The organism is Ruegeria sp. AF8 (genome assembly GCF_056541825.1).
Genome location: NZ_JBQFYW010000001.1, coordinates 1 through 115,343, shown reverse-complemented (window position 1 = coordinate 115,343; position 115,343 = coordinate 1). Strand labels below are relative to the sequence as shown.

Here is a 115,343-nt window from a genome sequence, read left to right as displayed (position 1 = left end):
GATGAAGTATTCGTCGATCTTCAACTATCCGACGCTGAACTGGGCCGATATCGGTGCCGTGGGATGGCTGGTCGACGGGGCTGCGATCATCAATCAGGTGGCGTTGCAGCGCACCTCATACGGTCCCTATTCGCGCGCCATGGTCCGCATCTGCAAGGAAGAGAGCTTTCACGCGCGTCAGGGATATTCGGCGATCATGGCCATGGCCTTTGGCACGCCCGAGCAAAAGAAGATGGCGCAGGACGCGGTCAACCGCCTGTGGTTCCCGGCGCTGATGATGTTCGGGCCCTCGGACAAGGATTCGGTGCATTCCGAACAGTCGATGGCCTGGAAGATCAAGGTCAAGACCAACGACGAACTGCGCCAGCAATTCGTGGACCAGACGGTGCCGCAGATCGAATATCTGGGCCTCGATCTGCCGGACCCGAACATAAAATGGAACGAAGAGCGCGGGCACTACGAATTTTCCGATCCCGACTGGTCGGAATTCTTCGACGTGATCAAGGGCAACGGCCCCTGCAACACCGACCGCATGGCCGCCCGTCTCAGAGCCTGGGACGACGGCCAGTGGGTGCGCGACGGGCTGCTGGCCCATGCCCGCAAGAAACAAGCCGCGAAAGTGGCAGCCGAATAACCCGCCCTAGGAGGATTTGAGACATGAAAAACGAATGGCCCCTGTGGGAAATCTTCATTCGCGGCCAGCATGGCATGAGCCACCGTCATGTGGGCAGCCTGCATGCGCCGGATGCCGATATGGCGATCAAGAATGCCCGTGACGTCTATACCCGCCGTAACGAGGGCGTGTCGATCTGGGTGGTCGAGGCAAAGCATATCAGCGCCACGGCACCGGGCGACAAGGGCCCGCTGTTCGAGCCGTCGGAATCGAAGATCTATCGCCACCCGACCTTTTTCGACATTCCCGAAGAAGTGGGGGCGATGTGATGACCCGGGATGAGGCTTTTCTGCAATTCCTGCTGAGGATGGGGGACAACACCCTGATCCTCGGCCACCGGGTCAGCGAGTGGTGCGGCCACGCGCCGGTGCTGGAGGAAGACATCGCGCTTGCCAATACAGCATTGGACCTGATCGGTCAGACCCAGATGTGGCTGGGCCTTGCGGCTGACGTTCAGGGCGAAGGCAAAAGCGCCGACGATCTGGCCTTTCTGCGTGACGCATGGGATTTCCGCAACGTATTGCTGGCCGAGGTGCCGAACGGAGATTTCGGCCGCACGCTGATGCGCCAGTTCCTGTTCGACGCATGGCACAGCGTCATTCTGGGACGGCTGATGACATCGTCCGACGACCGCGTCGCGGCGATTGCCGAAAAAGCCAGCAAAGAGGTTACCTATCATCTGGAACGCTCCGGCGATACGGTGGTCGGTCTGGGCGACGGCACCGAAGAAAGCCATGCGCGGATGCAGGAGGCGCTGGATTACCTCTGGCCCTATGTCGGCGAGATGTTCGTCGGCGACGAGGTGGACGCGCAAATGGCGGCCGCAGGGATCGCACCCGATCCGGCGAGCCTGCGCGAGGAGTACGACGCTCTGGTGAGCCGCGTACTGAACGAGGCGACACTGACCATCCCCGAGGGGCGCTTTGCCCACAAGGGCGGCCGTGACGGGCGCATGCATACCGAGCATCTGGGGCATTTGCTGACCAGCATGCAATGGTTGCAGCGCGCCTATCCCGGCGCAAGCTGGTAAATCGCATGTCGCGCGCCTCGACAGAACAGGTCTGGGAATGGCTCGACGCCGTTCCCGATCCTGAGATCCCGGTTATCTCGGTGGTCGATCTGGGCATCGTGCGCGATGTCGAATGGGACGGCGATACCTTGACCGTTTCCGTGACGCCCACCTATTCCGGCTGCCCGGCGACATCCGTGATCAGCATGGATATCGAAACCGCGCTGCGTGATCACGGCATCGAGGATATCCGCCTGCAAACCCGTATCTCGCCCGCCTGGACAACCGACTGGCTGAGCGAGAAGGGCCGCGCCCGGCTGGAAGAGTATGGTATCGCGCCGCCGCAACCCGCAGGCGGGCCCGAACGTTGCCCCAATTGCGGCAGCACGGCGGTGGAAAAGGTCAGCCAGTTCGGCTCGACCCCGTGCAAGGCGCATTGGCGCTGCACCGACTGCCTTGAACCCTTTGACTATTTCAAATGCATCTGAGCCCGGAAAAGAGGAGACCGCCGATGGCGCGATTTCACGATCTGGAAGTCACCGACATCCAAAAAACCATCCGCGACGCGGTCGTGGTGACGCTGAAGCCGGCGAACGGCGCAGCCGAAGAGTTTGATTTCACCCAAGGCCAATACCTGACCTTTCGCCGCGACTTTGACGGCGAGGAATTGCGCCGCTCTTATTCGATCTGCTCGGGCAAAGACGATGGCATCCTTCAGGTCGGCATCAAACGCGTTGACGGCGGTGCATTCTCGACCTGGGCCAATGAAGAACTCCGGGTCGGCGATACGCTGCAGGCGATGCCGCCCATGGGCGGGTTTTTTACCCCGCTCGATACCGAGGCCGAGAAACAATATCTGGGCTTCGCCGGTGGTTCGGGCATCACGCCTGTTCTGTCTCTTCTGAAGACGACGCTGGCGCGGGAACCGAAATCGCAATTCACGCTGGTCTATGCCAACAAGGGCGTGAACACGATCATGTTCCGCGAAGAGCTGGAGGATCTGAAAAACCTCTATATGGGCCGCCTGAATGTGATCCACATTCTTGAGACGGACGCGCAGGAAATCGATCTGTTCACCGGGCTGGTGACCGAGGAAAAATGCGGTGAGTTGTTCAAGCACTGGATCGACATCGAAAACACCGACATGGCCTATATCTGCGGGCCGGAACCGATGATGCTGGGCATCGCGGCGGCATTGCGGTCGCATGGGCTGAACGACGGGCAGATCAAGTTCGAACTGTTTGCCAGCGCCCAGCCTGGCCGCGCCACGCGCAAGACCGTTTCCGCCGAAGCCGCGACCAGCGCCAATCAGGCCAAAGCCGTTATCACATTGGACGGCGCGACCCAGACCATAACCATGCCCAAGGATATGTCGGTCCTCGACGCGGCATTGGACAACCGGATGGACGCTCCTTTTGCCTGTAAGGCCGGGGTGTGCTCGACGTGCCGCTGCCGGGTGATCGAGGGCGAGGTCGAGATGGTGGCGAACCACGCACTCGAAGACTACGAAGTCGAAAAGGGATATGTGCTGAGTTGCCAGGCCTATCCGCTGACCGACGCCGTCGTCGTCGACTACGACCAGTGAGGGGAGAGAAACAATGGCCGAAGACATGACGATCGAAAGCTATCTCGCCGCTGGCGGAGTGCTGACCAACCCCATGAACGTTCCGCCGCGCTATCGGGCCGAGTTGATGAAGCTGATGGCGATATTCGTGGACAGCGAACTGGCCGGTGCCGCGGGCTTTGCCGACGTGATCAACGAGGGTCCAGGTATCAAGGAACGGATCGCCGCCGCAAAGATCGTGCTGGAAAAGACCGACAATGCCGAGCGGGTGCTGCGGATCATGGGAGAGTTCGGCGCCGATGCGGAACGGTATGCAACTCATCATCCCTGGACGGCCCGGCTGGACCGTGCAGCCGATATCGGCGCCACCCGGTCCGAGCATGACATGCGTCTGGCCGTGTTCAACTATCCGCTTCAGGGATGGGTCGATGCGGTGATGATGAACCTGCTGATGAGTCGCGCGGTGACAGTTCAACTGGCCGAATTTGCGCTGATCTCATACCAGCCGCTGGCCGAAGCCTTCCGGGCTATTGCCCCCATCGAGGCGCATCACGGCGAGTTGGCGCTGGAAGGGGCCGTGAAACTGATCGAACAGGGTTCCGCGGCCAGCATGCAGGAGTCGGTGGATTACTGGTGGCCCCGGGTTGCCGCGAGCTTTGGTTCGGGGTCGTCCGGAAAATTCGAAAGCCTGCGGGCGATGGGTTTGCGTAAGTCGACCAATACCGCGCTGAAGACCCGCTGGGAGGTCGAGGCGGGTTCGTTGCTGGACACTTTGGGTCTGAAAGCCCCCTGACCGATCAGGCGGCGCAGTGACCTGAGCCGGATGAAGTGTGCCCAAAGTCATGGTCTCACCTCATCCGTCTGCTGCCGCCTCCAGACGTTCCACGGTTCGCAGCAAGGTCTCTCCGAGATCGTGGATCTGCTCGGCGCCCAGCGAACCCTCCAGCATGCGTTTGTCCTGAGCCGCCACTGCAGCCATCACGGTTTCGATCCGCCGCGCGCCTGCATCAGTCAGGATCACGGCGCGGCTGCGCCGGTCGTCGGGGTCATCCTCGCGCGTGACAAGACCGTCGCGTTCAAGCTGTTTGAGGATCTTGGTCATACCACCAGAAGTAAGCAGGATGGCGCGGTACAATTCAGTCGGCGTCAACCGATGAGGTCCGGGTTGAGCGCGCAGAGTTGTCAGAACCTCGAACCCTGCCTGTGTCAGGCCGAATTCCGCAACCAGTCGGCGGGTGTCCTCCACAACGAGGTCACGCAGGCGGATTATGCCCAGCATCACGGTAGTTTCCGGCGCGTCGGCCTCGGGCCAGTTCTGCCGGATCTGGTTCAGTATTTCTTTGAGTGAGAGCCTGTCGGCCATGTCTTGCCTATCCACGCCAAATTTATCTTGCCGGGAAGATATAATATCTGTAAAGACAAGAAAACATCTTTCTGGAAAGATAAATCATGCGCAGTCTGCGAGATCGCATCAGGCACACATTGTTGTTCGAGGGAATCGCGGTGATCCTGGCGTCAGTGGGCGGCAGTGTGATTACAGGGCATTCGATGCAAAGCCTTGGTGTGCTGTCCGTCATGTTCAGCATTCTGGCCATGGTATGGAATTTCGTCTTCAATCTTTTGTTCGATCTGTGGGACCGGAAGTATCGCAACATGGCGCCGCGCGGGCCGGGCATCCGGGCCGTCCACGCGATCCTGTTCGAAGTGGTGATCCTGATCGTGGGAATTTTCCTGACCGCGTGGTGGCTGTCGATCGGCTATCTTGAGGCGCTGATCCTGGATATCGGCTTTTCCACCTTTTTCCTGATCTATGCCTATGTGTTCAACTGGGCCTATGACCAGATCTATCCGGTGCCGCGCCCACCCGAGACGGTCGCATAGCGTCAGTCGCGGGGGCGACCGATCAGCCCGTATTTGCGGGCAAGCGATTTCAGCGAGAACCGCCGTTTTTGTCGGGGCGCGACCCGTGCCGGCGCACCGGCGCGGCGGTTGAACTCGTAGACATCGATGATCTTTTCGGCGCAACCGCAGGCCTCACCCAGGCCGACCTTGGCAAAATAGAATTTCTCGAAACTTTCCGGTTTTTTCATGGTGCCTCTCCTGCGCACAACCAGAGCAGGGATTGCGCCAAAGTCCAACACCATTTTGCTCCGCTCCGGGCAACGTGATCCGTCAGAGCCCAGGCAGTCCATGCAGGGTGAGCGTGCTGACCATGCGGGCATAGTCTTCGCGCGCGGCGCTGTCCGCGCCCGGGTTCCACATATAATACCAGTTCAGCATACCGAAGACCGACATCGTCGCCGCGCGCAGTTTTCCCTGATCGCCATCGAACACGCGGGGCTCAATGGCACAGATGATTTCGCTGACAAATACGATCATGTCCCGCTGATAACCGCGCAGCAGCTTTTGCTGATCCGCGGGCAAGGCCGACATGCCGCTGGTCTGAACCCGGTGCTCGTCATCCACCCCCTGATAGGCCAGCAGAATCTCGCGCACCACCTTGTGCAACCGGTCCGGCTTGCTCAGGCCTTCAATATCAATCCCGCAGATCAGGTCACGCAACTCGCGCAGATAGGTCTCGAGAATGTCGAACAGGATCGCATCCTTGCCGTCGTAATAGTGGTAGATATTGGCTTTCGATATACCGCATTCGCGCGCAAGCTGAGTCATCGAAGCTCGGTCGAACCCTTCGCGTGCGAAAACGCGCGCGGCGGATTTCAGAATCTGCGCGCGCTTCTGGTCATGGTCTTTGGCAATCGTACGGGCCAAGCCTCACTCCTTATCCCGGTTGTCGACAACGCGCTTGGCCTTGCCCTGACTGCGTTCGACGTCACCCGGCTCCCCTACAACAATCTCGGTGGAAACGCCAACAATGTCCTTGATCCGCTTGGTCAGCATGCGGGCTGCTGCTGTCTTGCTCAGCTCATCCGCCGCATCCGGCAGCGCCTCGACATAGACCCGCATCGCGTCCATCCGGCCCGCCTTGTAAAGCTCGATCTGGTAATGCGGAGCCAGACCGCCAGTGGCCATAACCTGTTCTTCGACCTGACTGGGAAAGACGTTGACGCCGCGCAGGATGATCATGTCGTCGGAACGTCCGGTGATCTTTTCCATCCGCCGCATCGACCGCGCCGTCCCCGGCAAGAGCCGCGTCAGGTCGCGGGTGCGATAGCGGATCATCGGCAGGCCTTCCTTGGTGAGCGTGGTGAACACCAGCTCGCCCATTTCGCCATCCGGCAGCACTTCACCCGTCGCCGGGTCGATGATCTCGGGATAGAAGTGATCCTCCCAGATCACCGGGCCATCCTTGGTCTCGACGCATTCGTTGGCGACGCCCGGGCCCATGATCTCGCTGAGGCCATAGATATCGACCGCGTGCATATCGAAGGCCTGCTCGACCTCCTTGCGCATCGCGTCGGTCCAGGGCTCTGCCCCGAACACACCCACGGATAGTGAGCTTTCGCGCGGGTCCATGCCGACCTTGCGATACTGCTCAAGGATGTTGAGCATGTAGGACGGCGTGACCATGATCCCGTCGGGTTTGAAATCGGTGATCAGGCCCACCTGTTTTTCCGTCTGCCCGCCGCTCATCGGCACGACGGTCGCGCCCAGACGCTCGATGCCGTAATGAGCGCCCAAACCACCGGTGAACAGGCCATAGCCATAGGCGTTGTGGACCATGTCACCCCTGCGCAGACCCGACGCACGCAGGGAACGCGCCACCAGATCGGCCCAGTTGTCGATGTCAGTTGCGGTGTAACCCACCACGGTCGGCTTGCCGGTCGTGCCCGAGGAGGCGTGCAGGCGCATGATCTGCTCGCGCGGCACGGCAAAGAGGCCGAAGGGGTAGTTGTCGCGCAGATCGTTCTTGTAGGTGAACGGGAATTTCGCCAGATCGCTCAGCGAATGCAGGTCGTCGGGATGCACCCCGGCCTCGTCACAGCGCTGGCGGTACATCGGCACGTTGTCATAGGCATGGCGCAGCGACCATTTCAGCCGGTCCAGTTGCAGGGCACGAATCTCGTCAATCGAAGCAATCTCGATCGGATCCAGATCGGCTTTGTTCGGGGTCAGGTCCTTCATTGAATCCTCCTCGCCTTATTCCTCGTCAAACAGTGTGCCGTTGATCGCCCGGGAAAATCCGCGGAACTCAGCGATCCTTTGGCCGTGCTGATTGGTGACTGTCACATCGTAGATGCCACTGCGCCCGGTCAGGCTCAGCTCGGTTGCGGTGGCAGTCAACCGGTCACCCAGCCGCCCCGGCGCGATGAAACTGATCATGTTGTGCTGAGCAACCGTGGACTGGTTTCGGCTGTTGCAGGCAAAGGCGAAGGCGCTGTCGGCCAGCATGAAACTCACCCCGCCATGACAGATGCCGTGCCCATTGCAGTGATGTGCCTCGACCGTCATCTCCAGCGTCGCCGTGCCCACGTCTACCCCGGTGATCTCCATCCCGGCCCATTTCGTGGCATTGTCCATCGCCCACATGGCGGCAACGGCTTTTTCCGCGCGTTCCTTGGGGGTCATGTTCACTGGCCCTGAAAATTCGGGGCGCGTTTTTCAAGAAAAGCGGTGACGCCTTCAGCGTAATCCGCGCTTTCGCCGCAGGTTTTCATGGCATCGGCCTCAAGCTCCAGATGGTCCGACAGAGTGTTGACCGCCGCCGCCTGGATCGACTGTTTCGTCAACCCAAGCCCGAGGGTCGGACCATTGGCAAACTGTTCGGCCAGCGTGCGCGCTTCGGTCATGAGCTGATCATCCGGCAACGCCTTCCAGATCAGCCCCCAATCCTCGGCCTTGTTGGCGGGCAGTGGCTGCGCCGTCAACGCCAATCCCTTAGCGCGCGCTTCGCCCAGCAGGCGCGGCAGGTGCCACGAGCCACCGGTATCCGGAATCAGCCCGACCTTGGAAAAAGACTGGATGAATTTGGCGCTTTCAGCAGCCAGAACGATATCGCAAGCCAGCGCGAGGTTGGCCCCGGCTCCTGCCGCAACCCCGTTGACCGCGCAGATGACCGGAAAGTTCAGCGACCGGATCAGTCGCACAAGCGGTGCATAGAACGTCCGAACCGTGCTTCCGAGATCCGGCGGCCCATCCATTTTCGACGGATCACGGTCGCCCAGATCCTGCCCCGCGCAAAACCCGCGCCCCGCCCCGGTCAGCAGAACCGCGCGCACGCCCTGATCTCTGGCGGCCTCCAGTGCGGATCGCAGCGCATAGTGCATTTCGTCCGTGAAGCTGTTCAGTCGATCAGGGCGGTTGAGGGTGATTTCAACCCAATTCCCATGGCTTTCGGTAAGAATCGTATCAGACATCACCAGCTCGCTTTGCGATTATTTCAACAATGTTCTTGCATAAACCGAACGGTTGGTCAATAAATTAATCACGAAATGATTCCCAACCAACCAGGGCGAGGACATGTCCGACAATCCGGTAGTTTCGGTAAAACGCGAAGGCGACATCGCATGGGTGGAAGTTGACAACCCGCCGGTGAACGCCACCTCGACCGCCGTCCGTGCAGGATTAAGGCGAGCGGTTGCCGAAGTGCAGGGCGCACGTGTCGCTATCCTGATCTGTGCGGGCCGGACCTTTGTCGCAGGCGGCGATATGTCCGAATTCGACCGCCCCGCCGAGGAACCTCATCTGCCCGATGTGGTGACATTGATCGAAGACAGCGAAACGCCATTTGTCGCGGCTTTGCACGGGACCGTGCTGGGCGGTGGTTTCGAAATCGCAATGGGATGCGCCTGGCGGGTCGCAGCGGAAGGAACCAGATTCGGATTGCCCGAGGTGAATGTCGGCCTGATCCCCGGCGCGGGCGGCACCCAACGTACGCCGCGCCTGATCGGGATGCAGGCGGCGATCGACATGGCCTGCAAGGGCAAGATGTTCAACGCGGCCGACATGATGGCGCTCGGCGGGATTGACCGGGTCGTCACAGGCGATCTGCGCGATACCGCACGTGAGTTCGCCCTTACTCTGCCACCGCGCCCGAACAGGATTCGCGACCGCATCGTGAAACCTCTGGATACCGATGCGTATGAAGCCGCGGCATCCAGCCTACTGAAAAGCGCCAGGGGACAGCAATCTCCGCTACTGAACCTTGAAGCGCTGCAATGGGCCGCCCTGCCCTTTTCCGAAGGCCAGCCCAGGGAACGGGCCCTTCATCTCGATCTGCGGCAGTCAGAGGAAAGCCGCGCGCTGCGTTACGCCTTCTTTGCCGAGCGGGTCGTCAGCAAACCCGACGCGATTGCGAGCGTGCCCAGCCGCGACCTGCATCGGGTGGCCATCGTCGGGGGCGGTTTGATGGGGGCCGGCATTGCGATGGGTTGTCTGAGCGGCGGTCTCGGCGTGACCCTGATCGAGCGTGACGGCGACTCTGCGCTTGCCGCCCGCGACAGGATCGCCGGCCTGATCGACGGCGGTGTCAGTCGCGGCAAGGTCACCGCCCGGCAGCAAGCCGAGATGCTGGACAGGTTGATCACGACGGACGACTATTCCGACGCCGCTGGGGCCGATCTGGCCATTGAGGCGGTTTTCGAAGATCTTGGCGTCAAGCGCGACGTGTTTGTGCAGCTTGCCCGGGTCATGTCCCGGGATGCCATTCTTGCCACCAATACCTCATATATCGACCCTACGCTGATCTTTGAGAATGTCGTCAATCCATCCCGCTGTCTGGGATTGCATTTCTTCAGCCCCGCGCATGTGATGAAGCTGCTCGAAATCGTGCAAACCCCCGATACCACGCCCGAGGTTCTGGCAACCGGATTTGCGCTGGCAAAGCGCCTGCGCAAGGTCGCGGTTCTGTCGGGCATCTGCGATGGTTTTATCGGCAACCGGATGCTGTCTGCCTATCGGCGTGAAGCGGAATATCTGCTGGCCGACGGTGCATTGCCGCACGAGATCGATGCGGCGATACGCGCCGAGGGGCTTCCGATGGGGCCGTTCGAACTGCAGGACCTGACCGGGCTGCAAATCGCGTGGGCAAACCGGAAACGGCAGGTCACAACGCGAGACCCGCGCGAACGATACGAAAGCATCGCCGACACGCTGTGTGAAATGGGGCGTTTGGGACAACGCTCCGGAGCTGGGTGGTACAGGTACACCAACGGATCGCGCACACCCGAACGCGACGCGGAGGTCGAGGCCCTGATCGAAGCCTATTCTGCCAGGCGCGGCATTGTCCGCCGGACCTTCTCGTCCCGTGACATTTCCGACCGTCTGCTTGCCGTGCTTGCCAACGAAGGCGCGCTGATCGTGCAGGAGGGCATTGCAGCAAGAACCGAGGACGTGGATATGGTGCAGTTGCATGGCTATGGCTTCCCCCGCTGGCGCGGCGGACCGATGCATCTGTCCGAACAAAAAATCAGCGGGCATGTCGCCGACACCATGGAAAAAATCGCGGCAGAAAGCCCAAGTTCCTGGAAGATCGCCGACAAGTGGGCGAAAAACTTAACCTGTTGATGGTTACAAAACGGACCATTAACACATTTATGACTCACGTTTTGGAGGAGAAAATCAAGTCATGAAATTCACCAAGCTGACGACTCTACTGGCTTCGGCCGCGCTGGCAGTGACCGGCACTGTGGCCATGGCGGCCGACTATACGCTGACCATTTCCAGCTGGGCGCCGCCGACCCATGGTATCAACGCCAAGATGTGGCCCAAATTCGTCGAAATGATCGAAGAGGCAACCGACGGTCAGGTCACAGCGGAACTGAAGCTGGGAATTGCGCCTCCGCCCGCGCAAATGGACCTGATCATGGACGGCGCCGCCGATGCCTCGATCATCTTCCATGGCTACCAGCCGGGCCGGTTTGTCGTTACCAAGTTGATCGAACTGCCCGGATACGAAGGTTCGGCCGAGGCAGCCTCGGTCGCCTATTGGCGCGCCTATGAGCAGTATCTGAAGGCGGCGGATGAACATCGCGGCGTCAAGGTCATCGCACTGCACACGCATGGACCCGCGCAGTTGCATTCCAACTCGTCGGTAACAGGGCTTGACCAGTTTTCCGGCCTCAAGGTGCGTATCCCCGGCGGTGTCGGCGGCGATGTCGGGACGGCGTTGGGCGCAACCGGCATTCAGGTTCCTGCCCCGAAGGTCTATGAAACACTCGCGTCGAAAGCGGCCGATGGTGTTGTGATGCCGTTTGAATCCCGCAAGGGCTTCAAGCTGACCGAAGTGGCGCAGAACGTCTATGAGATGCCCGGCGGTCTTTATCGCGGCTCGTTCGCGTTCATCATGAACGAAGACACCTTTGCCGACCTGCCCGAAGACATTCAGGCTGCGCTGGAAGAAAAGGTCTTTGGCGAGCCGCTGAGCCGCGAGATCGGCAAGATCTGGGACGAGATCGACAACATCGGTCGCGAGGAAACCGAAGCGGCCGAAGGCAATGCGATCAACGCCGCCTCGGATGCCGACCTTGAAAAGTTCACGGTGATTTCCGAAGACATTCGCGGCAAGGTCATCGCCGAAGTCGACGGGGCCGGCGTTGATGCCCAGGCCGCCTATGACATGATCAAGTCGGAAATGTCGGGCAACTAAGCCCATCCCGGGGGCGGCAGCGTTCCGCCCCCGAACCCCCGGGAGGACCTCCATGACATCCCTGATCCAAACTGTCCGGCGGGCCAGCATCCTGCCTGTGTTCGTCGCCAGCGTTGCCCTGTTCATCCTGATGGTGATGACGTTTTGCGACGTGATCCTGCGCTCGGTGTTCAACTCGCCTATCGAGGCGGCAACCGAATTGACCCGCATCCTGATGGCAATACTGGTGTTTTCGGTGCTGCCCATCATCTCGGTCACCAACGGGCAAATCGCCGTCGACCTTACCGATGGCATCTTCCACCGGCTGCGCCTGGACCGCATCCGGGATGGCATCATCTATCTTGTAAGCGGCGCCATGATGTACTGGCCCGTGAATAGAGTTTGGGTTTTGGCCGAGCGTGCCAGAGAATATGGCGACGTCACGGAATATCTCTCGATCCCCACCTATTTCGTGGGCTGGTTCATCACCCTCTCGGTGGCCATCACCGGTATTGCTATGATCATTACCGGCCTGTTGCACCTTTTTGCCCCCCAATACCTCTCGGAGCGCGCCTGATGATTGCGGCATTGATTGGATTTGCACTGGTCCTGATCCTTGTGCTCGTACGTTTGCCTATCGTCTTTGCGATGGGATTGGTCGGCACGCTGGGATTTGCCTATGAGCGTGGCGGCTCGATTTTTGACGAGCGCGGCCTCAAGGCCGCGATGTCGATGGTTGGCCGCCAGATCACCGATACGGCGCAGGATTACGGGCTGTCGGTTGTGCCCTTGTTCATCCTGATGGGCCTATTTGTAAACAAGGGCGGCATGGCACGCGAGCTTTATGCGGTATCAAACGCCTTTCTGGGCCATATGCGCGGCGGCATCGCCATGGCGACCGTTGCTGCCTGCGGCGGTTTTTCAGCCATCTGCGGTTCGTCACTGGCCACCGCCGCCACCATGTCCAAGGTCGCCATGCCGCAGATGCGCCGCTATGGCTATTCCGACGAGCTCAGCACTGCTTCCATCGCTGCGGGCGGCACACTGGGTATCCTGATCCCGCCTTCGGTGATTCTGGTGATCTACGGCTTGCTGACCGAAACCTCGATCGGCAAGCTGTTCATGGCCGGGATCATTCCCGGGTTGCTGGGCATTCTGTTCTATCTGTTCGCCGTTCGTTGGACCGTCTGGCGCAACCCCGCCGCCGGCCCCGCCGGAGAACGCGCCGGCTGGGGCGAACGCTTCCGCGCGTTGGGGTCGGTCTGGGCGGTTCTGCTGCTGTTTTTCCTGGTGATCGGCGGGCTGTATGGCGCGTTCGACTTCCATCCGCTGAACCTCACGTTCTCGCCGACCGAGGCGGCGGGAATGGGCGCGGCGGGCGCTTTCCTGATCGCGCTTTTCCGTGGCGGCCTGACGGTTTCATCGACATTCGAGGTTCTGAAAGAAACCACCTTTACCGCGGCGGCGCTGTTTTCGGTTCTGATCGGGGCGCAGATCTTTTCCAATTTCATCAACCTCGCTGGCCTGCCCGAGGCACTGATCGCACTGGTCACCGCCTATAGCGTGTCGCCTTTTGTAGTGATCCTGATGATCCTTGGCATCTACATCATTCTGGGCTGCGTTTTTGAATCGCTTTCGATGCTGCTGCTGACGGTGCCAATCTTTTTCCCGCTGGTGACTTCGCTGGGATATGATCCGATCTGGTTCGGCATCGTCGTTGTGGTCGTAACCGAGATTTCGCTGATCACACCGCCTGTCGGCCTCAACGTGTTCATTCTCAAAGGCGTTGTCGGGGACGTTTCGACCGGCACGATCTTCCGGGGTGTGACCCCCTTCTGGGTTGCGGATATCTTCCGCCTTGCGCTGATCGTTCTGGTTCCCGTCGTCGTCCTGTATCTGCCCGAGCAGATGGGCGCGTTGGGGCATTGACAACGCTGAGGCCGGGGCCAGAACTCCGGCCTTTTGGCGAGCAAACCACCTCGCATCAAAATATTGACCGGTCGTTCGGTTAATTATATGTTAACTTTAGACTGCCACCGCGCACCACATACGGGAGAGACCAATGACACTGTTGCAGATTTCCAGCTTTGCCGCCGGAGAATGGGTCACCCCTGGGGCTAGCGCGCGCACCATATCTTCGGCCATCACGGGCGCGCCGATGGCCACTGCGGGCAATGCGGACCTCGACGTGCAGGCGATGCTGGATCACGCGCGCAGTGTTGGCGGACCAGCCCTGAGGGCGATGACGTTTCACGACCGCGCCCGGATGCTCAAGGCCCTGGCGCAGGCGTTGAACGCACAGAAACAGGCGCTTTATGACCTCAGCTTTGACACCGGGGCTACTCAGTCGGACCATCTGATCGACATCGACGGCGGCATCGGCACGATGTTCGTCTTCGCCTCGAAAGGCCGCCGCGAAATGCCTGACGGCCATGTCTATCTGGACGGCGATGTCGAGCAGTTGTCCCGCAACGGCACGTTCCTGGGCCAACATGTCTGCACCCCGCTGCAAGGCGTGGCGGTGCATATCAACGCCTTCAACTTCCCGGTCTGGGGGATGCTGGAAAAACTGGCCCCCACCCTGCTGGCCGGTGTTCCGGCCATCGTGAAACCGGCCACCAACAGCTGCTATGTCACCGAACTGGCGGTGAAGATCATGCTGGACAGCGGCCTTCTGCCAGCAGGCGCGCTGCAGCTGGTTTCGGGCGGTCTGGGCGACATGCTGGACCGGTTGACCTGTCAGGACGTGGTCAGCTTCACCGGATCCGCCGATACCGCACTGAAGCTGCGGCAGAACCCGGTGATCCTGCAGAACTCGGTGCGCTTCGTGGCCGAGCAGGACAGCCTGAACGCGTCAATCCTCGGCCCTGACGCCGATCCGGGCACGCCCGAATTCGATCTCTTCGTCAAAGAGGTCAGCCGCGAGATGACCACCAAGGCTGGGCAGAAATGCACTGCCATTCGCCGTATCATCGCACCGGAACCCCGCGTCGGGGCGGTGATCGAGGCCCTGTCCGCGCGGCTAGCGAAAACCGTGATCGGCGATCCCCGGCTTGAGGGCACACGGATGGGGGCGCTGGTCTCAGCCGGGCAAAAGGCCGATGTTCTGGCCAAGGCCGCGATCATCGGACAGGAGGCTGAGCGGGTTTTCGGCGATCCCGATGCCTTCGAGGTGAACGGAGCCGACGCGAACAAGGGCGCCTTCGTGCCGCCGATGTTGTTTCACTGCGCCAATCCCGATGGCGCTGTCAGGGTTCACGACACCGAAGCTTTCGGGCCGGTCTCGACCGTCATGGGGTATCGCGATCTGGATCACGCCATCGCGCTGGCCAATCGGGGCCAGGGCTCGCTGGTGACGTCGCTGATCACCCACGACGCACAGGTCGCCCGCGACGTGGTGATGGGTGCAGGGGCCTATCACGGACGGATCTATATCAACAACCGCACATCAATGAAGGAAAGCACCGGCCACGGTTCACCCCTGCCCCATATGGTGCATGGTGGCCCGGGCCGCGCGGGCGGCGGCGAAGAGATGGGCGGCGTGCGCGGCGTGAAACACTATATGCAGCGCACCGCTGTGCAGGGATCGCCCGAAATGCTGGCGACGATCGGTGACAAATGGGTGCCTGGCGCGCAGGAAATCCCGGGCCCCGCGCATCCCTTCACCCGCAAGTTCGGCGAACTGGCGATCGGCGAGACGCTGCACACCGCCTCGCGTACCGTCACCCTGGACGATATCGAACATTTCGCCCATTTCACCGGCGACACGTTCTATGCGCATATGGACGAAGAGGCCGCCAGCCGGAACCCGTTCTTCCCCGGCCGCGTCGCGCATGGCTATCTGCTGCTTTCCTTTGCCGCGGGTCTGTTCGTTGAGCCGAACGAGGGGCCGGTTCTGGCCAATACCGGGCTGGACGGGCTGCGCTTCATGAAGCCGGTCTCGGCGGGCGACAGCATCAAAGTGCGGTTGACGGTCAAGAAAAAAACCCGCCGAACCGACGAATATGGCGAGGTGCGCTGGCATGTCACCCTGACAAATCAGGACGATGAATTGGTGGCAGAATACGAGCTGCTGACCATGAACGCCTATTGATCCAGCGGCCGGGCGCTCCGTTCGGATCCGTCCGGCCCGGATCTTCCAAGCGACAAAGAACCGGATTTTCTTATTCGACGAGCAGGTTTAGTCTGTATCCATGACGAGTGAGAATAGCTGGTTCGACAAAGCTACCGCCGAATTGGCAGACCCTCAGAACCAGAGGGTGTGGTCCATTATTGTGTCCCTGTTCGGCGATCTGGCACAGGAACGCGGCGCGCAGATCTCCGGCGGTGCGCTGACCCGGATCATCAAACCGATGGGCATCAAGCCCGAAGCCATCCGTGTCGCGTTGCACCGGCTCCGCAAGGACGGCTGGATCGAAAGCGCGCGCTCGGGGCGCGAGTCGCGGCACTTCCTGACCGAATATGGCAGATCCCAATCGGCACGTGTCACACCGCGCATTTACGCTCGTGAACCAAGGATTCCGGATCGCTGGCATCTGTTGATCGCCGAGGACGGTCCGGGCATCCACACCCTCGATGATCTGATGATGACGCGCGACTACACCGCCATCGGACGAACCGTTGCACTGGGCGCGGGACCACCCCCAAAAAACTGTGAAGATCTGGCCGTTTTCGAAGTATCGGCCCACGCGGCACCTGCCTGGCTGCAGGACCGTCTCTGTCCGCCGGAATTGCGCGAGGCCTGCAACAGCTTGCAGCAAGCGGTTCGCCAAATTCTCGACGCGCGCCCCGCCAACTGGCACCCGACGCCATTGCAGACCGCCACGCTGCGAACCTTGATCGTGCACCGCTGGCGCCGCGTGGTGTTGCGCCACCCGGAATTACCCGCGGTCTTTTTTCCTTCGGGCTGGAGCGGAACCTCGTGCAGGGCAGAAGTGTTTCGTCTTCTCGACACTCTGCCCCGTCCCGGACTTGATCGCATCAACACCATCACCTGATCCAGCCATCAGACGGAAAACCGATGCTCTGCGAGGTCGGGGTAGATTTCGAGTCTTCTGTTCCAGTCGGTTGGCCCGGCGGGATAGTCTGGCCCCATGGCAACGATTCCCGCCCCAATTCTGAACTGGTTCACGTGCAAAGGCTGGTCCATCCACCCGCATCAGGTCGCGCTTTTCGAAAACGCCAAAAAGCCCGCAGTGCTGCTCATCGCTCCTACCGGCGGTGGCAAAACGATGGCCGGGTTTCTGCCGACCCTTGCGGAATTGGCGGACGGGTCACATCAGGGGCTGCACACGCTTTATGTTTCACCGCTCAAAGCACTGGCAGCGGATATCAAGCGAAACCTGCGCGCACCGGTGAACGAAATCGGCCTGCCGATACGGATCGAAGACCGGACCGGAGATACTTCGGCCACGCAAAAGAAACGCCAGCGGGCCGATCCGCCGCATATTCTGCTAACAACGCCTGAAAGTCTGGCTCTGCTGACATCCTACGAAGACGCGGCGAAAATATTCGCCGGTTTGCAGCGGGTGATCATCGATGAGGTCCATGCCTTGGCCGAAAGCAAGCGTGGCGATCAACTGATGCTGGCGCTGGCGCGGCTTCAGGCCATGCGCCCTGCACTGCGCCGGGTCGGCCTGTCGGCCACGGTCGAGGATCCGCAGGCAATCGCATCTTTTCTGGCCCGTTTCCCCGACCCCTGCGAAATCGTTCTGGCCGATCCGGGGCCGGACCCGGATATCTCAATGCTTGAGACCGACGAGGCGCCACCATGGTCCGGTGGCGGGGCGGCATATGCCATTCCGGCGGTGCTGGATCAGATCAGGAAACACAAGACCACCCTGATCTTTCACAACACACGGGCGCAGGCCGAGATTTTCTTTCACAATCTGTGGCTCGCCAATGATGACGGATTACCCATAGGCATTCACCACGGCAGCCTCGACCGGCAACAGCGCGAGCGGGTCGAAGCCGCGATGGTGCGCGGAGAGCTGCGCGCCATCGTCTGCACCGGCTCGCTGGATCTGGGGATCGATTGGGGCGATGTGGATCTGGTGATCCAGATCGGCGCACCCAAGAACGTCAAGCGCCTGGTCCAGCGGATCGGGCGGGCGAACCATCGCTACAATGCGCCCTCCAAGGCATTGCTGGTGCCTGCGAACCGGTTCGAAGTGGTGGAATGCGTTGCGGCGCTTGAGGCGGTCAGGGCGCATGATCTGGACGGTGAACCTCGTGGCGCCGGCCCTCGAGACGTATTGTGTCAGCACATCCTGATTGCCGCCGCCTCGGGCCCGTTCGATGCGGATACGCTGTTTGTCGAAATGACGTCGGCCGGACCCTTCTCCGGGCTTCGCAGGGCGCAGTTCGACGATTGCCTCGATTTCTGCGCCACCGGCGGATACGCCTTGCGGGTCTATGACCGCTGGCAGCGGTTGCAGAAGCGATCAGACGGGTTGTGGCAACTGCGCGACCCGCGCGCAGCGCAGCGGATACGGATGAATATCGGAACAATCCAGGACACGGATCTGCTCAAGGTGCGCCTGAAACGCAACCGGGGCGGAAAACCGTTGGGAGAAGTCGAAGAAGGGTTCGCCGCGTCGCTGACACCCGGCGACACCTTTTTGATCGGCGGCCAGATCGTCAGGTACGAAGGGTTGCGCGAAATGGTGGTCGAAGTCAGTCGCCGGGCGGACCGCAAACCCAAAATCGCCGTGTTTTCCGGAACCAAATTCGCGACATCGACCCAGTTATGCGCGCGCATCCTCGGCATCTTCGCTCAGGCCGAGTGGCCGCAATTGCCCGCGCATACCGCCGAATGGCTGGCGCTGCAACGCGGGGTTTCGCGATTGCCCGAACAGGGCCGGTTGTTGATCGAAAGCTTTCCCAGCGAAGGACGCGAACATATTTGTGTCTATGGTTTTGCCGGGCGAAACGGGCAGCAAACCTTGGGTCTGCTGCTGACGAAACGGATGGAAGAACAGGGGCTGGCGCCGCTGGGTTTCGTTGCCACCGACTATGCGACGCTGATATGGGGGCTGGACCAGGTCACCGACCCGCGAGCCCTGCTTGAAATCGGTGCTCTGCGCGAAGGTCTGGGCCGCTGGCTTGCGGGAAATCAGATAATGAAACGCACATTTCGCGCCAGCGCGACAATTGCCGGCCTGATAGAGCGCAACATCGCCGGTCAGCGCAAATCCGGGCGGCAGGCCACGTTTTCGTCGGATATCCTCTATGACACCCTGATCAAATATGACCCCGATCATCTGCTGCTGCAGATCACCCGCGAGGAAACCATGCGGGGACTGGTCGATTTCGCAAGGATCGAAGAGATGCTGGAACGCTCGGGCGACAGAATCGATCTCGTTCACCTCGACCGCGTGTCGCCGCTGGCCGCCCCTCTGTTTCTGGAGGTCGGAAAAGTGGCGGTGAAGGGCGAGGCCGAAGAGCGGCTGCTGGCCGAGGAAAGCGAAAAGCTTATGCGTGAGGCGGGTTTGCCCCTTTGATCGCCGAACGATTTCGGGTTGCATAAATCTTGCGGCCAAGTCAAAGAACATACCATGAACGGGTTTGCATTTTCCTTTTTCGGCCAGAAATTGACTGCCCTCGGCTCTGGGGCGCTGTGGTGGCCCGAGCAGGAATTGCTGTGTGTTTCGGATCTGCATCTTGGAAAATCCGAACGCACGGCCCGCCGCGGCGGAACCATCCTGCCACCCTACGAAACCCAGGACACGCTCGGCCGGCTTGCCGCCGACATCAACGGTTGCGGCGCACACACGATCGTTTGCCTGGGGGACAGCTTTGATGACATTGACGCAGCGGCGGCTCTGCCCGAGGCCGACAGGATGCAGATCGCGTCGCTGCAAGCCGGGCGGCGATGGATCTGGATCGAAGGCAATCACGATCCCGGACCGGTCGATATGGGCGGCACTCATCTGGCCGAATGGGCCTGCGGGCCATTGATGTTCCGGCATATCGCAGATCCAGCCAAACAGGCTGAAATATCCGGTCACTACCACCCCAAGATCGCCCTTCGGACCCGCGGCAGGGGCGTAACAAGGCCTGCTTTCCTGCTGGATGCGGTCCGCCTTATCCTGCCCGCATACGGCACCTATACCGGCGGGCTGCGCAGTGACGCCGATGCATTGGCGTCGCTCGTTGCCCGGGACGCCATCGCGATCGTGACCGGTGCACATCCCAGGCCGGTGCCAATTCCGCGCTAGTTTGTGCCCGTCACCGACAAAGGATCGGCGACGGCAGGCGAATGCATCTAAAAGGAAACGTTTCGGCAAGCCGGACCCGCAGGCTGGCTTGCCGGATGGGGTTACGCCGTTAGACCCTTGGGTTCGGCAAGGCCGTTGGCGCGGCAGCAGGCGGTCAGGGTGTTGGCCAGCAGGCAAGCGATGGTCATCGGACCGACGCCACCCGGCACCGGGGTGATCGCGCCGGCGCGTTCGGCAGCGCTGGCATAATCCACGTCGCCCACCAGCTTGTTCTTGCCATCGCGCTCAATGCGGTTGATGCCCACGTCGATCACAGTGGCACCTTCCTTGATCCAGTCACCCGGCACCATTTCCGGGCGGCCCACGGCGGCGACGACGATGTCGGCACGGCGGACAACCTCGGGCAGGTCCTTGGTGCGCGAGTGCGCGATGGTCACGGTGCAGCTGTCGCCCAGCAACAGCTGCGCCATTGGCTTGCCCACGATGTTCGACCGGCCGATGACGACAGCATCCAGACCCGACAATGAGCCGTGATGGTCGCGCAACATCATCAGGCAGCCCAGCGGCGTGCAGGGCACCATCGACTTTTGGCCGGTACCCAGCAGGCCCACGTTCGAGATATGGAAACCGTCAACATCCTTGGCCGGATCGATCGAGTTGATCACCAGATCCTCGTTCAGGTGCTTGGGCAGCGGCAGCTGCACCAGAATGCCGTGAACCGCCGGGTCATTGTTCAGCTTGCCGATCAGGGCCAGAAGGTCTTCTTCGGACGTATCCGCGTCCAGCTTGTGCTCGTACGAGTTCATGCCGACCTCGACGGTCATCTTGCCCTTGGAGCGGACATAAACCTGAGATGCCGGGTCCTCTCCGACCAGCACCACGGCCAAACCGGGCGTGATGCCGTGTTCTTCCTTCAGCCGGGCCACATGCTCGGCCACCTGCCCGCGTACCGTGGCGGCAAAGGCCTTTCCGTCGATTACTTGCGCGACCATTTGTCGATCCCTTCCATCACCTTCCGTCGGGCCCAATGACCGCGACCGGATTTCAGTCAATGCCGATCACCTGCTCCTCGCGAGCAATCGACCAGTCAATCAATATGCGCCATAGGCTCTCCGCCAGATCAGGATCAAGTCCGGATGCGGCGGCGCTGGCGCGGACATTCTGAACCACCTCTTCGACGCGGGCCGGGATGCGGGCGGGCAAAGCCTCAATCGGTTTCAGCTCGGCAGCGCGATCGATATAACGCGCGCGCGTTACCAGCTTTCCGATCAGTTCCCGGTCCAGCCGGTCGATCTGAACCCGCAACTCGCGCATCGTGGCGCAGTCGTGCGGCGGTATCAGCGATGGCATTGAATTCTCCTCGTGGCCCGGGATGTCCCGGGCCACGGAGTGACTCATTCGGGCGCTTAGAACAAGCCCTCGATCTCACCTGCGTCATTGAGGCAGATGGTTTCGGCAGCCGGTTTGCGCGGCAGGCCGGGCATGGTCATGATCTCACCGCAGACCACCACGATGAAACCGGCACCCGCGCTCAGGCGCACCTCACGCACCGGAACCGAGTGGCCGGTGGGCGCGCCGCGCAAGCTGGGGTCGGTCGAGAACGAATACTGGGTCTTGGCCATGCAAACCGGCAGGTTGCCGTAGCCGGCGGCTTCCCATTCCTTCAGCTGGTTGCGGATCTTGGAATCCGCCAGCACCTCATCAGCGCGGTAGATGCGCTTGGCGATGGTCTCGACTTTTTCGAACAGCGGCATGTCGTCCGGATAGATCGGTGAGAAGTTTGCCGTACCGGCATCGGCAATTTCCACAACCTTTTTGGCCAGCTCCTCGGATCCTTCCGAACCCAGTTCCCAGTGACGCGACAGAACCGCCTCAACCCCGTGCTCGGCGCAATAGTCCTTGACGGCCTGCACTTCAGCGTCGGTGTCGGTGACGAAGTGGTTGACGGCAACGACTACCGGCACACCGAAGGACTTCACGTTCTCGATATGACGGCCCAGGTTGGCACAGCCCGACTTCACGGCGTCAACATTCTCGGCACCCAGATCGGCCTTGGCAACGCCGCCGTTCATCTTCATCGCGCGCACAGTGGCAACCAGCACGACGGCAGACGGAGCAATGCCCGCCTTGCGGCACTTGATGTTCATGAACTTCTCGGCACCCAGATCGGCGCCAAAGCCCGCTTCGGTCACGACGTAGTCGGCGACTTTCAAAGCGGTCTTGGTGGCGATGACCGAGTTACAGCCATGCGCGATGTTCGCGAAAGGACCGCCATGGACGAAGGCCGGGTTGTTTTCCAGCGTCTGCACCAGGTTGGGCTGCATCGCGTCCTTCAGCAGCACGGTCATCGCGCCTTCGGCCTTGATGTCTCGGCAGTAGACCGGGGTCTTGTCGCGGCGATAGGCGACGATGATGTCGCCCAGACGCTTCTCCAGGTCCTTCAGGTCGGTGGCCAGGCACAGGATCGCCATGACCTCGGACGCCACGGTGATGTCATAACCTGCTTCGCGCGGGAAACCGTTCGACACACCGCCAAGCGAGCAGGTGATCTGGCGCAGCGCGCGGTCGTTCATGTCGACCACCCGGCGCCACACCACGCGCCGCATGTCGATGGCCTGCTCGTTGCCCCAGTAGATGTGGTTGTCGATCATCGCCGACAGCAGCGAGTGGGCCGAAGTGATGGCATGGAAATCACCGGTGAAGTGCAGGTTCATCTCTTCCATCGGAACGATCTGCGCGTAACCGCCGCCCGCGGCGCCGCCCTTCATGCCGAAGTTCGGACCCAGCGAGGCCTCGCGGATACAGATCATCGCGTTCTTGCCGATCCGGTTCAGACCGTCGCCCAGACCCACGGTGGTCGTGGTCTTACCCTCACCCGCCGGGGTCGGGTTGATCGCGGTGACAAGGATCAGCTTGCCGTCTTCGCGGTCCTGCACTGAGTTGATGAAGTCCTGACTGACCTTCGCTTTGTCGTGGCCATAGGGCAGCAGATCCGCAGATTCGATGCCGATTTTTGCACCGATTTCCTGGATCGGTTTCTTGTTCGCCTCGCGGGCGATTTCGATATCGGATTTATAGCTCATTGGGCAGGGTTCCTGATTGAGGTCGTGCAAAACCGACGCGGGGCGTCGGCGCTGAACAATCCATACCGTTGTGTACAATGGCCGTAGATATGGATTCCGACATAATCACGCTGTGAAGCGGCGTATGCCCAAGTCTGGCGTTTCTAATCGGAAACGAGATTTCCCTCAGGGGCCATGGTTTTTCATTCGGCACGGACGAAACCAATCGGCCTCCCAGAAAGGTTGCATCACGCAAGACAGGCATTAATGCCCGTCGTTTCCAGACGATTCAGAGCGGGAGTGTTTGCAAAAAAAGACCCGGGAGGCCCCGGGTCTTTTGCCTGAAACTCAGGTCGTCGGTTCCGGCTCCATGCCGTCTTCCGGTGGTGCCTTCTTGGGTTTGGTTTTCGGGATCGCCGTCACGCTGGGCGCGTTGCCCTTGTCCGAGTCATCGCTTTCGTCGTCGCTTTCATGCGGCGAATCGCCTCTCATGACCCGCTTGATTTCATCTCCGGTCAAAGTCTCGTATTCCAGCAGGCCCTGTGCCAGACGCTCCCAATCCTCTTTCTTGGCGCTGAGGATTTCATGCGCCTTTTCATAGCCTTCCTGAATGAAGCGTTTAACCTCTTCCTCGATCAGCTCCTTGGTATGGGCCGAAACCGAGAAACCGGCGGTGTTGCCCTGATACCCCTCGTGCGCTTCGGCATAGTCGATATTGCCGACTTTGTCGGACATGCCCCAGCGCATCACCATGGCGCGCGCCAGCTGGCTGGCCTGCATGATATCGCCAGCCGGGCCGTTCGAGACATGGTCGTCACCATATTTGATGACTTCGGCAGCTTTGCCCGCCATCGTCATTGCCAGCTTTTGCTTGCATTCGTCGCGGTGATAATTCAGCCGGTCCATTTCGGGCAACGACACAACCATACCCAGCGCACCGCCGCGCGGGATGATCGTCGCCTTGTAGACCGGATCGCATAGCGGCAGTTCCAAGCCGACAACGGCGTGACCGGCCTCGTGATAGGCGGTCTTTTCCTTCTGGTCCTGCGTCAGCACCATCGAGCGGCGCTCGGCCCCCATCATCACCTTGTCCTTGGCGTTCTCGAAATCTTCCATGGTGACAAAGCGGCGGCCCACGCGCGCGGCCATCAGCGCCGCCTCGTTCACCAGATTGGCCAGATCCGCGCCCGAGAACCCGGGCGTGCCCCGTGCGATGATGCGCAGGTCAACATCCGGACCCAGAGGTGTCTTGCGGGCATGTACGCCCAGGATCTTTTCCCGGCCCTTGATGTCGGGGTTGGCGACGGTCACCTGACGATCAAACCGGCCCGGACGCAGCAATGCGGGGTCCAGAACGTCCTTACGGTTGGTCGCGGCCAGAATGATCACGCCTTCATTGGCCTCGAACCCGTCCATCTCGACCAGCAACTGGTTGAGGGTCTGTTCGCGCTCATCGTTGCCGCCGCCATAGCCGGCGCCACGATGGCGGCCCACGGCGTCAATTTCGTCGATGAAGACGATACAAGGCGCGTTCTTCTTAGCCTGCTCAAACATGTCGCGGACACGGGATGCGCCGACACCCACGAACATCTCGACGAAATCAGAACCCGAGATGGTGAAGAACGGCACGCCCGCCTCACCCGCAATCGCACGGGCCAGCAGCGTCTTACCGGTGCCCGGTGGACCAACCAGCAGTGCGCCTTTCGGAATCTTGCCGCCCAGCCGCGAGAACTTCTGCGGGTTGCGCAGGAATTCCACGATCTCTTCCAGCTCTTCCTTGGCCTCATCGATGCCTGCGACGTCGTCAAAGGTCACGCGGCCATGTTTTTCGGTCAGCATCTTGGCCTTGGACTTACCAAAGCCCATGGCACCACCTTTACCGCCGCCCTGCATCCGGTTCATGAAGTAGACCCAGACGCCGATCAGCAACAGGAAAGGCAGCAACGTGATCAGGAACGACTGGAACCCCGATTGCTGTTGTTTTTCCGCGCGAACGGGAATGTCTTTACCGATCAGCAACTGCGTCACTTCAGCATCGCCGGGCTTGATCGTCACATAGTCACGGTTGTCGCTTGTCCGGTACCGGATCTGTTCACCATCCAGCGTCACGCGGGTCACTTCACCCGCATCCACAGCGGCGACAAATTCAGAATAGGTCTTTTCATGGCTCTGAAGCGTTCCGCCTGACCCGCTGAACAGGTTGAACAGCGCGAGAATCAGCAGAAAAAGGACGACCCAAAAAGCGATATTACGAGCGTTGCCCAAGGAAATACTCCCAAATCATTCGGCATTGAAGGAGGTTGCCAGCTAGACCACTAAAATAGAGATGATTGCCGCAGGTTCAATGCGATAAAAGAGATGCGTAGAACTCTTCACTACCTGAACGCAGTTTCGCCTCCCAGCCATTGGCGAATCCGGCGAGCGGGGCCGATCGCAGGTCTTCGCCGAACCACACCGAGGGCGAGGCCAGCAGGGCCGCGTATGGGCTGCCGACCAACCTCCAATCCGGGACCTGCAGCAGGCCGGATGCCCCCAACGGCCGCACTTCAAGACCATCCTGTGCCGGCCCGGAGACCAGCCACCGCCGGTCCCAGGTCGCGCCGACGTCGGAAACGGAATCGCGGACTGCGTTGTATTCACGGCAGAAACGCACGTTCTCTCCGTCCGGCAGGCAAAGGCATCCGCCCAAAACGCCGGTCTTTCCTTCCGCTACCGCCGACACGGTCCGCCGCACCGCCGCCCGGCGCGGCGGATAAGGCCCACCGCCGATCCATGTGACGATCCCGACAATCAGCCGCCGCGCGATTTCCATTGGAAGCGCATCAAACCCTTGGCGGCTGACCAGAACATCGCCATCTGAAATCCGCGTGAGATCTTGGGCTTCCTGCAGCACATAGTGGTTCAGAGCATCGCGCGCTTGCGCCATATTTTGCGCAACTTCCACCAAAGCCCGGGGTGTGAGGCCCAGTGTTTCAAGCCCGGACAGTGCTTTTCGCGCCTTGATCCGGTCAAAATGGGTATCCTGATTCGACGGGTCTTCGACCCACGCCAAACCTGCAGCCCGCAGATATTGACGCAAACGTTCCCGCGTGATCCCAAGCATCGGCCGCAGGATAACAATGCCATCCTGCTCACGTCGGCCCGCCATCGCCGCCAACCCCGAGACGCCCGCAGCGCGGGCCAGCCGCATCAGAACCGTTTCCGCCTGATCGTCCGCCGTATGCCCCAGGACAAGCGCCGAAACATCATTGCGTTTGGCCCAATCGGTCAACAGCCGGTACCGCGCATAGCGCGCCTTGTCCTGCAGATTTCCGGTTCCGTCCCAGCCCGCCCAACACAACGTTTCATGGCGCAGACCCATTCCCGCAGCCAAGGCGGCCACGCCCCTGGCTTCTTCGGCCGAGCCATCGCGCAGGCCGTGATCGACCGTGACGGCCAGCAACTCGGTGTTTTCGGCTTCAAGCGCCGCGTTCAACAGGCTCAGCAGTGCAACCGAATCGCTGCCGCCAGACACCGCCACGCCCAGACACGCAGGCAATTCAGAGGGCAGCCCGGCCCGAATTTCCGTCTGAAGGTCGTGAAAGTCCTGCGTCAAGAACAGCCCAGCGCCGCCATCTCCCGACCGGCCTCCGCAACCGAGGACGAAACCGGGAAGCGTACACCGACCTCACCCAGCGTGATACAGGCCTGCTCGGTCTGCCCCAAACGCCCCAGCGCCGCGCCCAGTTCGTACAAGGCTTCCGGAGCCAGCGGCCCTTCCGAATCGCCGGTGAAACTGGCCAGGTAAGCCCGCGCCGCCTCGCGTGTGTCGCCCAGACCATCCAAAGCCTGCCCGCGCCTCAAATGCGCTTCGGCGGACAGCGGGCTGCCTGGATAGTTCAAGTCGAAATTGGCAAGCAGATCGGCCGCTTTCTGAAAATCGCCCTCACTCAGCGCTTGCGAGGCGGCATCGAATTCGGATCGCTCGCCTATGGCCAGCTGTTCTCCTTGCGATGTTGACGGTGCCGCCGGTGCAATGGCGGGCGAGGACTCTCCGGCCGTTTCACCGCCCAGCGTCGTCGTCTCACCCAATGAGCTCAGATCGCCACCCTCAAGTTCAACCAGACGAAACTCCAGATCCCCGATCCGATTGGTGCCATCCGCCACGATCCGTTCGACCCGTGCGTTCAGTTGCTCGGTCTGTTGCGTGAGACGCTGCACTTCGGCCTCGATCGCATCGACACGCTCCAGCACCGAACTGCCCGCCAGATTGGGCGACGGCGATCCGGTGGTGGAAAACTCGCGCTTGAGGCGTTGGATTTCTACATGCAGAACCGTAAGTTCCTGTCGGATATCCGCAAGTGTCTGCTGATCCTGCGCGCGCACACCGCCCGCCGTGGAAACAACTGCTGCCAGAACCAAGGCCACGATGCGCATTGGATTACCCCGTGGTCGAGCCGGTCAGGACCGTAACGGCCCGGCGATTCTTGGAATAGCACGCCTCGTCGCTGCAAATCTCGATCGGGCGTTCCTTGCCATAGCTGACGGTCGTCAGCCGGTTGCCCGCAACACCACGCGAGATTAGGAACTCACGCGCCGCATTGGCCCGGCGGGCGCCGAGGGCAAGGTTGTATTCTCTTGTGCCCTGCTCGTCCGCATGGCCTTCGATTGTCGCGGTGAAATCGGGATTGTTCATCAGCCACTCCGCCTGCGCTTGCAACGTGGCCTGCGCCTCGGGTGTCAGGGTCGACTGATCTACGGAAAACAGCACCCGATCACCGACGGCCTGCTGAAAATAGGCCGGAGAATGCGGATCGCTGACCGATCCGGGGGCCAAAGCCCCTCCGGCTCCGCCCGCTCCGCCATTGCCCCAGGTCGAGGGGTCATTGTTGCTGCAAGCCGCAAGCAGCGCTACCGCGCCCAGAGCGGCGAATTTGCTCAATACGTTCATTTCCAGTCGCCTCATGGTTTGTTTGTTGTTTGGTTCTATGTACCACACTGCCCGTTCCATGTGAACGAAATCGCGCAGACGTTAAGCCGCTATTTCTGCAAGGGCGACCAGGTCGGGTCACTGCCACCATCCGGCGTGCGCACCGCCTTGAGGTTGCGCCCCGAAATATCCACCGAATAGAGCGAAGAACGCCCATCCGCGCCCTGCGTTTCCCGTGTGAACATGATCACCCTGCCATTGGGGGACCATGTCGGCCCCTCATCAAGAAAGGACGCCGTCAGCAGCCGTTCTTCCGTGCCGTCGACACGCATCACTCCGATATGAAAGCGACCCTCGTTCTGCTTGGTGAAGGCAATCAGATCGCCCCGCGGGGACCATACCGGCGTACCGTAACGGCCCGGACCGAAACTGATCCTCGTCGCCTGGCCGCCCGCGGCAGGCATGACGTAAAGTTGTGGCGAACCGGACCGGTCGCTTTCGAACACGATCCGGCTGCCATCCGGTGAAAAGCTGGGCGCGGTTTCGATCGACGGCGCGCTGGTCAGCCGGGTGCTGTTACCCGTGGCGAGGTCCATCCGCCAAAGATCGGTATTGCCACCTTGTGACAGAGAATACAGAACGGTTCGTCCATCGGGCGAGAAACGGGGGGCAAAACTCATCGTACCGTCCTGGGTGGACAGAACCTGACGGCGCACATTGCCGATATCCAGAACGTAAATGCGCGGCGTGCCACTTTCATAACTGGTATACAACAGCCGGTCACCGGTTGGCGAGAACCGGGGGGCCAGAACGATGGCTGCGCTGTCGGTCAGATACTGAACGTTGGCACCGTCGTAGTCCATGATCGCCAGACGCTTGCGGCGCTGGTCCTTGGGACCGCTTTCCGACACGAAGGCCACGCGGCTGTCGAAATAGGCGTCCTCGCCCGTGATACGACTATAGACCTGATCGGCAACCTTGTGGGCCATGCGGCGCCAGCCATCCGTCGTACCCGTGAATTGCAGCCCATCGCCCAGTTCTGCGCCGGAAAACACATCCCAGACCCGGAACCGGACAATCAGGCGACTGCCGGATACGTTGACAGCCCCGGTTACCAGCGCCTGAGCGTTGATCGCCTTCCAGTCGGCAAACTGCACCGGGGCCTCAAAGCTGCTTACGCGGCTGATAAAGGCATCCGACGAAATCTCGCGGAACAGCCCCGTTCCACTGAGATCAGCCGCCACCACCCTTGCGATCTGTGTTGCGTATTCCGCCGCCGCCGCGTTGTCCGGTACGAAATTCGGCACCGCATAGGGCATAGGCTCGATCACGCCTTCGGTGATCTCAAGCCTCAGCGGCGGGTTCTGCGCAACGGCGGGCATGGCGAACACCGCCGCACCCAGTAGGAGGCTGGTCAGGAATTTCATCATTTGATCCGCATCCTCTCGGGGTTGAATGTAATCTCGATATTCTGCCACTGGCCATATTTTTCGGGCGGCAGGCCGTAGCCCTTGCTGCCACACCGTATGATTGCACGGCGCGCGGCCTCGAACGCCTGCTGCGCGGCCCCGGACGACCCACCGGAACTGTCGAGCAGGCGAATGCTGTTGACAACAGGCGTTCCATCCTGCTGCATGGCCACCGAAACGATAACGGTCGTTTTCAACGCTTCGGTCGACAGTGATCCGACATTCCAGCAATTCGAAACCGCAATGCGCAGTGCGTCCTTTTCCCCACCGGTCAGCGGTGGACCAGTCGGCGCGGGCGCACTGTCCTGCCCGCCTGCCAACACCTGCTTCAGGGCATCGTCTATCGCCTTTTCAGTATTTTCCGCAGTCGTTTCAGACGTGTCCGCTGGTTTGGGATTGTCTTCTGCGACCTGTTTGGGTTCAGGCGGCGGCCGCCGAGACGGCGGGCGCGGAGAGCGGTCGGGCGCAAGTTCCTTGCTCTTCTCCGCTTCGGTCACGATCTGATCCGTCGCCTCCTCGGGCGCCGTCTGTTCCTGTTGCTCCTGCGGTTCCTCGGCGCCTTCTTCCTGCGCGACGGGTGGTGTTTCCACATCGTCAGGTGTCACGTCCGGCGGGGGCGGTGCAACCGGTTGCGGCGCAACTTTGTCGGCCGGGCGTGGTTTCGGCTTGGGTCCCGGCGGAACCGGCAACGCGACAACTTCCGGCTGGGGCGGCTGCAGCGTCGGAAGCTCTTCGGACACTTCGGGATCGGGTGTCGGCAAAATTGGATCAGGCACCGTTTCCGCCTCGGGCTCGGGAGGCGCTTCCGGTTCGGGGCGAGATTGTTCGTTCTCAACCTGCTCCGGCGCGGTTGGCCGATCATCCGGCACGTCGGGGAGTTGCAGCACGGCAGGCGTAACGGACACTTCAGGCGTTTCCTGCGGCGCGGACAAGGCTTCAAAATCTTCAGCCGAGATCACGGACACATCCTGCACCTCGAACGGCAACGGTTCGGACCGGAACGCACCGCCGAATACGGCCCATCCGATCACAATCACATGGGCGACACCAGAGATCTTGGTACCGGTCTGCAAACCGCGTCCTCACCCTCAACCATCATCCAGCGTCGGCCCGCCGGTATCCGTCACAAGGCCGACATTCGAAAACCCACCTGCATTTAGCGCTCCCATGACCTCCATCACCTGCGCATAAGGAATGGCACCGTCCGCACGCAAGAACACCTTGTCGCTGGATCGTTCTGTCGCAATGGCCCGCAGTTTTCCAATCAATTCCGCGCGGGCGACACCCGTCGTCTGGATCTGCACGCCGCCATCCGCCGTCATCGTGACCGTCAGCGGCTCTTCGCTGTCGGTGGGCAGGGCGGATGCGGCCGTCTTGGGCAAATCCACCGGCACGCCCACCGTCAGCAGCGGCGCCGCCACCATGAAAATGATGAGCAATACCAGCATCACGTCCACGAAAGGCGTGACGTTGATTTCCGACATCGGCCGGGCGCCGCCGCGCCGCCGACCCCGCCTGCGCCCGTTACCACTTTTTTGCTGAACTGCCGCACCCATGGGTCAGGTATCCAACTGACGCGACAGGATCGTGGCGAATTCATCCGCAAAAGCCTCGTAGCCCGAGACGATCCGGTCACTGTCAGCGCTGAGTTTGTTGTAGAAGATCACTGCCGGGATAGCCGCCAACAGACCAAAACCCGTGGCCATCAGCGCCTCGGCGATCCCCGGCGCAACCACGGCCAGGTTCGTGTTCTGCTGCTCTGCGATCTCGATAAAGGCGTTCATGATGCCCCAGACGGTTCCGAACAGGCCGATGAACGGCGCGGTCGAACCCACGGTCGCCAGCACCGGTAACCCTTTTTGCAGCGTTTCCGCCTCTTTGGCGATCGCGACATCCATCGACCGGTCGATGCGCGCCTGCGCCCCCGCGATCAGCCCGCCATCATTTCGATGGGAACGCCGCCATTCGATCATCCCGGCGGCAAAAATCTTTTCCGAACTGCCGTCCGGCTGCGGCCCGGTCTGATCGAACAGTTCGTCCAGCGGATTGCCAGACCAGAACGCCTCGTCGAACTCGTCCGCCTCGGACCGGGCCTTTCGGTAGTTGATCATTTTCTGGATGATGATGGCCCACGACCAGAAGGACGCAAAGATCAGCATCAGCATCACCAGTTTCACGACAAATGTTGCGCGGGCAAACAGCCCCCACATGGAGAAATCGATCTCCTGCGCCAGCGCCAGCGTCTCAGCTTCCATGAATCTGCTCTTTTTCTGCCTGTCGGGCCATTCGTTCGGCCTTTGTTTTGGCGAACGCTAGCCCAGATCGGGATGAATTGCCATCAGAACCAGCCCCGATGCAAAAAATGTTACAGCAATGCGCGAATCTCTGCCGGAAGCCGAACCGGTTTGCCGTCTGCGTTCATGCAGACAGCGGTCACCATGGCCCGGAACACCTCGGCGTCGCCGCGCCGGACCGATTGCGACATAGTCAGCCGCGCGCCTGACAGAGAGACCATTTCGGTCTCTACAACCAGTTCGTCTTCGAATTTCGCGGTCGAAATGTAATCGGCCTCAATCCGGCGGACGACCCAGACGATCCCGGCATCGCGCATCGCATTCTGGTCATTGCCCAACTGCCGAACCCAATCCGAACGGGCGCGTTCGATGAACCGCAGGTAATTCGCGTGATAAACGATGCCCCCCATGTCGGTGTCCTCATAGTAGACCCGGACGGGAAAGACATGCTTCATTGCGGCTGCTCCAGGCGGGCGAACAGTCTCAGCGCGTGGGAGCTGTCCCGCGTGGCCCCCGGCAGAACCGGATCATAGGCAGCCCGGATCAGCCCGGCAATGTCGGGGCGCAGGATCGTTGCGTCACCGGCAACCGCCAGTGGAGACCGCTCGCGGAACGCGGTGTCGGACCACAACAGAATCGTTTGCACAACCTGACTGAGAGCCAGCGTTTCGGCGGAGATATCCGACAATTGGCTGTCCATGCGCAGGAACACAAAGGCCGCTCTTATCGACCCATCTTCTTCAAACCGAAACACCCGGTATTGATTGGCCTCTGCCGCAACCAGCCGTTCCACCAGCGGCTTGAGATCGGGGATCAGCCTGTCAAGATCCGGCACCGCCAGCAATTCGTCCCATTCACGAAAGAAAAAGATCATGCAATTGGCGCCCAGTTCCGGATCGGTCTCGGCCATCCTGTGCCCGGCCAGCGCCACCACCGCCTCGAACGCGCCCTTGACCACCGACAGGGTCTCGTCCTCGACACCAAAGACGATCGGGACGATGGGCCGCCCCCAGCGGGCGAACAGGAACTCACCGCTTTCGCGGGCAAACAGGGCTTCGATCTCTTTTGGGGTCACGTGCGGATCTTCATCTTTTCCAGATACTCCCGCCGGTGGCATAAAATCTATGTCGCGCGGCATCAACCAAATAGATCGCTTTGCCGCTTTGGCACCGGCATCCCCAGATGCGTCCAAGCCTTCTGCGCCAGCATCCGTCCGCGCGGCGTACGCTGGATCAGCCCCTGTTGCAGAAGGAAAGGCTCGATCACCTCTTCCAGCGAGTCGCGGCTTTCCGACAAGGCGGCGGACAGGGTTTCGATCCCCACCGGCCCGCCGGAATAGTTTTCGGCGATTAGCCTGAGATACCTTCGGTCAGCCCCGTCCAGTCCAAGATTGTCCACGCCAAGCCGGGTCAGCGCCCCATCGGCCAGTTCTCGCGTGATCCGCCCGTCGCCTTCGACCACCGCGAAATCCACCACCCGGCGCAGCAAGCGGCCCGCGATCCGTGGTGTCCCGCGTGAGCGCCGCGCAATCTCGCGAGCGCCATCATGATCGGCAGGCGCACCGAGTTTGCGGGCGTTTCGGGTGACGATCTCGTGCAACTCGTCCACTGTATAAAACTGCAACCGCGTGGGAATGCCGAAACGGTCGCGCAGGGGGGTCGTCAGCAGACCCATCCGCGTCGTCGCGCCGACCAGGGTGAACGGCTGCAACTCGATCCGCACCGTACGCGCGGCAGGGCCTTCGCCGATGACCAGATCAAGCTCGAAATCCTCCATCGCGGGATAAAGCACTTCTTCTACCGCGGGGTTCAGGCGATGGATCTCGTCGATGAACAGAACGTCGCGCCGCTCCAGATTGGTCAGGATCGCCGCCAGATCGCCCGCCTTGGCCAGCACCGGCCCTGAAGTCATGCGGAAATTCACCCCCAGTTCGCGCGCCACGATCTGCGCCAGCGTCGTTTTGCCCAGCCCCGGAGGACCATGAAACAGAGTGTGATCCATCGCCTCGCCCCGCTGGCGCGCCGACTGGATGAACACACGCAGATTGGCGCGCGCCTCGGCCTGGCCGATGAACTCGCCCAGCCCTTGCGGACGCAGGGCGCGGTCATTGTCCTCGGGCAACGGCTCGGGGCGGAGGGTTGGATCGGCATCAACCATCAGTCACTCAGCCTTTCGGAGCCAGAAGTTTCAGCGCAGCGCGGATCAACTCCGCCTCACCCGCATCGGGTTGGTCTGCCGCGGCCTCGGCCACCGCGGCAGCGGCCTCGGACGGGCCGTACCCGAGATTGGACAGCGCAGACAACGCCCCGGCAGTCGATGCTGCTGCACCGATCGGCTGTTGCGGCGCGACTTTTCGTACGGGTGCGGCCACGGACTCGACCGGATCGACCACCTCGGCAATCATCCCGTCCATCGCATCGGCAACCGTTCCACCCATCGCCATCACGCCCGGCGCCTTGTCCTTGAGATCCAGTACGATCCGTTGTGCCGTTTTCGGGCCAACTCCCTTGGCGGCCTTGACGGACGCCCAGTCACCCAATGCAATCGCGCGGCTGACCCCGTCGGGACCCAATGCGCCCAGGATGGCCAGCGACACCTTTGCTCCGACGCCCTGTACCGAACACAACAGCCGGTGCCATTCCTTTTCGGCCAGCGATGTAAAGCCGTAAAGCTGCATCAGATCTTCGCGCACCACCAGATCGGTATACAGGGCCACCACCTCACCCGCTCCGGGCAGCGCGGCCATGGTCCTGTCCGAGCAATAGACGATGTACCCGACGCCGCGCACGTCGATCAGAATATGATCCGAAGCCCGGTAATCCAGTCGCCCCGTCAGTTTGCCGATCATGCCCGCACCTCTTTCAGCCGCGCCGGTTGCGTCCTGCCGTAATAGGCGTGACAGATCGCGATGGCCAGCGCATCCGCCGCATCCGCGCCCTTGGGCCGGCACCCCGGCAATTGCAGTTTGACCATGTGCAGAACCTGTTCCTTCTCGGCATGCCCGACGCCCACGACGGTCTTCTTGACCCGGTTCGGCGCATATTCCCCGACCGGCAACCCCGCTTGCGCCAGCGTCAGCAAAGCCACACCCCGCGCCTGCCCCAGTTTCAGCGTTCCGGCCCCATCCTTGTTCACGAAAGTCTGTTCGATGGCGGCCTGATCCGGCGCATGGGCATCTATTACTTCGACGATCTGGTTGTGCAGGGACAACAGCCTTTCACCAAGATCATCGCCATCGGAATGGCACAGGCCGTTTGCAACGTGACTCAGACGGCTGCCATGTGATTCGATGACGCCCCATCCCAGGGTTCGCAACCCCGGATCAATGCCCAGAATCCGCATAATTTGCCTCGGCCCGCTCGATGTTTTGATGCCTTTTTATCGCACTAGCACGAAACAAGAACATTTTCCAAGAGATTTGCGATCACGCATAAAAGCGACACCAGTATCATGTGCGCGACCCCAACGGCGTAATTCGACATATTCAGGTCAGGAATCGACGCTTTTCAAAACATAAACTCACCAATGTTTCATGGACGTTTCACGTCCTCCTACCCTTGCAAAAACCGCATAGGACACATGCATTTTCTGCGCTTGTGAACGCACCCCGACATCACTAGATGCCCGACAGATCGAAACGAAGAACGTCACGACTAACAGAAGGAAACAGGATATGGCTGCTCTGGACACCTCCCGCACCACCACTGGCTCGTTCGGCCTTGTTGGCCGTATCGGCGAGCTTTTCACATCGGCCCTCAACGCCGTGATCGAATGGAATGACGCCCGCGCCACTCGTAACGCGCTGTCTGAGTTGTCGGATCGCGAACTGGACGATATCGGCCTGTGCCGTGGCGACATTGATATTGTCGCCGAGGGTCGGCGCTGACGCCACCACTTACAAACTGCCCACTCTCCCATATTTTGGGCGAATTGAAAACGCCGCGTACTCTCCCTTACGCGGCGTTTTTCCTTTTGTCTGCTCTTTGAGTTTCAGCGTAAAATCGAACCTATCTGAGTTGCGATCAACTCGGACACGGGTTCAATCTGCATCACCCATGCACCTGCTTTTTCAACCGAAGTCCCTTCACTTAGGCGCGTAACCCGGTCGTTGTAGGACGCTTGCCCCAAGACCGCCAGAAGGAAGGCCTTGAAAACGAAAAAGGCGACACCGAACATCACGAGAACCCGAAGCGGTAATGCTGACCGGATTCTTTGCGGCTTCATCACAATCAGACCGTCCGAGCGCATTTTGGCAAGGTAACCGCGCGACATGGATTGGTGCTTTTTGTTCAAGCGCCGTATTCTCTGATCAAACTCCATTGGCTTATCAACCATTGCAGCCTCCGGGCCTCGCCCTCCCATCATCCGGAAATCAGGCTACGGTTGAATTGCGCCAAAAGCATGGCGAAAATCGAAGAATCCCCCAAAACCGGCCTATTTTTCGCCATTTTTCTTTAATGTCAGCGTCGTCCACTCACCAATTTCTTCTTTTTCCACCAAATTGGTTCCATTTTCGAGATAAACTGACGCTACATCTTGGGCCTGCTCATTAAGAATCCCCGACAATATTGCGTAGCCCCCCGGCTGAAGGTGTTCCACCAATTCGGGCGCCAGAGCGACAAGTGGGCCTTTGAGTATATTGGCGAAAATCAGCTCATAAGGGCCGGATTCCTCAAGTTCCGGGTGGCCGAACCCTGCCGCTTCGAGGCAGCGGACGGTGCCTTCCATCCCGTTGGCGCGCAAATTTGCTTCGGCAACATCGACAGCAACCTGGTCGATGTCGCTGGCCAGAATATCCCCGGTCCAGACCCGCGCAGCGGCCATTGCCAGAACTGCCGTTCCACATCCGATATCGGCAACCTTGGTGGCCTGAAACCCGCTTTCGATCAGGCGATCCAGCGCCCGCAGGCAGCCAAGCGTCGTTCCGTGGTGTCCGGTTCCGAATGCCATCGCTGCTTCGATCAGCAGCGGCACGCTGCCTTCCGGCACCTTGTCGGCATCGTGGCTGCCGTGGACGAAGAACCGTCCCGCCTCGACCGGAGCCAGCTCGCGCCGGACATGCGCGACCCAGTCGGTTTCCGGCAGTTCCGAAACAACGAACGGCCTGGCCCCGAAAGCGGCGGCCAGAACGGCCAGCGCGGTCTCGTCAGGCGCTTCTGTAAAATAACCACCGATTTCCCACAGGCCCGATCCATCCTCAACCTCGAAAACGCCGATCCCGGTCGGTTCGGGGTCCAGCCGCTCCATGGCTTCGCCAAGCCCATCGGCTGCGGTCTTGCCATTCAGTGTGGTCAGTGCGGTAAATGTGGGCATCAGCGTCTCCTGAATCTGTCTGCATGCGCGTAGGACCGCGGCGGTTCGAGGTCAAGCTTTGGCAGCCTTTCGCGGCTCAGGGACACTGCGTATTTCCATCCCCATACGCCCGCGCCGATCCCGACAACCAGACTGCACAAGGCTTGCGCATAGATTACGCCGGATGATCCATATACCGATGCCAGCCACAAAGCCGCCGGTAAGGTCAGCATGACATCGCGCGTCCAGTTCGTCAGTGTCGCACGTCTGGGTCGCCCCAAGGCATTGAACGCCGCGTTCGAGACAAACAGCATCGAAGCAAAAACGAAGCCGCCGGCGCCAACATGGGTAAAGGCGTCAAGAACCTCCTGCGCTGCCTCCGGCAGCGCGAACCACCGGGCAATGGCCGGGCTTGCCGTAGCCAACATTGCCCACATAACCAGAGTATACCCCAGGCCGAACAGGATGGCGTCGCGATAGGTACATCTGACCCGGTCATAATCCCGCGCGCCGAAATTCTGGCCGAAGATGCCACCGATTGCGCCCGCAAGGGAAAATATACCTCCGAATGCGACAACCGTGAGCCGACCCACGACCGCCCATCCGGCCATGGCCTGGTCGCCAAACTGTGCCATAACCGAGGTCAGGATATAGTTGCCGGTTGGCGCCGCCAATTGGGTCAAAATTGCGGGAACGGCAATCAGGAAATACGGGCGCAAGGTGCCAAGACAGTCCCGCCATTTCAAACGCGCCAGCAGATTGTGCGGAACGGTCGCGAAATAAAGCGCCAGACCCAGCATGACGAACCGGAACAGGACCACACCGATCGCGGCGCCGTCCAGACCCATGCCCAGAGCATAGATCAGGACGGGATCAATGATCATCGCACATGCGCCGGATGCCAGCGTTACGGACATCGACCGCACCGCGTCGCCTTCTGCCCGCAGCGCCCCGTTGACGATCATACCCGCAGCCATGATGCCCAATGAAGGCACCGTTATCGCAAGATATCGCGCCGCCAAGGCGGCGGTTTCGCCTTCGGCCCCGGAAACGGCAACGATCTGGTGGCGGAACAGCAAGATCATCAGCCCCGTGGCGGTCTGGATCAGAAACGCCAGAATCAGCGCGCTTGTGGCTTGCCGTCGCGCCAGCCCGCGCCGCCCCTGCCCGATCCTGCGCGAAATCAGCGCCGTGGCGGCGATCATCAACCCGATGCCGACGCTAACTGACAGAAACTGGATTGCGAATGCGAATCCGATGGCCGCCATCAGACGGGGCTGCCCGAGCTTGGATATCCAGAACAGATTGGCCGCATCCACCAGAAACACAAAGGTAATTCCCACCGCCCCCGACAGGGTCATGCGCACCACATGCCCCATTGTCGACCCGGTCAGGAACCGTCCCTTTTCAGACATGAGGGCTCATTCCGCGGGCGTCGCGACGTATTTCGAGAACACCGTCTCGTTGCCGGGTTCCGGATGGCGCGGAATCAACAGCGACAGTCCAAGTGACACCAGAGCCATCAACGCAGCCAGCCCGAACACCGCCCCCGGGGACACCACCCACAGCAGCCCCAGCAACGCGGGCAGGAACACCGCCGCAATATGGTTGATGGTAAAGGCCACGGCGGCGGTCGGCGCGATATCGGCCGGATCGGCAATTTTCTGGAAATAGGTCTTGAGCGCGAGCGCCAGCGCGAACAGAACATGATCGATCACGTAAAGGATGGCCGCCAGAAGAACACCCCAGCCGAACCAGTAGATTCCGCCATAGGCCGCAAAGACCATCGCCAGACCCGTATATTCAAAGATCAGTGTTCTGCGTTCACCAAACAGCGCCACCGCCTTACCGAGCATCGGCGCGGCCGCGATATTGATCAGCAGGTTGATCAGGTACAATCCGGTCAGCTCATGCACGTCGAAACCGAACTTCTCGACCATCATGAACCCTGCAAACACCACGAATATCTGCCGCCGCGCCCCGGCCATGAACTGCAGAGCATAATACAGCCAGTACCGGCGGCGCAATATTAGCTTTTTGGTCTGCGGGGTCGGGGACTCAAACTGCGGGAAGGCCACCAGACAGAAAAGTGCCAGAACCGTGGTCAATCCGCCAGCGGCCATAAAGACCGTGTTATAGGCCAGATCGAAGCGGTCCCACGTCAGCACGATCAGGCCGTAGACAACCAGCGTGGCGGTGGAACCGGTGGCGACAAGCCATCCCAGAACCTGCGGCGCGCGATCCTTGGGCAGCCACTGCAGTTGCAGCGACTGGTTGACCGTCTCATAGTAATGAAAGCCGATCGAACTGAAAAGCGTCACGAACAGCAATCCGCCAAGACTTGGGAACCATGCCGTGACCGCCGTGGCAACACCCAGGAGTGCAAGCGAGATCATCGCCAGAACCTGCTCCCGGATCACGAGGATGACCGCTATCACTCCGATTGCCAGAAACCCCGGGATTTCACGCACCGTGTGCAACAGACCGATATCCGCACCGTCGAAATTCGCTACCTCGATGACGAAATTGTTCAGCAAGGCGCTCCACGCATTGAACGCGATCGGCATGGTCATGGCCATGACGAAGAGCAACGTGACCGGGCGGCGCCAGAACGGCAGAGTCCGTGCATCCGACAAGGGGATGGGTTTCAACATGAGATGTCCTCTACGCCCAATAAGGAACCTTGGCGAGAGAAAACCTGTTTCCGCACATCTGATCTGCATCAATGCAGAGATTGGAATATCAAATTATGTCTCGGTCCGAGCATGCGATGGAGTTTGCCATGGACCTCGTCAATCTCGTCGAACGGATCGGCGAAGCCCCCACCGCCGCCTTGTTCGGCCTTATTACCGGAATAACCTTCGGCATTGCCGCGCAGCGCTCACGGTTCTGCCTGCGTGCGGCCACGGTCGAATTCGCCCGTGGCAGGATCGAAGACAAGATTTCGGTCTGGCTCCTGACCTTTTCGACGGCCGTCGTCTGGGTTCAATCGGCACAATTGCTGGGCCTGATGGATTCTGCCGACGCACGAATGATGGCCGTTCCCGGCAGTTGGTCCGGGGCAATTATCGGCGGACTATTGTTCGGGGCGGGCATGGTTCTGGCACGGGGCTGCTCGGGGCGATTGCTGGTGCTGGCGGCGACGGGAAACCTGCGTTCGTTGGTTTCAGGGCTGATCTTTGCGGTCGTCGCGCAGATGAGCCTCACGGGCATTCTTTCGCCCGCGCGCGACCGCCTGGCCGCGCTATGGATCACGGATGGCGGGCGCAACATGGATATGCTTTCGACGCTGGGGCTGCCTGAATACGGGGGGCTGGTGATCGGTACAGCAATCGCGGTTTTCGCGCTGTTCCTGTCGTTTCGGCAGAAAATCGGAGCGACACGGTTGATCTTTGCCTCGGGCGTCGGGTTCGCCGTGGCGCTGGGCTGGGTTCTGACCTATGCACTGGCACAGATCGCGTTCGAGCCGATCCAGATCGAAAGCGCAACCTTCACCGGGCCTTCGGCCCATACGCTGATGTATTTTCTGGAACGTGACGCGGTTCTGGAATTTGACGTCGGGCTGATCCCCGGCGTTTTCATCGGCGCGATGCTCGCCGCATGGCTGGCGGGCGAAATGCGGTTTCAGGCCTTTGACGATGCACTCACCATGCGCAAGGCGATGATCGGCGCCGCCATGATGGGCTTTGGCGGCATGCTGGCTGGGGGCTGTGCCATCGGCGCGGGCGTTACCGGCGGGTCGATCTTTGCCGGTACCGCGTGGCTGGCCTTGTTCTGCATGTGGATCGGAGCCATGGCGACCGACATTCTGGTCGATCAGAAACCCGGAACTGTTCCGATCTGACCTTCAATAGAAACTTTGCGGGTCGATATCGACCGCCAGCCGCATATCGCCCCTGAGCCGTATCTGCGCGATCCATCGCGCGATAGCCTCCTGCAGTGGCGCGCCCTTGGGTGCCTTGACCAGCAACCGAACACGATGCCGTCCCCGTATACGCGCGATTGGCGCAGGTGCGGGCCCAAAGACCTGCGCTCCGATCTGGCGGATGGCCATGTCGTTGCGCGCCAGCGTATTACCAAGATCGAATACCGGGCCAACTTCCTGCCCTGACAGGATGATCCCCGCCATACGCCCGTAGGGCGGCACACCCGCCGCTTGCCGCCCTGCAGCTTCGGCCTTCCAGAACGCTTCTTCGTCACCTGCCAGAATCGCCCGGATTACCGGGTGTTCGGGCTGGAACGTCTGCAGCAGCGCCTGCCCCGGCCTGTCCGCCCGCCCGGCCCGACCCGCCACCTGCCGCATCAGTTGAAAGGTTCGTTCGGCCGCCCGCAGATCAGAGCCCTGCAGGCCAAGATCGGCATCGATCACGCCGACCAGCGTAAGTTTCGGAAAGTTGTGCCCCTTGGCCACGAGCTGAGTGCCGATGATGATATCAGCATCCCCTCCGGCAATCTCTTCGATCTTTTCCTTCAGGGCTCGTGCCGACCCGAACAGGTCAGAGCTGAGCAAGGCGATACGGGCATCGGGAAACGCCGCCCCGGCCTCTTCCGCCAGCCGCTCGATTCCCGGCCCGACAGGGGCCAGCTTGCCCTCGACCCCGCAGGAAGGGCAGGCTTCGGGCATCGGCCTGGTCTCGCCGCACTGATGGCACATCAGGCGTTTAAGAAAGCGATGCTCGACCATGCGCGCATCGCAATGATCGCAACCGATCTGATTGCCGCAGGCCCGGCACAGTGTAACCGGCGCATAGCCGCGCCGGTTGATGAACAAAAGCGACTGTTCCCCCTTGCTCATCCGGTGGGTGACCGCTTGCCGAAGCGACGGGGAGATCCATGTCCCCGGCTGCAACCGCTCGGCACGCATGTCGAGGGATTTCATCTCGGGCAGAACCGCCTCTCCAAAGCGCGACGTCAGGTCGAGCCGCTGATATTTCCCTGCTTCGGCGTTTGCCCAGCTTTCCAGCGAAGGCGTCGCACTGGCCAGAACCACCTGTGCCGCGCAGATCGCCGCGCGCAGAACGGCCATGTCGCGGGCGTTGTACAGAACCCCGTCCTCCTGCTTGTAGGAGGTGTCGTGTTCCTCATCGACCACGATCAGTCCGAGGTCGCGGAAGGGCAGGAACAAGGCCGAGCGCGCACCCACGACAAGCTGCGCATCCCCCTGGCCGACCATACGCCAGACCCGGCGCCGTTCGGTCAGTGTTGCACCGGAATGCCACTCGGCCGGACGGGCGCCGAAGCGGGCTTCGACGCGGGTCAGAAACTCGGCCGTCAGCGCAATTTCGGGCAACAGGACCAACGCCTGCCTGCCGCGCCGCACGGCCTCGGCCACGGCTTCCAGATAGACTTCGGTCTTGCCCGACCCGGTAACGCCTTTCAGCAGAGTGGTCCCGTATTCCCCACCCTGAACCGATTGTCGCAACGCCTGGGCCGCCGCGGCCTGATCATCGGTCAGCGCCTTACCCGGCATATCCGGGTTCAGCATCGGATAGGGCAGGTCCCGGGGGCTGTCCTCCTCGCTCACGGCCCCGAGCTTGACCAACCCTTTGACGACCGACGGGGTGACCCCGGCCATCCCGGCCAATTCTTTCAACGTAAAGGCGAGACCGCCATAGTCCCGCAATACTTCCAGAACCCGCCTGCGCGCGTCGGTCAGACGGTCCGGATCGGCATGTCCCAACCGATAGACCTTGCGCATCGATGGCGGATCGCCGAGCCCCGGCGCGCGCGTGGCCAGCCGCAACATTGCGGGCATCGACGTCAGCGTGTAGTCCGCCGCTCGCCCCAGGAACAGACGCAATTCCTCGCGCATCGGCGCCACATCCAGAACCCGGATCACCGAGCGGATTCTGGATCGATCAAAATCGCCCCGGCCCGCCCCCCAAACCACGCCCAACACCTTACGCGGACCCAATGGAACTTCGACAAACGCGCCCGGAAAACACCCGCCCTCGGGTGCCTTGTAGTCCAGCGTACGATCCAACGGCTGCGCGGTAAGAACCGCGACCAGATCGCCTTGATCAAAGTATTCCGGGCCGCTCAAGTGCTTCCTTTCGCTGGCAGGGGTTTCGGCAGGTGTTCCTTTGAGGTAAAGGCAAGCGCGACAGAGGCCAACCCATCAAAGGACTGCCCCATGAAATTCTTTGTAGATACCGCCGAGATCGACGCCATCACGGAACTGAACGATCTGGGCATGGTGGACGGCGTGACCACCAACCCGTCGCTGATCCTGAAATCAGGACGCGACATTCTGGAAGTGACCAAAGAGATCTGCGACCTTGTTGACGGCCCGGTTTCGGCGGAAGTCGTTGCAACTCAAGCGGAAGACATGATCGCCGAGGGCCGCAAGCTGGCCAAAATCGCCCCGAACATCGCCGTCAAGGTACCGCTGACCTGGGACGGGCTGAAAACCTGCAAGACGCTGACTGACGAAGGCCAGATGGTCAACGTCACTCTGTGCTTCTCGGTCAATCAGGCGATTCTCGCCGCAAAGGCGGGCGCGACTTTCATCTCGCCGTTCGTCGGTCGTCTAGACGACATCAACCTCGACGGCATGGAACTGATTGCCGATATCCGTCAGGTCTACGACAACTACGGCTTCGAGACCGAGATCCTCGCCGCGTCGATTCGTTCCGTGAACCATGTCGCCGAAAGTGCCCGGATCGGCGCCGACGTGATCACCGCACCGCCCGCCGTGATCAAGAAACTCGCCGATCACCCACTGACCGACAAGGGTCTTGAGACCTTTCTGGCGGACTGGGCCAAAACCGGCCAGAAGATCCTGTAGCACCGCACCGAAGATAGAATCGCGGCACTCCCGCGCCCCGGCTTACCCCGGCTGCGCCGGACGACACCGCACCTTGGGCTTGGCAGCGCGCGCTGCGCGCTGCGGCTTCGCCAATCCTACTCCTCAATTTCATCAGGCAACCGCGCAGCGCCTTCAGGTGCTGCGCCAGACCCAACTGCCTGGTCCTGATCTTTGATCAGGTTCTGGCGGGCGGGAGTACGCTGTGGTTGCACGACAACCATAGAGGGTGTCGGTTTTCACGGTTTTGCCGTGATTTTTCCTAAGCAAAGCCGAAAGCCCGTGCTATAAACCGCGTCAATACGAGAACACGGAAAAAAAATGAGCAGCAAAGCCAAACTCGAAGATAATCTGCGCGCGGCAATTCTTGCAAAGCCTGATGTCGTTCTGGACGACAAGGATCTGATGCAAGCTCTGGTTGCCGCCAACGAGCGCGCAATGGGTGAGAATATCATAGACCTGCGCTCCATCGCCATGGAAAGACTTGAGGCGCGTCTCGACCGGCTGGAAGATACGCACCGCTCCGTCATCGCCGCAGCTTACGAGAACCTCGCCGGAACCAATCTCGTTCACCGGGCCATTCTGCGTTTGCTGGAGCCGTCGGATTTCGAGGAGTTTCTGGGAACGCTCGGCGGTGACATTGCCGAGATCCTGCGGGTGGATCTCGTCACGCTGGTTCTTGAATCCACTCTGGATGGAAGCGATCCTGTCCTCTCGCGGCTTGGCAACGCTCTGAAGGTGGTCGAACCGGGCTTTGTCGAAAACTATCTCAGCGGCGTCACGCGGCGGGTTACCCGGCCAGTAACGCTGCGCCCGATCACACCTTTGGCGGAGCAGGTCTTTGGCGACCAGACGATGCGGTTGAGATCCGAAGCCTGTCTGAGGCTTGATCTGGGAACTGGGCACCTTCCGGGGATGATCGTGATGGCCTCCACCGACCCGCGTCATTTTACTCCGCAGCTTGGCACCGATCTTCTGTCCTTCTTTGCCGGCGTGTTCGAACGTTCGATGCGCCACTGGCTGTCGTGAGCCTGATTTCTCCAGCCTGCCGCGATGCGCTTCAGCATTGGCTGGAAGGCCAAAAAGCCCTGGCCGGGCATTCTGAAAACACCCTGACGGCCTATCGCGGCGATGTGACCGATTTCCTGTCGTTCATGACGCTGCACCATGGGCAGCCGGAAGGGCTGGCATCCATCGCCAAAATCACGGTCTCGGACATGCGTGCCTGGATGGCGCATCAGCGCGGCGATGGCATCGGCGCACGGTCGCTTGCGCGCAAACTGTCGGCGGTCAAGACATTCTATCGCTGGCTGTCCGAGCGCGAAGGGTTCGAACCCACTGCAGTGCTTTCTACGCGGGCACCAAAATTCACCAGGAAACTCCCCCGACCGCTCGCCGAGGACGCCGCTCGCGCGATGATCGACACAGTCGAGCTTCAGTCGGGCAAGAACTGGGTTGCCGCACGGGACGTGGCGGTGGTCACTTTGCTTTATGGCTGCGGCCTGCGGATATCCGAGGCCCTGTCCCTCACGGGCAAGGATGCGCCTTTAAAGGAATCAGTGCGAATCGTGGGCAAGGGCGGAAAAGAGCGGGAGGTGCCGGTGATTCCGGCCGCGCGTAGCGCGGTCGACACATATGTGGGTCTTTGCCCGCACCCCAAGACGCCCGCTGCCCCCTTGTTTCGGGGCGTGCGCGGCGGCGCATTGAACGCCCGCGCAATCCAGGAGGTGATGGCAAGGGCCAGAATGCAGCTTGGTTTGCCTGCGACGGCCACGCCGCACGCGCTGCGGCACAGTTTCGCGACGCATCTTCTGGCCGCAGGAGGCGATTTGCGGGCGATCCAGGAATTGCTGGGCCATGCATCCTTGTCCACGACGCAAGCCTACACGGCGGTCGACACTGCCCGGCTGATGGAAGTGTACAACCGCGCGCATCCGAAAGCCTGAGACCTGAACCGAAAAATATTCCATGCCAATCACCAGCAACCGTTTGCAGTCTTCGCCCTTTTCGGTCATGACGGGGCAATGACACCGAGGCTCAAAGCTCTTTCCGTCCATCTGTTCACAGCAACGGGCGCCGTGTTTGCCATGCTGGCCATGCTCGCCGCCGTGGAAGAAAAATGGAGCCTGATGTATCTGTGGCTGGTGGTGTCGTTCATCGTGGATGGTATTGATGGCCCTCTGGCGCGCCACTATCACGTCAAGAAGTACTCACCCGAATTCGACGGTGTCCTGCTGGACCTGATCATCGACTATCTGACCTATGTCTTCATCCCGGCTTTCGCATTGTTCAAATCGGGGTTGATGGATGGCTGGACCGGCTGGTTCGCAATTATCGTGATCACCTTTGCCAGCGCGATGTATTTTGCAGATACACGCATGAAAACAAAGGACAACTCCTTTTCCGGCTTCCCCGGTTGCTGGAATATGGTGGTCATCGTGATTTTCGCGCTTCAGCCGAATTTCTATGTCAGCCTTGCCCTCGTGACTTTGCTGGCCGTCGCAATGTTCCTGCCGCTGAAGTTCATTCACCCGGTCCGAACCGCCCGCTGGCGCCGGCTGTCTCTGCCGATGGCCTTTGCCTGGACCTTTTTCGCCGGATGGGCCGCATGGGTGAATTTTGACCCGCAAAGCTGGGCGCATTGGGGGCTTGTTCTGACCAGCCTGTATCTGGTGAGCGCGGGTATCGCCCAACAGATCATCCCACAGCGGAACATGGCACCCCTTCGCGAAAAAGGCGCGCCTTAGCACGCCTTTGACCGGGCCTGGACGATGTCAGAGGACGTCTTCGACCTCGAATTCCTGACTGTTATGGGTAAAGACTTCGCCCGCCTGAAGACCGGCCATCGCCAGATAGATCGGGCTTTGGGTTGAAATTCCCATATAGGTTTCGCCGTCCACCTCGAAACGGGTCGTAGAAACCGAGACCACGAAGTTTCGGTTGTCGAATTTCACGACAGCACCCGGTGCAACGGTATCGGTCAATCCGAAATCGGTGTTCTCCAAAACGTCGATCTTGGCGTGATGCGCATGAACCGGGGCATCAAACGCCGCTGCCAGATCGGCGTTGCCGCGCGATGCGGCGATATCGTCCTTGTCGTGCCCTTCCCGATCATCCAGCTGGGACTCTTTCATGAACGCTTCGTGATGCGCTTTGGCCGTAGCAAGTTCTTCGGCTTCCAGCGACATGAGTTGATCAATAATGGCTTTCTTTTTTGCAGCGCGATCTTGCTCGGCAGTCATTGAATGAGTCCTTAAATTCCGGTCGTCAAATAAAAGTGTGCTGCGAACCGCCTGAATGCAACAGCTTTTGCGCATTTCAGATCAGCAAACCCGCCGCGCCCTCATGCCGCAACAGCGCAACCTTGGTTTCGATCCCGCCCGCGCCCGAAAAACCGCCCAATCCATTTGCCGCCAGAACGCGATGACAGGGGATGATAATCGGGATCGGATTGGCACCACAGGCTTGTCCGACGGCTTGCGCGGGGTAGTTCAGTTCTCTGGCGATATCGCCATAGGTCCGTGTCTCACCGAGAGGGATCGCGAACATCGCATCGCAAACCTGTTGCTGGAGCTCCGAACCGTTCACCCGGAGCGGCAAATCGAAGTTGAGCAACCGCCCCGCATCATAGGCGCTGAGCTGCGCTGCCGCCTCTTTCAGCAGAGGGGATTGAGGAAATTCAACCTCTCCTCCCCATTGCAGGCGCACGATGGCACCATTTTGCTCTTCGATGGAAAGGCGGCCGAACTTGGTATCGACACAGATTTTTGGCATAAAGCGAAGCTGGCAGAAGGCGCGCACCGCTGCAACCGATATGTGATGGGCTGGGGGCCGTCACTCACCAGGCTGAAACTGTCGCCAATTGCTTCAATCCCGCATTCCGAGCATGATCATACCCCAGAATGTGCGGGGCAGATGTCATGGTGAACGAGGCCAAAACTCATTCCGTGTGCAACTGGCTGATTGCCGGAGCACAACCACCAAAAAACATCGAGGCGGTTGTCGAAGACTGCGCGCGCCGGCTGAATGAGGCGGATATCAGGCTTGATGCGCTCATCATCAGCGGTCTGTTCATTCACCCTCAAATTCGCGGCATCCAGATACGGTGGACGCGCAAGGGTGGCGTGCGGCGCGTGACTTTTCTGCATGAGTATTTTGATACGGTTGATTTCAAAAATACCCCGATCGACGGAAGCATCTCGACAAAACGCTCAATTCGTTTGCGCCTTGCGGATACTGCGAATACCTCCGGCAAATTCGGGGAATACAGACGAAACTTTGTGAGCGCCGGATATACCGACGTTCTTGTGCTCCCGATGATCAACTTCGACGGAACCGTGTCCGGCTGCGTGGAGTTTGCGACCCAGGCCGAGCGTGGCTTTGACGATGGACAAATTACGGCGTTGCGGCGCGTGCAGTCGTCCCTGGCACGTATGAAAGAATATTTCACCGAGCGACTGGACAAGCAGATCACCCTTGCAACCTATCTGGGAGAGGCCACCAGCCAGAAAGTACTGAGCGGCAAGATCGTTCGCGGCGAAGGCGAGACGATCTCGGCCGTTGTACTTTTTGCCGACATAAAGGGGTACACCCAGTTATCGAACCGAATGGAGTCGCAAAAAGTCCTGCATTTCCTGAACCATTTCTTTGCCGTGATCGACGATTCAGTCACCCGCAACAACGGCGAAATCCTGAAGTTTCTTGGCGATGGGGCTCTCGTGATATTCCCCACACCGGACGATTTGACCGCCCAGGAGGCGGCGGCGGACGGTGCCCTGCAAGCCATCGCGCACGCCAGGGCAACGATGACCCATAAGCAGATCACCCCATCCCCTGAATTTCGTGCAGCTTTGCATGTGGGGGACGTTTTCTATGGAAATATTGGCAGCAAGACGCGATTGGATTTCACCGCTATCGGACCGACGATCAATCTCTGTTCGCGAATGCTGGGCGAAGCTTCGCGGCGCGATGCCGACACGATCTGCTCGAAACAGTTCATGGCCATCTCGACAATCAAGTCGGGAACACCTGTGAAATGCGACGTTGCTGGATACGACAGCCCCGAAGAGTTCTTTATCGTCGAATAAACACCCCCTCACCTGCTTGGCGAGGGGGCGAAATTTCAGGAAAGTCAGCCAAGAGCTTCGTCACAACGGCCGCAGACGCCGGAATGTGCGTGGCGGCCAACATCCGGCAGGATTTTCCAGCAGCGCTGGCATTTGGCACCTTCAGCTTTTTCGAACACTACGCCGACACCTTCGATTTCCGGCACGCGGAAGGCTTCGGCCGGTGACGGGTCGCCGGTGACGGTCAGGCCCGACGTGATGCACATGTCATCGACGTCGAATGTGGCCAGAAGGTCGCGGGTCTCGGCGTCTTCGACATGAACAATCGGCGCGGCTTCGAGGCTGGAGCCGATGTTCTTTTCCCGGCGCTGAACCTCCAGAGCGGCGGTCACGGCACGGCGCACCCGGCGAACCTTGGCAATACCGGCCTCAAGCGCCTCGTTTCGCCATTCGGCGGGGGTTTCCGGAATGTCGATCAGATGCACCGAGCTGTCCTCGCCCGGGAACCGCTCCAGCCAGACCTCTTCCATGGTGAAAACCAGGATCGGGGCCAGCCAGGTGGTCAGCCGGTGGAACAGGATGTCCAGAACCGTGCGCGCGGCGCGGCGGCGCGCGCTGTCTCCGTCACAATACAAAGCGTCCTTGCGGATATCGAAATAGAAGGACGACAGATCGACTGTGGCAAAGGTGAACACGGCGCTGAACACGCCCTGGAAGTCGAACTCGGCATATCCCTTGCGCACCTGAGCATCCAGATCGGTCAGACGGCTCAGGACCCAGCGCTCCAGTCGCGGCATGTCTTCGGGGTCGACCACCCGATCCGCTTCGGAGAAATCCGCCAGCGATCCCAGCATGAACCGCATGGTGTTGCGCAAACGGCGATAGCTGTCCGCGGTGCCCTTCAGGATCTCCGGCCCGATCCGCTGGTCAGCGGTATAGTCGGTCTGAGCCACCCAAAGGCGCAGGATATCGGCGCCGTATTGCTTGACGACTTCCTCAGGCACGATTGTGTTGCCCAGCGATTTGGACATCTTGTTGCCCTTGGCATCCAGCGTGAAGCCGTGAGTCACCACATTGCGGTACGGCGCACGGCCCTTGGTGCCGCAAGCCTGCAGCATGGACGAATGGAACCAGCCGCGATGCTGGTCGGTACCCTCCATGTAGACATCGGCGATGCCGTCCTCGGTGCCATCCTCACGGTCCCGCAGAACGAAGGCATGGGTCGAGCCGGAGTCGAACCATACGTCCAGCACGTCAAAGACCTGATCGTACTCCTCGGGGTTGGCGATGCCATCCAGCACCTGTTCCTTGAACCCGTCGGTGTACCAGATATCCGCTCCGTCCTTCTCGAACGCCGCCTTAATACGGGCGTTGAGCTCTTCGTTGCGAAGCAGGTAATCCGCGTCGGTGGGCAGAGCGCCTTTCTTGGTAAAGCAGGTCAGTGGTACACCCCAGGCGCGCTGGCGCGACAGAACCCAGTCCGGGCGCGCTTCGATCATGGAATACAGACGGTTGCGCCCGGTCTGCGGCGTCCACTTCACAAGCTCGTCGATAGACCGCAGGGCGCGTTCGCGGATGGTATCGCCCATCTCGCCCATGCCGTCGTTCAGCTTGCGGTCAACGGATGCAAACCACTGCGGCGTGTTGCGGTAGATGATCGGGGCCTTCGAGCGCCACGAATGCGGGTAGCTGTGCTTGATCTTGCCACGCGCCAGCAACCCTCCAACCTCGACCAGCTTGTCGATGACCGCCTTGTTGGCGTCGCCTTCGCCGCCCTTGCGGGACAGGATGTATTTGCCACCAAAGAACGGCAGATCGGCGCGGAACGAGCCGTCATCCATCACGTTGTAAGTGATGACCTGCTCGAGCATCCCCAGATCGCGGTAGAGTTCGAATTCTTCCATCCCGTGCGATGGCGCACAGTGGACAAAGCCGGTGCCTTCGGTGTCGGTCACAAATTCAGCGGCACGGAAGTCGCGGATGTCATCCCATTCGCCATTGCCACCTTCGGCCCCGGCCAGCGGGTGGGTCAGTTGCACGCCCTCCAACTCATCGGTGGTCACATCGCGCACGCGGGTCCACTGGTCGTCGTTCAGGCGGGCGCGGCCCAGTACGTCGGCGGCCAGATTGTCGGCCAGCAGGAACTTGTCACCGACACTGGCCCAACATTCGTCGGGAGCGCCGGTGACTTCGTAGAGGCCGTAAGAGATGTCCTTGCCAAAAACGACAGCCTTGTTCGACGGCATGGTCCAAGGGGTCGTCGTCCAAATCACGACAAACGCGTCATTCAGATCGCCCGCATTCACGACCTTGAACTTCACCCAGATGGTGAAGCTTTCCTTGTCGTGATACTCGACTTCGGCCTCGGCCAGCGCGGTTTTCTCGATGGGCGACCACATCACGGGTTTCGAGCCCTGATAGAGCGTGCCATTCATCAGGAACTTCATGAACTCGTCGGCGATCACCGCCTCGGCGTGATAGTCCATCGTGATGTAAGGATCGGGCCAGTTGCCGGTGATACCCAGACGCTTGAACTCTTCACGCTGGATGTCGATCCAGCCCTCGGCGAACTTGCGGCATTCCTGACGGAAATCGACGACGTTCACCTCGTCCTTGTTCTTGCCCTTCTTGCGGTACTGTTCCTCGATCTTCCATTCGATCGGCAGGCCGTGGCAATCCCAGCCGGGCACATAGCGTGCATCAAAGCCCATCATCTGATGGGAGCGCACGATCATGTCCTTGATGGTCTTGTTCAGCGCGTGGCCGATATGCAGGTGGCCGTTTGCATACGGGGGGCCGTCATGCAGGGTGAAGGGCTTGCGCCCCTGTTTCTCGCGCAGGCGGTCATAGACTCCGATCTTTTCCCACCGTTCCAGCCACGCAGGCTCGCGTTTGGGCAGGCCGGCGCGCATGGGGAAGTCGGTCTTGGGCAGGTTCAGCGTGTCTTTGTAGTCGGGCGTTTCGGTGATCGTGTCGGCGCACATGGGTGGCGTCCTTCGGATTGTCTTTTGCGGATAGCGGCGATCTTGCGGTGCGAAGTCTCAAACACCTTGGCCCGGCGTCTCGGAAACTCAGAGCGCCGGGGATATAATTCGATTAATGATGGCCAGCCGGTCAAACATGCCCGGGCTTATAGGACGGTGCCGCCTATTGGTCCAGTGGTTCCGGTGCCTGCGGCGAATGGCGCAGCATGGCCCAGCGGTTGAGCCACGCCAGACCCGCCAGCGCAAGGCCCAACGCAAGCAGCGAAAAGACCCGGATCAGCCCGCCCAACCCGGCGATATCGATCAGGAACACCTTGGCGATTGCCAAACCGATCACGGCAAGCCCCGCCTTGCGCATCGGGGTCGAATGCCGGGCAAGCGACTGATAGAACAACACCGCACCGATCAGCAAAAGAGTGATCGTATAGGTATAGAGTTCGGGCTGGCTTACACCGTTCTCGTGATACATCCCATCAGCGCCTTGCCAGAAATGCCGGATCGCCATGCCCAGCCAGACCACCGCGAGCGTCAGGGTGGCGGCACCGGACATCTGCTTCAGCCATCGCGGCATGGACCCGATCCGCCACACGGAAAACGCAACAAGCAGGGCCGGCAACAAATATGCAACGGCGAGCGAGTTGAAGACTGGCGGCCCAAGCACCGGCATCGCACCATACGTCAGCAACGGGTTGCCGTCGGTCAAGCCGGCGACCAGCGCCAGAACGCCCATAAGCCCAAACACGCCAGCCAGCCCTGCACGCACCTTGGCCAACCTGCCGCCGAGTTCCAGACGATGCACCTGTGCAAAAGCAAGACCCAGCCAGATCACCGACAACAGCCCCAGGCTCCAGTGGCTTTCCTCCGCCCGTCCCCCGATGGTCTTCAGCCATCTCAGCAGCAGAAGCGACAGTAGCAAACCGCCTGTCGACCAGGCGGCGCTCTCCAGCATCAGCCTGGCCACCGGGCGCGGCAGCGGTCGCAGCAGATACAGCGCCAGCACCAGCCCCGCCAGGGTTCCGCCATAGGCCAGCAGCATCTCGGCCAAAGGCGCATATTCCGCCCAGAACAAACCGGGGTCCATAACCAGCCGATAGCCAAGCGTGACGACCCCCACGGCAATGAACCAGCTCATTGGCTGCAAGGCGAATTTCCGGTCCAGCGCCGCGGCTGCGGCGACCGTCACCGTCAGGGCCACGGTCAGGGCGGCGGAACTCAGCACGATAATGCAGGCAAAGGCCAGACAGGACAGCGCCGACAGTGTTGCCAGCGCCGCGCGCATCCGTTCTTCTCCGTCTCGGCGGGCGAACCGTTCGGCGAACACGACCATCAGCGCCCCCAGGGCCAGCGCGTGCAGCGCCCAGTAATAGGACCCTAATACCCCTGCCGGTCGCCATGCGAGCTCCAGCACGATGGCCAGGGCCGGGGCGAACACCGCCGCCCCTCCGGCCCAGATCGCCGCCATGCGACCAGCCCGGAATGAGCGCCACGCGGCCAGTACCGAAATCATCGCTCCGATCGCTGCCACAAAAGTCACGACCCAGGGAAAATCCGCCTCGGGTGTTTCGGCATAGGTGTCGGAAAACCGGCGATAGACAGGGCCGAATTCAAACCCCTGCACCCATACCACCCACACCAGACCGGCAGCCGGAAACAGCACGGTATCCTGCAAGGCGCGGGCCCCGTTGGCCCACAGGATCAAGGCCGCGGACAGGGCGGACAACAACAGCACCGCGAGCCAGAATTCGGCCTCTGATCCGCCCCAGCGCAGCGCGACAATGGCCGTGCTGACCGCCACCGAGGCAAACGCCAGCCGTGTCGGGAATTCCGGCCAGGGATCTCCCTTTTTGCGGTGCGCTATCTCCAGCACCATGCTGCCCCGGTGATCGGGGATCAGACGCCGGGCCGGCACCACGATGGCCGCCAATGCGATCAGGACGGCATAGACCATCAATGCCGCATCGGTCGAAGACGCGGAAAGCAACACCAACCACGCGGCGGCATAGGCACCCATGAGGGTCAAAACCGAAATCCATGCCCAGCGCCGGACCGTATCGATGCCCAAACCCAGCACGGTCACGACAAAGAAATAGATGTAAAGCCACGAAGGGTCTTCGGACGATCCGCCAACCAGAAACGGTGCGGCAAACGCGCCGGTCAAACCCACCGCCGCCAGCAGCGGCCCATGGAACCAACCCAGCACAAGCCCCAGAAGCGCGATGATCACCATCGCGGACAACGCCGCCTCGGCCCCGATCAGGTCATAAAGCTGGCGTGCCGCCAGAATGCCGCCGAACAGCGTAACCAGCCCCGATCCGGAAAAGACCGAAGGCAGATAGGCGGCGCTGGAGGCTTCGTCATCCCCGAACCGGCGACGCACGACCTCGCCCGCGGCAATCAGAACCGCGCCAAAAGCCAAGGCCGCAATCACTCGCGCCGCCGGCGGGAGCAATCCGTTTTCCACCCCGTACTGAACAAGGAAAATCCCCGCCAGCGTCAGCGACAGGGCGGACACCGCATAGAACCAGTTCTCTCGCAGCCATTTGCCCAACGCATCGAACCTGTCCTGCCGGAACACCACGGCGCGGGGCGGTGTATCCGGTGTTGTTGCTCCGGCTGGCACCTCAGAGGGCTGGTCGTCGGGTTCCCGACTTCGAGGAGGCGACCAGGGGGCGGGCCTGGGTTTCTCTCCGGCCTGAACCGGCCCGGCATCCCGAGCCGCCTCTTTCGCAACCGGAGTCGCTGGTTTTTTCGGCAAATCCGCAGGCTCCGTCAGGTCCCCCAACCGGGCGATCCGCTTTTCCAGTTCTTCCACGCGCTTTCTCAGCCGCGATTGACCGACCAGAAGGACGATGATCGTCACCGGGATGGCCAATACGATCAAAGCGACAAGAACAAGCAGGGATTCCACAACGATCCTCCGAACCAGATTGCAAAAGCTTACCCATCCAAGGTGCGTGCATATAGTGCGGAATACCCGACACCGGCCGGGCGTTGCCGCGCATCCACATTGCCGGGCCGACTTGCCAGGTCACAAAAACGGAAATGAAAATCCGGGCCGTGCCAGCATCAGCCAGACAATTGCGAGAACGGACAGAAAGGCCGGAAGGCCGCAGGCGAACCAGATGTTGAACAACCGGTGGTACTTTTGCGGCAGGTTCCGGTTCTCCGCGACTGCCACCCGCGCCATGTTCCGCAGCTGCGTCTGAATCCAGACGACGGGCAGCCAGAAGACGCCGGTCAGAACATAGAGGACGATCGCCAACAAGAGCCATCCTTCGGTCAGGTTCCAGCCCAGACGCCATGCCAGCAGGAAACCCGAAACGGGCTGCAGGACAACCGCTGTGGTCGTGAAGATCAAATCGGCCAGCACCACCACCCCCGCGGTATGAGCAATGATGCGTGGATCGTTGCTGCGATGAGCCATCAGCATGAAAAAGGCGATACCGGCGCCGGTTCCAAGCAGGGTACACGCGCCGATCACATGCAGCCATCGCAGAATCAGGTCGAGATCGGTCATCGGCTTTCCAGCATTTGATGCGCCAGCAGGGAAAGGAGGATTGCGGGCATGATCTTGACCAGCGGTCCCAAAGGATCAACCCACAATTCCGGCGCCACGACGATTGCCGCCCCCAGATAGCATACCGCAACCGCGGCCTGCGCCAGACAGGCCCACGCGGCCCAGGGCCGCCACAAGATGGCCAACCCCAGGCTGATGTCGACCAGCGACCAGAATACCACGCTGCCAATGGCCGGCCAGTATGGCCAGCCTGCAGACAACAGCACCGCGCTGGCCGCGCCAAGCCCGATCAGGCCGAACAATCCGGACACCAGCCAGAACAGGCTGAGTCCGGCCACCACAATCGGCATCAGCAAGGACATCCGCGCGGCCAGCCTGTGTTCCCGGGCGCATTCCAGCCCGGCATAGATCTCGGGCAGCGCGGCGAGTCCACGTCCGCTGGCCTGTTTGTACGGGACCGGATTCCCGACAACCCCGGATTTCATGACCGCAAGCGCCGTAGTTCGAAGCGGCGAGCGCCACCCCATCACCCCCAGCCCATCGGCGGTTTTTCCGATCAAACGAACAATTAGCGAAGGAACGGTCCAGACGAACCGGGCAGGTCTGAATCCCAGCCATTGTCGGGTTTTCCGAACAACCTCTGCCAGCGAATGCGGCTGATCTTCGACCAGATCGTATTCGCCCTCCGGCAACTGTCCCGAAACGGCCTCAAGAACCACCCGGCATAGATCTTCCATTCCCACGGATTGCACCGGCGTCGCGGGATGGGCCAACGGCTGGACCAATGGCACTGCGGCCAGCATCCGCAGCAGCCCCGTCCCGCCAAAGGCCGCCTGCCCGATCACCAGCCCCGGCTTCAGCACCCAAAGCGTCGCGCCGCTGCGGCGCAACGCGGCATCCCCGTCAGCCTTGGTGCGCATGAAGGCCGTATCGGCAGTCGCCTCGGCCCCGACGGCGGAAATCTGGACTATCGAAATCCCGCGCTCGGCACATGCCAGCCCCAGTGCGGCAATCGCATGGTGGTGAACCGCGGCCAGATCATCCTGCCCACCGTCCTGCAGCGCGCCGGCGCAATTCACCACGACGTCAACTTCTTGCAGAACCGTTGCCCATCTGTCGGGGGCCGCCATGTTCCGCAAATCCCGTTCAATGATACGGCATCCGGGCAAGATCCGGCCTGCAAGGGCCTTGGATCGAGCCACCCCGCACACATTGTAATCCTTTCTGGTCAGGGCGCGTGTGACCGACGACCCGATGAAACCGTACGCCCCCAGCACCAGAACCGTTCTTGCCCTTGTCGGCTGCACCTTCTTAACACTCCGGGGTCATCACGTCCGTTACGTGACCCTAGCTGCCCGGAGTACACGCGTCAGTAGTGATCGACGATCTGCGACAACCTTTCAGGGCGATCCCTGAAACAATGTGCCGACGAAATAGGCAATCGCCGCGGCTACGCCGCCGATCGCCAGCGTCTCTCCGCCCGACTGCCACCAGGGCGCAAGCGACCAGCGGCTCTTGAGCGCACCGATTGCGAAAAAGACCCCCATCGTCATCCAGACCGACACGGAAAAGGCGTGCTCCAGACCGATCAGAAACGGCAACAGGGGCACCAACCCGGCGACCAGAAACGCCATGAAAGTCGCGACAGCCGCCTTTAGCGGGTGCGGGTCAACGCTGCCCAAACCGTATTCGCCCTCCAGCATCAGGCTTATCCAGCTCTCCTGATCGGCCGTGACCGCCCCTGTCGCTTCATCCAGAACCGACCCGGTCAGACCTTTCCGGGCCAGGATCGCCCGCACTTCGCGGCGTTCGCCATCCGGGTAGAGTTCGATATGACGCTCTTCGATCGCCCGGATGCGGCGAATGTTGTCCAGCTCGGCCTTTGTGCCCGAATAATTGCCCGCCGCCATCGAAAATCCATCGGCCAGCACATTGGCGAGGCCAAGCGCCACGATCACGAAAGGTGACAATCCGGCGCCCGCAACACCTGCGACGATAGCGAATGTCGTCACCGATCCGTCGATGCCGCCGTAGACGATGTCCCGCAACACGCCACGCCCGGGTGGCGCGCTGATCCGTTCGTCGATTTCCTCGTGGCTGTGGCCGTGGTCCGCCATGACATGCCCTCCGATGCATTCGATTCTGAACGATGCAGCCGGGGACGACCTTGCGTCAGATCAATCCTTGCCGAACAATCCGGCCAGCGCACGCCGGATGATGCCGCGCGTCGAGGGCTTGTGGCGGGCGGAAAACGGCAGCGGGCGGCATACCTCCATCGCGGCCACACCGACACGCGCACTGAGCGCGCCGTTGACCAGCCCTTCGCCGAAACGACGCGACAGCTTGCTAAGAAGCGACCCACCCAGAACCGGTTCCAACAGATCATCCCCCACCGCGACCGCCCCGGTCGCAACCAGATGCACAAATACGGCGCGGGTCAGACGCCAGCTGCCGAGAACGCCGGCCCGGCCACCATAGATTTCGGAGACTCGGCGGATCATGCGAAGCGATGCGCCCAGCGCCGTCGCCACGTCGGCCAGGGCCAAGGGCACCAGCGCGGTGACGGTCGCAACCTGCCGCGCCGCCGCTTCGACCTCGCGGCTGGCGGCCGCGTCCAGCGGGGCCAGCACTTCGTCCTCGGCCAAGGCCAGCAGCGCCGGGGCATCAAACGCGTCACCTTTGCGCTCGATCAATCGCTCCAACCCCCAGCTTGTATCTTCGCGGCCACTGTAGAAGGCGACAAGCTTGTCGGTAACCGCCCGCGCCTGTGCCAGATCGTCCCCGGCCAACGCCGCATCCGCCGCCTGCCGCAAGCCATCGACCCGGGTCAGCCGCCCGATCGCCGCGAGTTCCCGCAAAGCGATAAGCAACACGACCAGGACAAGCGCCCCGATCAAAGCAGTGACCGCCCAGCCAAGCACCGGCACGCGCACCATCAGGGACGAGACAAAGTCCCAGGCGGCCACCGAAACCACGGCCCCGATCACCGCGACAGCCAGTCCCCAGAACCATTTCGCCAACCGCGAAGGCCCGCGTGCGGCGAAACGGGCGGCAACCTGCATCGCCGCACCTTCGGAGCCATGCCCGTCAGGGACGACAGGCGCCTGCGCCACATTCGGAGCGGGCTGCGCCTCGTCCGTCAGATCGATAAGAACCGGGCCATTGGTCATTCGGGCCGTCCCTCCCTTTCCCAGACATATGTGATGTCGGGCAGGTTTTCATCGTTGTCCGAACCATCGCCGTGCCCGGTCACGACAAATCCGTTGCGCTCATAGAAGCATCGCGCCGGTGCGTTGGCCACGAATGCCTTCAGGGCAAGATATCCGCGCCGCGACTTTGCATCCTCCAGCAGCTGCCGCCCGACGCCTTGTCCTCTTGCCCGCTCACTCAGGTAGAGCGCGCAGATTTCCGCATCGTCACGGGCAAGAAACCCGGCAATTCCTTTCCGATCCTCGGCAACAGTCACCCAGCCCCGTTCGATCATTGAGCCGCAGAATGCAATCGTTTCCGCCATCGAGTGAAGCTCTGGCATCCAGTCGTTTTCACGAGCAAATCCATGCAGGATTTCACCGGTCGTTCCGGCATCCGTGCTGCGCGCTGGTCGAAGGATCACTTTCACAGCCGGTCTCCGATCAAAAACTGCGCTGCCCGGTCCAGCCGGATATGCGGCGGGCCATCCCCGGGTTTTACGTCAAGAAGCGCCGGCGCAAAGGCCATGGCACCGTAATCGCCCCCCAGCCACTCATGAGCGCCATCGCGGGCGGGCCCCAGCAGCCGCGCGGGATCTTCGGGCAGATGCCCCGGATAGAATGCCGCCTGCTTGCCGGTTTCCAGCAAGGTGCCCCGGACGCATGGTAATTCCTGCCCGTCGTGGCGGCGCATTTCTTCGGTGGTTGCGCGCAGGGCCGCAATCGACAAGGCCGATGTCCCGGCCCCGGCGAAGCGGGCGCGGTCGCGGGCCTCTCGGGTCAGCGCCTCCATGATCGCGGTCAGGCGAGGGTGCTGTACGTGATGCAGATGATCGGCCTTTGTCGCGGCAAACAAAATCTTCTCCACCCGTCTTCCCAGCAAAAGACCACTCAGCCACGCATTCCGCCCCGGCCGGAACGCCGCAAGAATGTCGGCCATCGCACGGCGCATATCCTCGACCGCCTGCGGCCCCTTGTGGATTGCCCCCAGCGCATCGACAAGAACGATCTGCCGGTCAATCCGGGCGAAATGATCCCGGAAGAACGGTTTGACCACCTGCGACTTGTAAGCCTCGTACCGCCGCTCCATCTCGCGATGCAGCGTGCGGCGGCGCGACGGGCCGGCAACCGGCAGCGGCGCGAATGTCAGAACCGGCGAACCCGCCAGATCGCCCGGCAGCAGGAACCGCCCCGGAGTGCAGTCGTAGAATCCGGCCTCGCGCGCCGTCGCAAGATAGCCCGTAAAGGATTTTGCCAGGCTTTGCGCCACCTGCTCATCCAGAACGGCGTCCGGGTCGATGCCTTTTGCCTGCGTCAGATAGGCCGCAGCCTGCGACCGTGCAGCGACCCGCGACAGAGTCTCACCCGACCATTCGGCATAGCTCTTGTCCAGCAATCCCAGATCCAGAAGCCACTCTCCGGGATAGTCCACGATGTCCAGATGCACTGCGCGCGGCCCCTGCCATCCCGATAGCAGGCCACCGGGCCGAACCCGCAATGACAGACGCAGTTCCGACACTGCGCGAGTGCTCTCTGGCCAATGCGGCACCGCCCCGGTCAGCGCGCCCAGATGTGATTCATAGTCAAAGCGTGGCACGGTGTCGTCGGGTTGGGGTTGCAGGTAGGCGGCAACGATCCTGCCTTCCTGCTCTGCTGCCAGCCCGTGCATCCGCCCCCGATCCAGCAGATTGGCCACAAGCGACGTGATGAACACCGTCTTGCCCGAGCGCGCCAGCCCGGTAACGCCCAGCCGGATCACCGGCTCGAACAGGGCCTCGGACACCCGGTCACCCACGTTTTCCACACCGCGCACGATATTGTCTGCCAAAGTCGAAATGACCAAAACACTGCCTCTTTCATGACTTTCCGCAAGATAGGCATGTTCGTGCGGGGATACCAGTCGCAGGCCGAAACACCTGAGGCCATACTGGACTTGCACGACGGTCCGGGCTACCAGCGCGGCCATGCCTCGCTTTGCGTTGAAAGTCGAATATCAGGGCGCCCCGTTTGCCGGATGGCAGCGCCAGAAAGAGTTGCCTTCTGTTCAGGGGGCGATCGAGGATGCGCTGGCCAAACTCGAACCCGGCCCGCACACGATAGCCGCCGCCGGGCGCACAGATGCCGGCGTGCATGCGCTGGGTCAGGTCGCCCATTGCGATCTGATCAAGGACTGGGACCCGTTCCGCCTGTCCGAGGCGCTGAACTATCACCTCAAGCCGGAACCGGTCGCGATCCTGCAGGCCGTCAGGGTCGCAGACGACTGGCACGCGCGCTTTTCGGCAACCGAGCGGCAATACCTGTTCCGTATCCTGATCCGCCGCGCCCCGGCCACCCATGACAAAGGTCAGGTCTGGCAGATCGGCCACCCGCTCGGCGCGACGGAAATGCAGGCCGCCGCTAACATGCTGATCGGACGGCACGATTTCACCACCTTCCGCTCGTCGATCTGTCAGGCGGCCAGCCCCGTCAAGACACTGGATGAACTGCGCGTGCAGGAAGTGGAGGGGTTTTCCGGCCCGGAAATACACTTTCACGTTCGCGCACGTTCCTTCCTGCACAATCAGGTGCGCAGTTTCGTGGGCACCCTCGAACGCGTCGGGGCCGGGGCATGGACGCCCGGCGACGTCCGCGCTGCACTGCAGGCCGCCGACCGCGCGGCCTGTGGCCCGGTCTGCCCGCCACAGGGTTTGTATCTGGCCCGGGTCGGCTACCCGGACGATCCGTTTCAATAGGGAAACGGCGCCACAGCAGAGGCCGTTTTATCCCGCAGGAAACACAAGAGGGACGTCACTGCCCGAACGAACTACCGGATCTGTTTCGTCGGGCCCCGTCTTCGTTCTGCGTCCGGCCCTTATTTCTGATCGCGCCCGGTCAGAACGTGACGTCGCGCTCATGCCCCCTTGCAATCTTCCGGCCTTGCCCGGACCCTGAATGAAACATAGGAGCTGACATGCTGAACGGCATTCGCATCATCGAATTCGAAGGGCTCGGCCCTGCCCCGTTCGCGGCCATGCTGCTTGCCGATCTCGGCGCGGACGTGATCACGGTTCACCGCAAGGGCGGTCCGGTCACGCCGGGAATGCCCGAACGCTCGCTGCTCGACCGCGGGAAACGGTCCATCGCTCTGGATCTCAAACACGCGGCAGATCGGAAAACCGCCGAACGCCTGATCGCCTCTGCCGACGCGCTGATCGAAGGATTCCGCCCCGGCGTGATGGAAAAGCTGGGTCTCGGCCCGGAGCCGTGCCACACGCTGAACCCCAAACTGGTCTATGGCCGCATGACCGGCTGGGGACAGGACGGGCCTTTGGCGCAGGTGGCGGGGCACGACCTGAACTATATCGCCCTGTCCGGCGCGCTGTGGTACGGATCGTCCCCCGGTGACGCACCACAGACACCGGCAACGCTGCTGGGCGATATTGGCGGCGGCGCCATGTATCTGGTCACTGGCCTTTTGGCTGGCCTTCTGAACGCACGCGCCACCGGGCAGGGGACGGTGGTCGATGCCGCTATTTATGACGGCTCGGCGCACATGATGAACCTGCTGATGAGCCTGGCGCAAACCGGCAACCTCGCTGAGATGCGCGGGCAAAGCCTGCTTGACGGCCCGCATTGGAGCCGCACATATGCCTGTTCCGACGGCGGCTATGTCACGGTGCAATGCCTGGAGCCGAAATTCTATGCGCTCTTCCTCGATCTTCTCGGGCTTGCGGAAGACCCCGAGTTCCAGCGGCAATATGACCGAACTCTCTGGCCCGCGCTCACCGCACGCCTTGCCCGCATTTTCGCGAAACGGCCACGCTCCCATTGGGCCGAACTGTTTCAGGGCACCGATGCCTGCGTCGCCCCTGTGCTCAGTCCAACTGAAGCGGCAGGGCACGCCATGAACGCGGCCCGCAACACCTGGTTGCAGGCCGACGGAACGTTCCAGGCCGCCTGCGCTCCGCGTTTTTCCGACCATGGCTGGACACCACAGCCCAGCCCCATGCGCGGCGAACACACCGAAGAGATCCTTGCCGAACTCACAGCGCCCGACAGGACCTGACCCGCCGTTCCTTTCTGGTCTCCAAACCTTGCTGAGCGCAAGGGGCTGCCGCCCCGCCTCTGCTCTCAACGGCCGCGCACTGTGTCGATCATGATCTGAACGTTTTCGGGATCTGCATCCGGCGTGATTCCGTGACCCAGATTAAAGATGTGCGGCCCCTTGGAAAACGCGTCGACAATGCGGCGGGTCTCATCGATCAATGCCTGCCCGCCGGTCACCATATGCGACGAGGCGAGGTTGCCCTGCACGCAGCCATCAACCTGTACATGCTCAGCCGCCCATTCAGGTGTCACGGAATTATCGAGCGCCACGCAGTCCACGCCCGTGACCTTGGCGAACCCGATATACCCGTCCCCCGCTTCGCGCGGAAATCCGATAACCGGGATACCCGGGTGACGTGCTTTCAGGGCCTGAGTGATCACCCGGCAGGGTTCGACCGCGTATTTGACAAAGGCATCACCCTTCAGCGATCCGGCCCAGCTGTCGAAGATTTTGACCACCTCGGCCCCCGCCTCGATCTGGGCCAAAAGATATTCGATGGTGGCCGCGGTGATCCGGTTGATCAGCGCATCGAACAGCGCCTGATTACCCTCACGCAGCGCATGCGCCGGGCCTTGATCGGGTGTGCCGCGACCGGCAATCATATAGGTCGCCACGGTCCAGGGCGCTCCGGCAAAACCGATCAACGTGGTTTCCGCCGGCAATTCCCGCGACAGGATACGGACGGTTTCGTAAACCGGGTCCAGAGTCTCGTGAATTGCATCAACAGGTTTCAACGCGTCAAAGTCGGCCTGACCCTGAATCGTCGACAGACGAGGCCCCTCGCCGGTCACGAACCACAGATCGGCCCCCAGCGCCTGCGGAACCAGCAAAATGTCGGCAAAAAGAATCGCCGCGTCGAACCCATAGCGGCGGATCGGCTGCAACGTCACTTCGGCGGCAAGGTCCGGCGTATAACACAGCCGCAGGAAATCGCCCGCCTGTTCCCGTGTGGCGCGATATTCCGGCAGATAACGCCCGGCCTGGCGCATCATCCAGATCGGCGGAACCTTCTGAACCTCTCCCGCCAGCGCCCGCAGCAATGTTTTTGTTTCGGCCATGCTCGCCCCCAATGTTCCGGTTTCCGCCACGGGTCCGCCTTCGGCGGCAATTTGTCAAGCTCTGCCCCCATTGTCAGGGCAATGTGACGCGACTAAAGCTTGCGCCATGACTTTGTCCTTACCCTCCCCCGCTTCGCCGCTTAAGATCGGCACCCGTGGTTCGCCGCTGGCGCTGGCCCAGGCCTATGAAACCCGTCGCCGACTGAGCGAGGCGTTCGATCTGCCCGAAGAATCGTTCGAGGTCGTGGTCATAAAGACCACCGGCGACAACCGCGCCATGATCGACGCCGACCGCCCGCTGAAGGAAATCGGCAACAAGGGCCTGTTCACCAAGGAAATCGAAGAGGCGATGCTGCAGGGTGGGATCGACATCGCCGTGCACTCGACCAAGGACATGCCGGTCGAACAACCTGAAGGACTGGTGCTCGACACATTCCTGCCGCGCGAAGATGTGCGGGACGCGTTTATCTCACCATCGCTGAGTTCGATTCACGATCTTGCAAAAGGTGCGGTGGTCGGAACATCGTCGCTGCGCCGCCGGGCACAGCTGTTAAACCGCCGCCCCGACCTGAACGTAGTGGAATTTCGCGGAAACGTGCAGACCCGCCTGAAGAAACTAAGCCAGGGCGTTGCCGAATGCACTTTCCTTGCGCTGGCCGGTATCCGGCGACTGAACATGGCGGACGTGCCGGCAACCGCGATCTCTCCCGACGACATGCTGCCCGCCATCGCACAGGGCACGATCGGAATCGAACGACGCGCCGACGATCATCGCGCAGCCGAAATGCTGGAGGCAATCCATCATATTGAAACCGGCCAAAGACTGGCGGCGGAACGGGCGCTTCTGGCCGCGCTTGACGGCTCGTGCGAAACACCGATTGCCGGGTTGGCGGAACTTGACGGCACCAATCTGCGCCTGCGCGGCGAGGTTCTGCGCCCCGATGGCTCCGAATCGATTGCCGATGACGTGACCGGACCGGTCGAAGACGGAACCGAGATGGGGCGCGCCATGGCCGCCCGCCTTCTGGATCGGGCCGGAGAAGGGTTTTTCGACTGGCGTTGAATTATTTTCGATAATTTCTCACCGATTGTGAACTGCTTCACTTACGCAACCACAGGTTTTGGGCGAATGTCTCCTTAGCCAAGTTGGCTACATGAGGGGGGCAAGCCCGATGAAGATCAGAGCAACCAGCAGAAGTCTGTTACATGCTCTGGGCTTAGAGGGGGTTGGGTTATTCCTTGTGGGGTTGGTGAGTACCGTCGCAATCGATGGGCACACGCCAGAGGCTGTAATGACTGCAGCCGCGTCAGGGGCCACGATTTTTGTGTGGGTCTGCGCTGGGTTTCAGGGGCCGAAAGGTTCCGGAGATCAATGTCGCAAACCAGTGGTTAACGAGTGCCCATGACGCGGCTGCCGACGCCGTAGTGACGCCGCGACGGAATTGACAGGCGGGTCTTCAATCTGAAAAATTTTGGCCAGGGAGGCGTCGCGATGACACCTGGAAAGGCCTATCTGACCACCGAAGAGATTCGACCGCTGGCGCAACGTTCGGATCGGATGGGCATCTGGCTGGTTGCTCATTGCTGGGGCATCATTGTGCTGGTGCTGACGGTTTTTGCGGCCTGGCCGAATCCGCTGACCTTCTTCCTCGCTATTGTCGTGATCGGATCGCGTCAGTTGGGATTGGCGATTCTCATGCATGAAGCTGCCCACAACGCCCTGTTCCGGAACAAGCGCCTGAATGATTCCGTCGGCGAATGGTTGTGCGGGCGGCCGATTCTGGCCGAGTTGCAGGCCTATAGGCATTATCACCTGACCCATCACCGTTTTGCGCAAACCGAAAAGGACCCGGATCTGGTCCTGTCTACCAAGTTTCCCACCTCGCACGCCTCGATGAAGCGCAAATTCGCGCGCGATCTGACCGGGCGCACCGGGATGAAACAGCTTTGGGGGCAGGTGGTGATGTCGTTCCGGCTGGCTGGCGACAGGGATGCGGTCGAAGCGGCGGCCTCGGATTTCGCGCAGAGCTTCAACGCGGCACAGCTTTGGAAATCGCTACCGGTTTTTCTGGGCGTCATGGTCGTCATGGGATTGGTCGGGCAATGGTGGTGGGGGTTTGCGTTCTGGTTGCTGCCCTATCTCACCTGGTTTCAGTTCGTCCTGCGCATCCGCAACATCGCCGAGCACGGAGCGACGGAAGAATCGGAGAACCCTCTGCAAAACGTGCGAACCACCTATGCCGGACCTTTCGCACGGTTGCTGGTCGCGCCCTATTGGGTGAACTACCACCTCGAGCATCACATGATCATGCACGTGCCATGCTACAATCTGCCGAAGTTGCATAAGGTCCTTCTTGGCAAAGGGCTGGGGCCTGAAATGCGCACCGCGCCCGATTACGGGCAGGCACTGCGCGAGGCGGGATGGCGGTCGGGATAGCCCGCCATCACGAGTGCGACCGCCATATCGCATCTGTCACCGGCACGCGGCGGCGGGCGAACGGAAGCATGGTTCAGTCGTACCTCACCGGGCCCGAATAGGGGACGCGCGCCACTAAATTGTGGACCATGGTCGCAAGCGTCGTGAGATCGGCCACCGGCAGGCCCAGCGCCTGCTGCAAATGATGTGCATATGGGGGCAAATCGGTGCATTCCAGAACGATCGAGGTGACATCCTGGTTTTCGTCAATCAACTGGCGGCCAACCGCGGCCAGTTCCCTGGCCAGCTTGTCCTGATCGATTTCGGGTCGCTTGTCGTCAAGGATCACCGCCCTGAATTCAGGCTGCTCCTCCATCCCGGCAATGGCAACGGGTGTGGTCCCGGCCCCGACCGCATCCATATGCGCCTGCGTCAGGGCGGATTTCCGCGCGGTGATGACGCCGACCCGGCCTTGCATTCCGGCCATTTGGTGCATCAGCGGGATCTGGATCAGGCTCGAAGAGAAGACCGGGATTGACACCTGCGCTGCCAGTTCCCGGTGAAACAGCGCCATGAAACCGCAACTGCCGGTGATGGCGGCGCAACCCTGAGCCTCCAGCTCCCTTGCGGCATCCAGAAAGGGCGCGAAGAATTCGATGCTGGGGCGTTCCAGCAGTTCGCGGATCGTAGTGCCCCGCACAACCCGTTTCACTGTCGGAAACGGCAGGCTTTCACTGCACCGGATATGCCCGGGCGGCTTGGCGAAATGAGTGTCGAGGCAAAGAATGCCGATCGGGGCGACCGTGTCTGTCATGTCCGAAGGTCCGTTGTTGGGATCAATCCGCTGGAAAACCGACCCGTGCAAAAGGCCGAGCAATCGATGTTGTGGCTACGTCCCGACAGCATGTCGGCCAGCAACTCACCGGTTTTCGGGGCCATCATCAACCCCCAGTGCGAGTGCCCGAAACCTGCAAACAGCCCCGGTTGCCCTTCGAACTCTCCGATCATCGGCAGGCTGTCGGGAAATGTCGGACGGCGCCCCATCCAGAAGCTCGGGCGATCGCTGGCGAGGCCGGGAAAGGCCGCTTGGGCCTGTGCCATCAAGCGGGGCTGCTTGCGCGGGTCGGGCGGGGCGTTCACGTCGCCGAATTCGGCCTGACCGGCAATGCGCAGACCGCCCTCCATGCTGGAAGCCACGATCTTGGCATCTGTGTCCATGACCGAGTTGTTCAGTTCGATCCCCGGAGTGGAAAACTCCAGGTGGTAGCCGCGCTCGGCCACCAACGGGACGTCGATACCCAGCGGCCTGAGTATCTCGGGCGACCATGCCCCCATCGTCACCACCACACGCGACGTTTCATAGACACCCACATCGCAGGAAATGCGCCAGCCCAGATCGGTGCGCATAAGGCCCTGAACCTGTTCCTTGACGACTTCGACGCCAAGCGAGCGGGCCTTGTCCGCTAAAACTGTGCCAATCCGACCCGGTGACAGGGCGCGGGCCTGATCGTGGATCAGGACGGCCGCTTTGAAATCATGGGACAAGGCGGGTTCGATACGGCGCAATTCATCCGCCCCCACCAGTTCCATCCGCGCGCCCTTGTCCTGCCGGATGCGATAGTCGAGAGAACGCAGCGACGCCTGATCCGCCTCGCGAAAGGCGTGGATATAGCAACTGTCACGGACCAGGTCTTCTGCCCCGGTCCCCTGCAGGTGCCGCCGGTAGAGGTCGATCGAGGGACCGCACAGCACCTCCATCGCGTCCGCCGCCCGATGCACGCGCGCCTCTGTCCCGTTGCTGAGAAACGCCAGCCCCCAGCGTACCATTCTGGGCCAGAACGTCGCGCGCACGGCAAGGGGCCGGTATTTACCGAGCAGCAGATGCGGCATCTGTTTCCAGGTTCCCGGCATAGACTGCGGAATGATGGACCATGGCGAGATGACACCGGCATTGCCAAAGGATGTCTCCTGCCCCGGATCGCCCCGGTCGATCAGGCGCACCCGGATGCCGCGCTCAGCAAGGGAGAGGGCGGTGCAGATGCCGACAACACCCGCACCGAGAATGGTGACATCTTTTTCCATCGGATCACACCACGGATGCCTGCGCCCGACGGGCGATGATCTGGCTTAGGATCGCCGGGCTGGCTATGGCCAGCGCCAGCAGGTCGGCCTGCAACGACGGGGCAATGAAAACAAGACCGGAGACAGCCAAAAGTATCCTGAAAATCGCCCCCATCGGCGCCAGCCAATACCCCACAACCGCCGCCGAAAGCGCGATGACACCAGCGATACAGCTTGCCGCCGTATAGGTGAATTCGACAAAATCGAACCCCGCCGAAGACACGAAGAGCAGCACCGGCGCATAGACAAATGCCATTGGCGCAACCACCTTGCCCAGTCCCAGCGAGAAAGCCGACAAACCGGTTCGGAACGGGTTGGAGTTGGCAATGGCCGCCGCTGCGTATGCCGAGGTACAGACCGGTGGCGTGATCTCGGCCACGACGCCGTAGTACAGCACGAACATATGGCTCGCGATCGGCGGAATACCCAGTTGCGCCAGCGCGGGTTGAGCGACTGAAACCAGCATGATGTAAAGCGCTGTCGTCGGCACGCCTGCACCCATCAGGATACAAGCGATGGCGATGAAGATCAGGCTGATGAACAGCGTCAGATCCTCGACTGCGAACAGCTCAAACCCGCCGAAGGTCAAAAGGCTGTTGATGTCGCCGCCCAGATTCGACGCGGCCTGCGTTACCATGAAACCGATGCGGAACCCGACGCCGGTGGTGTTGATCACCCCGATGACGATACCGACGGCGGCCGAGGCCGCGCCCACGGCGAGCGCGTATTTCACCCCGGTCTCCAGCGTATCCGCCATTTCCGAGATCGTCGTCCGGCGTTGCGGATTGAAGGTGGCGATGATTGACCCGGCAATCAGGATGAGCGACATCGTCAGATCAAAGCCGTCGCCCGCATATTTCCAAAGTACAAAGGCAATGAACGCCGCCGGAATTGACAGGGTCAGGGGCTCTCTGTAACGGCTCATACCCGCGATCAGCGCCAGGGAAATGCCACAGAAAGCTGACATATAGGGCGTGTAACCCGAGAACAGCACGACCAGCAGTCCGACCAGCGGAACGATGTTGGCCCAGCCTTCGCGCCAGACCTCGCCCAGTTTCGGCAGCATTTCCTTGGACAGACCCTGCAGGTTCAGGCGGCGCGCCATCAGATGCACCACGGCGAACACGCCGGTATAATGCAGGATTGCCGGGAAGATCGCCGCAATCACGATGGTGGTGTAGGGCACTTCCAGAAATTCGGCCATGATGAAGGCCGCGGCCCCCATGATAGGCGGCGTGATCTGGCCACCCGCCGAAGCGGCCGCCTCGACCCCGCCCGCGAAATGACCTGGATATCCCAGCCGCTTCATGTTCGGAATGGTCAGCGCCCCGGTCGAGACGGTGTTGGCCACCGACGAACCCGAGATGGTGCCGAAAAACGCCGACGACACCACCGACACCTTGGCCGGGCCACCAGTATACCGGCCTGCCAGAATGGTGGCATTGTCGATGAAAAGTTGCCCCAGTCCTGTACGCTGCGCAATCACGCCGAAAAGGACAAAGTGGAACACGATGGTCGATACCACCCACAGAGTGACGCCAAAAATGCCTTCCTGCGGGAAATACATCGAACTGACAAAGGTTTTGAACTTGACGCCGGGGTGTTGCAGGATGCCCGGAAAGATCGGGCCGAACAGCGCATAGGCCATGAAACAGCAGATGATCAGCGGCAGAATCCAGCCCAGCGTGCGGCGCGCAATATCGAGAACCAGAACGATCAGGATACACCCGAAGATCAAGTCGTAGGTGTTCGGATTACCCATTCTGAAGGTCATCTCCTCGATCCCGAGGAACGGAATGCCGTGCCAGGCGAGACCCAGATACAGCGAGGCCGCAACCCCCAGAACCATCAGCGTCACATCCAGGAACGGCACGCCGCCCAGATGAAACGCGCCGGTTTTCAGATCGAACGAGGTTTTGGTCTTGATATGCGGGAACAGAGCGTAGATCAGGATGAACAATCCCGACAGGTGCCAGCCCATGTGCCAGTAATCCGGCGGCAGGCCGAACCCTGCGGTCAGATAGTGGTACGTGGCATAGATCAACGCCACATAGCGCAGGAACTTTCCGAACCGGTCCGAAACTTCGCGCGTCGCCGCGCCCTCATCGAATTTTTCTTCGATCGCCGCCAGCTCTTCGGCTGACAGTTCCGGAGACTCGTGGTTTGGCGCGTTGCTCATAGCCCGCCCTCTCGCATCAAGTGTAGTAGGGAATTTGTCGGGCGGCGCGGCCTAGGCCCGCCGCCCGGGATACGGAATAACCGAGGAGAGTAGGGTTATTCCAGAACGCCGGCTTCTTTATAAAATTTCTCGGCACCCGGATGCAGCGGAACGCCCAGGTTGACGACGCCATCAAGGGCAGTATCCAGCGTGATCTGCTTGCCCTTGGCGTGGCCGTTATCCAGAAGATTGCGGGTATTGTCGTTCCAGATCGCCTGCGTAATGCCATAGACCAGTTCGTCGGACAGATCGGACGACACCACCAGCAACGCCGAAACCGCCGGGGTTTTTACCTCATAGTCGACGCCCTCATAGACACCGGCCGGAATTTTCGACGGAATGTAGGCCGGGATGATCTCGTTGATCTTGGCCAGATCCTCGTCGGTGAAGCTGTGCAGATCCATGCCTTTGGTCGAGGCGAGCTGAACCATTGCCGAAACAGGCCAGCCCGCGGCATAGAAATAACCGTCAAGCTGACCGTCCGCCAGACGTTCGGCCGACTGGCTGTTGTTCAGTTCGGCCTCATCCATGTTGTCGCGGGTCACACCCCAGGCATCCAGCATCTGCAAAACGGCGACCTGAGTGCCGGATCCCGCCTGAGCGATGCCGACGCGCTTGCCCGCCAGATCGCCCAGGTTGTCGATCGACGATCCCTTGGGCAGCACCAGATGCAGATCTTCGGGGAACAGGTTGGCGACGATGCGCAGCTTCGGATGCGGTTTGCCTTCGAACTTACCCTCGCCCAGGTACATCGAACGGGTAACATCCGCCGCCGCCAGGCCTGCCTCTAGCTCGCCGTTTTCAACGGCTGTGTTATTGAAGACAGACGCTGTGGTCGACTGCGCGATGGCGATCAGCCCCGGCACGCCGCACTGGCCGCCCTGATCACAGGGGCGCGAACCCGGAGGGGCCGAGATGCCGTTGGCGATGGTGCCGCCGATGGGAAAATACGTGCCGCCGGCGCTGCCTGTGCCGATGCGGAAGAAGGTCGGATCCTGGGCATAGGCCGCCCCGGCCGCCAGCGTGGCCGCCAGAAAGGCTCCGCCAAGGTTTCTGATAAATGTCATTTGGGTCTCCCTTTGGTGTGGTCGGACGTCAGATCACGATCCTTATCCGAAAACGATGATCGAACTTTTCAATAAATGCAAATTTGATTACTTTAGGCTAACCAAAGTTCAACTTATGAATCTGCGATGAATCTGTCTCAAATTACAGCCTTTCGGGCCGTCATGAACTCATCCTCGCTATCCGAGGCCGCGCAAAAGCTGGGCCGGACCCAGCCTGCCGTCAGCCTGGCGATTCGTTCATTGGAGGATTCGCTGGGCATGAAGCTGTTCGATCGCCGGGGCCGTCAATTGGTGCCCGTACCCGAAGCGCACTATCTTCTGGCCGAAGCCAGCGACATCCTGGACCGCCTTTCGGCCGTGGCCGGAACTATGAAGGGCCTGGTCAGGGGCGACGGCGGAACACTGAATATCGCGTCCATGCCCGGACCTTCAGCTTTTCTGCTACCACGCTATATCAGCCGCGCAATCGGTGACGTGCCGGATATACGTGTTTCGCTGTCGTCGCGCACTTCGATGCAGATTCGCGAACTGGCCGCGACGCAGGCGTTCGATTTCGGGTTTGCCGACCTGGCGGTTGGCTCGGGCGAAGCTCTCACATACCGGCAGGAGCTGATCACCGCCGATTGTTTTTGCGCGCTTCCGCGCACCCATCCGCTGGCCAAACAAGATGCCATACTTTGCAAGGATCTGGATGGCGTGCCGCTGGGAACGCTTCAAAGCTACCATGTGATGCACGAACGTACCCTGAAAGCCCTGCGCGATTGCGGGGTCACAGCGAATATCCTGCTCGACAGCCAGTTTTTCGCCCCTTTGATGCAATTCATCAGCGCCGGCCGGTGCCTGTCCATTGTCGATCCGCTGACCGTCGTGACCGAGCAGGAAACCAACATGACCCGGGGCGAGGTGGTCTTTCGCCCGATGCCCGGAATTTTCCGGTATGAATACGTGATCCTCTCACCGCTCTATCGGCCATTGTCCCAACTCGCCAAAAGGATCAAGGAAGGCTGGTGCGCCGAGGTCGTCACATTGCTGGACGAAATTGGCGCACACCCCGAGATCGCCACTACCGAAGGTGAAACGGCAAGCCGTCAGAATGCCGCCTCCAATCCGGATTGATAGCCGAACAAAGCGGCCAGCCCGCCCGTATGCACGAACAGAACCCGGCTGCCTTTTGCGATCTCACCGCTCGCCGCAAGGGCCGGGATGGCTGCAAAGGCCTTGGCGGTATAGACAGGATCAAGCAGAATGCCTTCCTGCCGGGCCATCATTTCCATCGCGGATTTCGCGGCGGGGCCGAACTGGCCATATCCGGGTGCGAGCGCACCGTCCCAGATGCGGATATCCTGCGACGAAACCGAAGATGTGTGATCGGTCAGTTCGCTTAGCCGGTCGAGAACTTCGGCAATGCGCAGGATTTGCAACTCTCGCGACCGGCGCACACAGCTTCCGATTACCGTGGCCTTGCTTCTTGCGCCCCGAAGCCCTGTCAAAAGCCCCGCATGAGTCGCACCGCTGCCGGAAGAGACGACGACAGTTTCGAAATCACCCGCCTGTTCCATGATCTCGCGCCCGGCGCGTATATATCCCAGCGCGCCGAGCGGCGGATTGTTCACTGCAAGCGGAATGACATAGGGCCGCCGCCCCGCATCGCGCAATTCCTCGGCCCTTGCCCGCAGCGCGGCATCGGCTCCTGCCTCGTCCTCGCCTTCGGGATAGTGCATGATCTCGGCCCCGAGAACGCGAAGCAACAGGACATTGCCCGAGGTTCGATAGGTCTCGTCCACGCCGCTCACGCGCTCTTCAAGCTGGACGACGGTCTGCATTCCCAGCGAAGCGGCGGCGGCGGCGGCAGTTCGCACGAAATTCGACTGAACCGCGCCGGTGATCAGGATCGTGTCGGCATCGGCGGCCTTCGCGGCCCCCAGATAATATTCCAGTTGCCGGGACTTGTTGCCGCCGAACGGCGCACCGGCCAGATCGTCCCGCTTGATCCACAGGTCGATGCCCAGATGCCCGGACAACCGGGGCAGGCGGTAAAGCGGCGTGTTCGACGCAGCAAGATCGGCGCGGGGTCTGTCCATAAAATGCTCTCCGAAACCGGGGATATTGGCCAGAAACCCTAATCACCTCTCACTCTCCGGCACAAGCCAATCCGGCTAGAGGTCCAGCCCTGTCACCCGCCCCTCATAAATCGCTGCCGAAGCCAGGCGCGGTGCACTGGCGTCGCCGACAAGATGCGGCCTGATACTCCGGGCCCGCAGGTCATCTTGCAAGGTGGTGTCGACGACATTGCCCGTGGCCAGAACCAGCGACTCCGCCGCGATCTCGCTTTCACGCCCGGTCAGCAGGCACAACGCCCTGGCGCTGGCACCGGTCCATTCCGTAAGTGCGCTTTCGGTAACAAAACGCGCGCCCAGCGCGGCCAGCGAGCGGCGCGCGGGCAAATCGGTGGCCGAGCGGAACAGATCACGCGCCACCATCGGCGCCGGCGTCACTATGGTGATCTCGTGCCCGGCCTCGGCCAGATGCCAGGCGGTGCCGATTCCGCGCCAGTGCCCGCCTTCGTCCAGCACGATCACCCGCTTGCCCAGACGCGCGGCCCGGCCCATGACATCCTCGGGCGACCAGACATTCGCGGCATCGGCTCCGGGCAAATCCGCCTGATGTGGCAACGCCTTCTGAAACCCGGTCCCGGCAGGCAACGACCCCGTGGCCAACACAACATGATCCGCCCCTATCGCGGCGATGTCGTCTGCGTCGAGATAGGTGTTGAACCGCATATCGACGCCCAGTTTGCCCAACTGCCGCCCGTACCAGGCGATCAGATCCGTAATCTGCGCCCTGCGCGGTTGCAGCCCGGCCAGGCGGAACTGGCCTCCGAGTTCCGAAGACGCCTCGGCAAGGACGACGTTGTGACCGCGCTCCGCCGCGACACGGGCGGCTTCCAGACCGGCAGGACCAGCCCCCACGACCAGCACGGATTTGGGCTCATCAACCTTTTGGAACCGGTCGCCGCCCCACAGATATTCGTGTCCCGCCGAGGGGTTGATCAGGCAGGAAATGTAATAGTCGCGCCCGCGCCGGCCCCAACACTGCTGATTGCAGGACAGGCAGCCGCGAATATCCCCGATCCGGTCCTCGCGGGCCTTGTTGACCAGATGCGGATCAGCGATCTGCCCACGCACGATGGAAACCAGATCGGCCTGTCCGCCGCCAAGCAGGGTATTGGCGTTTTCGGGTGTTCGGATATTTGCCTCGGCCGTCACCAGTGCGTTCCGGACCGCACCTTTCAGCCGCACCGCAAGGTCGGCCCCAAGACTTTCGGGATACTGAAAGCTGGGCAGAAGTTTGTAGAAATCGAAATAGCTGCCCGACCCGACCGTCACATAGTCCATCAAACCCTCTGCATCATGCAGGGTCACGATCTCGACCATTTCGTCGCGGCTGAGGCACACCTTGACATCGGCATCGTCGTTCACTGCCAGCCCAACAATGAAATCCTCACCGCAGGCGGCGCGGATACGTCTCAGGATTTCGCGCGAAAACCGGGTGCGATTGTCCAGACTTCCGCCCCATTCATCCGTGCGCTGGTTGGAAAACGGAGTCCAGAACTGGTCGAGCAGGCAATGATAGGCTGCCCATACCTCAACGCCGTCAAACCCCGCCTTCTGGCACCGGATCGCAGCCTGGACGAAACCGTCGATGGTCTCTTCGATCTCGCCGACGGTCATTTCGTGACTGCCGTCATTGTCGTGATAGCTGGGTCCGCCCGAGGGCGACCAGTTCGCGTGCCAGCTGTTGTCCCAGTCCCCGTGCGCGCCGACATGGTAGAGCTGCTGGATCATCACCGCGCCGTGCGCCTTGCAAGCCTCGGTGATACGCGCGAAATGCGGGATCACCTCGTCACTGCTATGACGGAAATTGCCCCGCGTCAGCACCGCCGCCGGATGCACCGGCACCGGCTCCACCACGATCATCGCCGCCCCGCCCATGGCGCGTTCCAGGTAATAGCCAAGGTGCTGGTCCCCCGGCAGCCCGTCCCGCGCCATGTTGGTCGTATGTGCCCCGAATACGATGCGATTGCGCAACGTCCTGTGGCGCAGGCGAACCGGGTTGAAGACATGCTTGAGGCTCATGGCGATCCCCTGGGCTCGTGGTCAGATATCCTTGACCAGCCGCAATGCGTCATAGATCGCGGCATGGGTGTTGCGGGCGCTGACCGCGTCTCCGATCCGGAACAGCTTGAAGCTGCCGCCCGAATTGCGGGTCACGTCCTGAGGCCGGCCCGCAACAAGCGCGCCATAGTCCACCGCGCCACAATTCGACGACATGGGTTTGAGATCGAAATAAAGATCGGCCAGCGGCATGGTGCCATAATTCACCACAACCTGGTCATAGGTCTCTTCGGATTTGAAATCGCTGTAATCCGTTCCGATGACCGCCTTCAACCGATTGCCCTCACGCTGCACGTCCAGCAGTCGCCGGGCGACCGTAAAGGTCGTGTCCTTGTCCTGCAGCGCACGCATGTATGGAACAAGGTTCATGCCCATGATGTCGGGCGCAAACATGCGGTCCGGCGTCATCACCTCGACCGCGCTGCCCGCGTTGGCGGCAACCTCGGCGGCCATCAGGCCGGGATGATCACCGCTTTCATCGTAAATCAGCACATTCTGGCCCGGTTTCACGTCGCCCGAGATCAAATCCCAGGCGCTGACGACCAGATCGTTCTCCGCTCCGCTTTCAAACAGCTCGATATTCGCAATGCCGCCCGTGGCCACGATGACCACATCCGGGTTCAGAGCGGTGACATCCCCGGCCTCGGCCCACGTATTGAAGCGGAACTCAACATCGCGCGCGGCGCATTGCGCCATGCGCCAGTCGATGATGCCGATCATCTCGCGGCGGCGCTGGTTCTGCGCGGTCAGCCGCACCTGCCCGCCGGGATCGGGCTGCGCCTCGAACACGGTCACGTCATGGCCGCGTTCGGCGGCGACGCGCGCGGCTTCCAGGCCGGCAGGACCCGCCCCGACGATCACCACCTTCTTGCGGCTGGCGGCGGGCGTGATCTCGTGCGGCATAGTCAGTTCGCGGCCCGTCGCGGCGTTGTGCATGCACAGCGCCTCACCCGCCTGATAAATCCGGTCAAGGCAATAGGTTGCGCCAACACAGGGTCGGATATCGTCCTCGCGCCCCTCGACGATCTTTTTCACGATATGCGGGTCGGCCATATGCGCGCGGGTCATGCCCACCATATCCAGCAGCCCCGCCGCAATAGCGTGGCGCGCGGTGGCGACATCGGGAATTTTCGAGGCGTGGAAGGTCGGCAGGCCAATCTCTTTTTTGACCCGCCCGGCAAAATCCAGATGCGGCGCGTTCTTCATCCCCTGCACCGGAATCACATCGGTCATCGCCGGGTCGGTGTGGATGCGCCCCCGGATGACATTGAGGAAATCGACCATGCCGCTATCGGCAAGGCGGCGTGAGATTTCCAGGCCCTCTTCGGGCGAAATTCCGCCCTCCTCGGCTTCGTCAGCCGTATAGCGCAGGCCGACGATGAAATCGTCGCCCACCCGCTTGCGGATGGCGCGCAGCACGTCAAAGGGCAGCTTCAGGCGGCTGTCCAGCGTCTGACCGCCATAAGGGCCGTCCAGATCGTTGGTGAGCGGCGACCAGAACTGATCGAGCAGATGGCCGTAAACCTGCAACTCGATCCCGTCCATGCCGCCCTCTTTCATCCGCTCGGTGGCATCGGCAAAATCCGAGATGATGCGTTCGATATCCCAATCCTCGGCCAGTTTCGGAAACGACCTGTGCGCCGGTTCGCGATGCTTCGAGGAACTGACCGACGGCAGCCAGTCGCCCTTGGCCCAGCCGGTGCGCCGACCCAGATGGGTGAGCTGGATCATCACCGCGCAACCATGTTCGTGGCAGGCATCGGTCAGGTTCCTGATCCATGGCACCACCTCGTCCTTATATGCGAGGATGTTGTTGAAGACCGGCGGGCTGTCTTTGGAAACAGCCGCCGACCCCGCCGTCATGGCCAATGCCACACCCGCCTTGGCGCGCTCCGCGTGATAGGCGGCATAGCGCTCCTTGGGCATTCCGTCTTCGGGATAGGCCGGTTCATGACTGGTGGTCATGATCCGGTTGCGCAGGGTCAGATGCTTGAGTTGATAAGGCTGCAGGAGCGGGTCGTTGGACATGTCATATCTCCTCAATACCAGGCGTCCGCCATCGACGCCTTTTTGCGGGCCATGAAGTCCTTCAGCGCCTCATCGGTGCCTTCGTCTATCGGCGGCGCTTGATAGGCGTTCAACAGATCCTTCCAGCGTTTGTTGGCGCGTTGGGCATAGTCGGCGCCGCCCTGCTCGTCCCAGGTCTCGAACGGCTGGTCGTCGTTCAGACCACTGTCCCAATAGGCGGTTTCGTAGTGGCGCAGCGTGTGATTGGTGCCGAACAGATGTTCACCCGGCCCGTTCTGCGCCAGCGCCTCGAAGCCCAACGTGTCATCGGTCACTTCGAGACCCGCCAGATAGGAATGCAATGCGCCGCACATGTCAGTGTCCATCACAAACTTCTCATAGGACATGGAAAGCAGGCCGTCGACAAACCCCGCCGAGTGCAGGATGTAATTCGCCCCACCCTGCACCGCCGACATCATCGACATCATCGCCTGCTGCATCGCCTGCCCGTCGGGCGCCTTGGAGGTCGAGAAATTGCCCGCGCAGCGAAGCGGCAGGTTCAGACGGCGCGCCAGTTGCCCCATGACCAGTGACCCGAGCGCCGGTTCCGGCGTTCCAAAAGTGGGCGAACCGGACCGCAGCGACATTGACGACAGGAACCCGGCCAGAATGGCGGGGGCACCGGGGCGCACCAGCTGGGTCAGTGCGCAAGAGGCCATCGATTCCGCCAGACACTGTGCCACCGCCCCGGCCATTGTCAGCGGCGACACCGCGCCGCCCAACAGGAACGGCAAATGGATCGACCCTTGTCCCGCCTCGGCATAGGTGCGGATACCGGCGGTTGTCACCCCGTCCAGTATCAGCGGCGAGGTGGTGTTGAAATTGCCCATGATCACGCAGTTCCGGTCAACGAATTCCGGCCCGAACAGAATACGGCACATCTCGACACTGTCGGCGGCGCGCTCGGGCGCTGTAATCGAGCCCAGAAAGGCGCGGTCGGAATAGCGCATATGCGCGTAAACCATGTCGAGGTGTCGCTTGTTCACCGCGATATCGGTCGGTTCGCAAATGGTGCCGCCGGAATGGTGCAGCCACGGCGAGGATTGCGCCAGCTTCACCAGATTTTCGAAATCCGCGATGGTGCCGTACCGGCGGCCATTGTCCAGATCCATCACGAACGGAGAGCCATAGGATGGCGCGAAAACCATCGCGTCGCCGCCGATCTCGACATTGTTGACCGGATTGCGCGCACATTGGGTGAAGCGCGCCGGCGCGGTTTTGAGAATCTCGCGCACCATGCCCGGTTCGAACCTGATGTTCCAGGCCTCGGCGGACACATCCGTCACTACCGCACCGGCCTGCTTGTACAGCCGCACCGCCTCGGCGTCCTCCCGCACCTCTATGCCGATTTCGGCCAGGATACGGTCGGCGGTCGCTTCGATCCGCTCCAGACTATCCTCGCCCAGAAGATCATAGGTCGGAATGCGGCGGGTGATGTAGGGAACCCTCAGATGCAGGTTCTGTCCCGGCTCTGCCGAGCGGGACGACTTTCCGGAATTGCGGCGGGCGCGGCGAGCGCGGGCTGGGGTCTCGGCTGTCATGAAGCGATTCCTGGCACAGAGTTGCATGAGTCGACATATGTGTTGCGTATCTTGACATATGTGTCAATAATATTGTGAAACCTACCTGGAACTGATACGGCACGCCGATGATCGAAGAATTGAAACAAGGTGGAACCGAAGTAGCCTGGCTGACGGCGGCTTACGAGTTGCTGACCGAAAACGGCGTCGAGGCCGTCAAGGTGATGCCTCTGGCTAAACGTCTGGGCGTCGCGCGCACCGGGTTCTATTGGCATTTCAAGGATCGCGACGCGCTGCTCGAAGCGATGATCCGGCATTGGGAAGACAAAAACACCGGCAATCTGGTCGCCCGGACCCAGGCTTATGCGGGCACAATCGTCGAAGCGATGTTCAACCTATTCGACTGCTGGCTGGACGACACGTTGTTCGATGCCAGGCTCGATCTGGCCATCCGCAATTGGGCGCGCAACGACCCGGCACTGGAGCCGCGCCTGAACGCAGCCGACAAGACGCGGCAGAACGCCTTGGTGGCGATGTTCCAGCGGTTCGGTTATCCGCAATCCCAGGCCGAAGTGCGCGCCCTGACCGTGATGTATACGCAGGTCGGCTATATCTCGATGCGGATCGAGGAAAACAGGGAAAGCCGGATCGCCAACATGCCGGACTATATCGAGGTTTTTACCGGCGTGCAGCCGAGCGTGGCGGATTTCGAACGCTTCAAGTCCCGGCACGAGACCTAAAAAAGCGGCGGCTGGGAAAGCCGCCGCAAGGTGCAGGGAAGGGAACTTCGGTTTATTGCGCCGCAATCGGCATTCGGGCGATCCGACACCGCTGCCAAAGTTGCGACAGTGCGCCCACCAGATGGTCGATATCCTCGTCCGTGTGCACCGGCGATGGCGTGATCCGCAGTCGCTCGGTTCCCTTGGGTACGGTCGGATAGTTGATCGGCTGGATATAGATGCCGAATTCCTCCAGCAGCGTGTCTGAGATGAATTTGCACTTGACCGGATCGCCCACCATCACCGGGATAATGTGGCTTGGGTTGGGCAGATGCGGAATGCCCTCGGCGTCCAGCAGGTCGCGCACCTGCGCCACGCGGGCCTTTTGCGTGTCGCGTTCGACGGCCGACTGCTTCAGATGACGAATCGAGGCGGCGGCCCCGGCAGCAACAGCGGGCGGCAGGGCGGTCGTAAAGATGAAGCCGCTGGCAAAGCTGCGCACGAAGTCACACAGAGCGGCAGATGCGGCGATATAGCCACCGACCACGCCGAAGGCCTTGCCCAGTGTGCCCTCGATGACCGTAAGGCGGTCCATCAGACCTTCACGCTCGGCAATGCCGCCGCCGCGCGGGCCGTAAAGACCGACGGCGTGCACCTCGTCGAGATAGGTCATGGCGCCATATTTGTCCGCCAGATCGCAGATCTCCTTGATGGGGGCAATGTCACCGTCCATGGAATAGACGGATTCAAATGCGATCATCTTGGGTGCATCGGGATCGGCAGCCGCCAGTTTGGCTTCCAGATCTTCGAGGTCGTTGTGCTTCCAGATTACCTTCTGCGCACGCGAATGGCGGATACCTTCGATCATCGAGGCATGATTCAGCGCATCGGAAAAGACGATCATGCCGGGGACTTTCGAGGCCAGCGTGCCCAGTGCCGCCCAGTTCGAGACATAGCCCGAGGTGAACAGCAGCGCCGCCTCCTTGCCATGCAGATCGGCCAGTTCGGTCTCAAGCAGCACATGATCATGCGTGGTGCCCGAAATGTTTCGCGTGCCCCCGGCCCCGGCTCCGCAGCGGTCGAGCGCGTCGTGCATCGCGGCCAGAACCGTTGGATGCTGGCCCATGCCCAGATAGTCGTTCGAGCACCAGATCCGTACATCACGCTGCACCGGCCCGTCGGTTTGCCGGGCGTTCGGAAACGCGCCGCAGCGGCGCTGGAGGTCGATGAAGACCCGATAGTTTCCCTCATCCCTCAATGCGTCGAGGCTCTGGGTGAAATAACGCTCGTAATCCATGACTGGCTTCTCCCGGAAATTCTGAGGTTGGGCACGAGACTAATGCGACGTCGCGGCTGGCCAAATGACAATAGTCAAGAGATCAGACGGGGTTGACTTTGACGGAAGGAAAATTCAGGTGCGGAGTACGGCGCTTTGCACTAGCTTGATCGCGGACAGATCTATAGGCCGAAAAGAGCCAGCCAAAGGACCAGAGGGGAAAAGCGCGTGGCGCATGAAGCACAAAAGGCAATCGCACGGCAATCCGTGCTGGTTCGCTCATTGCCGGATCAGCATGTGAACACCCTGCTGAGCCACGCAATTTGGCGCAATTATGAACGCGGCGAGACGATTTTCCTGCAAGAGGAAAAGGCGCAGGCGATTCATGTGGTGATCAGCGGCTGGGTCAAACTGTTTCGCATGTCGCCAACGGGGGCCGAGGCCGTGGTGAGCGTCTTTACCCGCGGCGAAAGCTTTGGCGAGGCTGTGGCGCTTCGTAATTTGCCCTATCCGGTCTCGGCCGAGGCGGTCTCGACCTGTGAAGTGATGCATGTTCCCAGCCACGTATTCGTTTCACTGATGAAAGAAGACCCCGAGATCTGCGTATCGATCCTGGCTGCGACATTTACACACCTGCATTCTCTGGTGGCGCAGTTGGAGCAGTTGAAGGCGCAAACGGGGGCGCAGCGGGTGGCCGAGTTTCTGCTCAACCTGTGCGACCGCGACCAGGGTTCCTGCGATGTGACACTGCCCTATGACAAAATGCTCATTGCCGGGCGTCTGGGCATGAAGCCGGAAAGCCTGAGCCGGGCGTTTTCGCGGCTAAAAGGGGCCGGGGTAACCGTGAAACGAAACCACGCCGAAATCGCCGATATCGGGACGTTGCGCGACTATACTGAAAGCGACCCTGCCGAGAACTGGAGCCGCTGATGAGCGAACGAATGAACAGAGTTCTTGCGTCGATTGACGCAGCAAACGAGGCGGACCCCAATCCCGAAGAGGGTCGCCCGGCGGCGTTGCTGTACGGCGAAAGGATGAGTTCCGAGTTGAACCGGCTGTTTCCCGACGCTTCTGAAGTGTTGCAGATCGCCGCGCGCGGTCAGCATGTGGAGCGCTGGAAACTGGCACGGATGCAATACCCCGAAGGTCGCGCCGGTTATCTGGCTTGGCGCAAGGCGCAGGGCGTACATCATGCGGACGTGGTCATGAATCTGATGGCAGATGCCGGATATGACCCGCAGGAGACCGATGCGGCGGGCCGGATGCTGCGCAAGGAAGGCATCAAACGCGACGCCGAGATTCAGGCGTTGGAGGATGTAATCTGTTTCGTGTTCCTCAAGTGGTACTTTGCCCCGTTCGCCGAAAAGCACTCCGCCGAGAAAATCCAACGCATCGTGGAAAAGACCGCCCGCAAGATGTCGGCAGTGGCGCGTGCACGGGCGCTGAACGAATTCGATCTGCCGGATAGTCTGGCGGCAGCATTCAAGACCTGAAACGCCGTCCGCCGGGGCCGTGAGCCGTTACTCCAGCTCCATCAAGCCGACCCGTTGGCAAACCGGATGCTATTGAAAGATAGCATCGTCAGCAGTCAATTGCCCGACTTCCCTGAGCCACGTGACAAATCTTGCGACTGCCGGGCGCTGCTTCCACGGTGGTGCTACTATGAAAAATCGGGACCTGTGCGTGATCTCTATCGGAGCCGGTGTCAGGATCATCCACCAGCGAAGGCGCGGCTAAAGCAAGCGCAGGACTTTCGATCAGCAGCTCCGCATTCAGGCCCGGCCAGTTTCCACTCCCCGCGCAAATGGCCAGATCGATATTTTCAGTCACGATATCAACCACGTCGTCAGAGGAAAGAAACGAAATCTCGGCACCTGGATTTGCCCCCCAGAACGAGGTCATTCGGGGAAAGATCACCGCTTCTGCGAAAAAGGCGGTTGTCGTCACCCGGACAGGTCTGTCCTGCTCGCTGTCCTGAATGCTGTGAACCCCTTCGACAATGGCAGCAAATCCGGTTTGCAGATGTTCGGCCAGCGCTTTTCCTTGCGGCGTGAGTGTGACACCGGTTGGCGAGCGCATAGCCAGTTGTACACCCAGATGATCCTCAAGCCCTTTCACCTGCAATGCCACCGCGGCATGCGTGACATTCAACATTCGGGCAGCAGCGCTGAAACTATGCGCATTCGCAACAGCGTCGAAGGCGCGCAGGTCTGTCAAGGACGGCAGCTTTGTCCAGTCTTTAAACCCAGCTTCAAGTTTCATTTACATCCGCACAGAATTTCTGATTCCCTGCGTTGTAGCAATTTCTCTTATTTTTATAGCCAATTGAACTTTTCGAAAGACAGAACGATACACATTTTTGATACAACCTGTTGACTGCAGTTACGTCATTTGATTCAGCAGATCGCCGCCGATCGGACCATCATGATCACCCTAATGCACGCATCGGGACGTCAACGATCGGCCCCTCCCCTTCGGCTGAATGGAAAGCGTTCCGAAAATTCTTACGGGCGATCCGAAATGTTCGCCGCCTGCGCCGCGTTCAAATCAAATAGAGCCCGAGCAGCAGAAGAGTGAAACTTGTCAGAGCCAGCGTAAACCCCCGCAGCCAGGCCGGGCTTTGTTCCAGATCCAGATAGCGGGCAAGGATGACGCGGGCTTTGGCGAGTGCCAGAAACAGGATTCCCGCACCTGCAAGACTTGGCGGCAATGGCAAGATGGTCAGCAGCGCGGTTATCAGGCTGAGCGCCAGTAGCATGATCCACGCGCCCGTGAGGCGGTCGGAATGCTCGTATTTGGTATGAAAGGAAATCATTCGCGCTACCCCAACAGATAGATCGCCGGAAAGAGCATAATCCAGACAAGATCGACCATATGCCAGAACTGCGATCCGGCCTCGATATTGGCCGGGTCGTCGCGCCAGGCCACCAACAGCAGGATGCCCGCTCCGGCCAGAACATGGGCGGCGTGAAAGCCCGTCAGCAGATAGTAGAACATGAAAAACGGATGGGTGTCGAAACCGATACCCTCGGCCGCCTTTCCCGCATACTCCGCACCTTTGATGATCAGGAACAGTACACCCAACAGTGCAGCCGAAACCAGGGCAACACGCGGCGCTTTGCGCTGGCCCGCACGGCGCCATGCCAGCGCCTTGGCCGCCAGATAACCGGACGTGACCAGCACCGCGGTATTGAGCGCGGCCCCGGTGCGATACAGATGCGACTGCGCCTCGGCAAATCCTGCGGGGTCGGTCAGGCGCACCGCCATGAAGCCGGCGAGCCCCGCGCCGAACACCAGTAATTCGCTGACGATCAGCACCCACATGAGCAACTCGCCGGGAAGTTCGTCGATCAGGCCCCTGGGTTGTACGCCGCCGTCACTCATGCGCCGACCAGTTGGCGATAGATCTGCGGCAGCGCCATTGTCAGGCGGTTCGGGTCGGGGATGACGGCAAATCCGCCCTGCCCGAACATGCGTGGGAACCAGCTTTTGCCGGTCTTGTCGATGGTGACTCCAAAAACCGATTGCCCGGCGCGGCGCGCCTCGCGAACCGCCATGGTGGTGTCCTCGATGCCGTGGCGGCCTTCGTAATGGTCCAGATCGTTGGGCTTTCCGTCGGTGATGACCAGCAGCAGGCGGCGTTTGCGGACCTGGCCGGCCAGATCGGCCGACGCGTGCCGGATTGCCGCGCCAAGACGGGTATAGTGGCCGGGCCGCAAAGAGGCGATGCGCTGTTCCACGGTGGCTCCCATCTGCTCGTCAAACCCCTTGCAGCGCTGGACATAGACACGGTGCCGCTTGAGCGAACTAAAGGCATGGATCGCGAAATCGTCACCGCAGGCATTCAGCCCCCAGGCCAGCGCCGCCAGCGCCTCGCGTTCGATGTCTATGACGGCACGACCCGCGACCGCACTTTCGGTCGAGCGGCTGACATCCAGCAGGATCGACACCGCCAGATCGCGCGCCTCGGGGCGGGACTGCATCCAGACCCGCTCTGTCGCCTCGCCATTGGCGCAGCGGTCCACCTGTGCCCGAACGGCGGCCTCGATATCCAGTTGATCGCCATCCAGATGACCGCGAGTCATCACGCGGCCCGGGCGCAGCGCTTCGAACTGACGTTTCACGGCGCGGATACGGCGGGTGGTGGCGGGATCCTTGCCGAACTCGGCGGCATCTTCGCGGATATCTGCGTCCGAGAGCAGGACGTTGACATGATCGGGCAGGTACTGCCCCGTGCGCACATCCCATTCAGGATAGAGGATACGGCCAGACAGACGCTCTCGGTTCACATCTTCGGGCGCGAGGTCCAGATGCAGTTTCAGCTTGGTGGGCGGCGCCTTGGAAATCTGCCCCAGCCCGATCTCTTCCTGATCGTCGGCGGCCTTTTTGGCATTGTCAGGATCGTCATCGTCGATGCGCCGGTTGATGTTCAGGAACTCGGCCCAGCTGAGGATTGCTTCGAACTTGTGCAGGATGAAACTGTCGCTGCGGCTGGCCTGATCCGATTTGCGGCGACGAGCGCGGTGGGTTTTCTCGCCGGATTCCTCGGGCGGGCCTTCGGTGTCGGGATTTTCGACCTCGTTATGTTCGGAAAAGCCAACGGCGCGTAGGTCGGGCCATAATGGAACGGGCCGCATCGGTTGATAGCCGCGCGGAGCGGTCAGTTCACCATCCAACACCAGAAGCTGTTCAGCCGTCGACGAAAGGGGCGTGGGATCGCCCAGCATGTTGCGGATGAGTTCTTCGACCGCGGCTTCCATCGGGGGCAGGCCGGGAAGGTCGCGCTGATACAGCACACCTTTGCAGAGTTCAGTATACAGTGGGCGCAGGCCAGGGGCGTCTGCCAGCGTCGCCGCGACCATCGCCTGTGCAGCCGTCAGGGCGCGTAGATCGGCGCGCAGGGGGTCGTCTTCATCAATTCGGGTTCCGGCATGAGCCGCAGTGGCGGCCAACCAGACATAAAGCGCGCCGTTTGCTTCGCGCGCAGGGAAAACGGCCAGACTGTCGGGCAGGCGCAACACCTCGCCATCGAACGAGGCGCGGGGCATCATCTCGGCCTCGGTGGCGAGACGGCGGCGCCAGCTTAGACGGTGGCGCGAAACCTCGGGTGAGACCGGGCGCAATTCTACGCCCGGACTACCCCCAAGTCCTCGGAAGAGGACGGCCAGCCGCCCCGCGACCTCAGAAAGGTCGACCGCGGCTCCAACATGCACCTGGGGTGCATCGAGACGGCTGGCAAGGGTGTGCCACAGTTTCCCGATGGTTTCTTCGGGTTCCCATGGCTCAAAGTCGATCCTGACCATCGGTCGGCCTCACCCAAAGACGGCCGTGACAAGATCGAGGAGCCCGCGTTTGATATCCTCGTCATCGGTGAGAGGTTCGATCATGGCGGCAAGGATGGCGCGGTCGGTGGACATGCCCTGCGCGATCAGCGTCGCGGCATAAACGACCAGACGGGTGGAGACGCCTTCCTCAAGATCCTGACCCTTGAGACCGCGCAGCTTGCCTGCAAGCCGGACCAGCGGTTTGCAGCGCTCGAGCGCCAGACCGCTTTCCTCGGCCACAACTTTCACCTCCATCTCGGGCGACGGGAAATCGAACTCCAGCGAGATAAAGCGTTGACGGGTCGAGGGTTTCAGGGTTTTCAGGATATTTTGGTAACCGGGGTTGTAAGAGGCCACCAGCATGAAGCCGGGTGCGGCCTCAAGCTCTTCGCCGGTGCGATCGATCGGCAGGATGCGTCGGTCGTCGGTCAGCGGGTGCAAAACGACGGTGACGTCCTTGCGCGCCTCAACCACCTCGTCGAGGTAACAGATCGCGCCTTCGCGTACGGCGCGGGTCAGTGGGCCGTCAACCCAGATGGTTTCGCCGCCTTTCAGCAGGTAACGTCCGATCAAATCGGCAGCGGCGAGGTCATCGTGACAGGCCACGGTGTAAAGCGGGCGGCCAAGCTTGGCGGCCATATGCGCCACAAAGCGGGTTTTGCCGCAGCCGGTCGGGCCTTTCAGCAGCACCGGCAGGTTGTTGTTATACGCGGCGCAGAATACATCGCATTCGTCGCCCTGGGGCAGGTAGAAGGGGGCGTCAGCCGCCCCCGTTCCAAGGCTCATAGAACCATCCATTTTCATTACTCCGCTGCCATATGGTCAGGGTCCTTTTCCAGGCGGTCGCGCTCAAGCGGGCCAGGTTCGACCAACTCTTTCCGGGGAACCCAGATCGAGTAGATGAACAGCAGCGCGCCAAGGACCACGACGACACCCGAACCAAGGCGCATCCAATAGAAGACGGCAACCTGATCCTGCACATCCATGAAGTAGTCGCCGACAACTCTTTGCATGTGAGTCTGGACGGTACCGGCGAAGGTCAGCACAAAGGTCATGAAGACCATGCCGCTGGTCATCAGCCAGAAGCTGCCCATGTTCAGCACCTGATTGTACGGATCACGGTTCTTCAGGATCGGCATCGCATAGGTGAAGATCGCCAGGTTGAGGCAGACATAGGCACCGTAGAAGGCCAGGTGACCGTGGGCCGCGGTGATCTGCGTGCCGTGGGTGTAATAGTTGACACCGTGCAGCGTATGCAGGAAGCCCCAGACACCGGCACCAAAGAAGGCGAGCGTAGCACAGCCCAGCGACCACAGCAGCGCGGCCTTGTTGGGGTGGTCACGACGGCCCTTCCAGACCATGACGAAGGCAAAGGCCATCATCGCAAAGAACGGGATCACTTCGAGGCTCGAGAAGATCGAACCGATCCACTGCCAGTAACCGGGCGTACCGATCCAGTAGTAGTGGTGGCCGGTGCCGAGGATACCCGAGAACAGCGCGGCGGCGACGATGACATACAGCCACTTCTCGACCACCTCACGGTCAACACCGGTCAGCTTCAGCATCAGATAGGCCAGGATCGAGGCCATGATCAATTCCCACACACCTTCGACCCACAGGTGCACAACATACCACCAGTATTGCTTGTCCAGGGACAGGTTGCCGGGGTTGTAGAAGGCGAAAAGGAACAGCAGCGCCAGACCCCACAGTCCCAACAGCAGGATGTTGGTGATGGCGGTCTTCTTACCCTTCAGAACGGTCATAGACACGTTGTAAAGGAAGATCAGCGCGGCAACGACGATGCCGGCCTTGACCCATTTGGGCTGTTCAAGGAACTCGCGTCCCTCTTTACCCAGCAGCCAGTTGCCTTCGAACAGGTTGAAGACATAGGTCAGCACCACGCCCAAAGTACCGACCACGAGGATCAGCAACTGAAGATAGGCCAGTTTGGTTGAGTGGATTTCGCGTTCCGCCTCTTCCGGGATCAGGAAGTAGGCGGCACCGAAGAACCCGAGGATCAGCCAGACGATCAGCGCGTTCGTGTGCAGCATCCGCACAATGTTGAACGGCAAAAGCTCGCTCAGGAAGTTGGGCGATACATAGATCAGACCGGCCAGAAGGCCGCCCAGAACCTGGACCGCAAACAGCGCCATGGCCACCGCAAAATAGGCTAGCGCGACTTTTTGGGATTCGTATTTCATTGCTCAGTTCCCTTCTCAGCCCGCATCATTCGGGGGCCAGTCCTGAGCGTCGATATTGTCCGTCCAGATCAGGAAGTTGGCCAGATCGCGGATCTCTTCGTCACTCAGGTTGAAATTAGGCATCTGCCGGCGACCGGGAATGCCGGTGGGCTGCGCTTCCATCCAGCCCTTGAGGGACTCAAAGGCTGATTCCGGGTCGTCCAGAACACCCCAACGCGTCATCACATTGCCGACCTCGGGGGCGAAATAGGCTCCTTCACCCAGAATCGAGTGACAATTGATGCAGGCGTGTTTTTCCCAGACATGTTTGCCCCGGATCACACTTTCATCAAGCTTCGCCGCATTCTCGGAATTGACGATATACCAGTGTGAGTGGGCCGACAGGGCCAGAAAGATTAAAATAAAGAACAGTGACCCGCCATAGAATATGTTACGAGCCATGCTCTTGGTCATGACTTCTCGCATTGCGCTCTCCTTTGCGCCGCATTGCTGGTGCAGGGAAAATGGCTGCTGGCGCATAGGAACGCCTTAACCAAAGTCAAGGCCCGGCGAGGCGGGACAAATTGTCGGAAGGAAATCAGGGAATTCCCATCTGCACAGCGGAATCCGAACCGTCTGCCGCAGCGTTCGGGCGACGATGCTCTTGCGAAGCAGATCCGGCGTTTCAGGCGGCACAAGCACCAACAAGACGTCTTTTACCGGCCCTGGCTTGCGGCGGTTCAACGAGCGCAGTGAGCGTCGATGCGCTCAGACGCGTTTTCTCCGCCGGATACATGATCGCCAGCCATGCAAGCCGATCAGGATTGATCCAAGCATCCAAACGGGTGCGGGAAGAGGCACCGGCGATGGTTCCTGAGCATCTGTATCTACCGTGATGGCATCAATGAAAAGATTTGCCCGAAACCCGTCTTCGACGAAGGAAAGGCCCACGGTAAATGGCAGATTCGGATCAGCGCCGGCAGCCGGGTCGATGCCGAGAATCGAGAATTGCGAAATGCCATCCGATGTGAAGTAGGTGAAATCAAAGAAGTTTCCCGGTGCGATTTCGAAACTTTGCAGCAATCCGCCAAAGATAAATTCCAAGGTAAAAAGATTGTCCGCGATTGACAGAGGGTCTGGCAGGTACAGGCCAGCGAAGTTTGGAGCGCCCGCTTCGAGCGAATAGATGAACCCGGTCGCGACAATGGGGTCTGCGAAAACCGCGACAGGCACTGGCAAAGGAGGGTCCACGATAATCGGTGACACCGGTGACGTAGGCGGCTGTGGCACACTGGGTAAATCGCGTACGAAGATCGGTACGATATTCCGAATGTGAATTGTTGGATTTCCGGCATCGCCTGGATTGAGCGTTTCTGTTGGCAAATTCGGGTTATCAACGACTGTCCCTTCCGGGTTCACCCTGACAACGAACCGTAAGGCGTTCCCAGAAGGGCCGAGCTCATCATTCTCAAAGACAATCAGAACCTGCCCGTTTTCGTTCAATCCTTCGATTGCAGCTACGTGACTGTTTGTGATTGTTCCGTTTTCAAAAGAATCGCCGACACCCAGCACACGTTCGCCGTTCATGAAGAGAGACCCGTCAACGACATATGCAATTTCATCGCTGCTGTTGTGCCACGCCTGGGAAATTGTGGGGGACCCGCTGGATTCATCGAGTATCAGGTTCAGGTCATCGGTCTGACTACCGTTTTCCCAAACTAACAGCTTGTTGTTCGCATTGATGAGAATATCACCGTCATTGTTGAGATCCGGTCGAAGATTGATCGCACCGACCGTTCCTTCCAGATCGACTGAGCGCACCGCAGTTGTTGTGCCGTCGCCAGTATAGATACCAAATCCGTCGGATGTATGCGACGCCGCAAAAGCCACAACGCCCAGATCGTTGATGTCCGGCGCGCCTGAAAGCGCCAATTCACCGGTTGTCTCGGCGACAACGCTCCAGCCTGATCCGTCCTCAGTGAATTTGACGATCTGTTGTCTGCCGTCCAACGTGGTCACTTCCAGTGCGACTTCGCCAAGACTGTTCATCGAATAGCGGCCGAAATTCGCAAAATCCCCGTTGGCGGGATCGGAAAAGTCCCAAATTGCAATTGGCGTGATTGAATCATCAGCCTCGATCCGGAGCAACTGCGCCTGCCCGTCCGGAGAACGCACCGTCAAAACCTGACCAGCATCGTTGATGATCGGCATTCCGTAACTTCTTGATGCGAAAGGTGCGACCGAATCCACATTTGCCGCAGTATCAATGGTTGCGACGCCGTAGCCATCGAACGGGCCGGCCCCAAGCGCATGGAATGGATACGAGACAGTGCCCGCTGAATTCATCCCGCCGGAAGAAAACAGATTAAAGGCGCTCGTCTCTGCGTTCGTAGCGATGACATCAACGGTGACTGTCGCCGCATTTGCCGTCCCGCTGACAGTCGCTATCAAAAGGAATGGACACAAATTTCTTTTCAAAAACATATAAAATCCCCCAACTCAATGGCTGGAAGGATAGCAGATCATAACCGATTTGTCGTGAATGCGAGGCCGGAGGGTATCTCTGGAGCGTTCTGGCAGTCGCGGGCCAGGCTAACCCGCGGCGGACACTCTTGGCCCGGTCAGGGCAGGCCACATGGATGCGATGTAAAGCGCGAATGCGGTCACCCACAAACCACCGGTCGCCAGCATCGCGATAAGGTATCCACCGTCCAGCTCCGCACCGATCCACCTCAGCAGGGCCGCCCCTGCCATAAGCGCATAGGCCAGAACCATAGGGGCAGGAGCAACAAGTTCACGCCCGGAATGGCCCAGCGTGGCGCGGCTCATCACCGCCAGTGTCATGCCGCCGACGCAGCCGATGCCCAGTACGTGCAGTGCGGCAACTTCGCTGCCGAGGCCCAACGCCGATAGACCCCAAAGCACCATGCCCAACGCCAACATGGCCAGACCCACATGCAAGGACCAGAGAATCGGTTGGCGCAGACACCAAATGCCACCCCAGCGGGACAGGCGTACTGCCTGAGTCACTCCGAACAGGATGGCAATCGGGCCCAGCGACCAGACCGGCGCGCCCATCATGACCAGTGGAGGCAGAGCCAGCGCCATTACAAGAGCCGTGCGTTCGATCGGCGGAAAACTCTTTGGCCAGCGACTCTCGGCCACGCCCGAGCGCTTCATTGCGTTGCGGGTGAAGGCCGGCGTGATACGGCCGCCGAGGACCGAGATCAGGGCGCAAATCGTCGTCAGACCGCCCCGCAAACCGGCCTGTGCGCTGTCCTGGGTGATCCCCAGCCACTCAAGATGCACCAAGAGGTCGGCCACCCAGAGAAAGGTGAGAAACAGCAGGAACATCACATTCTGGGGCTTTGGACGTTTCACCAACTGGGACAGGATCTTCACGGCCAGAACGGGAATGAAAGCCAGATCGAGAACCGCAACCCAGACCGGCGGCAACAGCCCCGCATACCAGACCGCCAACCGCCCGCCGAGCCACAGACCGGCGGCGAGGGCAATGAACCCGTGCCGCGCGCCCGGCGTATTGGTCCAATTGGGAACCGCCGTCAGAAAAAACCCGCCTATAGCTGCGGTGGCATAGCCAAAAATCATCTCGTGCGCGTGCCACAGGACCGGCGCTTCGCTGCGCAGCGGCCCCTCGGAGACACCACCCAGATACAACGTCCATATCAAGCCGGTGAAGACACCATAGACCCCCGCTGCCAGAAAGAAGATGCGAAATCCCTCGCCCAGGACGCGACCGATGATCGACGACATTCTTGTTCTCCTTCGGCCCTGGCGATGGGCTGGGCGCGTTTCCGGTTTCCTCGTCACAGGCATCCGCAGCATCTGTTGCCTGCCATGCCTGTAGGAAAATCAGTAGCGGGGGACGAGAAGGCCGGACTTAACCAAAATCAATTGATTTCAGGAATTCGCGCGCCCCTGCGGCGGGATGACGCCGCACGGCTTCACGTTTCCGAGAGTTCCGTTGACTTTTGTCAAGGCGCTCATGCCCCCGGTTGCCGCACTCTCTGCCCTGCCTCACCACGCATATGGAGAGTGATCATGTCACTTGGAATCAGCTACAACAAAACCGGACGCGCCTTGGGGGCCGGTCTGGCGATGATGCTCGGCACTGTTGCCGCGCCGGTATTCGCCCAAGAGCCAACCCTGAGCGAGGAAGCCTTCGAAAGCTCGAAACAGCTTTACTTCGAGCAATGCGCAGGCTGCCACGGCGTGCTGCGCAAGGGCGCCACCGGCAAAAACCTTGAACCGCATTGGAAAAAGACCGCAGCAGACGGCACCGTCACCGAAGGCGGCACCTTGAAGCTCGGGCAGGAACGTCTTGAAAAAATCATCGCCTGGGGTACCGAAGGCGGTATGAACAACTTCTCGGACATCATGACCGAGCAGGAAATCAAAGATATGGCGACATACATCATGATGGAGGCTCCCAAGCCGCCTGAGATGTCGCTGGAACAGATGAAAGCGACCCGCAAGGTCTATGTCGAAGAAGCCGACTATCCGACCGAGCCGCTGCACGGCCGCAACTGGGAAAACTTCTTCGTCGTCATCGAGCGTGACGTAGGTAAAGTGGCCGTTATCGACGGCGACACCAAAGAAGTGCTGACGCACATCCCGACTGGTTACGCTGTCCACGTTCTGAAAGCATCGGAACACCACAGCATTACCGAACCGGAACACCCTGGCCGCTTCTGGTACACCATGGGTCGCGACGGCAAGATGACCAAGATCGACCTCTGGCAAAAGCCCGAGAACATGTTGGTCTCCGAAGTCAAGATTGCCTATGACGCACGCGACGTGGCCGTTTCCGGCGACGGCAAATACGTCATCGGTGGTGGTTACTGGCCGCCGCACTTCGCAATCGTTGACGCCCAGACGATGGAACCGGTCAAGGTTGTATCGACCCGCGGTGTGAACGTGGACGGCGACTATGTGGAAGAGGCTCGCGTGGCCGCAATCTACACCACGCCGAACGAACCGACCTGGATCGTCGCGATCAAGGAATTGGGCCAGCTGTGGCAAGTCGACTATACCGATCTGGATAACCTGCGGATCGACAAGATCGACTCGGCCAAGTTCCTGCACGACGGGTTCTTTGACCCGACAGGCCGGTACTTCCAGATCGCTGCAAACGCGTCGAACAAGATGGTTGTCGTCGACACAGAAACTCACAAGCTTGAGGCGATGATCGACACCGCCGCGCTGCCGCACCCTGGCCCTGGCGCCAACTGGGTTGACCCGAACTGTGGTCCGGTGGCTGGCACAACCCACCTCGGCGTTGGCACCGTGACTGTCTGGGGTAACGACCCAGAGAACCGTCCGGACGATGCCTGGAAGGTCTGCTACGAAGTGGAAACAGACGGCCCCGGCCTGTTTGTCCGCACCCACCCGAACTCGGACTACATCTGGGCTGACCAGACCAAGCACCCCGAGCCGGAAATTCAGCAGTCGGTTCAGGTTATCTCGAAAGAGACCGGCGAGATCGTGAAGACGATCCAGATCACCGAAGACGAAGGCAATGCTGCCGTTCACTTCGAGTTCAACGCTGACGGGACCGAGGTCTGGGTTTCCAAATGGAACCTGGCTGACTCGAAAGAGCCCAATGGTGAGATTGTGATCTTCGACGCCAAGACGCTGGAAGAAATCGGCCGCATCAAGGGTCTGTATGCCCCGACCGGCAAGTTCAACGTCTACAACCGTTCGAACCACGTCACCTGACGAACTGCATCTGCCAACGGAAAGGGCGGGCCCCTCGCCCGCCCTTTCCGCGTTCCCGGGTACACGCAATCCCGTGACCAATCAGCCATAGCAACCGGCCTGTCACTCAAGGCCAGACAATAAAGCCAAAACGGAGCCTGGATATGACCCAGTCCGAAACGGATAAGAAAAAACCGATCTGGCGCCGGTATTTCCTGTGGGGAATGCCCGTGGCCGGAATCGCCGGGGCGTTTGTCGCCGGAATCATCTTCTGGGGCGGTTTCAACACCGCCATGGAAGCCACCAACACCAAAGATTTCTGCATCTCGTGCCATGAGATGCGCGATTTCGTCTACGAGGAATACACCGGCACGATCCACGACGTGAACCGTTCCGGCGTAGGCGCGGTCTGTTCCGACTGCCACGTTCCCAAGGACTGGACCCACAAGATCATTCGCAAGATCAAGGCGTCCAAAGAACTTTATGGCAAGATGGTCGGCACCATCAACACCCGCGAAAAATTCGAAGCCAAACGTGTGCACCTGGCGATGAACGAATGGGAGCGGATGAAGGCCACCGATTCGCGCGAATGCCGCAACTGTCACGATTTCGAATCGATGATGCCGGAATTCCAGAAACCCCGCGCGCGTCAGCAACACCTGAACGCGATGGAGATCGGCCAGACCTGTATCGACTGTCACAAGGGGATTGCACACTCGGACGCCCGCGACCGGGCCGACGAAGAGTACCTGGAAAAGCTTGAAACCCCGAACCCGGCCTTCATCCGCCCGATTCCTCCGGAATATTTGGTCAGTCTGGAGCGGATCGAAGCAAAGGAAGCCGCCGAAGCCGAGGCTGAAAAAGCCGCCAAGGCAGCACAGCAAGAGGCCGTTCAGGCTCAAATCGCAGCCGCAGTTGACGCGGCCGTTGCTGACGAGCGCGCCAACGCAAGCGGTGAAGAAGAAGCCGCAGCGCCTGCAGGCGGTGGCAGCGACGTCGCTTCCAACATCGACTGGAACTCGGTCACCGCGACGGACATGAAGATGTTCTACCCCGGTCAGGCTTCGTTTGAATGGGCGCAGAACGGCAAGTTCCATGGTGGTGCCCGTCCGCTGACCAAGGGCGGCGATCAGTGCTCGACCTGTCACGCCAAGGAGCTGGACGCGATCGGCAACAAGATTGTCGCCGGCGGTGATCTGGAGCCGACGCCGATCCCCGGCAAACGTGGTGTGATCGACGCAACTGTTCAGGCCGCGCATGACGACGAGAATCTGTATATCCGCCTGCAATGGTCGGATGCGGGCCACAACCCTGCCCCGTTTGTCGACGGCGGCAAGATGGACCCCGACAACCAGATCAAAGTGGCCATGATGATCACCGGCACCGGTATCGAAATGGGCGATCAGGTGGGCTGCTGGGCCTCGTGCCACGCCGACAACTCCTACATGCCCTTTGATCCAGGTGCGGAAGCGATTGCTGCCAATGGTGATGTCTCGGGTCGTCTGACCGCTCAGGACACGGTGACCAAGTACATCAGCGAAAGCCGGACCGAGATCGAGATCAAAGGCCGTGGCGACAAGGCGCTGGGTGGCTGGGACAAGCTGCAGGCCGCAGAACAGATCGAGCAGTATCTGGCCGACGGCACCTATCTTGACCTGATGCGTGTCTATGCCGATGGCAGCGCCAGCAACGGCTATCTGCTGGAACAGCGCGTGGTCAATGACGGCGAGATTGCCGCCTCGGCCAACCTGTCCGGTGGTATCTGGACCGTGGTCTTCAGCCGCCCGCTGAACTCGGGAGCACCCGGCGATGTACCGCTGGAACCCGGCAAAACCTACACGGTCGGCTTTGCTATCCATGATGACTTTGCCGCCGCGCGCTTCCACCACGTGACGCTGAACACCAGCCTCGCGCTGGATGACGACGCCGCGACCATTAATGTGGTAAAACAATAACGGACGGGGGCCGGACGATCCGGCCCCTGCCTTTTACAGAAAGGAGAATTGGATCATGAAAGCCCAAAAACTTCTTCCTGCACTATTGCTTTTGGCATCACCGGCACTCGCAGCCGACGAGGACACTGCTGCAATCTGCGCCGAGGCCGAAGAGCGCTATGTCGAGATGTTCGGCCAACCTTCTTCTGTCGTTGAAGACGCCGAAGTCGTGCTGATGTACAAATACAACTTTTGCCCCGCCGAGCTGACGGTCAAGGCAGGGACAACGGTTCGCTGGGTAAACGTCGACAAACGCACCAGCCATTCGGTGCTGCTGAAAGACGGTAGCGAACCTGAAAGCGACCGGGTTTTCCCCGAAGAGGTGATTGAGATGACCTTTCTTACCCCCGGCCCGCAGGACTATTTGTGCGGGCCCCACTGGGAGACGCAGAATATGATCGGAATGATCACCGTCGAACCCTGAGCCGAGGCAAGAATACAGGCAAGATCAAAGGAGCGCGGGGGGCAAATCCCGCGCTCCTTAACTTATGTCAAGGAGGTTTGTTTGCGATTGCGCCAACTTGCCCCCATGACACGCCCGGTTACCCCAGCAACGTCCCGTAATTGCACCGGATTCGCGCAGGAAATCCCGGGTTCCGATGACTTTCAGAACAAGCGAGTTTGCACATGAGCGGTAAGGTTTTTCTGATCGGTGCCGGTCCCGGTGACCCTGAACTGATGACCCTGCGCGCCCTGCGGATGCTGCAAGAGGCCGACGTTGTGGTCTATGACCGTCTGGTCTCGGACGAGATTCTGGCGATGCACGCGAACGGCGCGCGTCTGATCCCGGTCGGCAAGGCCCCGAAATGCCACACCGTGCCGCAGGACCGTATCAATGAAATCCTGAAGGAAGAGGCCCTGGCCGGTCACTCCGTGGCACGGCTGAAGGGCGGCGATCCGATGATCTTTGGCCGCGGCTCGGAAGAGGCCGCCTATCTGATGGCCCACGGAATCGCCGTGGAATACGCACCGGGCATCACGGCGGCACAGGGGGCGTCCTGTTCGACCGGCGTACCGCTGACCCATCGCGGGCTGGCGACCTCAGTACAATATGTCACCGGCCACCGGCAGGCGGACAAGGTGCTTGACCTCGACTGGAAACGGCTGGCCGATCCGGACACGACGCTGGTGGTTTACATGGGCGTCGCCAATATCGGTCGGATCGCCATGGGTCTGATGACCGAAAACCTGCCCGGATCAACCCCTGTCATGGCTGTGGGCCAGGCTACCACGACCGACGAACGGCGGCTTGTGTCCAGGCTGGACAGGATCGCAACAGATGTGCGTGACGCCGGCCTTCAGGCCCCGACATTGTTTATCATCGGTCAGGTGGTTTCGCTTTATGCCGAACGGCCCGTGGCGGAACTGCTGGAGCAGGCGCATGGCTAGGTTCGGTCGCCGATGCGCTGCGCCTGGCGTTGGCGCTGGACAGCGTCCCGACGCCGCTCCCGGCGGGCGCTTCCCGCCCCTTCGTCGGCGGTCACTGCCCTCGGTGTTGCTGACAACCGCAGTTGTGGTGGCCACCTCGGCCTTTGCCGCCGACACTATTGACCCCGATACCCTGAAACGTCTCGTGCATCAGGATTGCGGCTCGTGCCACGGTTTGTCGCTGAAAGGTGGCCTCGGCCCCGATCTGCGCGCCGAGACCCTGCAACACTACGATGCCGAGATTCTGACCAGTGTCATCCTCGACGGCATCCCCGACACCGCGATGCCCCCCTGGCGACCCCTGATCAGTCAGGAAGAGGCTGAATGGATCGCCCGTTACCTGCTGGAACCGGAGGCACAATGAAACAGCTCATTCTCGGCCTTGCCGCCACGCTGCTGATGACCACCGCACAAGCGGAACCCACAGCCACCGGAGATCTGGGGCTGGTGATCGAACGCGCCAAAGGGTCGGTCCTTCTGGTGGACCAGTCCGACCGCGCCGCGCTGGCGCGGATCGAAGGGCTGGGCGATCTGTCCCATGCCTCATTGGTCTATTCGCCCGATGAACGCTTTGCCTATGTGTTCGGGCGCGATGGCGGGCTGACCAAGGTCGATATCGTCACGCGAGCCGTGGTGAATCGCGTCGTGCAGGCGGGCAACGCCATCGGCGGAGCGATCTCGGACGATGGCGAACTGGTCGCTGTATCCAACTATGAACCCGGTGGGGTACGGGTGTTCGACGCCGATACGCTTGAAATGGTCGCCGACATCCCAACCGGCAGCAAAACCATCGGTCTGGTCGATGCACCGGGCCGGCGGTTCGTGTTCACCATGTGGGACACGGGCGAGACCTGGATTGCCGACTTCGCCAAGGGCACGCCCGAAATCACCAAAATTCCCGACATGGGCAAGAACCCTTATGACGCGCTGATCACCGCCAATGGCCGCACCTATATCACCGGCCTCTTTGGCGAGGATGGCCTAACCGCGCTAGACCTCTGGGCCGACAATCCCGAACCGATCCGTGTCTTGCCCGATTACGGGCGCGGGCAAGAGGAAATGCCCGTCTATAAGATGCCCCATCTGGAAGGCTGGGCATTGACGGGCCGCGAGTTCGTTCTGCCCGCCGTCGGCCATCACGAGGTTCTGTGGATCAATGCCGACAACCTGACCGAGACCGGGCGCACCAAGACCCACGGCCAGCCTGTCTTTGCCATGGCCCGGCCTGACGGTCGGCAGGTTTGGGTGAATTTCGCCCACCCGCTGAACGACACGATTCAGGTGATCGATTCCGTGACCAAACAGGTCATCCACGAATTCAAACCGGGCCCCGCGGTGCTGCATATGGAGTTCACGCCGCGCGGACACGAGGTCTGGATCAGCGTGCGCGATGCTAACAAGGTCATGGTTTACGACACGCAAACATTTGAAAAACTGCGTGAAATCGAGGCGGACAGCCCGTCGGGCATCTTTTTCACCGCTCGCGCGCACAGAACAGGGCTTTGACGTGATGTGCCATATTACCGATCCGATCGACCGCAGCCTGCTGGATGATTTCCAACGCGACTTTCCGATCACCGAGCGCCCGTTTCAGGAATTGGCCGGTACGCTGGACCTAAGCGAGGACGAGGTAATCGACCGGCTGGCCAGGATGCGGGCGGCCGGGCGGATTACCCGCGTCGGCGCCACCATTGCACCGGGCACGGTCTCGGCCAGCACGCTGGCGGCGGTAGCCGCCCCCGAAGGACGCCTGGAACAGGTAGCAGCCCTGATTGACGCCGAACCGGGGGTGAACCACAACTATCAGCGCGAAGATGACTGGAACCTCTGGTTCGTCGCCACCGGGCCCGATCGGCAACATGTCGACGACACGCTGGCGAGAATCGGCGAACGGACTGGCTTGCAGGTATTGGACCTGCGGCTGGTGCGGCCCTTCAATGTTGATCTGGGGTTCCGGATGGCGGCGAAAACTCCCCGCGTGCCGTCAGCCCGCAAAGTTGACCGGTCAGTGATGCAAACTGGAGATCTCGATCTGTTACAGGCGCTGAGTTCCGGGCTACCGCTGGTTGCCGATCCCTATGCCGCTCTGGCCCGGTCTCTGGGGCGGGACGAAGTCAACGTCATGCAGCGTATATCCGCGCTGCACGCCGCCGGGATCGTCTCACGGCTGGGCGTCATCGTGCGCCACAGGGCCTTGGGATGGTCGGCCAACGCAATGGTGGTCTGGGACTTGCCCGCGGAACAGATCGACGTCGCTGGACCTGCGCTGGCCGCTTATCCGGGCATTACACTGTGCTATGAGCGCCGTCCGGTCGAGGGCATCTGGCCATACCGGCTCTATTCAATGATCCACGCCCGTTCCCGCCCCGAGGCGCGCGACGTGCTGGCCGGAGCCACCGAACTGGCCGAGCTGGCCGGCGCCCGGCACAAGGTTTTGTTTTCGACCCGCTGCTTCAAGCAGACTGGCGCATTGATCAAGGCAAAGGAGGTCGCTGCATGAGCCCGCTCGACGCCACCGACCGCCGCATCTTGAACCGAATGCAAGAGGATTTGCCTCTGGTCGCGCACCCATATGCCGCCGTGGCCGAGGAGCTTGGGATTTCCGAATCCGATCTGCTGGACCGTCTGGCGCGCATGAAGAACGATCGGGTGATCACACGTTTTGGCCCGTTCTTTGACGCAGCCGCCATGGGCGGGGCGTTCTGCCTGTGTGCCATGGCGGTGCCCGAGGACGATTTTCAAACCGTCCTGACCAAAGTCAATGCACATGCGGAGGTCGCCCACAATTATGAACGTACGCACCGGCTGAACATGTGGTTCGTTCTGGCCACCGAAACACCCGAGGGGATCGAGGCCACCGCAGATGCCATCGAACGGGAAACGGGGGTGCAAGTCCTCCGCTTCCCCAAATTGCAAGAATTCTTCATCGGGTTTCGGGTCGCGGCATGATTGACAGCACCGACAGACAGATCATCCAAGCGATGCAGGGGGGCCTTCCCCTGACTCAGGCCCCCTTTGCCGACATCGCATCCCGCATTGGCCTTGCCGAACCCGAACTGATGACGCGCATCGCGGCGATGAAGGCCAGTGGCGTGATCCGCCGCATCGCCGCCGCCCCCAATCATTACAAGCTGGGCATGACCGCCAACGGCATGACCGTCTGGGATGTGGACGATGCCCGCATTGCCGAGCTGGGCGCGCAGATCGGCGCGTTGCCCTTTGTCACCCACTGTTACGAACGCCCCCGCGCCCTGCCCGACTGGCCCTACAACCTGTTTGCCATGGTCCATGGCGAAAACCGCGACGAGGTCGAGGCCAAGCGCGCCGAAATCGCCGTGATACTGGGCGAGGCCTGTCAAGGCCACGATATCCTCTACTCCACGCGCATCCTGAAAAAGACCGGGCTGCGCCTGAAACAGAAAGGCTGAAGCCCCCATGTTCCGCCTGACCGAATACATGAAGCAACTGGTCGAACCGACCCCGGTTCGCAAACGCCGCCCCGGCCCGGTCAAGCCGGTTGTTATCTGGAACCTGACCCGCCGCTGCAACCTGAAATGCCGCCACTGCTATACCGTGTCGGCGGATGTGAACTTCCCCGGCGAACTCAGCCACGAACAGGCCATGTCCACGCTCGAGGATATCGGTCGGTTCCGCGTCCCTGCCTTGATCCTGTCGGGTGGTGAGCCACTGGATCGCTTTGATTTCTTCGACATCGCCACCCGTGCCCGCCAGCTGGTGCCGATGCTGGCCCTGTCGACCAACGGCACGAAGATTCACGGCGAAACCGCCGACCGCATTGCCGAGGTCGGGTTCAGCTATGTCGGTATCTCGCTGGACGGAATCGGCGCCACCAATGACTGGTTCCGAGGTGTCGAGGGTGCCTTTGCCGACGCCCTGCGTGGTGTGCGTGAATGCAAAAAGCGCGGCATCAAGGTGGGCCTGCGGTTCTGCCTGACCGAAGGCACCCAGCACCATTTGCCCGACCTGATCCAGCTGTGCGACGATGAGGGTGTCGACAAATTCTATCTCAGCCATCTGGTCTATGCCGGGCGTGGCGACAAGAACCGGGGCGAGGACGCCGAGCGCGAGCGTACTCGACGCGCGATGGACCTGCTGATAGATCGCGCCTGGACCGGCGTATCCAAGGACGCCCCCCTGGATATCGTGACCGGCAACAACGACGCGGATGCGGGGTATTTCCTCGACTGGGTCGGCCGCAATTTCGATCAGGCCAAGGCCGCCCATGTGCGCGAACATCTGGTTGCATGGGGCGGCAATTCCAGCGGTCTGGGCGTCGCCAATATCGACAATCTGGGCCGGGTGCATCCCGACACCTATTGGTCGGACTATACCGTCGGCAACGTCAAGACGACGCCGTTTTCCGAGTTGTGGACCGGAGACGATCCGATGCTGGCGCTGCTGCGCACCCGTCCGCGCCCACTCAAAGGCCGTTGCGGCGAATGCAGATTACAGGACGTGTGCGGCGGCAACACCCGCATCCGGGCGCTGCAACTGACCGGCGATCCCTGGGCCGAGGACCCGGCCTGTTATCTGGACGATGCCGAAATCGGTGTGAAAAGCGCCGAGCGGCTTGAAGTCACACCTTTCCGGGGGAAAAGCCATGATCCGGCGCATCAGTTCTTTTGATCCCGTGGCACGCTGTTCCGCGATGTCCGGACAGGCTGAGCGTACGGGAACCTCCGGCGGGCGTATTGTGAAAAAGATAAAGATCGGGGTCGTTTGTTCCCTTTTGGGCGCGGGGGCTGCGTGGGCGGATGCGCAGTCGGACTATGCCGAATATTGTGCTTCGTGTCATGGCGATAACCGGCTGGGCGGGGTTGGTCCGGCGCTGATCCCCGAGACACTGAAGCGGATGCGGGGGCCACGCGTGGCGGAGGTGATCGCCGAGGGGCGCGCAGCGACGCAGATGCCGGCATTTTCACAGGATCTGGACGCGCCACGGATCGAGGAACTGGTGGACTGGCTGAAATCTCCGCTGGAAATCGATCCGGAATGGGGCGAGGCCGAGATCATGGCCAGCCGGTCTCTGGACGAAGACTATGTGCCGGTCGATGCGCCGGTCTGGAACAGTGATCCGATGAATATCACGCTGGCGGTGGAAACCGGCGATCACCATGTCAGCGTTCTGGATGGCGACACGTTCGAAGTTCTGGACCGGTTCGAGACACCTTTCGCCGTGCATGGCGGGCCGAAATTCAGCCCCGACGGGCGCTATGTCTTCATCATGTCCCGGGATGGCTGGGTACAGAAGTATGACATCTGGGCGTTGCAACAGGTGGGCCGGGTGCGAGCCGGTTTGAACAGCCGCAACATCGCCATGTCGGGAGACGGCAAATGGGTGGCGGTGGCGAATTACCTGCCGAACTCGCTGACCTTGCTATCGACGGATGACTTGTCGGTGGCCAAAGTGATCGAGGTCAAGGGCAAGAAGGGCAAGCCAAGCCGCGTTTCAGCCGTTTATCAGGCACCGCCGCGGGAAAGCTTTGTGCTGGCCCTGAAGGATGTACCCGAGATGTGGGAAGTTTTTTATGGTGCCAACCCGCCGCAATCCGGGCTGGGTCACGATTTCCGTATAGAAGGGCAGTTCAAAAACCCCGACCCCTTCCCGGTGCGCAAGATCACCACGCCCGACTATCTGGACGATTTCTTTTTCGATCAGAGCTATGAATATGTCATGGGCGCGTCCCGCGATGGCAAGGGGGGACAGGTAATCGACCTGGTGATCGGGCATAAGGTGGCCGACCTGGACCTGCCGGGGATGCCGCATCTGGGCTCGGGCATCACCTGGAAACGCGGTGAGACCACGGTCATGGCAACGCCGCATCTGACAGATGGGTTGGTGTCGGTGATCGACATGGGCAACTGGCAGACCGTCAAGCGGATCACCACCGAGGGGCCCGGGTTCTTCATGCGCAGCCATGAGAATTCACCCTACGTCTGGGCCGACGTGTTCTTTGGTCCCAACAAGGACGCCATGCATATCATCGACAAGCAAAGCCTTGAGATCGTGAAGACCCTGCGCCCTGCCCCCGGCAAGACCGTGGCGCATGTGGAATTCACCCGCGATGGCCGCCATGCGCTGGTGTCGGTTTGGGAAGACGATGGTGCCGTGATCGTCTATGACGCCAACACGCTGGAAGAGGTCAAACGCCTGCCAATGCGCAAACCCTCGGGGAAATACAATGTCTGGAACAAAATCACCTTCTCCGAAGGCACCAGCCACTGAAGGCAAATGGCCGGTGTGGAAACTGGCCCTGCTGCTTTATCCGGCGACAGCACTGACGGTCGCGATCAACCTGTTCCTGGCCGGGCTGGTTGCGCACCGAGTCGGCTTTGTCGCCATCAGCCCCGTATCGGCAATCCTGTGGTCAATCCCTCTGGGCGTTCCGGCCACATGGCTTGCTGGACGCTGGTTGCGCGGGTTGATGGACGAGGCCGACGATGACGTCAGCTAGCTGCGGCGGACCTGCGAAACAGCTTCAGCGGCCTGCCCGCGACCGACAGGAAAACCGAAGAGATCGTCACGCCGACAAACGCCGGTAGGTATAGCAACCCCCAGAACTCAGGCCGCGCGATCACCAGCGGCGCGACAAAGCCCCGGACGCCCTCGAGGATCACCAAAATGGTGAACGCGCCCAGAATCTGCGGCCACAGGCCAAAGCGGGAAAAGCCGCCCAGCATCAGCGTGGAATACCCGACCAGAGACACCGCGATACAGATGAACGTCCATGAAAACCGTTGGTGCAACTCTTCACTGATCTCGCCCTGTGAATAGTCCTCTGCTTCGGCCATCGCATCCGGCCCCCGCAGCAGGTCAATCGTCGGAACCGCCTGCAGGCTGCGTTTAAGGCCCATCTCGTCATCGGTCAGCGACGAGATATCATAAGTCGCATCCTCGAACAGCGTCGTCGACATCGTGCGGTTTTTCTTGTGATAGCGCAGCGCCATTCCATCCAGCATGACAAGATTGATGCCGCTATTGCCGCGCACGAGATAGGCCTCGGCCCCGGAATAGGTCACGGGCACCTGCGGATCGCGCCGATCGGACAGGTACACATCCTTGAGCGTTCCATCCAACTCGATCCGGCCTATATACACCGTTACCCCGTCGGAAGGATGAAGAAACTCTCCCTCGTTCAGAAGCTGAGCCGTGACGTCCCCGGCCACCTCTTCCTGGCGCAGTTCAAGCTGAAGAACCGAAGCCGGGCGCAAATAGATGCTGATGGCGCCCATCATCAGCCCCGCGATCACGCCGAACCACAGAACGGGTCTGGCCAGCCGCCAGGGACTGAACCCGGTGGCCAGCATGACCGTCAATTCGCTTTCCCGATTCAGCCGGTTCGTCGTGTAGACAGCCGCGGCGAATATCGCCATCGGCATCACTGTGCGGATCAGCGTCGGCAGGGACAGCGCCGTGAACTCCAGAAACACCACGGCCGACTGACCGCCGCTGATCACCTTGTCGAACAGGCTGACCGAACGGGTGATCCAGAACACACCAACCAGCACCAGCGTGAAAAATCCGAACAGTACCAGCAGTTGCCGCAAGAAGTATCCATCGAAACGCGACATGTCACTCCATCGGCTGCACCCCGTCGAACCGACAGTATTCCATTTCCACGGCCGATAAAACCGCGATTGCACGATCACCGATAAGGACCTTTTCCAACGTGCAGGGCTTGTCAAAAGGGGCCGGCCTCTCAGCAAACCATACGAGTCCTATGCTGAGACCGTTGCATCAAGAACTTTTGCATCAACCCGATCAATCTCTGCTTCGTGCCGTCTCAAAGTGTCAGAGGCGTTCGCTGGGCTCAGGGCTTCGGTAACGGGGTCGTGCCAGTCAAGTGGTTTTTCTCTGAGCAATTGAACCGCCAAAGCGGTGCTATGGTCTCCAATTGTATCCGTCCTGCTGCTGTTGCGGCCTTCACCCGTGCACCCGAGATGCTTGTATCAGCCATCAGGCAAAGGTTCTCGCGGCAGCAATCATCGTTCAAGGCCAGAATGTGCAACCTGCGCGATGCATCGAACATGTCGGACAGGAAGCCCAGGACCGCCGCTCGCCGGGCCTCAAGCGCCTCCGGCGCCGGTGTCCGCGACCCACGGGCCCGTTTCCGCCCCTTTGGCCGCCTGACGCCCAGCTTCTCCTCCGAATAGAGCCAGTAGAGCTTCTTGTGGTTCATGATTATGCCTTTGCGTTCCAGCATCACGCCAGTCCCGGCTCGATGATGGGGCTGGCCGAAACGGGTTCGAAAATCCGGCTGACGCCAAATGATGTTAACAAGAATACTAAACGGCTACGCTTGGTTCGTGTAGCTCAAGAAAGATAGATGTAGGTGTCTTTTCAATTTCATAACCTTCGGCTCTTGCTTTGCCACAAACCTTCAGCAAGGCCGATGTTGGACTGTCAGGCAGAGATCATGACCTCGCCCTCAATTTCCATCGCGAACCCCAGAGGCAACCCAGACACACCAATAGCAGACCGGGCATGGCGACTGACGTCTTGGCCGAACACATCAACGATCAAATCGCTAAAACCATTCACCACCACATGTTGATCCGAGTAGCCCGGAGCAGATGTCACCATACCAAAGACGCGAACCCATCCCACAATTCGTGACAACTCACCTATTTCTGCCTTGAGGTTCGCCAGCACCGTCAGGGCCACTTCACGCGCCTCTGCATATGCCTGATCCGTTGTCATGTCGGCACCGACGACTCCGAAGGGTCCGGCCAGACTGCCATCCAATGCGTTCTTTGGGTGACCTGAAAATAGCGCACGATCACCTCTGACATTTACAAATTTGAAAGGCAGATGCAGACCATCAGGCAATTTGGTCGGCGCCGGCAATTTCAGGCCCAATTTTTCAAGTCTGCTTTCGGGTGACGACATAATGCTTCCTCAAACTAGTGCTCGGTTTGAAAGCTAGTCCAATAGACGGTCAATGTCTTCATTGGGCTCCGTGTGAACAGGGCCGTGCTTGAATGACATAGTGGCGGAGCGAGTATCCGCGAACTCCGACTTTGCAACTCGAACAATCGTCTGACACAGCTTCCGGCCAAGCGTAGCGTCAGCAGACATGACGGTTTCAGTCGGCTGCCCACCTGAATGGTCTCATCCGTTTTTCCAAGGCCTATTGATTCTGGTTGAGTTCAGAGAGTTTTGCCGCCGCTGTCTTGAGAGGTTCAAGGAAGCCTATTATTTGTTCAAGAGAGCAGCGCATGACAGGAGCATGTACCGACAATGTTGCCAAAAACCTGTCTTGCGGATCAAGAATCGGAACTGCGATCGCAGCCATCCCAGCCATGAATTCCTCGTTGTCTTGCGAATAACCGCGCCTTCGGGTTTCGGCCAGTTCACGCCGAAGTTCGTCGGGATCGGAAATTGTCCGTTCGGTCAGTTTTTCTAACGGCCTCGCAGACAAGACGCCGTTCAAAGTCGTGGATCGCAAAGATGACAGATACATCTTGCCGCTTGCCGTACAGTGAAATGGGACTTGTGTGCCCCTTGGCAGTTGTATGCGCAAAGGCCACTCGGTTTCTACGCGGTCGAGATAAGTCATGCCTTCCCGGTCCGGCGTAGCAAGATTTATGGTTTCGCCGATTTCTTCAGCGGCGCCTTTCATTATGGCCAACCGTGCGGTGCGCACCCGTTCCGATGACATCGTATTGACGGCCAATGCCCTCATTCGATCGCCGGGTCCGTAGGAGCGCCCGTCGATATCACGCTGTAGAAAACCCTCAGCCTCTGCTGTTTGCAATAACCTGTGGATTGTAGGTTTTGGCAAACCCATGGTCTCGATCAGGTCCGTGGGTTTGACAGACACACCTAGGCGCGCAACCTCTTCCAGTATTCTCAGAAGCCGCAGGTTGGTGGGAATCTGAGTATCTTTCGAAGGATCGGCGTCGTCAGGCATCTCTTTTCAATCTATCTGGCCGGCAGCAGGATCAATGCCAGATCTGGTACAAGTGAAACCAAAATCCAGACACCGATCAGAGCTACAAGATAGGGTACCGTATAGCGGAGCAGGCGGAAATATGGAACACCGGTCACTCCGGATGCGACATAGAGGTTCAGTCCGTAAGGCGGAGTGATAAAGCCAATCGATGCGCCAACAAGGAAAATCACCGAAAAGTGGATCGGGTCAATTCCGACCGAAGCAGCGATGGGTGCCAGGATCGGAGCCAGGATGATCGTCACCGGCAAACTTTCCAGTACCATACCCGAAAAGAATACGATCACCATCGAAGTGAACAGAACCGCGTGATAGCCGCCCATCGAAGTGACGAAATCACCGATTGTCTGTTGTGCCCCCAATAGCGACAGAATCTGCTGCATCACGACTGAAATGGCAATCAGAGGAGCAAGGATGCCAGTGATCTGGGCTGACCGCACCACGATCGACGGGACTTGTGGAATGGTGAAGCCCTCGACGACAAACATTTCGGCAAAACTCGTTTCCGAAACCGGTTTATCCCGGTGAGATCCCATGATCTTGTTCAATGGATAGCTGATCAGCCCGGCAATGACGCAGAATCCTACGGTAACGCCCGCCGCTTCGGTCGGAGAGAATTTTCCGGTGTAGATGCCCCACAACACAAGGCCGATGGCAAAGAAACCCAGCCAGGCGCCAAGCGCTGTTTTGAGAACCCGGTTCAGTTGCAGCGGAATCAAGTGACCCCAACCGTTGATCCGACAGATCATCCAGCACGCAATTTGCATTCCGATGACCATCAGCGCGCCCGGCAGAATTCCCGCCACGAACAAGTCGGAAATGGGCAGGTTCAGGAGGAAGCCATAGACGATGAAGATAATCGATGGCGGGATGATGATCCCGACGGTCCCGCCGGCAGCCGCGGTGGCTGCCGAGAAGCGTTCGTCATACCCGCCTTTGACCATTTCAGGATGCAACATGGACCCGATCGTGGCGGTAGTGGCCGAGTTTGATCCCGAGATAGCTGCGAACAGACCACACGCACCGAGCGATGCCATGGCCAGCCCGCCCCGCAACCAGCCCAGACAGGCATAGGCAAAATTAGACAACCTGCGTGCGATGCCGGACTGGTTGATCAGGTCTCCGGTCAGAATGAAAAGCGGCATGGCCAGAAGCGCAAACCCCTTGTTGAAAACGTTCATCAGTTCGGCGCCCACATTGTCGAGTGTCAGGCCCAGCACGAAAGAGCAGCCAATCACCCAATATGCGATGACCAGCAGCACCGGGACACCGAGCATGAAGAAAAACGTGACCCCAATCGAGATCAGAGTGACCAAGGTTCCATCGCTCATCACACATCCCCCCCGATAACAGCTTGTTTGATCAATGGCTCGCCATTGCGGTAGTTGCGAACGTCGTCAAACAGGTTTTCGAACACCCGCGCCGTCATGAGAACGGCAGAGAACGGCACCGTGATCAGGAACCACCATTGCAACGTATTGTCGGTACCCAGAACAATCTGGAAGTTCGACGCGGAAAGTGCGGTCGCACGGGAGGTTGTAACAACCATGATGACCGCGAAGACAAGCCAAAGTACCGCGTCCAGGGTCAGGCAAGCCATTTGGCCGGTGCGGGGCATGGCCATGCGAAACTCCGCGAAACTGAGGTGCGTACGCAAGCGAACATTGAAGGCCGCGCCGAACCAGGCCATGATCATGAACAGCAACGGCGGAATCGTCGTTGACCAGGGTTGCTGGTTCGAAAAGACGAAGCGATCGATCACACCCCAGAAAATAATGAAAGCAATGGCCAGATAGCTGTAAACCATGATGGTACGCTCAAGATGGCGATCCAGCCACGGAATAATCTTGTAAATCCACAAGACAAGCAGCCCGGAAAGTGCGGTTGCTACTGCACCAAACACCCAAGCTCCGTCGGCCTTGAGTGCATTGCGGATCTCAAAGCTGTCCCAAGACGCGAACGCGCTGAATATGTCACTTATCTCTGACCAGAGTGCCATCTTTCCCTCCCCGAAGTGCCAGTCGGCTTTATCTGCCTTCGGCACAAATTCTTTGGCCGGCACGCGGAAGCACGCCGGCCCGGTCGTTCCAACCCTTGATCAGGACTTCCACCAACGGCGCGGTTCGACGTTTTCGGGCTTCATATCGGCCGGAACCTGACGCGCGATGTCATAGATTTCCTGATAGGTATCGATGCCACCGGCCCATTTATTCAGGCGCTCGCGCCAGTCGGCCCAAAGATCGGGCTGAAATTCGGGCGAGCACATCTCTTCGGCCATCTTGATCTGATCATCGGCCAGGAAGGCGTTGCGCACGTTGTTCTCGGCAAAGATTGTACCGGGCATCTGCGGATCGGAGTGACCCACGGTTTTGACCAGCGCGGCTTCATTCGCGGCCTGAACATGGGTTTGTGCCCAATAGGCCGATTCCATGACGGCGTCCTGCAGATACCCGTCCAGGCTGTCGAACACGCTGACGCTCATCGATGTATGCTCGGTGCCGCAGAAGAATTTCAGATCAACCGATTGGCTCACCACGGGCGACATGTTGGCGTAAGCCACCGCCGACGCCCAGGTTTCCGCACCATCAATCAGGCCCTGTTTCAGACCGTCCAGCGTTTCTTCCCAGGCCACCGGCACCGGATTCAGATTCAGCGCCTGCATGGCGATCCGGCCCAACTGGGTACCGGTCACGCGGTTCTTGGTGCCAAACAATTCTTCCAGTTTGGTCACTGTGGGCTTGTCTTCCCAGCCAAGTCCCAGCTGGATTCCGCGGAGTTCGCAATGGCTGAACAGGAACTTCAGACCGTGACGCTTTTCAAGGGGATCGCGCAGGATGCGCTGCGATTCGGGACTGTAGAGGAAATGATACTGCGAGGCACGGCCAGGGAACATATAGGCATAATCCAACACGTTCAGATATGGCGCGCCACCTGCCGAGTTTTGGGTGGAGGCGGCATAAATGTCGACGATTCCCTGTTGGGTCTTCTCAACACAGGACGTCTGGCCACAGATTTGGTTGTTGCCGATGAATTCGATGCGAATTTCACCATCGGTGCGGCTTTCCAGATCGCGTGCAAATTCAAGTGCACCCGCTCGTTCGATCAGCAGGTTCTGCGCGTTGAAACCAGAGGCGCCGAACTTCAGCGTATGTTTTGCAGGCTTGGCGAAGCGCTTCTCGTAGGTCGATTCTGCCGCACTCGCAAGGTTCGCCAGACTCATGGCGCCCCCGAAGCTTCCGGCAGCCAGAAGCGTTGAGCTAAATCCATAGGTTCCTGCTACGCGAAACAGATCGCGCCGTGAGATTTTGCTCAGTTTGCTGGAGACACGCATGTCTTTCCTCCCATTTTTGCAGTTATTGAGACTTGTGGTCTCATTTTTTATCGATTATTGAATGGTGACGCAAGGAAATTCTCGAAACCCCAGAATCTTGCCGCCGGAGGATGCGCCTATGTCGCCGAAAACAGCCGATTTTCTGATAGTTGGAGCAGGGTCAGCTGGCTGTGTTATTGCCAGCCGGCTGAGCGAAAACCCCGCGAATCGGGTGATTCTTCTGGAAGCCGGCGGGCGTGACCTGAATCCCTGGATCCATATTCCGGTCGGGTATTTCAAAACTCTGCACAACCCGAATACGGATTGGTGCTACAAGTCAGAGCCCGATGCGGGATTGAACGGTCGGTCACTGGATTGGCCGCGCGGAAAGACCCTTGGGGGCTCCAGTTCGATCAACGGGCTTTTATATGTGCGCGGACAAAAGGAAGACTATGACCGTTGGGCGCAATGCGGCAATCGTGGTTGGAGCTACGATGAAGTACTTCCCCTGTTCAAGCGGTCGGAAGCCCACGAAAACGGTGCAGATGATTATCACGGCGGGGATGGTGGCCTGTCGGTTTCCCTGATCCGCGCCAAAAGCGAAATCTCGGAAGCTTTCATCGACGCGGCCGTCGAAATGGGCGTTCCGCGTACCGAAGACTACAATGGGGCTAACCAGGAAGGGGCCGGCTATTTCCATCAGACTGCAAAGGGTGGTTTCCGGTGTTCCTCGGCCCGCGCATTTCTGAACCCGGCCAAAAAGCGACCCAATCTCGAGGTCATTACCCACGCGCATACGGAATCGTTGATCTTCGACCCGACTGAAACCAGACGTGTGATCGGCGTTCGCTATTCCCGGCATGGCCACACTCATGAAGTCCTGCTCAATCCCGGTGGAGAAGTGGTGTTGTCAGCTGGGGCAATCGGATCACCTCAAATCCTGGAGCTTTCCGGGATTGGCCGCGGCGAAGTTCTTCAAAGGGCTGGCGTCAATGTTCAGCATGAATTGCCCGGTGTTGGGGAAAACCTTCAAGATCACCTCCAGATTCGTCTGGTTTACGAAGTCAACACGCAAACCCTGAACGATGCCATCAACCGTTTCATTCCGAGAATGGGGATCGGCCTGAACTACGTGGCGTTCAGAAAAGGCCCAATGAGTCTGGGTGCCAGCCAGGTATGTGTATTCGCAAAGTCGATGGACGGCTTGGAAACGCCTGACATTCAATTTCACTTCCAGCCGCTCAGCGCGGACAAACCGGGGATCGAGATGCACCCATTCTCGGGCATCACATCCTCTGTCTGTCAGTTGCGCCCGGAAAGCCGTGGTCACATACATGTCAGTACTCCGAAGGCATCGGACCATCCGAAGATCGTACCGAACTATTTGTCGGCAACCGCTGACCAGCTCTGCGCGGTGCGCGCTGTCAAATTCGCGCGCGCCATGACCAAAACCGATGCTCTCAGCCCATTCATCGTCCGCGAGCATGTCCCCGAGGGCAACCCGCAGACTGACGAAGAGCTTTTGGACTGCGCCCGGAATATCAGCCAGACCATTTATCATCCCACCAGCACCTGCCGAATGGGTAATGACGATCTCGCCGTTGTTGACGACCGGCTGCGTGTGCATGGTATTCAAGGACTGCGTGTTGCCGATGCCTCAATCATGCCCGACATCGTTTCGGGCAATACCAACGCCCCCACCATTATGATTGGCGAAAAGGCCAGCGACATGATCCTCGAAGATCGCGCGGCCCGCGCCTGACATTCACTCCGGACTTCAACCCTCACAGTTGACGCCACTACAAAAAAACCTCCGAAGAATGGAATGCCCCCTCTGGATTGGTCTGACGTTATGTTTGGAAAACGGAGGGCGAAGAATGGGGAACAAGCGACGCAAGCCCGAGGAAATAGTTCAGAATTGCGGCAGGTAGATGTGCTTGTCGGCCAGGGGGTGCAGCGTGTGGATGCGATCCGAGAGGTTCGCATACCGAACGCGTGCGGAAGCATGGAAACGCGCGGACGGGTCGACCATCAGCGTCACTGGTACGTTCTACAAACGAAACATGACACTGGAAGATGTGGACGAGTTCTTCGTCTCGGAAGATCAGAGAGAATAATTCCTTCAACCGTCCGATCTTTCTGGGGCAATCCATCAATAGACATCCGTCGGGGCCGCTATATGATAGTTGCAGTCCCGGCGCAGTCCCGGGCAATAAACCAACGAAGTGCAACAGCGGCCATACCTCCAACACATTGCTTTTCTTGAGTAAAAGTGGTGCCCGGGGGCGGAATCGAACCACCGACACGAGGATTTTCAATCACATGCCCAAATTTAAAATCAATACTTTACACTCATCTACGTGATTTACTACGTAACTATCGCCATAGGAGCCACCGGCTAACACATTGAATACACCGGGAAAATATCCTATACTGAGACCATATGTCAGCTATGGGCACATTCCATTTCTGGTATAATAGCTATACAGCTTTGAAGAAATATTCCGAACTTCGACCAAGAACAGACAGAAGTCTATGGCTCAGAATATCCAAAGACCATGGAACAGAGCAAAACGCTGCGCATTACAAGTGTACGGCTAGATAGTCGGTCTCATTGAGGGCCAAACCTAGAAATTTCAACCGCAACAAACCGGACCCTGGTGCGAGACAGATTTCATCCATCGCACGACCCACCTCGACGAAATAAGTTGCTGGCCGTTCTAACATATGCTGCAAGAAGCACTTTAATAAACCAGAACCTCGGTTAGATTGCAGCGTATTCCCTATGTGAAGTTGCCATGCCATTCCCATACAACCCTCATCCCAGTGAACTTGACGAGCGGGGACTGTTCTTAGTTCAAGACCCAGCCCTGCGAGCAAAAATCTTACCGCTGTTCGCCTTTAATCCACAAAAACCTGAACAGCGCCCAATTGGCTATGGCACTGCGTTTCGGCTCGACCCGTGGGGAGGATGTGCAACCGCATTCCATGTTGTCGAAGACATGCTCGTGGTTAATGAAACCAGAGACGGGGTCAAGGTGTTGCCTGACAACCGATTGGTCGCGCTTGAGATCAACAGCTTAGCCTATGGGAACAACCCACTTCCTCCCGACGCGTGGCGGCCTTTTGCCGCGATGAACGCTCAATGTGTGGTAGACAACGAACCGCTCCAACATGCTCAGCTTCGCAATTTGACGGAGATTGCATCTATGGTCATCCACTCGTCAGACCATGACACGAAACCTGCACCGTTCCTTGCGTTGGACCTTTCGCATTGGCACCCGAAGGTCGGTGAAAAAGTCATGGCTCTCGGCTTCGCTGGGCTTGACTTGGATAAGAGTGGGCAAGGCGATGACCGCCCACTACAACAATACATTTACGGATCAATCGGGACGATCTTCGAAATAGAGCCAGCCAGTGGAGATCGGCGAAGGTCTTGGCCGATGATACGAGTAAATGCAGAATGGCCTGGGGGGATGAGTGGTGGGCCTGTGCTCAATGAAAGCGGTCAAGTCATCGGGTTGGTCAGTGCTGGCATCGAAGGACAGGGGGTCGCTACGGCCACATATTTTTCAGGATGGGATGTCCCCGAAAAAATTCTCAGAACTGTAGAGCCATACAATTCGGGCTGGTTTCGCTGTTTTGGCGTCTTCGACCAGATGGGAAGCTTGATAACAACCGGACCGGAAAAAGAACCTCTTAAGCAGTTTGCAGTCGACCATGGGTATAGGAAAGTCAGACCAATATCTTACCGCTTCGGCACGGACGAATACATGAGTAGGGCAGATGACGACGAACTGTAGAATGATCGAACGTTTCATAAGCGCCGCGACGTCAGCGCAACGTCTTGAACAATTTTGCCGTGAAATTGGCATTTATGGATCGGGAAATCTTCATTCGTTTCGACAACCCACTATTTACATTGAGGGCTGACGTAGACACCTCAACGTACAGATACTGAACAGTGCATTGGGTTATCGCCTGCCGATGGCGGAAACGGTTGTCCCGATGAGCCAGAGGTCTATTAGGGTCAGGACCCATTGATTTCCGCTTGGCTGCGTGATTCACGGTTCGAAAATCGAGCGGTGACCATGTCTGATCTTTTCTGGCTGACGG

At 60.3% G+C, this 115,343-nt stretch carries 107 protein-coding genes and 1 pseudogene (1 of these 108 running past the window's edge); 44 read left to right on the top strand and 64 right to left on the bottom strand.

The window, feature by feature from the left end:
- The 6 genes in view from paaA to ACR0AO_RS00515 are tightly spaced (at most 23 nt apart) and all read left to right on the top strand, a layout consistent with a single transcriptional unit that may run on beyond the window.
- Positions 1 to 634 carry the 3' portion of a 1,2-phenylacetyl-CoA epoxidase subunit PaaA gene (gene paaA / locus ACR0AO_RS00540; RefSeq protein WP_480598627.1) on the top strand. It extends 359 nt beyond the left edge of the window, so 634 of the gene's 993 nt are visible here — the last part of the coding sequence; its start codon lies beyond the left edge, outside the window; it ends in the stop codon at positions 632 to 634.
- 23 nt (positions 635 to 657) lie between these two features.
- Positions 658 to 942 carry a 1,2-phenylacetyl-CoA epoxidase subunit PaaB gene (gene paaB, locus ACR0AO_RS00535; RefSeq protein WP_480598621.1) on the top strand — a complete coding sequence of 95 codons (285 nt, stop codon included), beginning with the start codon at positions 658 to 660 and terminating at the stop codon, positions 940 to 942.
- Positions 942 to 1,703, top strand: a complete 762-nt coding sequence (paaC, locus tag ACR0AO_RS00530; RefSeq protein WP_480598618.1) for a 1,2-phenylacetyl-CoA epoxidase subunit PaaC — start codon at positions 942 to 944, stop codon at positions 1,701 to 1,703. The genes paaB and paaC overlap by 1 nt, the downstream gene beginning before the upstream one ends.
- 5 nt (positions 1,704 to 1,708) lie before the next feature.
- The gene (gene paaD, locus ACR0AO_RS00525) at positions 1,709 to 2,170 is read left to right on the top strand and encodes a 1,2-phenylacetyl-CoA epoxidase subunit PaaD (RefSeq protein WP_480598616.1); all 462 of its coding nucleotides are present in this window, start codon (positions 1,709 to 1,711) and stop codon (positions 2,168 to 2,170) included.
- Positions 2,171 to 2,193: 23 nt separating this feature from the next.
- Positions 2,194 to 3,267, top strand: coding sequence for a 1,2-phenylacetyl-CoA epoxidase subunit PaaE (paaE, locus tag ACR0AO_RS00520; protein WP_480598611.1), 1,074 nt, complete (start codon positions 2,194 to 2,196; stop codon positions 3,265 to 3,267).
- 13 nt (positions 3,268 to 3,280) lie between these two features.
- The gene (locus tag ACR0AO_RS00515) at positions 3,281 to 4,039 is read left to right on the top strand and encodes a Phenylacetic acid catabolic protein (RefSeq protein ID WP_480598607.1); all 759 of its coding nucleotides are present in this window, start codon (positions 3,281 to 3,283) and stop codon (positions 4,037 to 4,039) included.
- A 60-nt stretch (positions 4,040 to 4,099) separates the two neighbouring features.
- Here the strand turns inward: ACR0AO_RS00515 and ACR0AO_RS00510 are convergent, their stop codons facing one another.
- Entirely contained in the window at positions 4,100 to 4,609 is a 510-nt protein-coding gene (locus tag ACR0AO_RS00510; protein WP_480598603.1) for a MarR family winged helix-turn-helix transcriptional regulator, read from the bottom strand.
- A gap of 86 nt (positions 4,610 to 4,695) precedes the next feature.
- Between ACR0AO_RS00510 and ACR0AO_RS00505 the strand changes: the two genes are divergently transcribed.
- Positions 4,696 to 5,127, top strand: a complete 432-nt coding sequence (locus ACR0AO_RS00505; protein ID WP_480598597.1) for a PACE efflux transporter — start codon at positions 4,696 to 4,698, stop codon at positions 5,125 to 5,127.
- Between the two features lie 2 nt (positions 5,128 to 5,129).
- On the opposite strand, the gene ACR0AO_RS00500 is transcribed toward ACR0AO_RS00505, so the two are convergent.
- The 5 genes from ACR0AO_RS00500 to paaG all read right to left on the bottom strand — a co-directional run bounded on the left by ACR0AO_RS00500 (position 5,130) and on the right by paaG (position 8,561).
- Positions 5,130 to 5,336, bottom strand: coding sequence for a hypothetical protein (locus ACR0AO_RS00500; RefSeq protein WP_480598595.1), 207 nt, complete (start codon positions 5,334 to 5,336; stop codon positions 5,130 to 5,132).
- An 82-nt stretch (positions 5,337 to 5,418) separates the two neighbouring features.
- Positions 5,419 to 6,015 carry a TetR/AcrR family transcriptional regulator gene (locus ACR0AO_RS00495; RefSeq protein ID WP_480598593.1) on the bottom strand — a complete coding sequence of 199 codons (597 nt, stop codon included), beginning with the start codon at positions 6,013 to 6,015 and terminating at the stop codon, positions 5,419 to 5,421.
- Positions 6,016 to 6,018: 3 nt separating this feature from the next.
- Positions 6,019 to 7,329, bottom strand: a complete 1,311-nt coding sequence (gene paaK, locus ACR0AO_RS00490) for a phenylacetate--CoA ligase PaaK (RefSeq protein ID WP_480598590.1) — start codon at positions 7,327 to 7,329, stop codon at positions 6,019 to 6,021.
- 15 nt (positions 7,330 to 7,344) lie between these two features.
- Positions 7,345 to 7,773, bottom strand: coding sequence for a hydroxyphenylacetyl-CoA thioesterase PaaI (gene paaI, locus ACR0AO_RS00485; protein ID WP_480598586.1), 429 nt, complete (start codon positions 7,771 to 7,773; stop codon positions 7,345 to 7,347).
- A gap of 2 nt (positions 7,774 to 7,775) precedes the next feature.
- Complete coding sequence (gene paaG / locus ACR0AO_RS00480; protein ID WP_480598583.1) at positions 7,776 to 8,561, bottom strand: 2-(1,2-epoxy-1,2-dihydrophenyl)acetyl-CoA isomerase PaaG; 786 nt, start codon at positions 8,559 to 8,561, stop codon at positions 7,776 to 7,778.
- Positions 8,562 to 8,664: 103 nt separating this feature from the next.
- Here paaG and ACR0AO_RS00475 point away from each other — a divergent pair, with 103 nt between their 5' ends.
- From ACR0AO_RS00475 to pdeM, 8 genes are all read left to right on the top strand, one after another.
- Positions 8,665 to 10,710, top strand: coding sequence for an FAD-dependent oxidoreductase (locus ACR0AO_RS00475; RefSeq protein ID WP_480598580.1), 2,046 nt, complete (start codon positions 8,665 to 8,667; stop codon positions 10,708 to 10,710).
- A gap of 61 nt (positions 10,711 to 10,771) precedes the next feature.
- Positions 10,772 to 11,791 (top strand): TRAP transporter substrate-binding protein, encoded by a 1,020-nt coding sequence (locus ACR0AO_RS00470; protein ID WP_480598577.1) that lies wholly within the window; start codon positions 10,772 to 10,774, stop codon positions 11,789 to 11,791.
- A 52-nt stretch (positions 11,792 to 11,843) separates the two neighbouring features.
- Positions 11,844 to 12,347, top strand: a complete 504-nt coding sequence (locus ACR0AO_RS00465; RefSeq protein WP_480598574.1) for a TRAP transporter small permease — start codon at positions 11,844 to 11,846, stop codon at positions 12,345 to 12,347.
- Entirely contained in the window at positions 12,347 to 13,699 is a 1,353-nt protein-coding gene (locus tag ACR0AO_RS00460; RefSeq protein ID WP_480598572.1) for a TRAP transporter large permease, read from the top strand. The genes ACR0AO_RS00465 and ACR0AO_RS00460 overlap by 1 nt, the downstream gene beginning before the upstream one ends.
- A gap of 133 nt (positions 13,700 to 13,832) precedes the next feature.
- Positions 13,833 to 15,863, top strand: a complete 2,031-nt coding sequence (paaZ, locus tag ACR0AO_RS00455; protein ID WP_480598569.1) for a phenylacetic acid degradation bifunctional protein PaaZ — start codon at positions 13,833 to 13,835, stop codon at positions 15,861 to 15,863.
- Between the two features lie 100 nt (positions 15,864 to 15,963).
- Positions 15,964 to 16,767, top strand: a complete 804-nt coding sequence (locus ACR0AO_RS00450) for a PaaX family transcriptional regulator C-terminal domain-containing protein (RefSeq protein ID WP_480598567.1) — start codon at positions 15,964 to 15,966, stop codon at positions 16,765 to 16,767.
- A 96-nt stretch (positions 16,768 to 16,863) separates the two neighbouring features.
- Positions 16,864 to 19,272 (top strand): ligase-associated DNA damage response DEXH box helicase, encoded by a 2,409-nt coding sequence (locus tag ACR0AO_RS00445; protein ID WP_480598565.1) that lies wholly within the window; start codon positions 16,864 to 16,866, stop codon positions 19,270 to 19,272.
- Between the two features lie 54 nt (positions 19,273 to 19,326).
- On the top strand, positions 19,327 to 19,989 hold the full coding sequence (pdeM, locus tag ACR0AO_RS00440) for a ligase-associated DNA damage response endonuclease PdeM (RefSeq protein ID WP_480598563.1): 663 nt from the start codon (positions 19,327 to 19,329) through the stop codon (positions 19,987 to 19,989).
- A 101-nt stretch (positions 19,990 to 20,090) separates the two neighbouring features.
- Here pdeM and folD read toward each other — a convergent pair whose 3' ends face one another.
- From folD to ruvC, 16 genes are all read right to left on the bottom strand, one after another.
- Entirely contained in the window at positions 20,091 to 20,981 is an 891-nt protein-coding gene (folD, locus tag ACR0AO_RS00435; protein ID WP_480598561.1) for a bifunctional methylenetetrahydrofolate dehydrogenase/methenyltetrahydrofolate cyclohydrolase FolD, read from the bottom strand.
- Between the two features lie 52 nt (positions 20,982 to 21,033).
- Positions 21,034 to 21,339, bottom strand: coding sequence for a chorismate mutase (locus ACR0AO_RS00430; protein ID WP_480598558.1), 306 nt, complete (start codon positions 21,337 to 21,339; stop codon positions 21,034 to 21,036).
- Positions 21,340 to 21,395: 56 nt separating this feature from the next.
- Positions 21,396 to 23,072 carry a formate--tetrahydrofolate ligase gene (locus ACR0AO_RS00425; RefSeq protein WP_480598555.1) on the bottom strand — a complete coding sequence of 559 codons (1,677 nt, stop codon included), beginning with the start codon at positions 23,070 to 23,072 and terminating at the stop codon, positions 21,396 to 21,398.
- 327 nt (positions 23,073 to 23,399) lie between these two features.
- Positions 23,400 to 25,316: an ATP-dependent zinc metalloprotease FtsH gene (gene ftsH, locus ACR0AO_RS00420; RefSeq protein WP_480598552.1), complete on the bottom strand. Its 1,917-nt coding sequence runs from the start codon at positions 25,314 to 25,316 to the stop codon at positions 23,400 to 23,402.
- Between the two features lie 76 nt (positions 25,317 to 25,392).
- Complete coding sequence (tilS, locus tag ACR0AO_RS00415; RefSeq protein WP_480598550.1) at positions 25,393 to 26,646, bottom strand: tRNA lysidine(34) synthetase TilS; 1,254 nt, start codon at positions 26,644 to 26,646, stop codon at positions 25,393 to 25,395.
- Positions 26,643 to 27,467: a tol-pal system protein YbgF gene (gene ybgF / locus ACR0AO_RS00410; protein ID WP_480598547.1), complete on the bottom strand. Its 825-nt coding sequence runs from the start codon at positions 27,465 to 27,467 to the stop codon at positions 26,643 to 26,645. Before ybgF ends, tilS begins: the two co-directional genes overlap by 4 nt.
- Before the next feature lie 4 nt (positions 27,468 to 27,471).
- Positions 27,472 to 27,981 (bottom strand): peptidoglycan-associated lipoprotein Pal, encoded by a 510-nt coding sequence (gene pal / locus ACR0AO_RS00405; RefSeq protein ID WP_480598545.1) that lies wholly within the window; start codon positions 27,979 to 27,981, stop codon positions 27,472 to 27,474.
- A gap of 89 nt (positions 27,982 to 28,070) precedes the next feature.
- Entirely contained in the window at positions 28,071 to 29,390 is a 1,320-nt protein-coding gene (gene tolB / locus ACR0AO_RS00400; protein WP_480598543.1) for a Tol-Pal system beta propeller repeat protein TolB, read from the bottom strand.
- Positions 29,387 to 30,502, bottom strand: coding sequence for an energy transducer TonB (locus ACR0AO_RS00395; RefSeq protein ID WP_480598541.1), 1,116 nt, complete (start codon positions 30,500 to 30,502; stop codon positions 29,387 to 29,389). The genes tolB and ACR0AO_RS00395 overlap by 4 nt, the downstream gene beginning before the upstream one ends.
- A 15-nt stretch (positions 30,503 to 30,517) precedes the next feature.
- Positions 30,518 to 30,985 carry a protein TolR gene (gene tolR / locus ACR0AO_RS00390; protein ID WP_480598539.1) on the bottom strand — a complete coding sequence of 156 codons (468 nt, stop codon included), beginning with the start codon at positions 30,983 to 30,985 and terminating at the stop codon, positions 30,518 to 30,520.
- Positions 30,986 to 30,988: 3 nt separating this feature from the next.
- Positions 30,989 to 31,684: a protein TolQ gene (gene tolQ, locus ACR0AO_RS00385; protein WP_480598537.1), complete on the bottom strand. Its 696-nt coding sequence runs from the start codon at positions 31,682 to 31,684 to the stop codon at positions 30,989 to 30,991.
- A 110-nt stretch (positions 31,685 to 31,794) separates the two neighbouring features.
- Entirely contained in the window at positions 31,795 to 32,178 is a 384-nt protein-coding gene (gene ybgC / locus ACR0AO_RS00380) for a tol-pal system-associated acyl-CoA thioesterase (RefSeq protein ID WP_480598534.1), read from the bottom strand.
- Positions 32,175 to 32,798, bottom strand: coding sequence for a hypothetical protein (locus tag ACR0AO_RS00375; RefSeq protein ID WP_480598532.1), 624 nt, complete (start codon positions 32,796 to 32,798; stop codon positions 32,175 to 32,177). The genes ybgC and ACR0AO_RS00375 overlap by 4 nt, the downstream gene beginning before the upstream one ends.
- A 62-nt stretch (positions 32,799 to 32,860) precedes the next feature.
- Positions 32,861 to 33,880 carry a Holliday junction branch migration DNA helicase RuvB gene (ruvB, locus tag ACR0AO_RS00370; protein WP_480598530.1) on the bottom strand — a complete coding sequence of 340 codons (1,020 nt, stop codon included), beginning with the start codon at positions 33,878 to 33,880 and terminating at the stop codon, positions 32,861 to 32,863.
- Positions 33,881 to 33,887: 7 nt separating this feature from the next.
- A complete protein-coding gene (ruvA, locus tag ACR0AO_RS00365) occupies positions 33,888 to 34,571 on the bottom strand; it encodes a Holliday junction branch migration protein RuvA (RefSeq protein WP_480598528.1) in 684 nt (227 codons plus the stop codon).
- A complete protein-coding gene (gene ruvC / locus ACR0AO_RS00360) occupies positions 34,568 to 35,065 on the bottom strand; it encodes a crossover junction endodeoxyribonuclease RuvC (protein ID WP_480598526.1) in 498 nt (165 codons plus the stop codon). Before ruvC ends, ruvA begins: the two co-directional genes overlap by 4 nt.
- Before the next feature lie 331 nt (positions 35,066 to 35,396).
- On the opposite strand from ruvC, the gene ACR0AO_RS00355 reads away from it, so the two are divergent.
- A complete protein-coding gene (locus ACR0AO_RS00355; protein ID WP_480598524.1) occupies positions 35,397 to 35,609 on the top strand; it encodes a DUF1127 domain-containing protein in 213 nt (70 codons plus the stop codon).
- Positions 35,610 to 35,713: 104 nt separating this feature from the next.
- Here the strand turns inward: ACR0AO_RS00355 and ACR0AO_RS00350 are convergent, their stop codons facing one another.
- From ACR0AO_RS00350 to ACR0AO_RS00335, 4 genes are all read right to left on the bottom strand, one after another.
- Positions 35,714 to 36,058, bottom strand: a complete 345-nt coding sequence (locus ACR0AO_RS00350; protein ID WP_480598522.1) for a hypothetical protein — start codon at positions 36,056 to 36,058, stop codon at positions 35,714 to 35,716.
- Positions 36,059 to 36,157: 99 nt separating this feature from the next.
- Positions 36,158 to 37,036 carry a 50S ribosomal protein L11 methyltransferase gene (locus ACR0AO_RS00345; RefSeq protein WP_480598519.1) on the bottom strand — a complete coding sequence of 293 codons (879 nt, stop codon included), beginning with the start codon at positions 37,034 to 37,036 and terminating at the stop codon, positions 36,158 to 36,160.
- Positions 37,036 to 38,430 (bottom strand): MATE family efflux transporter, encoded by a 1,395-nt coding sequence (locus ACR0AO_RS00340; protein WP_480598517.1) that lies wholly within the window; start codon positions 38,428 to 38,430, stop codon positions 37,036 to 37,038. Before ACR0AO_RS00340 ends, ACR0AO_RS00345 begins: the two co-directional genes overlap by 1 nt.
- A gap of 6 nt (positions 38,431 to 38,436) precedes the next feature.
- On the bottom strand, positions 38,437 to 39,669 hold the full coding sequence (locus tag ACR0AO_RS00335) for an MFS transporter (RefSeq protein ID WP_480598515.1): 1,233 nt from the start codon (positions 39,667 to 39,669) through the stop codon (positions 38,437 to 38,439).
- A gap of 128 nt (positions 39,670 to 39,797) precedes the next feature.
- On the opposite strand from ACR0AO_RS00335, the gene ACR0AO_RS00330 reads away from it, so the two are divergent.
- Entirely contained in the window at positions 39,798 to 40,859 is a 1,062-nt protein-coding gene (locus ACR0AO_RS00330; protein WP_480598513.1) for a YeeE/YedE family protein, read from the top strand.
- A 3-nt stretch (positions 40,860 to 40,862) separates the two neighbouring features.
- Here ACR0AO_RS00330 and ACR0AO_RS00325 read toward each other — a convergent pair whose 3' ends face one another.
- Positions 40,863 to 43,058: a primosomal protein N' gene (locus tag ACR0AO_RS00325; protein WP_480598511.1), complete on the bottom strand. Its 2,196-nt coding sequence runs from the start codon at positions 43,056 to 43,058 to the stop codon at positions 40,863 to 40,865.
- A 90-nt stretch (positions 43,059 to 43,148) separates the two neighbouring features.
- Between ACR0AO_RS00325 and fsa the strand changes: the two genes are divergently transcribed.
- The 4 genes from fsa (at position 43,149) to ACR0AO_RS00305 (ending at position 46,567) form a co-directional block, all read left to right on the top strand.
- Positions 43,149 to 43,802: a fructose-6-phosphate aldolase gene (gene fsa, locus ACR0AO_RS00320; RefSeq protein ID WP_480598509.1), complete on the top strand. Its 654-nt coding sequence runs from the start codon at positions 43,149 to 43,151 to the stop codon at positions 43,800 to 43,802.
- 339 nt (positions 43,803 to 44,141) lie between these two features.
- Positions 44,142 to 44,849 (top strand): DUF484 family protein, encoded by a 708-nt coding sequence (locus ACR0AO_RS00315; RefSeq protein WP_480598507.1) that lies wholly within the window; start codon positions 44,142 to 44,144, stop codon positions 44,847 to 44,849.
- Positions 44,846 to 45,766 (top strand): tyrosine recombinase XerC, encoded by a 921-nt coding sequence (locus tag ACR0AO_RS00310; RefSeq protein WP_480598505.1) that lies wholly within the window; start codon positions 44,846 to 44,848, stop codon positions 45,764 to 45,766. Before ACR0AO_RS00315 ends, ACR0AO_RS00310 begins: the two co-directional genes overlap by 4 nt.
- Positions 45,767 to 45,844: 78 nt before the next feature.
- On the top strand, positions 45,845 to 46,567 hold the full coding sequence (locus tag ACR0AO_RS00305) for a CDP-alcohol phosphatidyltransferase family protein (protein ID WP_480598503.1): 723 nt from the start codon (positions 45,845 to 45,847) through the stop codon (positions 46,565 to 46,567).
- Between the two features lie 27 nt (positions 46,568 to 46,594).
- On the opposite strand, the gene ACR0AO_RS00300 is transcribed toward ACR0AO_RS00305, so the two are convergent.
- On the bottom strand, positions 46,595 to 47,062 hold the full coding sequence (locus tag ACR0AO_RS00300) for a hypothetical protein (RefSeq protein WP_480598501.1): 468 nt from the start codon (positions 47,060 to 47,062) through the stop codon (positions 46,595 to 46,597).
- A gap of 76 nt (positions 47,063 to 47,138) precedes the next feature.
- Positions 47,139 to 47,594, bottom strand: a complete 456-nt coding sequence (locus ACR0AO_RS00295) for a methylated-DNA--[protein]-cysteine S-methyltransferase (RefSeq protein ID WP_480598499.1) — start codon at positions 47,592 to 47,594, stop codon at positions 47,139 to 47,141.
- Positions 47,595 to 47,740: 146 nt separating this feature from the next.
- On the opposite strand from ACR0AO_RS00295, the gene ACR0AO_RS00290 reads away from it, so the two are divergent.
- Complete coding sequence (locus ACR0AO_RS00290; RefSeq protein WP_480598497.1) at positions 47,741 to 48,907, top strand: adenylate/guanylate cyclase domain-containing protein; 1,167 nt, start codon at positions 47,741 to 47,743, stop codon at positions 48,905 to 48,907.
- Between the two features lie 44 nt (positions 48,908 to 48,951).
- Here ACR0AO_RS00290 and ileS read toward each other — a convergent pair whose 3' ends face one another.
- The 8 genes from ileS to ACR0AO_RS00250 form a co-directional block, all read right to left on the bottom strand.
- Positions 48,952 to 51,870: an isoleucine--tRNA ligase gene (gene ileS / locus ACR0AO_RS00285; protein WP_480598495.1), complete on the bottom strand. Its 2,919-nt coding sequence runs from the start codon at positions 51,868 to 51,870 to the stop codon at positions 48,952 to 48,954.
- 163 nt (positions 51,871 to 52,033) lie between these two features.
- Positions 52,034 to 54,778 (bottom strand): DUF2339 domain-containing protein, encoded by a 2,745-nt coding sequence (locus ACR0AO_RS00280; protein WP_480598492.1) that lies wholly within the window; start codon positions 54,776 to 54,778, stop codon positions 52,034 to 52,036.
- A 120-nt stretch (positions 54,779 to 54,898) separates the two neighbouring features.
- Entirely contained in the window at positions 54,899 to 55,387 is a 489-nt protein-coding gene (locus ACR0AO_RS00275; protein WP_480598489.1) for a DUF2269 family protein, read from the bottom strand.
- On the bottom strand, positions 55,384 to 56,694 hold the full coding sequence (locus ACR0AO_RS00270) for an SDR family oxidoreductase (RefSeq protein WP_480598487.1): 1,311 nt from the start codon (positions 56,692 to 56,694) through the stop codon (positions 55,384 to 55,386). Before ACR0AO_RS00270 ends, ACR0AO_RS00275 begins: the two co-directional genes overlap by 4 nt.
- A gap of 93 nt (positions 56,695 to 56,787) precedes the next feature.
- Positions 56,788 to 57,504, bottom strand: a complete 717-nt coding sequence (locus ACR0AO_RS00265; RefSeq protein WP_480598485.1) for a VIT1/CCC1 transporter family protein — start codon at positions 57,502 to 57,504, stop codon at positions 56,788 to 56,790.
- A gap of 60 nt (positions 57,505 to 57,564) precedes the next feature.
- Complete coding sequence (locus ACR0AO_RS00260; RefSeq protein ID WP_480598482.1) at positions 57,565 to 58,557, bottom strand: YcjF family protein; 993 nt, start codon at positions 58,555 to 58,557, stop codon at positions 57,565 to 57,567.
- Positions 58,554 to 59,006 (bottom strand): N-acetyltransferase family protein, encoded by a 453-nt coding sequence (locus ACR0AO_RS00255; RefSeq protein ID WP_480598480.1) that lies wholly within the window; start codon positions 59,004 to 59,006, stop codon positions 58,554 to 58,556. The genes ACR0AO_RS00260 and ACR0AO_RS00255 overlap by 4 nt, the downstream gene beginning before the upstream one ends.
- The gene (locus ACR0AO_RS00250) at positions 59,003 to 60,418 is read right to left on the bottom strand and encodes a YcjX family GTP-binding protein (protein WP_480600796.1); all 1,416 of its coding nucleotides are present in this window, start codon (positions 60,416 to 60,418) and stop codon (positions 59,003 to 59,005) included. Before ACR0AO_RS00250 ends, ACR0AO_RS00255 begins: the two co-directional genes overlap by 4 nt.
- A 121-nt stretch (positions 60,419 to 60,539) precedes the next feature.
- Between ACR0AO_RS00250 and truA the strand changes: the two genes are divergently transcribed.
- Together truA and ACR0AO_RS00240 are read left to right on the top strand one after the other, a co-directional pair.
- Positions 60,540 to 61,307, top strand: coding sequence for a tRNA pseudouridine(38-40) synthase TruA (gene truA, locus ACR0AO_RS00245; protein WP_480598477.1), 768 nt, complete (start codon positions 60,540 to 60,542; stop codon positions 61,305 to 61,307).
- Positions 61,308 to 61,525: 218 nt separating this feature from the next.
- Positions 61,526 to 62,620 carry a CaiB/BaiF CoA transferase family protein gene (locus tag ACR0AO_RS00240; RefSeq protein WP_480598475.1) on the top strand — a complete coding sequence of 365 codons (1,095 nt, stop codon included), beginning with the start codon at positions 61,526 to 61,528 and terminating at the stop codon, positions 62,618 to 62,620.
- A gap of 65 nt (positions 62,621 to 62,685) precedes the next feature.
- Here ACR0AO_RS00240 and hemE read toward each other — a convergent pair whose 3' ends face one another.
- Positions 62,686 to 63,720: a uroporphyrinogen decarboxylase gene (hemE, locus tag ACR0AO_RS00235; RefSeq protein WP_480598473.1), complete on the bottom strand. Its 1,035-nt coding sequence runs from the start codon at positions 63,718 to 63,720 to the stop codon at positions 62,686 to 62,688.
- Between the two features lie 106 nt (positions 63,721 to 63,826).
- Between hemE and hemC the strand changes: the two genes are divergently transcribed.
- Both hemC and ACR0AO_RS00225 read left to right on the top strand, forming a co-directional pair.
- Positions 63,827 to 64,783: a hydroxymethylbilane synthase gene (gene hemC, locus ACR0AO_RS00230; RefSeq protein WP_480598470.1), complete on the top strand. Its 957-nt coding sequence runs from the start codon at positions 63,827 to 63,829 to the stop codon at positions 64,781 to 64,783.
- A 429-nt stretch (positions 64,784 to 65,212) separates the two neighbouring features.
- Positions 65,213 to 66,157: a fatty acid desaturase family protein gene (locus ACR0AO_RS00225; protein ID WP_480598468.1), complete on the top strand. Its 945-nt coding sequence runs from the start codon at positions 65,213 to 65,215 to the stop codon at positions 66,155 to 66,157.
- 73 nt (positions 66,158 to 66,230) lie between these two features.
- Here ACR0AO_RS00225 and ACR0AO_RS00220 read toward each other — a convergent pair whose 3' ends face one another.
- The 4 genes from ACR0AO_RS00220 to ACR0AO_RS00205 form a co-directional block, all read right to left on the bottom strand.
- Positions 66,231 to 66,950 (bottom strand): aspartate/glutamate racemase family protein, encoded by a 720-nt coding sequence (locus ACR0AO_RS00220; protein WP_480598466.1) that lies wholly within the window; start codon positions 66,948 to 66,950, stop codon positions 66,231 to 66,233.
- Positions 66,947 to 68,218, bottom strand: a complete 1,272-nt coding sequence (locus ACR0AO_RS00215) for an NAD(P)/FAD-dependent oxidoreductase (protein ID WP_480598464.1) — start codon at positions 68,216 to 68,218, stop codon at positions 66,947 to 66,949. Before ACR0AO_RS00215 ends, ACR0AO_RS00220 begins: the two co-directional genes overlap by 4 nt.
- Positions 68,219 to 68,222: 4 nt before the next feature.
- Entirely contained in the window at positions 68,223 to 70,436 is a 2,214-nt protein-coding gene (locus ACR0AO_RS00210) for a TRAP transporter permease (protein ID WP_480598461.1), read from the bottom strand.
- Positions 70,437 to 70,531: 95 nt separating this feature from the next.
- Positions 70,532 to 71,542, bottom strand: a complete 1,011-nt coding sequence (locus ACR0AO_RS00205; RefSeq protein WP_480598458.1) for a TAXI family TRAP transporter solute-binding subunit — start codon at positions 71,540 to 71,542, stop codon at positions 70,532 to 70,534.
- A gap of 126 nt (positions 71,543 to 71,668) precedes the next feature.
- Between ACR0AO_RS00205 and ACR0AO_RS00200 the strand changes: the two genes are divergently transcribed.
- Positions 71,669 to 72,658: a LysR family transcriptional regulator gene (locus ACR0AO_RS00200; RefSeq protein ID WP_480598456.1), complete on the top strand. Its 990-nt coding sequence runs from the start codon at positions 71,669 to 71,671 to the stop codon at positions 72,656 to 72,658.
- Here ACR0AO_RS00200 and ACR0AO_RS00195 read toward each other — a convergent pair.
- From ACR0AO_RS00195 to ACR0AO_RS00180, 4 genes are all read right to left on the bottom strand, one after another.
- A complete protein-coding gene (locus ACR0AO_RS00195; protein WP_480598453.1) occupies positions 72,631 to 73,623 on the bottom strand; it encodes a D-cysteine desulfhydrase family protein in 993 nt (330 codons plus the stop codon). The two genes, ACR0AO_RS00200 and ACR0AO_RS00195, sit on opposite strands and share 28 nt — an antisense overlap.
- A gap of 75 nt (positions 73,624 to 73,698) precedes the next feature.
- Entirely contained in the window at positions 73,699 to 75,678 is a 1,980-nt protein-coding gene (locus ACR0AO_RS00190) for an oxidoreductase (RefSeq protein WP_480598450.1), read from the bottom strand.
- A 21-nt stretch (positions 75,679 to 75,699) separates the two neighbouring features.
- Positions 75,700 to 77,745 (bottom strand): FAD-dependent oxidoreductase, encoded by a 2,046-nt coding sequence (locus tag ACR0AO_RS00185; RefSeq protein WP_480598446.1) that lies wholly within the window; start codon positions 77,743 to 77,745, stop codon positions 75,700 to 75,702.
- An 11-nt stretch (positions 77,746 to 77,756) separates the two neighbouring features.
- A complete protein-coding gene (locus tag ACR0AO_RS00180; protein ID WP_480598442.1) occupies positions 77,757 to 79,325 on the bottom strand; it encodes a trimethylamine methyltransferase family protein in 1,569 nt (522 codons plus the stop codon).
- Positions 79,326 to 79,432: 107 nt separating this feature from the next.
- Between ACR0AO_RS00180 and ACR0AO_RS00175 the strand changes: the two genes are divergently transcribed.
- Positions 79,433 to 80,044, top strand: coding sequence for a TetR/AcrR family transcriptional regulator (locus tag ACR0AO_RS00175; RefSeq protein WP_480598437.1), 612 nt, complete (start codon positions 79,433 to 79,435; stop codon positions 80,042 to 80,044).
- A 52-nt stretch (positions 80,045 to 80,096) separates the two neighbouring features.
- Here the strand turns inward: ACR0AO_RS00175 and hemA are convergent, their stop codons facing one another.
- Complete coding sequence (gene hemA / locus ACR0AO_RS00170) at positions 80,097 to 81,320, bottom strand: 5-aminolevulinate synthase (protein WP_480598433.1); 1,224 nt, start codon at positions 81,318 to 81,320, stop codon at positions 80,097 to 80,099.
- 207 nt (positions 81,321 to 81,527) lie between these two features.
- Between hemA and ACR0AO_RS00165 the strand changes: the two genes are divergently transcribed.
- Entirely contained in the window at positions 81,528 to 82,229 is a 702-nt protein-coding gene (locus tag ACR0AO_RS00165) for a Crp/Fnr family transcriptional regulator (RefSeq protein ID WP_480598429.1), read from the top strand.
- Positions 82,229 to 82,792 carry a DUF4202 domain-containing protein gene (locus ACR0AO_RS00160; protein ID WP_480598427.1) on the top strand — a complete coding sequence of 188 codons (564 nt, stop codon included), beginning with the start codon at positions 82,229 to 82,231 and terminating at the stop codon, positions 82,790 to 82,792. The genes ACR0AO_RS00165 and ACR0AO_RS00160 overlap by 1 nt, the downstream gene beginning before the upstream one ends.
- A gap of 88 nt (positions 82,793 to 82,880) precedes the next feature.
- Here ACR0AO_RS00160 and ACR0AO_RS00155 read toward each other — a convergent pair whose 3' ends face one another.
- From ACR0AO_RS00155 to ACR0AO_RS00115, 9 genes are all read right to left on the bottom strand, one after another.
- Positions 82,881 to 83,561, bottom strand: a complete 681-nt coding sequence (locus tag ACR0AO_RS00155) for a LysR family transcriptional regulator (protein ID WP_480598425.1) — start codon at positions 83,559 to 83,561, stop codon at positions 82,881 to 82,883.
- 280 nt (positions 83,562 to 83,841) lie between these two features.
- Positions 83,842 to 84,114, bottom strand: coding sequence for a cytochrome C oxidase subunit IV family protein (locus ACR0AO_RS00150; protein WP_480598423.1), 273 nt, complete (start codon positions 84,112 to 84,114; stop codon positions 83,842 to 83,844).
- Positions 84,115 to 84,119: 5 nt separating this feature from the next.
- A complete protein-coding gene (locus ACR0AO_RS00145; protein WP_480598421.1) occupies positions 84,120 to 84,683 on the bottom strand; it encodes a cytochrome c oxidase subunit 3 in 564 nt (187 codons plus the stop codon).
- Positions 84,680 to 86,602: a nitric oxide reductase activation protein NorD gene (locus ACR0AO_RS00140; RefSeq protein WP_480598419.1), complete on the bottom strand. Its 1,923-nt coding sequence runs from the start codon at positions 86,600 to 86,602 to the stop codon at positions 84,680 to 84,682. The genes ACR0AO_RS00145 and ACR0AO_RS00140 overlap by 4 nt, the downstream gene beginning before the upstream one ends.
- 9 nt (positions 86,603 to 86,611) lie before the next feature.
- Positions 86,612 to 87,421: an AAA family ATPase gene (locus ACR0AO_RS00135; protein ID WP_480598416.1), complete on the bottom strand. Its 810-nt coding sequence runs from the start codon at positions 87,419 to 87,421 to the stop codon at positions 86,612 to 86,614.
- Between the two features lie 5 nt (positions 87,422 to 87,426).
- Entirely contained in the window at positions 87,427 to 88,824 is a 1,398-nt protein-coding gene (locus ACR0AO_RS00130; protein ID WP_480598413.1) for a cbb3-type cytochrome c oxidase subunit I, read from the bottom strand.
- A gap of 15 nt (positions 88,825 to 88,839) precedes the next feature.
- Positions 88,840 to 89,289 carry a c-type cytochrome gene (locus ACR0AO_RS00125; RefSeq protein WP_480598411.1) on the bottom strand — a complete coding sequence of 150 codons (450 nt, stop codon included), beginning with the start codon at positions 89,287 to 89,289 and terminating at the stop codon, positions 88,840 to 88,842.
- 282 nt (positions 89,290 to 89,571) lie between these two features.
- Positions 89,572 to 91,287, bottom strand: a complete 1,716-nt coding sequence (locus ACR0AO_RS00120; RefSeq protein ID WP_480598408.1) for a hypothetical protein — start codon at positions 91,285 to 91,287, stop codon at positions 89,572 to 89,574.
- A gap of 108 nt (positions 91,288 to 91,395) precedes the next feature.
- On the bottom strand, positions 91,396 to 92,577 hold the full coding sequence (locus ACR0AO_RS00115; RefSeq protein ID WP_480598406.1) for an NnrS family protein: 1,182 nt from the start codon (positions 92,575 to 92,577) through the stop codon (positions 91,396 to 91,398).
- 288 nt (positions 92,578 to 92,865) lie between these two features.
- On the opposite strand from ACR0AO_RS00115, the gene ACR0AO_RS00110 reads away from it, so the two are divergent.
- The 12 genes from ACR0AO_RS00110 to ACR0AO_RS00055 all read left to right on the top strand — a co-directional run bounded on the left by ACR0AO_RS00110 (position 92,866) and on the right by ACR0AO_RS00055 (position 104,419).
- The gene (locus ACR0AO_RS00110) at positions 92,866 to 94,542 is read left to right on the top strand and encodes a cytochrome D1 domain-containing protein (RefSeq protein ID WP_480598404.1); all 1,677 of its coding nucleotides are present in this window, start codon (positions 92,866 to 92,868) and stop codon (positions 94,540 to 94,542) included.
- 143 nt (positions 94,543 to 94,685) lie between these two features.
- Positions 94,686 to 96,476 (top strand): NapC/NirT family cytochrome c, encoded by a 1,791-nt coding sequence (locus ACR0AO_RS00105; RefSeq protein ID WP_480598402.1) that lies wholly within the window; start codon positions 94,686 to 94,688, stop codon positions 96,474 to 96,476.
- A gap of 55 nt (positions 96,477 to 96,531) precedes the next feature.
- A complete protein-coding gene (locus ACR0AO_RS00100; protein ID WP_480598399.1) occupies positions 96,532 to 96,939 on the top strand; it encodes a cupredoxin domain-containing protein in 408 nt (135 codons plus the stop codon).
- A 203-nt stretch (positions 96,940 to 97,142) separates the two neighbouring features.
- Complete coding sequence (cobA, locus tag ACR0AO_RS00095) at positions 97,143 to 97,904, top strand: uroporphyrinogen-III C-methyltransferase (protein WP_480598396.1); 762 nt, start codon at positions 97,143 to 97,145, stop codon at positions 97,902 to 97,904.
- On the top strand, positions 97,897 to 98,307 hold the full coding sequence (locus ACR0AO_RS00090) for a c-type cytochrome (protein WP_480598394.1): 411 nt from the start codon (positions 97,897 to 97,899) through the stop codon (positions 98,305 to 98,307). The genes cobA and ACR0AO_RS00090 overlap by 8 nt, the downstream gene beginning before the upstream one ends.
- Positions 98,304 to 99,449, top strand: a complete 1,146-nt coding sequence (locus ACR0AO_RS00085) for a cytochrome D1 domain-containing protein (RefSeq protein WP_480598392.1) — start codon at positions 98,304 to 98,306, stop codon at positions 99,447 to 99,449. Before ACR0AO_RS00090 ends, ACR0AO_RS00085 begins: the two co-directional genes overlap by 4 nt.
- 4 nt (positions 99,450 to 99,453) lie before the next feature.
- A complete protein-coding gene (gene ahbB, locus ACR0AO_RS00080; protein WP_480598390.1) occupies positions 99,454 to 100,443 on the top strand; it encodes a siroheme decarboxylase subunit beta in 990 nt (329 codons plus the stop codon).
- Positions 100,440 to 100,892, top strand: coding sequence for an Lrp/AsnC family transcriptional regulator (locus ACR0AO_RS00075; RefSeq protein ID WP_480598388.1), 453 nt, complete (start codon positions 100,440 to 100,442; stop codon positions 100,890 to 100,892). Before ahbB (ACR0AO_RS00080) ends, ACR0AO_RS00075 begins: the two co-directional genes overlap by 4 nt.
- On the top strand, positions 100,889 to 101,371 hold the full coding sequence (gene ahbB / locus ACR0AO_RS00070) for a siroheme decarboxylase subunit beta (RefSeq protein WP_480598386.1): 483 nt from the start codon (positions 100,889 to 100,891) through the stop codon (positions 101,369 to 101,371). The genes ACR0AO_RS00075 and ahbB (ACR0AO_RS00070) overlap by 4 nt, the downstream gene beginning before the upstream one ends.
- A 7-nt stretch (positions 101,372 to 101,378) precedes the next feature.
- Positions 101,379 to 102,590, top strand: coding sequence for a heme d1 biosynthesis radical SAM protein NirJ (gene nirJ, locus ACR0AO_RS00065; protein WP_480598383.1), 1,212 nt, complete (start codon positions 101,379 to 101,381; stop codon positions 102,588 to 102,590).
- Positions 102,565 to 104,190, top strand: coding sequence for a cytochrome D1 domain-containing protein (locus ACR0AO_RS00060; protein ID WP_480598381.1), 1,626 nt, complete (start codon positions 102,565 to 102,567; stop codon positions 104,188 to 104,190). Before nirJ ends, ACR0AO_RS00060 begins: the two co-directional genes overlap by 26 nt.
- Positions 104,147 to 104,419 carry a hypothetical protein gene (locus ACR0AO_RS00055; protein ID WP_480598378.1) on the top strand — a complete coding sequence of 91 codons (273 nt, stop codon included), beginning with the start codon at positions 104,147 to 104,149 and terminating at the stop codon, positions 104,417 to 104,419. Before ACR0AO_RS00060 ends, ACR0AO_RS00055 begins: the two co-directional genes overlap by 44 nt.
- Here the strand turns inward: ACR0AO_RS00055 and lptF are convergent.
- The 7 genes and pseudogenes from lptF to ACR0AO_RS00020 form a co-directional block, all read right to left on the bottom strand.
- The gene (gene lptF, locus ACR0AO_RS00050; protein WP_480598376.1) at positions 104,412 to 105,536 is read right to left on the bottom strand and encodes an LPS export ABC transporter permease LptF; all 1,125 of its coding nucleotides are present in this window, start codon (positions 105,534 to 105,536) and stop codon (positions 104,412 to 104,414) included. The genes ACR0AO_RS00055 and lptF overlap by 8 nt on opposite strands.
- Before the next feature lie 353 nt (positions 105,537 to 105,889).
- Positions 105,890 to 106,213 (bottom strand): annotated as a pseudogene (locus tag ACR0AO_RS00045) (IS3 family transposase); the annotation flags it as partial.
- A 155-nt stretch (positions 106,214 to 106,368) separates the two neighbouring features.
- On the bottom strand, positions 106,369 to 106,854 hold the full coding sequence (locus ACR0AO_RS00040; protein ID WP_480598374.1) for a RidA family protein: 486 nt from the start codon (positions 106,852 to 106,854) through the stop codon (positions 106,369 to 106,371).
- A 241-nt stretch (positions 106,855 to 107,095) separates the two neighbouring features.
- Positions 107,096 to 107,878 (bottom strand): IclR family transcriptional regulator, encoded by a 783-nt coding sequence (locus ACR0AO_RS00035; protein ID WP_480598372.1) that lies wholly within the window; start codon positions 107,876 to 107,878, stop codon positions 107,096 to 107,098.
- A gap of 11 nt (positions 107,879 to 107,889) precedes the next feature.
- Positions 107,890 to 109,248 carry a TRAP transporter large permease gene (locus tag ACR0AO_RS00030; protein ID WP_480598369.1) on the bottom strand — a complete coding sequence of 453 codons (1,359 nt, stop codon included), beginning with the start codon at positions 109,246 to 109,248 and terminating at the stop codon, positions 107,890 to 107,892.
- Positions 109,248 to 109,916, bottom strand: a complete 669-nt coding sequence (locus ACR0AO_RS00025; RefSeq protein ID WP_480598367.1) for a TRAP transporter small permease — start codon at positions 109,914 to 109,916, stop codon at positions 109,248 to 109,250. The genes ACR0AO_RS00030 and ACR0AO_RS00025 overlap by 1 nt, the downstream gene beginning before the upstream one ends.
- Before the next feature lie 99 nt (positions 109,917 to 110,015).
- Entirely contained in the window at positions 110,016 to 111,248 is a 1,233-nt protein-coding gene (locus tag ACR0AO_RS00020) for a TRAP transporter substrate-binding protein (RefSeq protein ID WP_480598365.1), read from the bottom strand.
- Between the two features lie 118 nt (positions 111,249 to 111,366).
- On the opposite strand from ACR0AO_RS00020, the gene ACR0AO_RS00015 reads away from it, so the two are divergent.
- On the top strand, positions 111,367 to 112,989 hold the full coding sequence (locus ACR0AO_RS00015) for a GMC family oxidoreductase (protein WP_480598363.1): 1,623 nt from the start codon (positions 111,367 to 111,369) through the stop codon (positions 112,987 to 112,989).
- Positions 112,990 to 113,139: 150 nt separating this feature from the next.
- Here ACR0AO_RS00015 and ACR0AO_RS00010 read toward each other — a convergent pair whose 3' ends face one another.
- Positions 113,140 to 113,268, bottom strand: a complete 129-nt coding sequence (locus ACR0AO_RS00010; protein WP_480598361.1) for a hypothetical protein — start codon at positions 113,266 to 113,268, stop codon at positions 113,140 to 113,142.
- Between the two features lie 757 nt (positions 113,269 to 114,025).
- On the opposite strand from ACR0AO_RS00010, the gene ACR0AO_RS00005 reads away from it, so the two are divergent.
- Complete coding sequence (locus ACR0AO_RS00005; protein ID WP_480598359.1) at positions 114,026 to 115,030, top strand: S1 family peptidase; 1,005 nt, start codon at positions 114,026 to 114,028, stop codon at positions 115,028 to 115,030.
- Positions 115,031 to 115,343 lie beyond the last annotated feature (313 nt).

Coding starts and splice junctions, on each gene's coding strand:
- pdeM (WP_480598563.1), top strand. CDS start 19,327: ATGAACGGGTTTGCATTTTCCTTTTTCGGCCAGAAATTGACTGCCCTC.
- ACR0AO_RS00120 (WP_480598408.1), bottom strand. CDS start 91,287: ATGTTTTTGAAAAGAAATTTGTGTCCATTCCTTTTGATAGCGACTGTC.
- ACR0AO_RS00035 (WP_480598372.1), bottom strand. CDS start 107,878: ATGCCTGACGACGCCGATCCTTCGAAAGATACTCAGATTCCCACCAAC.
- ACR0AO_RS00090 (WP_480598394.1), top strand. CDS start 97,897: ATGGCTAGGTTCGGTCGCCGATGCGCTGCGCCTGGCGTTGGCGCTGGA.
- nirJ (WP_480598383.1), top strand. CDS start 101,379: ATGTTCCGCCTGACCGAATACATGAAGCAACTGGTCGAACCGACCCCG.
- ybgF (WP_480598547.1), bottom strand. CDS start 27,467: ATGCGCATCGTGGCCTTGGTTCTGGCAGCAGTTGTTTCCACGGCGGGC.
- ACR0AO_RS00355 (WP_480598524.1), top strand. CDS start 35,397: ATGGCTGCTCTGGACACCTCCCGCACCACCACTGGCTCGTTCGGCCTT.
- hemE (WP_480598473.1), bottom strand. CDS start 63,720: ATGGCCGAAACAAAAACATTGCTGCGGGCGCTGGCGGGAGAGGTTCAG.
- ACR0AO_RS00210 (WP_480598461.1), bottom strand. CDS start 70,436: ATGAGCAACGCGCCAAACCACGAGTCTCCGGAACTGTCAGCCGAAGAG.
- ahbB (WP_480598390.1), top strand. CDS start 99,454: ATGTGCCATATTACCGATCCGATCGACCGCAGCCTGCTGGATGATTTC.
- ACR0AO_RS00200 (WP_480598456.1), top strand. CDS start 71,669: ATGAATCTGTCTCAAATTACAGCCTTTCGGGCCGTCATGAACTCATCC.
- ACR0AO_RS00025 (WP_480598367.1), bottom strand. CDS start 109,916: ATGGCACTCTGGTCAGAGATAAGTGACATATTCAGCGCGTTCGCGTCT.
- ACR0AO_RS00295 (WP_480598499.1), bottom strand. CDS start 47,594: ATGCCAAAAATCTGTGTCGATACCAAGTTCGGCCGCCTTTCCATCGAA.
- lptF (WP_480598376.1), bottom strand. CDS start 105,536: ATGTCGCGTTTCGATGGATACTTCTTGCGGCAACTGCTGGTACTGTTC.
- hemA (WP_480598433.1), bottom strand. CDS start 81,320: ATGGATTACGAGCGTTATTTCACCCAGAGCCTCGACGCATTGAGGGAT.
- ACR0AO_RS00055 (WP_480598378.1), top strand. CDS start 104,147: ATGTCTGGAACAAAATCACCTTCTCCGAAGGCACCAGCCACTGAAGGC.
- ileS (WP_480598495.1), bottom strand. CDS start 51,870: ATGTGCGCCGACACGATCACCGAAACGCCCGACTACAAAGACACGCTG.
- ACR0AO_RS00180 (WP_480598442.1), bottom strand. CDS start 79,325: ATGACAGCCGAGACCCCAGCCCGCGCTCGCCGCGCCCGCCGCAATTCC.
- ACR0AO_RS00445 (WP_480598565.1), top strand. CDS start 16,864: ATGGCAACGATTCCCGCCCCAATTCTGAACTGGTTCACGTGCAAAGGC.
- ACR0AO_RS00040 (WP_480598374.1), bottom strand. CDS start 106,854: ATGTCGTCACCCGAAAGCAGACTTGAAAAATTGGGCCTGAAATTGCCG.
- ACR0AO_RS00505 (WP_480598597.1), top strand. CDS start 4,696: ATGCGCAGTCTGCGAGATCGCATCAGGCACACATTGTTGTTCGAGGGA.
- ACR0AO_RS00450 (WP_480598567.1), top strand. CDS start 15,964: ATGACGAGTGAGAATAGCTGGTTCGACAAAGCTACCGCCGAATTGGCA.
- ACR0AO_RS00350 (WP_480598522.1), bottom strand. CDS start 36,058: ATGGTTGATAAGCCAATGGAGTTTGATCAGAGAATACGGCGCTTGAAC.
- ACR0AO_RS00290 (WP_480598497.1), top strand. CDS start 47,741: ATGGTGAACGAGGCCAAAACTCATTCCGTGTGCAACTGGCTGATTGCC.
- ybgC (WP_480598534.1), bottom strand. CDS start 32,178: ATGAAGCATGTCTTTCCCGTCCGGGTCTACTATGAGGACACCGACATG.
- ACR0AO_RS00470 (WP_480598577.1), top strand. CDS start 10,772: ATGAAATTCACCAAGCTGACGACTCTACTGGCTTCGGCCGCGCTGGCA.
- ACR0AO_RS00275 (WP_480598489.1), bottom strand. CDS start 55,387: ATGACCGATCTCGACCTGATTCTGCGATGGCTGCATGTGATCGGCGCG.
- ACR0AO_RS00100 (WP_480598399.1), top strand. CDS start 96,532: ATGAAAGCCCAAAAACTTCTTCCTGCACTATTGCTTTTGGCATCACCG.
- ACR0AO_RS00225 (WP_480598468.1), top strand. CDS start 65,213: ATGACACCTGGAAAGGCCTATCTGACCACCGAAGAGATTCGACCGCTG.
- ACR0AO_RS00430 (WP_480598558.1), bottom strand. CDS start 21,339: ATGCCATCGCTGATACCGCCGCACGACTGCGCCACGATGCGCGAGTTG.
- ACR0AO_RS00105 (WP_480598402.1), top strand. CDS start 94,686: ATGACCCAGTCCGAAACGGATAAGAAAAAACCGATCTGGCGCCGGTAT.
- ACR0AO_RS00130 (WP_480598413.1), bottom strand. CDS start 88,824: ATGAAATACGAATCCCAAAAAGTCGCGCTAGCCTATTTTGCGGTGGCC.
- fsa (WP_480598509.1), top strand. CDS start 43,149: ATGAAATTCTTTGTAGATACCGCCGAGATCGACGCCATCACGGAACTG.
- ACR0AO_RS00510 (WP_480598603.1), bottom strand. CDS start 4,609: ATGGCCGACAGGCTCTCACTCAAAGAAATACTGAACCAGATCCGGCAG.
- ACR0AO_RS00300 (WP_480598501.1), bottom strand. CDS start 47,062: ATGACTGCCGAGCAAGATCGCGCTGCAAAAAAGAAAGCCATTATTGAT.
- paaE (WP_480598611.1), top strand. CDS start 2,194: ATGGCGCGATTTCACGATCTGGAAGTCACCGACATCCAAAAAACCATC.
- hemC (WP_480598470.1), top strand. CDS start 63,827: ATGACTTTGTCCTTACCCTCCCCCGCTTCGCCGCTTAAGATCGGCACC.
- ACR0AO_RS00330 (WP_480598513.1), top strand. CDS start 39,798: ATGGACCTCGTCAATCTCGTCGAACGGATCGGCGAAGCCCCCACCGCC.
- ACR0AO_RS00240 (WP_480598475.1), top strand. CDS start 61,526: ATGCTGAACGGCATTCGCATCATCGAATTCGAAGGGCTCGGCCCTGCC.
- ACR0AO_RS00110 (WP_480598404.1), top strand. CDS start 92,866: ATGTCACTTGGAATCAGCTACAACAAAACCGGACGCGCCTTGGGGGCC.
- ACR0AO_RS00150 (WP_480598423.1), bottom strand. CDS start 84,114: ATGATTTCCTTTCATACCAAATACGAGCATTCCGACCGCCTCACGGGC.
- ruvC (WP_480598526.1), bottom strand. CDS start 35,065: ATGCGGATTCTGGGCATTGATCCGGGGTTGCGAACCCTGGGATGGGGC.
- ACR0AO_RS00315 (WP_480598507.1), top strand. CDS start 44,142: ATGAGCAGCAAAGCCAAACTCGAAGATAATCTGCGCGCGGCAATTCTT.
- paaC (WP_480598618.1), top strand. CDS start 942: ATGACCCGGGATGAGGCTTTTCTGCAATTCCTGCTGAGGATGGGGGAC.
- ACR0AO_RS00500 (WP_480598595.1), bottom strand. CDS start 5,336: ATGAAAAAACCGGAAAGTTTCGAGAAATTCTATTTTGCCAAGGTCGGC.
- ACR0AO_RS00125 (WP_480598411.1), bottom strand. CDS start 89,289: ATGCGAGAAGTCATGACCAAGAGCATGGCTCGTAACATATTCTATGGC.
- ACR0AO_RS00335 (WP_480598515.1), bottom strand. CDS start 39,669: ATGTTGAAACCCATCCCCTTGTCGGATGCACGGACTCTGCCGTTCTGG.
- ACR0AO_RS00460 (WP_480598572.1), top strand. CDS start 12,347: ATGATTGCGGCATTGATTGGATTTGCACTGGTCCTGATCCTTGTGCTC.
- ACR0AO_RS00115 (WP_480598406.1), bottom strand. CDS start 92,577: ATGTCGTCGATCATCGGTCGCGTCCTGGGCGAGGGATTTCGCATCTTC.
- ACR0AO_RS00145 (WP_480598421.1), bottom strand. CDS start 84,683: ATGAGTGACGGCGGCGTACAACCCAGGGGCCTGATCGACGAACTTCCC.
- paaD (WP_480598616.1), top strand. CDS start 1,709: ATGTCGCGCGCCTCGACAGAACAGGTCTGGGAATGGCTCGACGCCGTT.
- ACR0AO_RS00265 (WP_480598485.1), bottom strand. CDS start 57,504: ATGGCGGACCACGGCCACAGCCACGAGGAAATCGACGAACGGATCAGC.
- paaI (WP_480598586.1), bottom strand. CDS start 7,773: ATGACCCCCAAGGAACGCGCGGAAAAAGCCGTTGCCGCCATGTGGGCG.
- tolQ (WP_480598537.1), bottom strand. CDS start 31,684: ATGGAAGCTGAGACGCTGGCGCTGGCGCAGGAGATCGATTTCTCCATG.
- ACR0AO_RS00515 (WP_480598607.1), top strand. CDS start 3,281: ATGGCCGAAGACATGACGATCGAAAGCTATCTCGCCGCTGGCGGAGTG.
- ACR0AO_RS00215 (WP_480598464.1), bottom strand. CDS start 68,218: ATGGAAAAAGATGTCACCATTCTCGGTGCGGGTGTTGTCGGCATCTGC.
- ACR0AO_RS00305 (WP_480598503.1), top strand. CDS start 45,845: ATGACACCGAGGCTCAAAGCTCTTTCCGTCCATCTGTTCACAGCAACG.
- paaG (WP_480598583.1), bottom strand. CDS start 8,561: ATGTCTGATACGATTCTTACCGAAAGCCATGGGAATTGGGTTGAAATC.
- ACR0AO_RS00020 (WP_480598365.1), bottom strand. CDS start 111,248: ATGCGTGTCTCCAGCAAACTGAGCAAAATCTCACGGCGCGATCTGTTT.
- ACR0AO_RS00220 (WP_480598466.1), bottom strand. CDS start 66,950: ATGACAGACACGGTCGCCCCGATCGGCATTCTTTGCCTCGACACTCAT.
- paaK (WP_480598590.1), bottom strand. CDS start 7,329: ATGAAGGACCTGACCCCGAACAAAGCCGATCTGGATCCGATCGAGATT.
- ACR0AO_RS00205 (WP_480598458.1), bottom strand. CDS start 71,542: ATGACATTTATCAGAAACCTTGGCGGAGCCTTTCTGGCGGCCACGCTG.
- tolB (WP_480598543.1), bottom strand. CDS start 29,390: ATGATGAAATTCCTGACCAGCCTCCTACTGGGTGCGGCGGTGTTCGCC.
- ACR0AO_RS00475 (WP_480598580.1), top strand. CDS start 8,665: ATGTCCGACAATCCGGTAGTTTCGGTAAAACGCGAAGGCGACATCGCA.
- ACR0AO_RS00195 (WP_480598453.1), bottom strand. CDS start 73,623: ATGGACAGACCCCGCGCCGATCTTGCTGCGTCGAACACGCCGCTTTAC.
- folD (WP_480598561.1), bottom strand. CDS start 20,981: ATGGTCGCGCAAGTAATCGACGGAAAGGCCTTTGCCGCCACGGTACGC.
- truA (WP_480598477.1), top strand. CDS start 60,540: ATGCCTCGCTTTGCGTTGAAAGTCGAATATCAGGGCGCCCCGTTTGCC.
- ACR0AO_RS00160 (WP_480598427.1), top strand. CDS start 82,229: ATGAGCGAACGAATGAACAGAGTTCTTGCGTCGATTGACGCAGCAAAC.
- ACR0AO_RS00155 (WP_480598425.1), bottom strand. CDS start 83,561: ATGAAACTTGAAGCTGGGTTTAAAGACTGGACAAAGCTGCCGTCCTTG.
- ACR0AO_RS00345 (WP_480598519.1), bottom strand. CDS start 37,036: ATGCCCACATTTACCGCACTGACCACACTGAATGGCAAGACCGCAGCC.
- paaB (WP_480598621.1), top strand. CDS start 658: ATGAAAAACGAATGGCCCCTGTGGGAAATCTTCATTCGCGGCCAGCAT.
- ahbB (WP_480598386.1), top strand. CDS start 100,889: ATGATTGACAGCACCGACAGACAGATCATCCAAGCGATGCAGGGGGGC.
- cobA (WP_480598396.1), top strand. CDS start 97,143: ATGAGCGGTAAGGTTTTTCTGATCGGTGCCGGTCCCGGTGACCCTGAA.
- ACR0AO_RS00140 (WP_480598419.1), bottom strand. CDS start 86,602: ATGGTCAGGATCGACTTTGAGCCATGGGAACCCGAAGAAACCATCGGG.
- ACR0AO_RS00135 (WP_480598416.1), bottom strand. CDS start 87,421: ATGGATGGTTCTATGAGCCTTGGAACGGGGGCGGCTGACGCCCCCTTC.
- ruvB (WP_480598530.1), bottom strand. CDS start 33,880: ATGGTTGATGCCGATCCAACCCTCCGCCCCGAGCCGTTGCCCGAGGAC.
- ruvA (WP_480598528.1), bottom strand. CDS start 34,571: ATGATCGGCAAACTGACGGGGCGACTGGATTACCGGGCTTCGGATCAT.
- ACR0AO_RS00175 (WP_480598437.1), top strand. CDS start 79,433: ATGATCGAAGAATTGAAACAAGGTGGAACCGAAGTAGCCTGGCTGACG.
- pal (WP_480598545.1), bottom strand. CDS start 27,981: ATGAACGTATTGAGCAAATTCGCCGCTCTGGGCGCGGTAGCGCTGCTT.
- ACR0AO_RS00085 (WP_480598392.1), top strand. CDS start 98,304: ATGAAACAGCTCATTCTCGGCCTTGCCGCCACGCTGCTGATGACCACC.
- ACR0AO_RS00185 (WP_480598446.1), bottom strand. CDS start 77,745: ATGTCCAACGACCCGCTCCTGCAGCCTTATCAACTCAAGCATCTGACC.
- ACR0AO_RS00060 (WP_480598381.1), top strand. CDS start 102,565: ATGATCCGGCGCATCAGTTCTTTTGATCCCGTGGCACGCTGTTCCGCG.
- ACR0AO_RS00075 (WP_480598388.1), top strand. CDS start 100,440: ATGAGCCCGCTCGACGCCACCGACCGCCGCATCTTGAACCGAATGCAA.
- ACR0AO_RS00425 (WP_480598555.1), bottom strand. CDS start 23,072: ATGAGCTATAAATCCGATATCGAAATCGCCCGCGAGGCGAACAAGAAA.
- ACR0AO_RS00465 (WP_480598574.1), top strand. CDS start 11,844: ATGACATCCCTGATCCAAACTGTCCGGCGGGCCAGCATCCTGCCTGTG.
- ACR0AO_RS00015 (WP_480598363.1), top strand. CDS start 111,367: ATGTCGCCGAAAACAGCCGATTTTCTGATAGTTGGAGCAGGGTCAGCT.
- paaZ (WP_480598569.1), top strand. CDS start 13,833: ATGACACTGTTGCAGATTTCCAGCTTTGCCGCCGGAGAATGGGTCACC.
- ACR0AO_RS00030 (WP_480598369.1), bottom strand. CDS start 109,248: ATGAGCGATGGAACCTTGGTCACTCTGATCTCGATTGGGGTCACGTTT.
- ACR0AO_RS00260 (WP_480598482.1), bottom strand. CDS start 58,557: ATGACCAATGGCCCGGTTCTTATCGATCTGACGGACGAGGCGCAGCCC.
- ACR0AO_RS00190 (WP_480598450.1), bottom strand. CDS start 75,678: ATGAGCCTCAAGCATGTCTTCAACCCGGTTCGCCTGCGCCACAGGACG.
- ACR0AO_RS00005 (WP_480598359.1), top strand. CDS start 114,026: ATGCCATTCCCATACAACCCTCATCCCAGTGAACTTGACGAGCGGGGA.
- ACR0AO_RS00340 (WP_480598517.1), bottom strand. CDS start 38,430: ATGTCTGAAAAGGGACGGTTCCTGACCGGGTCGACAATGGGGCATGTG.
- tolR (WP_480598539.1), bottom strand. CDS start 30,985: ATGGGTGCGGCAGTTCAGCAAAAAAGTGGTAACGGGCGCAGGCGGGGT.